This window comes from Pedobacter sp. PLR, assembly GCF_026239675.1.
GTDB lineage: Bacteria > Bacteroidota > Bacteroidia > Sphingobacteriales > Sphingobacteriaceae > Pedobacter.
Genome location: NZ_JAPIVQ010000002.1, coordinates 173,015 through 288,357, shown reverse-complemented (window position 1 = coordinate 288,357; position 115,343 = coordinate 173,015). Strand labels below are relative to the sequence as shown.

Annotated in this window: 93 protein-coding genes (2 of these 93 running past the window's edge); 32 read left to right on the top strand and 61 right to left on the bottom strand. The window is 41.3% G+C overall.

From position 1 onward, the window contains the following. Window positions 1-2,207, top strand: partial view of a transglycosylase domain-containing protein gene (locus OQX61_RS04810; protein ID WP_265840542.1) — the 3' portion only. It extends 16 nt beyond the left edge of the window; 2,207 of the gene's 2,223 nt are visible here — the last part of the coding sequence; its start codon lies beyond the left edge, outside the window; it ends in the stop codon at window positions 2,205-2,207. Between the two features lie 24 nt (window positions 2,208-2,231). Further along, window positions 2,232-4,040: an excinuclease ABC subunit UvrC gene (uvrC, locus tag OQX61_RS04805; protein ID WP_265840541.1), complete on the top strand. Its 1,809-nt coding sequence runs from the start codon at window positions 2,232-2,234 to the stop codon at window positions 4,038-4,040. 40 nt (window positions 4,041-4,080) lie between these two features. Here the strand turns inward: uvrC and gldN are convergent, their stop codons facing one another. The 6 genes from gldN to OQX61_RS04775 form a co-directional block, all read right to left on the bottom strand. Beyond that, complete coding sequence (gene gldN, locus OQX61_RS04800; RefSeq protein ID WP_265840540.1) at window positions 4,081-4,962, bottom strand: gliding motility protein GldN; 882 nt, start codon at window positions 4,960-4,962, stop codon at window positions 4,081-4,083. An 8-nt stretch (window positions 4,963-4,970) separates the two neighbouring features. Then, window positions 4,971-6,509, bottom strand: coding sequence for a gliding motility protein GldM (gldM, locus tag OQX61_RS04795; RefSeq protein WP_265840539.1), 1,539 nt, complete (start codon window positions 6,507-6,509; stop codon window positions 4,971-4,973). A 45-nt stretch (window positions 6,510-6,554) separates the two neighbouring features. Then, window positions 6,555-7,364, bottom strand: a complete 810-nt coding sequence (gene gldL, locus OQX61_RS04790; RefSeq protein WP_265840538.1) for a gliding motility protein GldL — start codon at window positions 7,362-7,364, stop codon at window positions 6,555-6,557. A gap of 30 nt (window positions 7,365-7,394) precedes the next feature. Continuing rightward, entirely contained in the window at window positions 7,395-8,756 is a 1,362-nt protein-coding gene (locus OQX61_RS04785) for an SUMF1/EgtB/PvdO family nonheme iron enzyme (protein WP_265840537.1), read from the bottom strand. Window positions 8,757-8,978: 222 nt separating this feature from the next. After that, on the bottom strand, window positions 8,979-9,749 hold the full coding sequence (locus tag OQX61_RS04780) for a uroporphyrinogen-III synthase (protein WP_265840536.1): 771 nt from the start codon (window positions 9,747-9,749) through the stop codon (window positions 8,979-8,981). Between the two features lie 17 nt (window positions 9,750-9,766). Further along, window positions 9,767-10,750, bottom strand: coding sequence for a DUF4271 domain-containing protein (locus tag OQX61_RS04775; protein ID WP_265840535.1), 984 nt, complete (start codon window positions 10,748-10,750; stop codon window positions 9,767-9,769). A gap of 432 nt (window positions 10,751-11,182) precedes the next feature. Here OQX61_RS04775 and hemW point away from each other — a divergent pair, with 432 nt between their 5' ends. From hemW to OQX61_RS04760, 3 genes are all read left to right on the top strand, one after another. Continuing rightward, window positions 11,183-12,325, top strand: coding sequence for a radical SAM family heme chaperone HemW (gene hemW / locus OQX61_RS04770; RefSeq protein WP_265840534.1), 1,143 nt, complete (start codon window positions 11,183-11,185; stop codon window positions 12,323-12,325). 13 nt (window positions 12,326-12,338) lie between these two features. Continuing rightward, window positions 12,339-13,124 (top strand): SDR family oxidoreductase, encoded by a 786-nt coding sequence (locus OQX61_RS04765; protein WP_265840533.1) that lies wholly within the window; start codon window positions 12,339-12,341, stop codon window positions 13,122-13,124. 70 nt (window positions 13,125-13,194) lie between these two features. Next, window positions 13,195-13,518: a phage holin family protein gene (locus OQX61_RS04760; protein ID WP_265840532.1), complete on the top strand. Its 324-nt coding sequence runs from the start codon at window positions 13,195-13,197 to the stop codon at window positions 13,516-13,518. Window positions 13,519-13,675: 157 nt separating this feature from the next. Here OQX61_RS04760 and OQX61_RS04755 read toward each other — a convergent pair whose 3' ends face one another. Then, on the bottom strand, window positions 13,676-16,834 hold the full coding sequence (locus tag OQX61_RS04755) for a glycoside hydrolase family 2 TIM barrel-domain containing protein (protein ID WP_265840531.1): 3,159 nt from the start codon (window positions 16,832-16,834) through the stop codon (window positions 13,676-13,678). Window positions 16,835-17,001: 167 nt separating this feature from the next. Here OQX61_RS04755 and OQX61_RS04750 point away from each other — a divergent pair, with 167 nt between their 5' ends. Continuing rightward, entirely contained in the window at window positions 17,002-18,312 is a 1,311-nt protein-coding gene (locus OQX61_RS04750; RefSeq protein ID WP_265840530.1) for a DUF3472 domain-containing protein, read from the top strand. A gap of 35 nt (window positions 18,313-18,347) precedes the next feature. Here the strand turns inward: OQX61_RS04750 and OQX61_RS04745 are convergent, their stop codons facing one another. The 3 genes from OQX61_RS04745 to OQX61_RS04735 form a co-directional block, all read right to left on the bottom strand. Then, window positions 18,348-19,523, bottom strand: a complete 1,176-nt coding sequence (locus OQX61_RS04745; protein ID WP_265840529.1) for a formylglycine-generating enzyme family protein — start codon at window positions 19,521-19,523, stop codon at window positions 18,348-18,350. An 80-nt stretch (window positions 19,524-19,603) separates the two neighbouring features. Continuing rightward, the gene (locus OQX61_RS04740; RefSeq protein WP_265840528.1) at window positions 19,604-20,869 is read right to left on the bottom strand and encodes a DUF1501 domain-containing protein; all 1,266 of its coding nucleotides are present in this window, start codon (window positions 20,867-20,869) and stop codon (window positions 19,604-19,606) included. Between the two features lie 12 nt (window positions 20,870-20,881). Next, window positions 20,882-22,819, bottom strand: a complete 1,938-nt coding sequence (locus tag OQX61_RS04735; RefSeq protein WP_265840527.1) for a DUF1800 domain-containing protein — start codon at window positions 22,817-22,819, stop codon at window positions 20,882-20,884. 127 nt (window positions 22,820-22,946) lie between these two features. Here OQX61_RS04735 and OQX61_RS04730 point away from each other — a divergent pair, with 127 nt between their 5' ends. The 6 genes from OQX61_RS04730 to OQX61_RS04705 all read left to right on the top strand — a co-directional run bounded on the left by OQX61_RS04730 (window position 22,947) and on the right by OQX61_RS04705 (window position 29,756). After that, on the top strand, window positions 22,947-23,492 hold the full coding sequence (locus OQX61_RS04730; RefSeq protein WP_265840526.1) for a fasciclin domain-containing protein: 546 nt from the start codon (window positions 22,947-22,949) through the stop codon (window positions 23,490-23,492). 317 nt (window positions 23,493-23,809) lie between these two features. Continuing rightward, window positions 23,810-24,691, top strand: coding sequence for a cupin-like domain-containing protein (locus OQX61_RS04725; protein WP_265840525.1), 882 nt, complete (start codon window positions 23,810-23,812; stop codon window positions 24,689-24,691). A gap of 227 nt (window positions 24,692-24,918) precedes the next feature. Further along, on the top strand, window positions 24,919-26,016 hold the full coding sequence (locus OQX61_RS04720; RefSeq protein ID WP_265840524.1) for a VWA domain-containing protein: 1,098 nt from the start codon (window positions 24,919-24,921) through the stop codon (window positions 26,014-26,016). A gap of 25 nt (window positions 26,017-26,041) precedes the next feature. Continuing rightward, window positions 26,042-27,541 carry a sigma 54-interacting transcriptional regulator gene (locus OQX61_RS04715; protein ID WP_265840523.1) on the top strand — a complete coding sequence of 500 codons (1,500 nt, stop codon included), beginning with the start codon at window positions 26,042-26,044 and terminating at the stop codon, window positions 27,539-27,541. Window positions 27,542-27,582: 41 nt separating this feature from the next. Next, on the top strand, window positions 27,583-28,860 hold the full coding sequence (locus OQX61_RS04710; RefSeq protein ID WP_265840522.1) for a metallophosphoesterase: 1,278 nt from the start codon (window positions 27,583-27,585) through the stop codon (window positions 28,858-28,860). Window positions 28,861-28,877: 17 nt separating this feature from the next. Further along, window positions 28,878-29,756: a hypothetical protein gene (locus OQX61_RS04705; RefSeq protein WP_265840521.1), complete on the top strand. Its 879-nt coding sequence runs from the start codon at window positions 28,878-28,880 to the stop codon at window positions 29,754-29,756. On the opposite strand, the gene OQX61_RS04700 is transcribed toward OQX61_RS04705, so the two are convergent. From OQX61_RS04700 to OQX61_RS04690, 3 genes are read right to left on the bottom strand one after another with little or no spacing between them, the layout of a single operon-like run. Beyond that, on the bottom strand, window positions 29,753-30,442 hold the full coding sequence (locus OQX61_RS04700; RefSeq protein ID WP_265840520.1) for a response regulator transcription factor: 690 nt from the start codon (window positions 30,440-30,442) through the stop codon (window positions 29,753-29,755). The two genes, OQX61_RS04705 and OQX61_RS04700, sit on opposite strands and share 4 nt — an antisense overlap. 5 nt (window positions 30,443-30,447) lie before the next feature. Beyond that, window positions 30,448-32,115 carry a HAMP domain-containing sensor histidine kinase gene (locus tag OQX61_RS04695; RefSeq protein ID WP_265840519.1) on the bottom strand — a complete coding sequence of 556 codons (1,668 nt, stop codon included), beginning with the start codon at window positions 32,113-32,115 and terminating at the stop codon, window positions 30,448-30,450. 10 nt (window positions 32,116-32,125) lie between these two features. Continuing rightward, window positions 32,126-34,021: a prolyl oligopeptidase family serine peptidase gene (locus tag OQX61_RS04690; protein ID WP_265840518.1), complete on the bottom strand. Its 1,896-nt coding sequence runs from the start codon at window positions 34,019-34,021 to the stop codon at window positions 32,126-32,128. A gap of 228 nt (window positions 34,022-34,249) precedes the next feature. On the opposite strand from OQX61_RS04690, the gene OQX61_RS04685 reads away from it, so the two are divergent. From OQX61_RS04685 to rfbC, 3 genes are read left to right on the top strand one after another with little or no spacing between them, the layout of a single operon-like run. Beyond that, a complete protein-coding gene (locus tag OQX61_RS04685; protein ID WP_265840517.1) occupies window positions 34,250-36,058 on the top strand; it encodes a tetratricopeptide repeat protein in 1,809 nt (602 codons plus the stop codon). A 16-nt stretch (window positions 36,059-36,074) separates the two neighbouring features. Then, window positions 36,075-36,377, top strand: a complete 303-nt coding sequence (locus tag OQX61_RS04680; RefSeq protein ID WP_265840516.1) for a DUF4286 family protein — start codon at window positions 36,075-36,077, stop codon at window positions 36,375-36,377. 7 nt (window positions 36,378-36,384) lie between these two features. Beyond that, window positions 36,385-36,939: a dTDP-4-dehydrorhamnose 3,5-epimerase gene (gene rfbC, locus OQX61_RS04675; RefSeq protein WP_265840515.1), complete on the top strand. Its 555-nt coding sequence runs from the start codon at window positions 36,385-36,387 to the stop codon at window positions 36,937-36,939. 90 nt (window positions 36,940-37,029) lie between these two features. Here the strand turns inward: rfbC and OQX61_RS04670 are convergent, their stop codons facing one another. From OQX61_RS04670 to OQX61_RS04575, 20 genes are all read right to left on the bottom strand, one after another. After that, window positions 37,030-37,872, bottom strand: coding sequence for an OmpA family protein (locus OQX61_RS04670; protein WP_265840955.1), 843 nt, complete (start codon window positions 37,870-37,872; stop codon window positions 37,030-37,032). 5 nt (window positions 37,873-37,877) lie between these two features. Further along, a complete protein-coding gene (locus OQX61_RS04665; RefSeq protein WP_265840514.1) occupies window positions 37,878-38,540 on the bottom strand; it encodes a DUF2461 domain-containing protein in 663 nt (220 codons plus the stop codon). Continuing rightward, on the bottom strand, window positions 38,537-38,935 hold the full coding sequence (locus OQX61_RS04660) for a DUF983 domain-containing protein (RefSeq protein WP_265840513.1): 399 nt from the start codon (window positions 38,933-38,935) through the stop codon (window positions 38,537-38,539). The genes OQX61_RS04665 and OQX61_RS04660 overlap by 4 nt, the downstream gene beginning before the upstream one ends. 51 nt (window positions 38,936-38,986) lie before the next feature. Next, complete coding sequence (locus tag OQX61_RS04655; protein WP_265840512.1) at window positions 38,987-39,235, bottom strand: hypothetical protein; 249 nt, start codon at window positions 39,233-39,235, stop codon at window positions 38,987-38,989. Between the two features lie 136 nt (window positions 39,236-39,371). Further along, the gene (locus OQX61_RS04650; protein ID WP_265840511.1) at window positions 39,372-39,941 is read right to left on the bottom strand and encodes a DUF420 domain-containing protein; all 570 of its coding nucleotides are present in this window, start codon (window positions 39,939-39,941) and stop codon (window positions 39,372-39,374) included. Between the two features lie 23 nt (window positions 39,942-39,964). After that, a complete protein-coding gene (locus OQX61_RS04645; RefSeq protein WP_265840510.1) occupies window positions 39,965-40,672 on the bottom strand; it encodes an SCO family protein in 708 nt (235 codons plus the stop codon). Then, a complete protein-coding gene (locus tag OQX61_RS04640) occupies window positions 40,672-41,022 on the bottom strand; it encodes a cytochrome C oxidase subunit IV family protein (RefSeq protein WP_265840509.1) in 351 nt (116 codons plus the stop codon). Before OQX61_RS04640 ends, OQX61_RS04645 begins: the two co-directional genes overlap by 1 nt. 20 nt (window positions 41,023-41,042) lie before the next feature. Beyond that, window positions 41,043-41,750: a cytochrome c oxidase subunit 3 gene (locus tag OQX61_RS04635; protein ID WP_265840508.1), complete on the bottom strand. Its 708-nt coding sequence runs from the start codon at window positions 41,748-41,750 to the stop codon at window positions 41,043-41,045. A 30-nt stretch (window positions 41,751-41,780) separates the two neighbouring features. Further along, on the bottom strand, window positions 41,781-42,371 hold the full coding sequence (locus OQX61_RS04630) for a cytochrome c oxidase subunit 3 (protein ID WP_265840507.1): 591 nt from the start codon (window positions 42,369-42,371) through the stop codon (window positions 41,781-41,783). A gap of 10 nt (window positions 42,372-42,381) precedes the next feature. Further along, window positions 42,382-43,260 carry a heme o synthase gene (gene cyoE, locus OQX61_RS04625; RefSeq protein ID WP_265840506.1) on the bottom strand — a complete coding sequence of 293 codons (879 nt, stop codon included), beginning with the start codon at window positions 43,258-43,260 and terminating at the stop codon, window positions 42,382-42,384. Window positions 43,261-43,274: 14 nt separating this feature from the next. Next, on the bottom strand, window positions 43,275-44,333 hold the full coding sequence (locus OQX61_RS04620; RefSeq protein WP_265840505.1) for a COX15/CtaA family protein: 1,059 nt from the start codon (window positions 44,331-44,333) through the stop codon (window positions 43,275-43,277). A gap of 92 nt (window positions 44,334-44,425) precedes the next feature. Then, on the bottom strand, window positions 44,426-46,306 hold the full coding sequence (locus tag OQX61_RS04615; protein WP_265840504.1) for a cbb3-type cytochrome c oxidase subunit I: 1,881 nt from the start codon (window positions 46,304-46,306) through the stop codon (window positions 44,426-44,428). Between the two features lie 20 nt (window positions 46,307-46,326). Beyond that, the gene (locus OQX61_RS04610) at window positions 46,327-47,565 is read right to left on the bottom strand and encodes a cytochrome c oxidase subunit II (protein ID WP_265840503.1); all 1,239 of its coding nucleotides are present in this window, start codon (window positions 47,563-47,565) and stop codon (window positions 46,327-46,329) included. Between the two features lie 68 nt (window positions 47,566-47,633). Further along, the gene (locus tag OQX61_RS04605; RefSeq protein WP_265840502.1) at window positions 47,634-48,848 is read right to left on the bottom strand and encodes a quinol:cytochrome C oxidoreductase; all 1,215 of its coding nucleotides are present in this window, start codon (window positions 48,846-48,848) and stop codon (window positions 47,634-47,636) included. 14 nt (window positions 48,849-48,862) lie between these two features. Then, window positions 48,863-49,450, bottom strand: coding sequence for a cytochrome c (locus tag OQX61_RS04600; protein WP_265840501.1), 588 nt, complete (start codon window positions 49,448-49,450; stop codon window positions 48,863-48,865). Then, window positions 49,443-49,979: a DUF3341 domain-containing protein gene (locus OQX61_RS04595; protein WP_062550601.1), complete on the bottom strand. Its 537-nt coding sequence runs from the start codon at window positions 49,977-49,979 to the stop codon at window positions 49,443-49,445. Before OQX61_RS04595 ends, OQX61_RS04600 begins: the two co-directional genes overlap by 8 nt. Before the next feature lie 2 nt (window positions 49,980-49,981). Next, window positions 49,982-51,454, bottom strand: coding sequence for an NrfD/PsrC family molybdoenzyme membrane anchor subunit (nrfD, locus tag OQX61_RS04590; protein ID WP_182960666.1), 1,473 nt, complete (start codon window positions 51,452-51,454; stop codon window positions 49,982-49,984). 23 nt (window positions 51,455-51,477) lie between these two features. Continuing rightward, window positions 51,478-54,552 (bottom strand): TAT-variant-translocated molybdopterin oxidoreductase, encoded by a 3,075-nt coding sequence (locus OQX61_RS04585; protein WP_265840500.1) that lies wholly within the window; start codon window positions 54,550-54,552, stop codon window positions 51,478-51,480. Between the two features lie 44 nt (window positions 54,553-54,596). Beyond that, on the bottom strand, window positions 54,597-55,889 hold the full coding sequence (locus tag OQX61_RS04580) for a cytochrome c3 family protein (protein ID WP_265840499.1): 1,293 nt from the start codon (window positions 55,887-55,889) through the stop codon (window positions 54,597-54,599). 252 nt (window positions 55,890-56,141) lie between these two features. Next, window positions 56,142-57,122, bottom strand: coding sequence for a deoxyhypusine synthase family protein (locus OQX61_RS04575; RefSeq protein WP_182960662.1), 981 nt, complete (start codon window positions 57,120-57,122; stop codon window positions 56,142-56,144). 161 nt (window positions 57,123-57,283) lie between these two features. Here OQX61_RS04575 and OQX61_RS04570 point away from each other — a divergent pair, with 161 nt between their 5' ends. Further along, window positions 57,284-58,417 carry a BamA/TamA family outer membrane protein gene (locus OQX61_RS04570; RefSeq protein WP_265840498.1) on the top strand — a complete coding sequence of 378 codons (1,134 nt, stop codon included), beginning with the start codon at window positions 57,284-57,286 and terminating at the stop codon, window positions 58,415-58,417. A gap of 9 nt (window positions 58,418-58,426) precedes the next feature. Here the strand turns inward: OQX61_RS04570 and OQX61_RS04565 are convergent, their stop codons facing one another. Then, the gene (locus OQX61_RS04565) at window positions 58,427-59,209 is read right to left on the bottom strand and encodes a class I SAM-dependent methyltransferase (protein ID WP_265840497.1); all 783 of its coding nucleotides are present in this window, start codon (window positions 59,207-59,209) and stop codon (window positions 58,427-58,429) included. Between the two features lie 44 nt (window positions 59,210-59,253). Here OQX61_RS04565 and OQX61_RS04560 point away from each other — a divergent pair, with 44 nt between their 5' ends. Then, entirely contained in the window at window positions 59,254-60,123 is an 870-nt protein-coding gene (locus OQX61_RS04560; protein ID WP_265840496.1) for a transglutaminase-like domain-containing protein, read from the top strand. Between the two features lies 1 nt (window position 60,124). On the opposite strand, the gene OQX61_RS04555 is transcribed toward OQX61_RS04560, so the two are convergent. From OQX61_RS04555 to OQX61_RS04540, 4 genes are all read right to left on the bottom strand, one after another. Further along, window positions 60,125-61,042, bottom strand: coding sequence for an alpha/beta hydrolase (locus OQX61_RS04555; protein ID WP_265840495.1), 918 nt, complete (start codon window positions 61,040-61,042; stop codon window positions 60,125-60,127). Between the two features lie 2 nt (window positions 61,043-61,044). After that, a protein-coding gene (gene prfB / locus OQX61_RS04550) for a peptide chain release factor 2 (protein WP_265840494.1) occupies window positions 61,045-62,122 on the bottom strand; the annotation gives its coding sequence in 2 pieces (ribosomal slippage) (window positions 61,045-62,061 and window positions 62,063-62,122; 1,077 coding nt in all). A gap of 82 nt (window positions 62,123-62,204) precedes the next feature. Further along, a complete protein-coding gene (locus tag OQX61_RS04545; protein ID WP_265840493.1) occupies window positions 62,205-62,705 on the bottom strand; it encodes a hypothetical protein in 501 nt (166 codons plus the stop codon). 82 nt (window positions 62,706-62,787) lie between these two features. After that, window positions 62,788-64,092, bottom strand: coding sequence for an amidohydrolase (locus tag OQX61_RS04540; RefSeq protein ID WP_265840492.1), 1,305 nt, complete (start codon window positions 64,090-64,092; stop codon window positions 62,788-62,790). A gap of 121 nt (window positions 64,093-64,213) precedes the next feature. On the opposite strand from OQX61_RS04540, the gene pgi reads away from it, so the two are divergent. Next, window positions 64,214-65,860 (top strand): glucose-6-phosphate isomerase, encoded by a 1,647-nt coding sequence (gene pgi, locus OQX61_RS04535; RefSeq protein WP_265840954.1) that lies wholly within the window; start codon window positions 64,214-64,216, stop codon window positions 65,858-65,860. Window positions 65,861-65,934: 74 nt separating this feature from the next. Next, on the top strand, window positions 65,935-66,462 hold the full coding sequence (locus OQX61_RS04530) for a DUF4251 domain-containing protein (protein WP_265840491.1): 528 nt from the start codon (window positions 65,935-65,937) through the stop codon (window positions 66,460-66,462). Between the two features lie 72 nt (window positions 66,463-66,534). Here the strand turns inward: OQX61_RS04530 and OQX61_RS04525 are convergent, their stop codons facing one another. The 15 genes from OQX61_RS04525 to OQX61_RS04455 all read right to left on the bottom strand — a co-directional run bounded on the left by OQX61_RS04525 (window position 66,535) and on the right by OQX61_RS04455 (window position 87,744). Then, complete coding sequence (locus OQX61_RS04525) at window positions 66,535-67,611, bottom strand: glutaminyl-peptide cyclotransferase (protein ID WP_265840490.1); 1,077 nt, start codon at window positions 67,609-67,611, stop codon at window positions 66,535-66,537. A 7-nt stretch (window positions 67,612-67,618) separates the two neighbouring features. After that, entirely contained in the window at window positions 67,619-67,981 is a 363-nt protein-coding gene (locus OQX61_RS04520) for a YraN family protein (RefSeq protein ID WP_265840489.1), read from the bottom strand. After that, the gene (gene dnaG / locus OQX61_RS04515) at window positions 67,982-69,982 is read right to left on the bottom strand and encodes a DNA primase (RefSeq protein ID WP_265840488.1); all 2,001 of its coding nucleotides are present in this window, start codon (window positions 69,980-69,982) and stop codon (window positions 67,982-67,984) included. A 57-nt stretch (window positions 69,983-70,039) separates the two neighbouring features. Then, window positions 70,040-70,705 carry an SGNH/GDSL hydrolase family protein gene (locus tag OQX61_RS04510; protein ID WP_265840487.1) on the bottom strand — a complete coding sequence of 222 codons (666 nt, stop codon included), beginning with the start codon at window positions 70,703-70,705 and terminating at the stop codon, window positions 70,040-70,042. Between the two features lie 57 nt (window positions 70,706-70,762). Beyond that, the gene (locus OQX61_RS04505) at window positions 70,763-71,704 is read right to left on the bottom strand and encodes a hypothetical protein (RefSeq protein ID WP_265840486.1); all 942 of its coding nucleotides are present in this window, start codon (window positions 71,702-71,704) and stop codon (window positions 70,763-70,765) included. 12 nt (window positions 71,705-71,716) lie between these two features. After that, window positions 71,717-72,904, bottom strand: a complete 1,188-nt coding sequence (locus OQX61_RS04500) for a M20 family metallopeptidase (protein ID WP_265840485.1) — start codon at window positions 72,902-72,904, stop codon at window positions 71,717-71,719. After that, window positions 72,888-73,346 (bottom strand): SPOR domain-containing protein, encoded by a 459-nt coding sequence (locus tag OQX61_RS04495; RefSeq protein WP_265840484.1) that lies wholly within the window; start codon window positions 73,344-73,346, stop codon window positions 72,888-72,890. The genes OQX61_RS04500 and OQX61_RS04495 overlap by 17 nt, the downstream gene beginning before the upstream one ends. A gap of 70 nt (window positions 73,347-73,416) precedes the next feature. Then, entirely contained in the window at window positions 73,417-76,728 is a 3,312-nt protein-coding gene (gene secA / locus OQX61_RS04490) for a preprotein translocase subunit SecA (protein ID WP_265840483.1), read from the bottom strand. Between the two features lie 219 nt (window positions 76,729-76,947). Further along, window positions 76,948-77,553 carry a hypothetical protein gene (locus OQX61_RS04485; RefSeq protein WP_265840482.1) on the bottom strand — a complete coding sequence of 202 codons (606 nt, stop codon included), beginning with the start codon at window positions 77,551-77,553 and terminating at the stop codon, window positions 76,948-76,950. Between the two features lie 73 nt (window positions 77,554-77,626). Next, window positions 77,627-78,952 (bottom strand): DUF4302 domain-containing protein, encoded by a 1,326-nt coding sequence (locus tag OQX61_RS04480; RefSeq protein WP_265840481.1) that lies wholly within the window; start codon window positions 78,950-78,952, stop codon window positions 77,627-77,629. A gap of 10 nt (window positions 78,953-78,962) precedes the next feature. Beyond that, on the bottom strand, window positions 78,963-80,354 hold the full coding sequence (locus OQX61_RS04475; RefSeq protein WP_265840480.1) for a substrate import-associated zinc metallohydrolase lipoprotein: 1,392 nt from the start codon (window positions 80,352-80,354) through the stop codon (window positions 78,963-78,965). 8 nt (window positions 80,355-80,362) lie between these two features. After that, a complete protein-coding gene (locus OQX61_RS04470) occupies window positions 80,363-81,823 on the bottom strand; it encodes a RagB/SusD family nutrient uptake outer membrane protein (protein ID WP_265840479.1) in 1,461 nt (486 codons plus the stop codon). A 10-nt stretch (window positions 81,824-81,833) separates the two neighbouring features. Further along, window positions 81,834-85,529: a SusC/RagA family TonB-linked outer membrane protein gene (locus OQX61_RS04465; RefSeq protein WP_265840478.1), complete on the bottom strand. Its 3,696-nt coding sequence runs from the start codon at window positions 85,527-85,529 to the stop codon at window positions 81,834-81,836. 339 nt (window positions 85,530-85,868) lie between these two features. Continuing rightward, window positions 85,869-87,059, bottom strand: a complete 1,191-nt coding sequence (locus tag OQX61_RS04460; protein WP_265840477.1) for a FecR family protein — start codon at window positions 87,057-87,059, stop codon at window positions 85,869-85,871. A gap of 64 nt (window positions 87,060-87,123) precedes the next feature. Further along, window positions 87,124-87,744: an RNA polymerase sigma-70 factor gene (locus OQX61_RS04455; RefSeq protein ID WP_265840476.1), complete on the bottom strand. Its 621-nt coding sequence runs from the start codon at window positions 87,742-87,744 to the stop codon at window positions 87,124-87,126. Window positions 87,745-87,947: 203 nt separating this feature from the next. Here OQX61_RS04455 and purD point away from each other — a divergent pair, with 203 nt between their 5' ends. After that, window positions 87,948-89,219, top strand: a complete 1,272-nt coding sequence (purD, locus tag OQX61_RS04450; RefSeq protein WP_265840475.1) for a phosphoribosylamine--glycine ligase — start codon at window positions 87,948-87,950, stop codon at window positions 89,217-89,219. 119 nt (window positions 89,220-89,338) lie between these two features. Here the strand turns inward: purD and OQX61_RS04445 are convergent, their stop codons facing one another. Both OQX61_RS04445 and OQX61_RS04440 read right to left on the bottom strand, forming a co-directional pair. Beyond that, window positions 89,339-90,349 carry a hypothetical protein gene (locus OQX61_RS04445; protein WP_265840474.1) on the bottom strand — a complete coding sequence of 337 codons (1,011 nt, stop codon included), beginning with the start codon at window positions 90,347-90,349 and terminating at the stop codon, window positions 89,339-89,341. A 90-nt stretch (window positions 90,350-90,439) separates the two neighbouring features. Beyond that, entirely contained in the window at window positions 90,440-91,300 is an 861-nt protein-coding gene (locus OQX61_RS04440) for a DUF6266 family protein (RefSeq protein WP_265840473.1), read from the bottom strand. A gap of 546 nt (window positions 91,301-91,846) precedes the next feature. On the opposite strand from OQX61_RS04440, the gene OQX61_RS04435 reads away from it, so the two are divergent. The 3 genes from OQX61_RS04435 (at window position 91,847) to OQX61_RS04425 (ending at window position 93,319) form a co-directional block, all read left to right on the top strand. Then, a complete protein-coding gene (locus OQX61_RS04435) occupies window positions 91,847-92,065 on the top strand; it encodes a helix-turn-helix transcriptional regulator (RefSeq protein WP_265840472.1) in 219 nt (72 codons plus the stop codon). Further along, window positions 92,062-92,397, top strand: coding sequence for a HipA N-terminal domain-containing protein (locus OQX61_RS04430; RefSeq protein ID WP_265840471.1), 336 nt, complete (start codon window positions 92,062-92,064; stop codon window positions 92,395-92,397). Before OQX61_RS04435 ends, OQX61_RS04430 begins: the two co-directional genes overlap by 4 nt. Window positions 92,398-92,458: 61 nt before the next feature. Further along, a complete protein-coding gene (locus OQX61_RS04425) occupies window positions 92,459-93,319 on the top strand; it encodes a HipA domain-containing protein (RefSeq protein ID WP_265840470.1) in 861 nt (286 codons plus the stop codon). Window positions 93,320-93,407: 88 nt separating this feature from the next. On the opposite strand, the gene OQX61_RS04420 is transcribed toward OQX61_RS04425, so the two are convergent. After that, window positions 93,408-94,556 carry a TlpA disulfide reductase family protein gene (locus OQX61_RS04420; protein ID WP_265840469.1) on the bottom strand — a complete coding sequence of 383 codons (1,149 nt, stop codon included), beginning with the start codon at window positions 94,554-94,556 and terminating at the stop codon, window positions 93,408-93,410. A gap of 167 nt (window positions 94,557-94,723) precedes the next feature. Further along, window positions 94,724-95,905 (bottom strand): formimidoylglutamase, encoded by a 1,182-nt coding sequence (locus OQX61_RS04415; protein ID WP_265840468.1) that lies wholly within the window; start codon window positions 95,903-95,905, stop codon window positions 94,724-94,726. 74 nt (window positions 95,906-95,979) lie between these two features. Between OQX61_RS04415 and OQX61_RS04410 the strand changes: the two genes are divergently transcribed. The 9 genes from OQX61_RS04410 to OQX61_RS04370 all read left to right on the top strand — a co-directional run bounded on the left by OQX61_RS04410 (window position 95,980) and on the right by OQX61_RS04370 (window position 110,103). Next, entirely contained in the window at window positions 95,980-96,957 is a 978-nt protein-coding gene (locus OQX61_RS04410) for an NAD-dependent epimerase/dehydratase family protein (RefSeq protein WP_265840467.1), read from the top strand. Window positions 96,958-96,961: 4 nt separating this feature from the next. Further along, the gene (locus tag OQX61_RS04405) at window positions 96,962-98,260 is read left to right on the top strand and encodes an HAD-IB family phosphatase (protein ID WP_265840466.1); all 1,299 of its coding nucleotides are present in this window, start codon (window positions 96,962-96,964) and stop codon (window positions 98,258-98,260) included. Between the two features lie 157 nt (window positions 98,261-98,417). Beyond that, complete coding sequence (locus OQX61_RS04400) at window positions 98,418-99,380, top strand: tryptophan 2,3-dioxygenase family protein (RefSeq protein WP_265840465.1); 963 nt, start codon at window positions 98,418-98,420, stop codon at window positions 99,378-99,380. A 120-nt stretch (window positions 99,381-99,500) separates the two neighbouring features. Then, window positions 99,501-100,565 (top strand): branched-chain amino acid aminotransferase, encoded by a 1,065-nt coding sequence (locus OQX61_RS04395; RefSeq protein ID WP_265840464.1) that lies wholly within the window; start codon window positions 99,501-99,503, stop codon window positions 100,563-100,565. A gap of 105 nt (window positions 100,566-100,670) precedes the next feature. Then, window positions 100,671-102,791, top strand: coding sequence for a S9 family peptidase (locus OQX61_RS04390; RefSeq protein WP_265840463.1), 2,121 nt, complete (start codon window positions 100,671-100,673; stop codon window positions 102,789-102,791). Window positions 102,792-103,119: 328 nt separating this feature from the next. Beyond that, the gene (locus OQX61_RS04385) at window positions 103,120-104,574 is read left to right on the top strand and encodes a tetratricopeptide repeat protein (protein ID WP_265840462.1); all 1,455 of its coding nucleotides are present in this window, start codon (window positions 103,120-103,122) and stop codon (window positions 104,572-104,574) included. A 280-nt stretch (window positions 104,575-104,854) separates the two neighbouring features. Next, window positions 104,855-107,629 carry a TonB-dependent receptor gene (locus tag OQX61_RS04380; RefSeq protein ID WP_265840461.1) on the top strand — a complete coding sequence of 925 codons (2,775 nt, stop codon included), beginning with the start codon at window positions 104,855-104,857 and terminating at the stop codon, window positions 107,627-107,629. Between the two features lie 99 nt (window positions 107,630-107,728). After that, complete coding sequence (locus tag OQX61_RS04375) at window positions 107,729-108,982, top strand: right-handed parallel beta-helix repeat-containing protein (protein WP_265840460.1); 1,254 nt, start codon at window positions 107,729-107,731, stop codon at window positions 108,980-108,982. A 56-nt stretch (window positions 108,983-109,038) separates the two neighbouring features. Then, entirely contained in the window at window positions 109,039-110,103 is a 1,065-nt protein-coding gene (locus OQX61_RS04370; RefSeq protein ID WP_265840459.1) for a phytase, read from the top strand. An 83-nt stretch (window positions 110,104-110,186) separates the two neighbouring features. Here OQX61_RS04370 and OQX61_RS04365 read toward each other — a convergent pair whose 3' ends face one another. The 4 genes in view from OQX61_RS04365 to OQX61_RS04350 are tightly spaced (at most 50 nt apart) and all read right to left on the bottom strand, a layout consistent with a single transcriptional unit that may run on beyond the window. Beyond that, window positions 110,187-112,031: a hypothetical protein gene (locus OQX61_RS04365; RefSeq protein ID WP_265840458.1), complete on the bottom strand. Its 1,845-nt coding sequence runs from the start codon at window positions 112,029-112,031 to the stop codon at window positions 110,187-110,189. Between the two features lie 33 nt (window positions 112,032-112,064). After that, complete coding sequence (locus tag OQX61_RS04360) at window positions 112,065-113,855, bottom strand: hypothetical protein (protein ID WP_265840457.1); 1,791 nt, start codon at window positions 113,853-113,855, stop codon at window positions 112,065-112,067. Between the two features lie 50 nt (window positions 113,856-113,905). After that, on the bottom strand, window positions 113,906-114,736 hold the full coding sequence (locus tag OQX61_RS04355; protein WP_265840456.1) for a hypothetical protein: 831 nt from the start codon (window positions 114,734-114,736) through the stop codon (window positions 113,906-113,908). 1 nt (window position 114,737) lies between these two features. Beyond that, window positions 114,738-115,343, bottom strand: partial view of a TonB-dependent receptor gene (locus tag OQX61_RS04350; RefSeq protein WP_265840455.1) — the end only. 1,944 nt of this gene lie beyond the right edge of the window; 606 of the gene's 2,550 nt are visible here — the last part of the coding sequence; its start codon lies beyond the right edge, outside the window — the gene reads right to left on this strand; it ends in the stop codon at window positions 114,738-114,740.

Here is a 115,343-nt window from a genome sequence, read left to right as displayed (position 1 = left end):
CGCAAGAAGACATCAGAAGGTATAATTTCAACATCTGGAAGCTCTTAATTGCAGGAATCGTTTTATTCGCTCTTTTTATCGTCTCCGTTGGTTTTGGCTTGTTCGGTGAACTTCCTTCTTTCAGAGACATTGAACATCCTAAAAGCAATCAAGCCTCAGAAGTCATCACCGAAGATGGCAAAATACTGGGCACTTACTTTGTACAAAACAGATCTAATGTCACTTACGACAAGATCTCTCCGAATGTCATCAATGCTTTAATCGCTACTGAAGATATTCGATTTAAAGAACACTCAGGTATTGACTTTAAACGTACGTTTACCATCTTTTTCTATGCCATCATCGGTAAGAAGCAAGGGGGAAGTACCATTACGCAACAGCTGGCACTCAACCTTTTTTCTGAAGAAGGAAGGCAAAGGAACTTCGCCAAGCGTATCCTGCAAAAATTCCAGGAATGGGTAATTGCCGTGAAACTGGAGCGTAACTATACCAAAGAAGAAATTATCGTGATGTATTTAAACACGGTAGATTTCGGAAATCAGGCTTATGGAATTAAATCTGCTGCCAGAGTATATTTCAATACGACACCGGATAAGTTAACGGTTGATCAGGCGGCTACCTTGGTGGGCATCCTGAAAGGGATCACCAGATATTCTCCTACCCGTAATCCGGAACGCGCATTGGCCCGTAGAAATACGATTATGGGATTAATGGTGAAAGCGGATTTCTTAACCGAACAGGATTATGAAAAACAAATCGAAAAACCATTAGGTCTTCGTTTCAGCGCGGCTACCGTAAATGATGGTATTGCCCCTTATTTCAGAGCAGTAGTGAAAAATGATATTAAAAAACTCTTTTTGGAGCGTTCGATCCTAAAATCAGACGGTACACCTTATGATCTGGACAGGGATGGTCTTAAAGTGACGACAACCATTAACTACGAGATGCAGGTTTATGCAGAAGAGGCACAAAGGGAATACATGAAAATCCTGCAGGCATCCTTCTTCCAGAGCTGGAAAGGCAAAAATCCTTTCAAAGGGAAAGAAATGCAGATCGAGCAGGGTGTCAGAAGATCCGACAGGTACAAAGCATTGCAGCTGGAAGGAAAATCAGCAGAAGAAATTAAAGCAGACTTCAACACTCCTACCAGATTGAGTATATTCACCTGGAAAGGAAATATCGATACGCTGATGAAGCCAATCGACTCTGTAAAATACTATAAATTGCTATTGAGAAACGCGATGATGGCGATGGATCCGCAATCCGGATATGTGAAAGCATGGGTTGGCGGGATCAATTACGAGCATTTTAAATACGATCAGGTAAAGATGGGAACCAGACAGGTAGGTTCCACAGCTAAACCTTTCACCTATGCTGTAGCCATTGAAAACGGATACTCTCCATGTTTCAGCGTATTAAATGAGCCGGTAACAATTGAGACTCCGGGGAGTCCACCATGGACACCAAGATCTTCAGGAACCGTTCCCGGCTACCTGACCTTACAAAAAGCGCTGGCACTATCGCAGAATTATATTGCGGCTTACCTGATGAAACAGGTAGGACCAGTTGCCGTAGCTACTCTGGCTAAGAAAATGGGGATTACCTCTGAAGTACCAGCCTCCCCTTCTATTGCTTTAGGCTCTTTTGATGCTTCCGTATATGATATGGTAGGTGCTTATAGTGTATTCGCCAATAAAGGAGTCTGGAAAAAACCGACTTACATCTTAAAAATACAAGATAAAAATGGCGTCGTGCTATTCAATGACACGCCTATTCCAGTGCCTGCAATGAATGAAGAAGTTGCCTATGTGATGACCCGAATGTTGCGCGGTGTAATTACCAATGGAACAGGATGGAGCTTATCCGGGAAATATGGCGTAACCGGACCTATCGGTGGAAAAACCGGTACTACGAATGCCAACTCTGATGGTTGGTTTATGGCCATTACGCCACAACTTACTGCAGGCGTATGGACCGGTTGTGAAGACCGTGCATTCCACTTTACCAGTACCAGACAGGGCTCTGGTGCGGCTACAGCCTTACCAATCTATGCCGGTTTTATGAAACGTGTATACGCCAGTAAGACCTTAAATATGAGCAAAGCTGATTTTGAACCGCCGAAAAATGGAACGACCATTACCTTCGACTGTGACCAATACCAGCAGCAGGAGCAACCTACAGAACTTGACGAGAAGCTAGGATTCTAGCTTTTCTTAAATTAAGCGATTTCCATGAGTACTTTTGAGTATAAAAAAGTATTGGCCGACATCCCCCATAAGCCTGGTGTATACCAGTACTGGGATGTGGAGGATACGTTAATATATATCGGCAAGGCCAAAGACCTGAGAAACCGGGTGGGTTCCTATTTTAATCAGGACAAGCAGCTCAATGGGAAAACCAGGGTGCTCGTGTCTAAAATCAGGAAAATCACCTTCACCATCGTGGATACCGAGATTGATGCCTGGCTATTGGAAAACAGCCTGATCAAAAAGCATCAGCCGAGGTATAACATCATGCTGAAGGATGATAAGACCTACCCCTGGATCATCATCAAGAAAGAACCTTTCCCAAGGGTATTCTGGACGCGGAATATGGTAAAGGATGGCTCTACCTATTTCGGTCCTTATGCCTCGGTAGGTATGATGCATACCATTCTTGACGTCATCAAAGAAACCTATAGCCTGCGTACCTGTAATTTACCACTGACGGATAAAAACATCAGTGACGGGAAATTCAAAGTATGCCTGGAATACCAGATCGGAAACTGTAAAGGACCTTGTCAGGCTTACCAGGACGCCATAGATTACAATAAAAATATTGAAGAGATCAAAGACATTCTGAACGGAAAGATCGGGAGTGTGATCAGGGAGGTTAAGCAAATTGTGAAAGATGCGGCAGCGGATCTGAACTTTGAGCTTGCCCATCAATATCAGAAGAAACTCGTGATGCTCGAAAAATACCAGAGCAAATCTACCGTAGTGAGCAGTTCCATCACCAATATTGATGTGGTGAGTATTGCTTCCGATGAGCGTTATGCTTTTGTGAATTACCTGAAGGTGATGAACGGTAGTATCATTCAGACCCAGACGATAGAGATTAAAAAGAAACTGGATGAAACGGATGAAGAGCTGTTAACGCTGGCCATTACGGAATTCCGAACCAAGTTCAACAGTACTTCGAAAGAGATCGTGATTCCTTTTGAAATCGCGCTGGAGGATAAAAACATCAAATTTACCGTTCCTAAACTAGGGGAAAAGAAAAGCTTACTGGAGCTTTCTCAGAAAAACGTTTTGTTTTTCAAAAAAGAGAAGCTGAACCAGTATGAGAAACTGAATCCTGATTTAAGAACAGACCGCATTCTGACGCAACTGCAAAAGGACCTTGGCCTGAGCGAACTGCCAAAGCACATCGAGTGTTTTGACAACTCCAACTTCCAGGGTGCCTATCCGGTATCGGCCATTGTGGTATTCAAGGATGCAAAGCCATCGAAAAAAGACTACCGACATTTTAACGTGAAAACTGTGGAAGGGCCCAATGATTTCGCCACCATGGAAGAAGCCGTATACAGGCGATATAAGCGCATGTTAGAAGAAGAGGGTACATTGCCCCAATTGATCATCATTGACGGCGGTAAGGGCCAGTTATCCTCTGCTGTGACCAGTTTGAAAAAGCTGGGGATTGAACACAAGGTGGCCATCGTTGGTATTGCCAAAAGACTGGAAGAATTGTTCTTCCCCGGTGATCCTTATCCTTTGTATCTGGATAAGAAATCGGAGAGTCTGAAGCTGATCCAGCAACTGCGTGATGAAGCCCACAGGTTTGGGATTACCTTCCACCGCAAGAAACGCGATCAGGGCACTTTAAAAACCGAACTGGAAGAAATAGAAGGCATTGGTAAGACCACTGCTGATAAACTCCTGCGTCATTTTAAATCCGTTAAAAAGGTTCGTGAAGCAGAGGTTTCTGAATTGCAGAAAGTGCTGAATAAAGCACAATTGGCAGCGCTAACGAATTTCTTCAGCAAAGATTCAAATCCATAAAAAAATCCGGTCTCTTTTGAAGACCGGATTTTTTTATGAATTAATATTCCCAAAGACTTTGTTCAAAGTCTGCAATAGACTTCTTAATCTTTTCTGATTCGTATAGTTTTCTTGGATCTTTAATGTCGGTTAATCCTAACATATCCACAATAGTTTTATTGCCGGGATTCGTTTCTTTCACTACATAACTAGAGAATAAACGTCTCACGAAGAAATCATCAAAAGTCAATACTGAAGCATCATTACCCGGATTCATCAGTTTCTTCTTAGTCAGCAGTTCTCTTGCATCATCATAGTAGATCCAGAAAACCGGCTGCCAGTTGCCTTCCACCAATTTCATCGGTGCAATACCAACAATTCTAGGTTCAAAAACCGAACGTTTAGTATCCAGAATCCAGTCCTCTTTAATTCTATATTTCAGGAATTCATCAGGTCTGAATCTTTTTAACGTTGGTTCAGCAATCTTACCTGTAGTGGCATCAGGAGTTCCTTCTGATACGCCACGCATACTTTGAAGTGCTTCCGTTGCGGTCATGGCAATCTTGAAAGAATCATTGTCTTCCAGCAATTTCCCTGAGGTGGTATCTTTCGGTGAATAAGCCGTCAGTTCCTCATTGGTTACTGCTTCCAGTAAAACATCAATCAGTCTTGCACCTTCTGCTTTCAATACAGAGTTGATGGTATCTCTTAAATCGATCTCACGCCAAATTCTTTTGGAGTAAAACACATCCTCTTCCCTCACATCGGCAAAAGGAACCATTACGGCACTATCTACATCTTTTCTAGCTGTAAAGCCGTCTTTTGGTGGCGTCTTTATCTTTGCCTTCTTTACTGTACTTTTCGTAACAGGAGGAATTGCTTCCTGCGCTGATGCGGTCAATCCAAATAACAGTAATGCCGAAATACTTAAAATGTTTTTCATATTCAATCCTATTTTGCACTAAATGTGATGCCATCCAACACGCGTTGACGACCGTCAGGGCCTTCACATACAATATCTTTAAAGATCACCGTAGCCCCTGGTTTAATCGAATTTAGTGCCCCTTTTACCTGGCCATTAAATCCTGCACCACTATTTTGTATCGTTACAGCATCAGATCTCGGGTTGATAAAAGTAGCACCGAATCTGATCACCTTATATTTTACATCGAAAACGAAATCATCCAGTTGAGTATCCAACAGACCGGCATTTTCCAGCCACTCCAGGTCTACACTACCACCAGATTTACCTTTCACCAAAGCTTTAGGTGTTGGCAAAGCTTTTACGCGGAACTTCTGAGAGCCCAGGTTTAAAGATTTACCCCCTGAGTTTGCAGAAACGTTAATGTTCACTTCTTTTCCTACCTGTGCACCACTAACGTTAACCGTAAATTTACCACTACCGCCAGAGATGGTTCCACCGTCTATACTTGCTTTTACACTTTCCATTGGAAAGCCTGCTGCAGAAACAGAGAATGGATTTGGAATACCGGCATAAATAACGTTCATTTTGTCAGGAGACACCGTTGCAGAAGGCTTTGCCACCTGATAAGATTGCTCAGGCGTTCTGTATTCTACGACTTTACCATCTGTTTGTTTTACGCGGATGGTACCAGACCATTTGAACACCCCCACACTACCTGTGTTACCGGTATAAGTAGCTTTACCATCTTTTACAGACAGCGGGTTTGAATTTACATAGATATCCGGGTTAGACTTCGAATCGCTGGCTGTTAAAAATACCTGCGCGGTATAAGGTTGTCCCTGGATCACATAAGAACTTGGTGCAACAGCAACCGCGTCAAACTGATCTAAATTAACCAATGCCTTATCCATGTCTCCGAATAATCTTTTCACCACTTCGGCTTCTGCATTTTTCACATCCGACTGCAATTTAGTCAGGATGGTATTTGCTGCTGTTAAAGGCGTACCCTCACCAAAGTTAATGTCTGCCCAGTTTTTCTTCCCGTTGATCGCTTTCTCTGCATTTTTAGCTTCCAGAGAAAAAGTCACGCTTTTGCGGGCTTCTACCGGAAGTAATGCAATTAACTTTTCGCGGGTTTCATTGATTTTCTTTTGAAGTTCATCACCCTTTTTCTGGTTGATCATGATGCCCTGAGCGATGTCCAGGTTAGAACGTTCCGTTAAATCACCGGTTTCCGGGTCAATTCCTTTTCCTTCTACTACAAACTGATCTTTCAGTTTCTGGATATAATCATTTAGTTCAGCAGCATAAGTTTTTGCTTTATTCGCTTTCTCCCAGATGGGTTGTGCCCTTGCAGGCTCTTCTTTAAGTTTTGTATTTTGAAATGCTGCGAACAATTGATCGATGCTGCTGCTGACATTATTTTTTGAAGTCAGCAAGCTATCATTGATGTTCTTAAAAGCATTAAGTATCGTATCTGATACGTTCAAGGCAAGCATAGCTAACAATACCAAATACATGATATTGATCATCTTCTGCCTTGTTGTTTGTTTTCCGCCTGCCATTTTTAATTAAGTCTGATGATTAAATGAACACTAATTAAATACGGATTAAACACGTGGCTGATTCATTGCCGACAACATGTTACCATAGATTGCATTTAAAGAACCTAAGTTTTTAGCCAGTTTCCCAACTTCTTCCTTAAATTGTTTAGAATCTTCCATAGAATCATTAAAGTTATCCATGGTTGTTGCGATGTTCTGATAGAACTTATTCATTGATTTCAGGTGGGCACTAGAGTCCTGCAATTCCAATTCATAAACCGCGTTCAGGGCGCCTAAATTTTTAGCTAAGGCATTCACCTGCTCATGGTATGACCTGGAAGCACCGGCACTTTCGCCGATTTCCACCAATTGGCTGGTCGCTTTAGAGAAAGCACCATTCAAGGCATCAAAGCTTGTTGAAGCAGTTTTAACTTTTCCTGCAAACTCTGCTGTTGCGGTTGAAGCATCAGCTACATTAGAAATGGTTGCTACTTTTTCACCAAAAGTACGCAGGCCATTACCCAGACTTTCGATTAACTCAGGACCAATTTTTGCATCAGTTAACATTTTATCCAATGCCGCTGTGGAAGAAAATCCTGACGCTTGTCCGCCACCTCTTACTGTAGCTGTTGGCAATTCGCCTGTATAATCATCCCTCAATTCAGGGTATACTTTTTCCCAGGCTGGTTCTGGCTCTGGCTGGATGAATCCGGTTAAAGCAAAAAGGATTGCTTCTACTCCTAATCCAACTCCAATCATGTAATTACCCCATACACCACCAAGGTGAAGGATTTTGAAAAGCGCGCCAAGAATAACCACGCTGGCTCCCAGCGATATTGCCAGGTGCATTTTATCGAATTTGCGGTTTGCTACCATTTTTAAGGATGAGTTTGGTATATATTGTTTTTAGTTTCTATTCCTGATATCAGATCCCGGGTAAGCGGAAATACATCTGAAGCCGATATAAGATCTGGCCTGATCCTGGTACTCATAAGTACCAACAGAGTTTTGAAGGAAAAATCCGATATCTTTCCATGAACCACCTCTTACCACTTTTCGCTTCAGGTATTTACTATCTGCAGTTTTAGCAACGTAAGTAAAGTTTGGATTGAAATCGAGCAATAAAGGTGCAGCGGATTGGTTGTAAGCAGTAACGGTCCATTCGGCAACGTTTCCAGCCATATTGTACAAGCCATAATCATTCGGGAAATAAGACTTCACGTTCACAGTATATAAACCGCCATCATCAGAGTAGTTTCCGCGTCCGACTTTAAAATTCGCCTGCATACATCCTTTGGTATTGCGGATATAGGGTCCACCCCAGGGATATTTTGTTTTCACATTACCACCTCTTGCTGCATATTCAAATTGTGCATCACTTGGCAACTGGTATTCTGGTCTGGAGTTTAACGGTTGTTTTCTGGCTACGGCTACCGATTCATAGAAACGGGTACGCCATACACAAAATGCTGTTGCTTGTTCCCAGTTTACACCTACTACCGGATAATCATCATAAGAAGGGTGGTTAAAATAAGTTTTCACCATAGGATCATTCTGAGAATAAGAATAATCTACTTTCCAAACCAGGGTATCCGGGTAAACACTTACAGAAGGAAACTGGTTTGATTTATCAGGATCAGGAAGATCGGAATAGGTCACGATAAAATCCTGTCTTTTTTTAGTTGGATCTTTACGGCCTTCAGCTTCCAGATCGGTACTTTTATAGCTATAAGCATATCTCAGCTTTCTAACGTCAATTTCTGTTCTACCTGGCAGGGCATCAGCACCGCTATAGTACATATCGGTTAGTTTGGCGCCAAAACCACCATTTTTTCTACTCCATAGCAAAGAGCCGTTGCCAACTTTTTTCCAGTCGATATAACGTTCCGATGCAGAAGTAGGACCTGCATTTGCAGGAACTTGTTTATAAAAATTAGCGGCTACAGTTGGACCGAGCGTAGTGACGGCAACAGAATCTCTTACCCAGTTCACGAACTGTCGGTATTCTGCATTAGAGATCTCCGTTTGATCCATGAAGAAAGCGCTAAAAGAGGTCATGCGACTTGGGGAGGTCTGCGAATTGTTAATGTCCTCATCAGACATTCCAATTAAGGTTCTTCCTGGTGGTACATACACCATTCCTAAAGGCACACGGTTATTCTTAAACTTCTTATTGTATACCCCAACCAACTCGCCCTGGCCGCCTTTTCCGCAGCTAGCTAGAAGTATTGTTGCTATAAATCCCAAAAAGTAGATGTTTCTCCTCATATATTCCCATCAATTTTATAGCAATTTTATATATTAAGATTCACATTTACAACTATTAAGCCATAAAAATACGGGGAAAGATAATAATGAACAGGAAAAACCGTTCAGTGGAACTCAGCAATCCCCTGTCGGAAAGTGCTTTCTACTTCAGATTAAAAAACCATAGCCCTCAAAAAAAAGATAGAATAAATTGCGCTAAAACGCGCAATTTACAGTCTAACGTTATTTATTGGACTTTTTGATATAATTTTCGATGGCCATAATCATGGATGGAGCTTCCGGTGAAGGTGCTGCAATATCTACGATTAAACCAGCATCACTTATGGCTTTATGGGTGTTTACACCGAATGCTGCAAAGCGGGTATTGTTCTGTTTGTACTCCGGAAAATTAGTGAAGAGCGACTGAATACTGGACGGACTAAAGAAACCGATCACATCATAAAAAACTTCGGCCAGATCAGAAAGATCAGAAACCACTGTTCTAAACAATACGGCCGGGGTAAAGTCATAGCCATTCTTCTGTAAGAAGTTCATGGTATCTTCCGTTGCCATATCAGAGCATGGGTAAAGGAATTTATCGTTGGAATGCTTCTTCAACACTTCTGCCAAATCAGCAGCAGTTTGTTTACCGAAGAAAATCTTACGTTTCCTGTACTGGATATATTTCTGGAGATACAAAGCGGTAGATTCTGAAATACAGAAATACTTCAGGTCAGCAGGGACGTCGTACCTCATTTCTTCACAAATTCTGAAAAAATGGTCTACGGCATTTCTGCTGGTAAACACTACTGCAGTAAAATCACTCAAAGTGATTTTGTCTTTTCTGAAATCTCTGGCTGGAATTCCTTCAACATGAATGAATGATCTAAAATCAATTTTCAGGTTGTACTTCTTTGCCAAATCAAAATAAGGAGACTTCTCTGTTTCCGGTTTTGGTAAGGTGATCAGTATACTTTTCACTTTACGTAACCTATCTTCTGTCTTTTCTTGCATTTTACCTAATTACCGCTTTAAAATCCTATTGCCTTGATTAATATTAATATAGGGCAAATTTCGAGGGCACAAAAGTACAAAAACAAATACACTTTAGAAAATCTATAATGAGATAAAATATTTATCCCGGCCCTAATAAACTGAAAAATAAAGATAATTGCGAGAAGTACAAAAGAAGCTACTACATAGTAAGCTCCATACCTTAAAGGAGATAAGGCAAAAGCAATTACCAGGGGGATGAAAACTAAGGAGAGGTTAAAGTAACTTAAATATAATATGGAAACGTATTCATTAACGGCTTTTTGCACTTCAAAAAGATAACCTAAAAGACGTAAAATGAGAATTTTCACGACGTATAACACGACAATAAGGATAGAAATACTGACATAAAACTGAAAACCACTACTCACAAAAGCAAGGTGATAATACTGTGAAACGAGGTAAAAAAACATCCCTAAAGTGAATCCGAACTGTACAAACAGGAGTAGAAAAGGCCACGATGTAAACAAATTATCTTCCCTGTTCAGGTTATTCAGTACCCGATTACTAAAGAATGACTGAACAATACTTTGCAATTGTTTGGAGAAAGAAATTTTTAAAGCGGCGAATATGGCGAGTAAAACCACCAGTACGACGAGCACCCAACGCTCTCCTCTGGGCAATGGTTTGCCGGTACGAAAGGCAGAAACTTTCTTTAAATCTCCAATTTCCTGGAATCGGTGTAACAGAGAGGTACGGCCGGTTGTATTTGCTTTAACGATACTGTCGATAATGATGTTTTTATTGATCAGCGAATCGGGCAATATCCAGGTATGTGTGATGATCGAATCGGTCACAAATCTTTGTCTGGCAAAGTATGCCGCATCCTTCAATACTTTCTTTGGTAAGGCGGTGCTGACCTGCAGTGTATCCGCAGCAACATCAGGAGTCTGAGCGTAACCTTTAGAAAAGCAAGCCATACAAAAAAAGGACAGCAGCAGGATGATGCGATTTGTATTCATTGCTGCAAATTTAAGTTAAAAATGCATTAGTTTCCCAACGGTTTTCAGATCCCGCTTTAGCGGCAAAAAAAACGGTTGAAATCTATCACTTTGGTAGTGGTCGGGTTGTAGTCGGGAAGAACGGCATGTTGGAAAGGGGTACCCTACAGGTTCAGTAACGGTTGCTGGCACTTTGGTGTAGGTTTACCTATCCAGACCCTTTCTGAACCGTAAGTCAACCGTACGGCAAATAAACGCTCTTCCCGACCAGTATCAGCGCACTTTTCAGGCTTTTAAACCCGAATCTAAACCCTGTTTTTCAACCAGACTTCTGGCGATATTCCGGTTTCAATCAGAAAGAAAAGATTGTGTTTTCAATATTGAACAGTCTTAAAACGATACGCTTTAGAAAGGATTTTCCGTTAGCCCTTTAAATTTATTTACTTTTGTTAAATGTCCGGTATCTATATCCATATTCCATTTTGCAAAAAGGCCTGTACTTATTGCGATTTCCATTTCAGCACCTCCTTAAAATACGTTGATGAGATGACTGATGCGATTTGCACAGAGATCATTAAGAAAAAGGACAGGGTTGCCGACCATCAGATAGGCAGCATTTACTTTGGCGGAGGCACTCCTTCCGTACTCCCTACCGCAGCATTTGAAAAGATTTTCAGTACCCTGACTAAGCATTTTTCCATTGCTTCGGATGCGGAGATTACTATTGAAGCCAATCCTGATGATCTGGACGCTAAAAAAATCAAGGAATTGAGACAATTGCCAGTCAACCGTTTCAGTATTGGCATCCAGTCTTTCTTTGAGGAAGACCTGATCTGGATGAACCGTGCACACAACGCACAGGAAGCGGAGGATTGTATCAAAAGAAGTCAGGATGCCGGATTTGAGAATTTAAGCATTGACCTGATTTATGGATACCCCCTGCTCACCGACCAGAAATGGCTGAGCAATATCAATAAAGCCATTGAATTCCAAACCCCACATATTTCCGCTTATTCCTTAACGGTAGAACCCAGGACAGCGTTGGCCAGTGCCATCAAAAGAGGTAAACAAACGCCGGTAAATGAGGAACAAAGTGCAGCGCAATTCATTACGATGATTGATAAGCTAAAAGAAGGCGGTTTTGAACATTATGAGATTTCTAATTTTAGCAAGCCCGGTAAGTATGCAGTTCACAATACCAATTACTGGCGTGGCATCCCTTATATGGGCATCGGCCCTTCTGCACATGGCTTTGATGGCCACACCCGTTACCTGAATATAGCCAATAATGCGGCTTATTTAAGTGACATCAGAGAAGGTCGTTTACCTGAAACCATAGAAACGTTAGACCTGTACGACAGGTTTAATGAGTACATCATGACTTCCTTACGCACTATGTGGGGAACCAGTCTGGATAAAATTACTGCCGATTTTGGCAAGATATTCCTCGCAGATACGCTGAAAAGCATCAAACCATTTATCGAAAGGAAATGGCTGGTAAATGAGGCAGCTCATTTAACTTTAACCTTAGACGGGAAGTTATTTGCAGATCATATTGCCTCAGAATTGTTTATCATTCCGGAAGACCACCGTTAAAATAGCCCTACAAATGAAAGATAAAGTGATATGGATCACCGGAGCCTCATCCGGCATAGGAGAAGCATTAGTTTATGCCTATAGTGAGCTGGGCGCTAAACTGATCATTTCTTCCCGAAACAGGGATGAATTGTTCCGCGTAAAAGGCAACTGTAAAAGCAAAATGAATGTCCATGTATTGTCGCTGGACCTGGAGAATACCGCAGCGCTTGCAGAAAAAGCAACAGAGGCCATCCGGATTTTCGGAAAGATAGACCTGTTGATCAATAGTGGCGGGATTAGTCAGCGGGGACTGGCATTAGAAACAGACCTTGCCGTAGAACAGCGCCTGATGAACGTCAACTTCTGGGGTACTGTCGCTTTGAGCAAAGCAGTATTGCCAGCAATGATTGCCAATGGCGGCGGTCATATTGTTTGCATCAGTAGCCTGACAGGTAAGTTTGGCACTAAGCTTCGCTCTGCTTATTCGGCATCTAAACACGCTTTACATGGTTATTTTGACTCTTTAAGATCAGAGGTATATGATCAGGGGATTCACATTACCATCGTATGCCCGGGTTTCATTAAAACTAATGTTACGCTTAATGCTTTAACACCTTCCGGCGCTCCACAAGGAACAATGGACGAAGCACAAGAGGCTGGAATGTTGCCGGAAACCTGCGCCAAAATGATTGTAAACGCGGTTAAACTGCGCAAAGAAGAGGTTTATATCGGAGGAAAAGAAGTTAAAGGGGTTTGGTTGAAGCGATTCTTCCCTCTAAAATTCTCTAAATACATAAGAACTGCAAAAGTAACTTAATCAATTGATACAGCTGATCTTAATATTTTTGGATTGATTTTTGACCCCATGAAAGTTCAAAAATAAAGCTATGAATTTTATCATCACTCTCCTTGTCAATGCCGGTGTTTTACTGGGCATGACCTATGTACTCCCTAGCGTAAGAGTTAAAAATTACGGTACAGCAATCGTTGTTGCCTTAGTGATTGGCTTACTAAATGCCACTTTAGGCTGGGTACTAAGAGTACCACTGAATGTCGTTACTTTAGGATTTCTATCCTTCTTTGTTCATTTAGTGGTGACTGCTGTGATGATCAAATTAGCAGACAAGCTGTTTGACGATTTCGAAGTTACCGGATTTGTACCTGCACTAATCATCGCTCTGGTGATGGCCATAGTTGGTGTGATCCTTTAAACTACCTTGTTCAAAAGAGAGCCTGGTTGTATCAGACGCAAACGTTTGCGCAAATATTTTTAATAGACTAGAAAACATCCGGTTATAAAACATAACTGCATAAAAAAGCGGCCTTTCGAATGGTTATTCGAAAGGCCGCTTTTGCTTTTACAGCTTACTATTTAATTGGTTTAATCCAATAAGAGTATTCATGTGCAGCAAAAGGAACTCTATATTCTTTTAATGGCATAGAACCCCAGCTGTCAATTCCCTGTAAACCACTCTGAATCAAGTCGAGGTGCATATAAATGCGGTCTCTCTTCACCAATTCACCTGAATGGTATTGTTTTTTATTCACTTCCGGATCAAGGTCATCTACGCTATAAGGTAGTGCAGAGAAGCTCAACAGGCTATCCGCCATACCGAAACTTAACCCTTTTCCTTTTTTATCTGTGAAATTAACCCAACGTACTTCCGTTTTATTTCCGCTTTCCTGAGGACGTGCGTAAGGGAAGTATTGCTCGTCTAAAGTCTGGCTGTATACGCCAACAAAAGAAGCAGTTTTACGATCTGAATAGTTTTCACCTGGTCCACGACCATAGTAATTGATTTTATTCAATCCTGCGTTTAACTGTAAATCATTACCCATACGTAGCATTAAAGGGTATTTACCTTTATTTGCCGTAAAACGGTTGTTCACTTTTAATACGCCGTCAGGTCTGATCGTAATGGTTTGTGCTACCGTAGCATCACCATTCACCACATCCTTCTTAAACACAACGGTCACTTCTCCTGAAGGAGCAGTAGTCACTTCCGCAGCGCTTACTTTAGCATCTGCATACGCAGTTCTCCATTTTCTAAGGCTGCTGTTGAAACCAGCACCGATGTCATTGTCTGTTGGTGCGCGCCAGAAACCTGGCTGAGGGCCTTCAGTTAACAGTTCTCTACCTTTTACTGCATAACCAGTCATCATTCCTTTTTCAAGATCCAACGTTACTACGAAGTCTTTTCCTTTAACAAGGGTTTTTCCAACTGATCTTTCTACCGTTAAATTACCTGTTGCTGCAGTTTGATTTACCGCTTGTGGCGTACCATTCCAGGCAAATTGTTCTGTTGCAATCGTGTATCCTAAAGGAAGGAAAGGTTCTGCAGTTTTTAAGTCGTAATATACATTCAGGAAGTATTCTGATCCTGCTTTAGCTTTCGTTTTGATTGGCAAGCTCAGCTCTTTTTCAGTCCTTGACGCGATACTAAGTACGTTCTGAGTACCTTTTTCAACGATTTTACCATTCTCTAACAACTCCCAGTTTAACTTCACATTGTCCAGTCCTTTGAAGAAGTATGAGTTGTTTACACTGATGGTGTTGCTGCCATTGTATTTGGTTTTGATGTATTGGTACACCTTTTTCACCTCTACTGCCATTGGAGTCATGCCACGGTGATTGGTAACCACACCTTTAACACTGAAGTTGTTGTCGCTAAAGTTTTCATTTACCGGACCACTTAAAGGGAAATCACCCCCATAAGCATCAATACGTTTTCCGTTTTTCACCGTATCAATTGCCTGATCGATCCATTCCCAGATGTATCCACCTTGTAAGTTCGGCTGGCTCTCGATCACATCCCAGTACTCTTTAAAGTTACCAAGGCTGTTTCCCATAATGTGTGCAAATTCGCTCATGATCAAAGCACGGTCAGGCTTGCTGTTCGCATAGCTCTTCAGCCAGTTCGGATCAGGATATTGAGGCACAATCATGTCTGTATTGAAATCTTCTTCTGCACGTTCGTATTGAACCGGGCGACCATCATTAGCTTTCAACCAATCGTAACCTTCATAGAAGTTTCTACCGTTACCAGCTTCGTTTCCTAATGACCAGGTAATTACTGAAGAGTGGTTTTTATCGCGTTCATACATTCTTTTGATACGCTCCAAATGTGGCATTCTCCATTCTTTATCATTTCCAAGCGTATAAGCAAGGTCATAATAACGACCATGAGATTCGATATTTGCTTCATCAATTACGTATAATCCGTATTCATCGCAAAGTTCCATCCAATAAGGGTCTGGTGGATAATGAGAGTGTCTTACTGAATTCACGTTCAGTTTCTTCATCATTTCCATATCCTTCAGCATGTCTGCTTTAGTTAAAGTATGCCCTTGCGTAGCATTGTGCTCATGACGGTTTACCCCTTTAAAGAACACTCTTTTACCATTCACAAGGAAGTTATTATTCACCAGTTCCACAGTACGGAAACCGATTCTTTGTGGAATCACTTCCAGAACATCTCCTTTTTTGTTTTTCAATGTGATGAATAAGGTGTAAAGGTTTGGCGTTTCAGCTGTCCATGCCGCAACATTCGGAATCTCCGTTTGCAACTTTACATTGGCTTTATAGTTTCCAATTACCTTGTTTACTCCTTTTGTTTCTTCTGTATAAACCGTTTTCCCTTTCGGATCTACCAGTTCTAAAGCTACAGAAAAAGTGTCTGGTGTGCTGTGAAGCGTTCCTCTTTCAATTTTGTAGTTGTTGATCTCTGCATCAAAAGATAGTAACCCGTTTTTGAAGGTTTTATCTAAAGTAGCGATGGTTTTGAAATCTCTCACATCTACTTTTGGAGTAGAATAAAGGTAAACATCACGTTCTATACCAGAGATTCTCCACATATCCTGACATTCCAGGTAGCTACCATCACTCCAGCGGTAAACTTGTAATGCGACAAGATTTTCTCCTTTTTTCAGGTATTTGGTGATGTCGAATTCCGCAGCAAGCTTACTGTCTTCGCTATAACCAACTTTCTTACCATTCACCCAGATGTAAAAAGCAGATTTTACGGCTCCAAGGTGGATGAAAGTCTGACGGCCATCCCAGTTTTCCGGAAGTGTAAACTTCTTTCTGTAAGATCCTACCGGATTGTTATCCTCAGGAATATCAAAAGGAGGGTTCATTTTCTCTCCCATCAATTTGCGACCTGCAAATTCATAAGGGTGATTGACATAGATCGGCAAGCCATAACCATTGGTTTCCCAATTGGCAGGGACTTTAAAATTATCCCATTTGGTATCGTCGAAAGTGGTCTTAAAGAATTCCTGCGGGCGTTGACGAGGGTCTTGTACCCAGTTGAATTTCCATTGTCCGTTTAAGGTTAAGAAATAGTTCGATTTCTCCTTTTCACGCTTTGCAGCCAATGCCTTGCTTTCATAAGCAAATGCCGAAGCACGCATGGGCATCCTGTTTACAGAAACCACCTCTGGAGTTTGCAACTCCGTAGGTAATTGCTGGCTCATTACTGCCGAAGAGGCCAATAATAAGGATAGTGTGGTAAAAATTGTTCTCATTTATGTGTTTAGATTGTATTGCTAAATCTAACGTAACTATATTTTAGCTAATAATGCCTTAAATGGGCAGCGCAAACGTTTGACTGGTTTTAGATACTTCTTTTACTTTCTCTTTTCCTAATTTCATCTTACAAACCACACAGAAACCAATAAACACACAAATGAACATGAAGAAATTAAGCTTTTTCCTTCTTGCTTTTCAGCTGCTGATCCTTCCGGCGTCCTTTGCCGGAAGCAGGGCTGAAATCGAGCCTGAAAGTATTACCATTCCTCTTGGAGGCAATGCTTATGTAGAGAAAGGCGGGACTGCAAAGATAAAAGATCAGGGCTTAACCAATTGGAATAAAGCCTCAGATGTAATTGCCATTTATTTTAGAACAGAAACTTCCGGAAGCGCAAATTTGTCGCTTAAACTGCGTGTTCCAGAAGGAAACAGCAAAATCAGCGTTACCGTAGCCGGAAAAACGTTTACTAAAGAACTAAACAATGCAGCAACTGAAATTATACCCTTAGGTAAGGTAGAAATTAAAGCGCCTGGCTATGTTAAAGTAGAGTTGAAAGGCATCAGTAAAACCGGACAGGTGTTTGCCGAAGCCTCGGACTTATTAGTAAGCGGTTCAGCACTTTCCAAAGGTGCTGTTTACGTGAAAAACAGCGATGGTGGCTATTTCCACTGGGGCAGAAGAGGCCCATCCGTACATTTAAACTATGTGATTCCTGCGGAAGCAGCGCAAAAAGTAGAATGGTTCTATAATGAAATTATGGTTCCTGCCGGCGAAGATAAAGTAGGTACTTATTATATGGCCAACGGGTTTAGCGGTGGTTATTTTGGAATGCAGGTGAATTCTCCTACGGAACGTCGGGTGCTTTTCTCTGTATGGAGCCCATTTACTACGGATGACCCGAAATCTATCCCTGATAGTATGAAGATTGTGCTGTTGAAAAAAGGGAATACCACTAAAACCGGTGAGTTCGGTAATGAAGGTTCCGGCGGACAAAGCTATATGCTTTACCCATGGAAAGCTGGTAAGAGTTATGCATTCTTAACACATGCAAAGCCTAATCCTGAAAAGAACACGACTACTTATACGGCTTACTTCAAGGATCTTGAAAAAGGCGACTGGCAATTGGTGGCTAGTTTTGACCGTCCACAATCGGCAGTATACTTAAACGGCATCTATTCTTTCCTGGAAAACTTCTCTCCACCAACTGGTGATCAGTCGCGCAGAGGCGATTATAAAAACCAATGGGCGGTTGATGCTTCCGGAAAATGGCATGAGGTGACTGATGTGGTATTCACTGCAGATGCAACAGCCAGAATCAATTACAGAAAAGACTATACCGGTGGTACAGACGGGACTTCTTTCTACTTAAAAAATTGCGGTTTCTTTAATGATTTCACACCCATTAAGACTCCATTTCATAGGAAATCTACAGGAAAAACACATCCTGAAATAGATTTCAATAAGCTGCCATAGGTAGGTAGCCCGAGATCAGGACTGGTTCAAGAATATCACATGGACACACACCGGAAGCCGGTATTCTCCAGTCCTGTATCCATCGAAGACTTCATTTTGGAAGTCACGCGATACCCCTTACAATACGAAGAGTGACACATAAATGAACCTCCCCTGATCACTTTCTTAGGGATTTCTGGTTCTGCCGGATCATAACTGTCTTTTGGCCCCTTTGGATTTGTTAACTGCCCTTTCTGCGATTTCTGTTGCTGATAGTAATCTTCACGGTACCAATCCGCCGTCCATTCCCATACATTTCCCGCCATATCATACAAGCCATAGCCATTTGCCGCAAATGATTTTACGGGTGCAACACTACCATAACCGTCTGTTTTTTTATCTGAATACGGAAATTCTCCCTGCCAGGTATTTGCTTTCAGCTTTCCTGTAGCCAGGTCTTCATCTCCCCATGGGTATTTCTTATCTCTCAAACCACCTCTTGCAGCATATTCCCATTCCGCTTCTGTAGGTAATCGTTTCCCTGCCCATTTCGCATAAGCATTGGCATCAAACCATGAGATCTGGGTAACAGGATGATTCTCTTTTCCTTTTATACTGCTCTTTGGTCCTTGTGGATGTTTCCAGCTGGCACCGGGAGTCCAGCTCCACCATTGTGAAACATCGTTGATGTCTACACGTCCTTTTGGTGGAGAAAAAGTTAAAGATGCTGGTTGTAACTGGTCTTCTGAAGGTTTTGGAGTACCAGGAGGCAGTTGTTTTTTGATTTCTTCCCAATCAGGTTTCTGCTCTGCCTGGGTCAGGTATCCTGTAGCCTTTACGAAGGCGGCAAACTGTGCATTGGTAACTTCGGTTTCATCGATCCAGAAGCCATCCATTTTCACTTCATGCGCAGGGTATTCGTCTCTGCGTCCTTCTTTATCCGAAGCACCCATTTTGAAAGAACCCGCAGGAATAAATTTCATGCCGGCATGGGAATGTAAATCGTTCTTTTTATCAGCGGAAAGTGTTTCGATTTTATTAACCGCACCATATCGTTTAGGCAGATTTGAACTGCAACTTGCAGCATCTGTTGGCTTTGAACCGGACATCCCAGCAGTGGCAGTAGGACCTGCAGTGGTTTCGGAAGCAGAAGCTCCCCCTTTATTATCACCTTTTGGATTGCAGGCCAGCACGGCCGATGCTAAAAACAAATACAAAAATTCTTTCTTCATAAAAAAATACGGGGGAACGATCCTGAACTCAGCTTAATCAAGGCCAAATTAATGATAAAATATTAAAAACGAGCTGATTCTTACTTCATCACACCAATTTTAGCACCATCCCATTCGGGGAAAAGTACTTTATCGTTATGAAGGTTCAAATGTCGGTCTGCCACCTCAGAAAATACGCTTCTGAAATCAGTGGTTACGGCCAGGTCCCTGCCATCTTCGAGGTTTTCTATGGCCATAGGCTGAACATTCCCATGTACCAATCCTCCATTTACCCCATTTCCAAGAATGAAATTGCAGGACGCACGTCCATGGTCTGTTCCACCGGTTCCATTTTGCTTAACCGTACGACCAAATTCTGTCATAGTCATCACCGTCACATCATCTTGTAAGGTCCCCATATCTGTCCAGAAGGCCATGATACTATTACTGAGGTCGTTCACATTTCTCGCGAAAATTCCGGTATCTGTACCCTGGTTAAAATGGGTATCCCAACCGCCGGACTCTGCAAAGGCCACTTCCATCCCTACATTCATCTTGATCAGCTGCGCGATTTGTTTCAGGGAATTGCCCAGTGCAGTGTTCGGATAAACGGCATTATTGGCAGGTTTATAATTCTTTGTATCGGTTTTCTGCAACATCTTTATCGCTTCAAAGCTTTCCTTTCCGGTATCCTTGAGTAGCGCTGAGGAAGTCTGGTCGTATAAATCTTCAAAGCTTTTGGCCGCCAGATTAGCCCCGTTCATATTCCCTCTCATTTGAATATTAAAATCCTGAAGGTTGCTGATAGCCAATGCCGGATTTGCGCCATAAAACGATCTCGGTAAGGAAGAGGTTAAGCTGACCCCCTGAAAAGGCGTTGCCCCATCATGCCCAAGTAAGCCTACGGCCCGGTTTAGCCAGCCACTATCCGTCCCCTTTTTGAAGGGAGTACCTGACTCCATATAATCCTGTGCATCAAAATGTGACCTGGTATTGTTGGGTGATCCAATGCCATGCACGATTCCCATGCGCTTTTCCCGAAATACCGATTCAAAGGCGGCCATGGAAGGATGAAGGCCAAAACGGCCATCCAGATCTATCAGCGGGGTATTTTTCGCTGTTTTAGCAGCACTCATAAATAAATTTGGCCGCGATTGTTGCAGGTATTGATCAGTAAATGGAGTAACGGCCATCAGCCCATCCATCGCCCCACGCTGAAAGATACAAACCATTATTTTCTTCCTGTTGAACAAGCCAGGAGCTTTGGTACTGGCCACTGCTTCTGCCAGAAAACCTGGAATTCCGCCAAGACCGATACCGAATAATGCCAGTCCGCCGCCTTTTATAAATCCTCTTCTTGAAGTCATGATTTTCCTAATTTATTTACGCTGAAATTCCGGCGATCCAATGATCACTCCTACAACTTGTGCCAACATGGCGTTGTTATTCTTTTCCTTATTATTTTCTTTGTTATTTTCTTTTGACCCCATTGGAAGGACATCCTCTTGCTCTTTTAGCTGCTGCGCTGCGCTTACTGTTTTATCCGCCGCATTCGCCACTTTCTTCGTTAATGCCGGATCATTTAGCATCGGTTTCAGCCTTTTAAACGTTTCCGTTAAATTGCGTTCTGGCATCATGATTTTTCCATAGGTTAACAATGCAGCCTCGGCACTTTCCGGTTCATGAAAATCGTTCAATGCAGTGAGGTTTATCCTGACACCAGGAATACGCTGAGCAGCAATTGCCAGTCCGAAGTTCATTCTATTGAGCAGCGAACCTGTGTTAATCCAGTACTGTCCCTGGTCCGGAAAACCGGTAGGTGCCTGATAATAATACATTTTTTGTCCCATTTTATTGACCCAGTTGAAGAGCTGATAAGGTTGCGTAATATTAGCATCTAATGCTCTGATGGAACTAATGGTCAATTCAAAAGGAGATTTTGTTTTTTCCCGGAGGGCATTTTTACTCCAGAATTCGGGAGCGGAAACCATCGTGACCATCACTTGCCTGATGTCTCCTTTAGTTTTGGTAAAAGTCTTTGCCATCTTGTCGACCAGGCTTTGTGGCGGATGATCATTTACGAACCTGGTGGCTAATTTTTTACTGATGAATTTAGCCGTTGCGGGATGATTTGATAGTAAATCAAATAAGGCAATGCCCTCTTCATAGCCCCCGCCCTCAGGAAAGTCCTGACCTAATACTGTTTTCTTTTCATTGTCATGTCGGTTTGGAACAAATAAAAAATCGCCATCCCTTACAAAACCGCTCTGTTTTAAGTTTGCTTCTCCCACCTGATCGATGATCTTTTTCATCCCCGCACCATATCCTTCCTCACCCATTGGTGCCATTGTCCATCCGGTTAATATCCTTGCCGCCTGGGTTACATCCGACTGAGTATATCCGCCATCCACCCCCATGGTATGGAGTTCCATCACTTCTCTTGCATAATTTTCATTCAGCCCTCCCGATTTTCTTTTTGGCGGGATCGGCTTGCCTTTATTATTCATTAAAGGTCGCCCTTTGTTCATGCGCTCCATTTGGATCTTACGCTTTCCCCCTTGTTGCCCCTGGTTGTTTTTCAGCGGAGTTCCGGTACTGCTAAAATTATCCAGATAGATGAGCATGGCCGGAGATTTCGCCGTAGCGAGGAGTAAATTTTCAAATTTTCCGGTTACATTAGGACGGATCACATCGCGTTCATAAGCAGGAACAAAGGCTGCACATTGATTTTTTGTCAGCGATACATTGAAATGATTGAACCAGAAATCGGTCAGTAATTCCTTTAACTGATTATTGGTATAGGCAGCCCTTAATATCTTTTGATTTATAAATTGTCGTAATAATTCCTGTTCGGGCTTTAGTCCCTTTTGCTCCATATAAGCACGGATTTGTGCCCGATACGCAGCCCGATCCCCTTTATTAACGGAATCTTTATTTATAAATCCATCCTGTATGGCCAACTTCAGAACTCTGTTTGCTCTGGGATATTTATTCTCAACTTCGGTATTACTCAAGTTTATATCTTCATACTTACTCAATAACAAATTCAGGCTGTCATCGGGAAGTGTTCCATCCAGCTGTTGTTGAAACCATTTTTCCAGGCCGATTTTTAATACCGCATCCACCTCGCCTTTCTTCGCTCCATAGCTAAACCTGCTCAGTAAATGTGCCGCTGCCTGACGCTCCGTTAATCCAGCCTGACGGTAAGGAAAAGCCGGTTTCAGCGTTCCTGACATCCCATCTTTAAAAGAACAGAAAAATATCGTGAAGAGGAGTACAGCTATAAATGAATAAATAACCTTTACCGGTGTTTTCATATAGGTGATTGTTTAAGGCATGGTACTTATGACCAGCAGAATAGAAAAAAGATTAATCGTTTTTTTTAAATATAACAAAAACCGACCCGAACATTTCCTCGTATCTGCCCATACAAAAACTACTATCATGAAAAGAACATTCTTTACCGTAATTGCCCTGGTAGCCATGGCATTCACAACACAGGCACAGAAGAATCCAATGGTTGGCGGCGCAGCGATGTATGCCAATAAAGACATTGTTGATAATGCCGTAAACTCCAAAGACCATACCACCCTTGTTGCAGCGGTAAAAGCTGCCGGTCTGGTAGAAACTTTAAAATCAGCAGGACCATTCACTGTTTTCGCGCCTACCAATGAAGCATTCGCAAAACTTCCGGCAGGAACCGTAGAAATGCTGGTAAAACCAGAAAATAAAGCATTGTTAACCAAAATCCTTACTTACCATGTAGTTCCCGGAAAAATGACCGCTGCTGATATTGCAAAAGCCATCAAAGCCGGAAAGGGCAAAGCAGAATTCAGTACTGCAAGCGGCGGAAAATTATGGGCCTGGATGGAAGGAAAAAAATTAGTCCTGAAAGATGAAAAAGGTGGCATGTCTACCGTTACCATCGCTAATGTGATGCAAAAAAATGGTGTGATCCACGTTGTTGACACCGTTTTGATGCCTAACTAAATTTAATCCCTTCCGTAGCATCAAACCCCTGCTGAAAATGTAAAATTCGGAACCTTCATTATTCAACAGAAAAATTGATCCTGTTTGAAGACCTGCAAATGTTTTCCCCTTCGGAAAAGATTTGAGTCAGAGGACAGGATTAATTTTTCAATGAGATGGAAGGAAAAACCCGTGATTAGAAGAGCCAATAAGGCCCTTGCGAATCAGAAACCCAGATAAATTAACTGCAGAAACCTCCCTGGCAGGCAAAAATAATTATTCCCGGATGGATAAGTTTAAATTTTAATTTACACTTTTGTCCTTTAACCTTGATAATTATGAGCTTTATATTGAAGCCGGTAGATACCGTTGAAAACATTAGTCCTGAGGATTTCAAAAAGAATTATTTAGATCCGAGACGTCCTTTAATTATAAAAGGTCTAACCAAATCATGGCCAGCCAGAGAGAAATGGACGACTGAATATTTAAAAGAAATTGCCGGCGACATCAATGTCAGCCTGATGGACAACTCTAAAGCGGACCCCTCAAAGCCTATCAATGCCTCTGTAGCAGAAATGCGTTTTGGCGATTATCTTGATCTGATCAAAAGAGAACCTACTGAACTTCGTATCTTCTTCTTTAACTTGTTTAAGCATGTGCCCAGCCTGGTTAAAGACATCGTATTGCCAAAAGATCTGATGGGCGGCTTCATTGAAAGTATGCCTGCCATGTTCTTTGGTGGCTCTAACTCGGTTACTTTTTTACATTATGATATTGATTTACCACACCTTTTCCATACCCATTTTGGTGGAAGAAAACACATCATTTTGTTCGATAACAAATGGAAGAAAAGGTTATACTGTATCCCTAATGCAACTTATGCTTTAGAGGATTATGATGTTGCAAACCCGGATTTCGAGAAATTCCCGGCTTTAAAAGGCGTGGAAGGCTATGAAGTATTCCTGGAACATGGTGATACCTTATTTATGCCTACAGGAATGTGGCATTGGATGAAATATCTGGACGGTTCTTTCTCCCTAAGCCTGAGAGCATGGGATGCTTCTATCGTCAGAAAAGCACAAAGTGTATTCAATCTGGCCATAAAGGGCGGACTGGATAGCGTGTTGAAGATGGCTTTTAAAGCCCCTTACGCGAAATACAGAGAAAAACTAGCGGTGAAAAGAGCAGAACGTGCACTTGCAAACGGCTCTCCGAAATAGCTGATAAATTTTAATTTCAGGGTATCATCTATTCTATATGGTACCCTGAAATTAAATATAATCCGATGCTCAGGCAGCAAAAACCTGATTCTGCCCCTACTTTCAAAACACAGCTCATCCCTCAAAAGGCCCTTTAGGCCATTCCTCCTGCCAGGGTATTTTTACAACTGGATAACATTACTCCCTTTTCAAACTTTTACCTTCGATATTCCGTTTATAACGAATATATGAGAGGTTTCCATTTTTCTAATTTTCAGCCAGATGACTTACCGAAAGGTGGTTTCGATGAATTGCTAAAGCTCTTCACTCAGCTGCTCAATTATACTGCCGGCGATGCGGGAGAAACTTTGGCATGGATGAATGAACTGGATAAGAAATACAAGTTCACCAACAACGATTATGGGATGGGTAACTTTATTGATGACCTGAAGGATAAAGGTTATCTAAAGGAGAACCCGGTCAATGGCGATATGAGTATTACTGCTAAAACAGAGCAAACCATTCGGAAGTCGGCCCTGGAAGAGATCTTTGGTAAGCTCAAAAAAGCAGGCCGGGGAAATCATAACACCAATATTTCTGGTATTGGCGAAGAGAAAAATGCCGACAGAAGGGAATATTCTTTTGGTGATCCACTGGATCAGATCGACATGACCGCCTCTATTCATAATGCCCAGATCAACCATGGCATCGGTAATTTCACCCTAACCGAGCGCGATCTGGAAGTAGAAGAAAAGGATTATAAAACCCTGACTTCCACAGTGCTCATGATCGATATTTCTCATTCCATGATCCTTTATGGCGAAGACCGGATCACACCCGCAAAAAAGGTGGCCATGGCACTCGCAGAACTCATCAGAACCCGATATCCTAAGGATACCCTGGACATTGTGGTTTTTGGTAATGATGCCTGGCCGATCACCGTCAAGGACCTGCCCTATTTACAGGTAGGCCCGTACCATACTAATACTTATGCCGGACTGGAGCTCGCCGCAGATCTTTTAAGACGCCGCAAAACACATAACAAACAGATTTTTATGATCACCGATGGGAAACCTACCTGTCTGAAAGAAAATGGCGGCTATTATAAAAACAGCATGGGTCTCGACAGAAAAGTGGTCAATAAAACGTTAAATATGGCCGCCCAATGTAAACGCCTGAATATTCCAATTACCACCTTCATGATCGCACAAGACCCCTACTTACAACAGTTTGTCAGGGAATTTACCCAAATTAACGGAGGAAGGGCATTCTATAGCTCCCTGAACGGATTAGGGGAATACATCTTTGAAGATTACATAAAAAACCGAAGAAAAACAGTTCGATAGCAACTCCACAATATCAAGACATCACATGGATCACATCACTATAAAAACCCTTGGCCAGTTAAAGGCTTCCAATTATAAGTCGCTTGCCGTAAAAGACGAACTTCGTAAAAACCTGATCACCCAGCTTCAAAGTAATGAGGCCGGTTTTGAAGGGATTTTAGGCTATGACGAAACCGTTATGCCAGAACTTCAAACTGCCATCTTATCCAGACATAACATTCTGTTACTGGGCTTAAGAGGTCAGGCAAAAACAAGAATTGCGCGCCTGATGGTCAACTTACTGGACGAATATATTCCTTATGTTTCCGGAAGTGAGATTTTTGATGACCCATTGAATCCAATTTCATGGTATGCAAAACATGAGATTAACATTCATGGAGACAATACCCCGATCAGCTGGCAACACCGTAGCGAGCGCTACACGGAAAAACTGGCCACTCCAGATGTTACCGTTGCCGATTTAATCGGAGACGTAGATCCCATCAAAGCTGCTACGCTTAAACTAACGTACAACGATGAAAGAGTGATTCACTTCGGATTGATTCCGAGGGCTCACCGTAGTATTTTTGTAATCAATGAGCTACCCGATCTGCAAGCCAGAATTCAGGTGGCCTTGTTCAATATGCTACAGGAAAAGGACATCCAGATCAGGGGCTTTAAATTGAGATTGCCACTGGATGTACAGTTTGTATTTACCGCTAATCCGGAAGATTACACCAATAGAGGCTCTATTGTGACGCCTTTAAAAGACCGTATTGAAAGTCAGATTCTGACACACTACCCGAAAACAATTGCCATCTCCAGAGAGATTACTGCGCAGGAAGCGAAAATAACTGCCGGACAGAAAGAAACTATTGAAGCAGACGGACTGGTCAAAGACCTGGTAGAACAAGTCGCTTTTGAAGCCAGACAGAGCGAATTTATTGATCAAAAATCTGGTGTTTCCGCAAGGTTAACCATCTCGGCTTATGAAAATCTGATCAGCACCGCCGAACGAAGAATGCTCATCAATAAGGAGAAAAACACTTTTGTAAGACTCTCGGATTTAACAGGAATTACTCCTGCAATTACCGGAAAAATCGAACTGGTTTATGAGGGCGAATTGGAAGGCCCGGCAAAAGTAGCCCATACCCTAATCGGAAAGGCTATTAAATCTTTATTCAACCGCTATTTCCCGGATCCCGGGAAAGCGAAAAAGAGCAAAGTTGCTAACCCATACTTCCGTATTACTGAGTGGTTTACTGAGGGGAATACCCTGGATATTTCCGACCAGCTTACCCTGGCCAAATACAAAAAAGAATTGATGCAAGTAGACGGATTAAGCGAATTGGTGAAACAGTTTCATCCAAAATTGAGCGCAAATCAAAGCTTACTGATGATGGAATTTGTATTACATGGCCTCGCAGAATATTCACAGTTGAATAAGAAATACCTGCAGAGTGGATTTGGATTTTCCGATATGTTCGACAGCCTGTTTAATACCAGTCCCGGAGATGAGGATGAAGATGATATGGATTTCAGATAAGCAATTTTAAATTACACTATAAACATTTATAACTACACTAAATGGGCCGATTACCCGTCTTTATATTTTTATCAGTCTTACTATTAGCATTCGACTATTACTGCTACCGCGCCATTCTTAGTGTTTTCAAAAAATGGAAACCCGGCACGCGGAAGTTCTTTACCATCCTATGGTGGGGATATACCTTTGTATTGCTGGCTGGGGTTTTCAGCACCTTCTATGCAAACCTGTTTCTTAGCCTTAAATCGGTGATCCTGGTCGCCTATTTCCTGACAGTTGCCTGTAAAATGGTGCTGCTTCCTTTTTTGATTGTAGACGACCTCAGAAGGTTTATCATCAGGCTTTCCAGATCTACAAAACCAAAAACAAGGCTGGTCGTAGATCCGGTACTCCCGGAAACGATTACCCAGCCAGCACCGGGAGAGCCCATCAGTCGTTCCTCTTTTCTGGTAAAAGCCGGACTAATTACAGCAGCGATTCCTCTGACGTCCTTAAGCTGGGGCATTGTTAAAGGTGCTTATGATTATAAAATCATCCGCCGGACTTTGATCCTTCCAAACCTTCCAGCCTCCTTTGAGGGCATGAAATTAGGTCAGATCTCTGATATTCACTCCGGAAGTTTCTACAACCCCAGAGCAGTTTTAGGTGGTGTGGAAATGCTGATGGCAGAAAAACCAGATGTAGTGTTCTTTACCGGAGACCTGGTAAATGACCTGGCGACAGAGATGAGAAATTACCAGGATATCTTTAAAAAGGTTAAAGCTCCTTTAGGGGTATATTCCGTTTTAGGTAACCATGATTATGGAGAATATCGCCTTGGAAAAGGTCCTTCTGTTGCCAAAACTAAAAACCTTCAGGAGGTGATCAAAACCCATGAAAGAATGGGTTGGGATTTATTAATGAATGAACACCGACGCCTGAAAGTAAACGGTGAAGAGATCGGAATTCTGGGTATCGAAAACTGGGGTACCGGAAGATTTCCGAAATTCGGAAGAATGGACCTGGCCACAAAAGACACGGATGATCTACCTGTTAAATTACTGTTATCGCATGACCCTTCACATTGGAGAGCACAGGTATTACCTGAATACCCACAGATTGACGCCATGTTTAGCGGCCATACCCATGGGATGCAATTCGGTGTAAGAACGGAAGATTTTCAATGGAGCCCGGTGCAATATATCTATAACGAATGGGCCGGCCTGTACCAGGCACAACAACAGCAACTCTATGTAAATGTGGGATATGGCTTCCTTGGCTATCCTGGAAGGGTTGGAATTTTACCGGAAATCACGATATTTGAGTTGAAGCGCGCCTAAATAAATCCCCAACGGATATGGTAAAAAAAATACTATTTTCCAGCCTTGATTTTTTGCTGTTCAGCAATCTGTTTATTGCCATTTGTGCAGTTGCTCAAGGTCTGGTTACTTATTATTTACTCCGGATTTCTCCTGATAAATATATCCTCGCGATTATATTCTTTGGCACATTAGGGCTGTATAATTTCAGCATGCTGCTATCCACACCAAAAGATCCTGCAAATTCTCCATTGATGAGGGTTCGCTGGATCTTTTCACACCACCGCTTAATCATTTCCATCACCTTAATTTCTGCACTTTGCCTCATCCCACTGGGACTGCTTTATTTAAGTATTGAAGGGAAATTATTGATGCTTTTTACCACCGTGCTGGCCATTAGCTACAACATCCCATTTCTAACATTGGGTGGACAAAAGATAGGCCTGAAGAATATCCCTTTGATCAAGCTCTTTCTGGTTGCTTTGATCTGGTCAATCAGTTGTGTGCTGCTGCCGGTTGTGGAGACTGAACATAACCATCCAATTAATATCTCCACCGGGGAAACCTTGTTATTGGTAGCCATGCGCTTTTTATTTATTGCAGCCATCACAATTCCGTTTGATATCAGAGATCTGTTTCAAAATAAGATCATTGCGCTGAAAACCATCCCAGCCTTATCAGGAGATAAAAAGGCGCTTCTATTTTGTCAGTTCCTGCTTGGGGGATTTCTGGTATTATTGATCTTATTGCGGCAAACCGTCAACCTTGAGGTAATTACGCTAGCGCTTACCATCGGGTTAACAGGTTGGCTGATCTATAAATCAAATACAGAAAAAAATGAATACTATTATTTTCTGTATTTGGATGGAATGATGTTATTGCAGTACCTTTTGCTGGCACTATTATGTTTCTTCTAAGCAGGATTAAAACGATATCCCACTCCCCTTACCGTCTGTAACAACTGAGGATTATCAGGATTAAGTTCTATCTTCTTACGCAGACGTACAATGTGCATATCCAGCGTTCGGGTGTTTACATCGGAGTTGTAACCCCAAACCACCAACATCAGCTCATCACGATTGATCACTTTATTCGGGTTTCTTAAGAAATAAAGCAGAATTCTATTCTCTAAAATAGTCAGCTCGATTTTCTTTTCGTTCCTGAATAAGGTATGGATATTTGGATGATGTTCCATATCTCCAAAACGATGGATCTCTGAGCGGTCATTGTTCAATAAGAATTTCACTTTATTGTCCAGCATAGCAACCAGTACGTCCATATTGAAAGGCTTCGTTACGTAGTCGGAAACGCCGAAATTATAAGCATCAATCTTATCTACATCCTGTGCCTTGGCGGTCATCATGATGATCAGGTTTTCGAAGCCCTGCTTACGAACTTCTTCACAAACCTCAGAGCCTTGTTTACCAGGTAACATCCAGTCCAGTAAAACAATGTCCGGTTTTTCTGCCATGATCATTTTTTCTGCAACCTCCCCGTCACCAGCCTCCAGAACATCATATCCTTCTGCTTTTAAACGGTGGACCACTAAAAACCTTAGGTTCTCATCATCTTCAACTATTAATATTTTAATTCCCTTAGACATACTTTCTAATCGTTATATGGTAGTACAATTTTAAATTCTGTTCCTTTGTTCACCCTGCTTTTTACGGTAATCTCGCCCTTCATAAAGTTAACAAGTTCCTTACAGAAAGCCAATCCGAGTCCAACACTTCCATTCTGGTTGTACTGATTTTGAATGCGGAAAAACTTCTTAAAGATATTATTAATATCGGAGGAAGGAATGCCAATCCCATGGTCCGTGAACCTAAACACCACCTTACCTTTAATCAGGCGGGCACTAATGTGCAGCTTTTTCCGCTCTGGCGGTGAGTATTTATAGGCATTCTCTGCAAGGTTATCAAAAAGGCTGCCTAAAAGCACAGGATCAGTCACAAAAGTGGTAAATCCACTCACCTCGTAGGTAAAATCGAAGTCAGGATGTTTCAATTTATGTGACTCTACTGTACTTTCTATAAAATCTTCAATATAAATTTCATCGCGGTTGAGCTGAATTGCCTTGTTTTCAATTTGCGTGAAGGCCAATAATTTATTCATTAAACCATTCAGCTTATCTGCTTCTTCATCCAGTATTTTTCCATAGAGTTTCAGCTCCCTATCGCTGAGTGTTGTCGCACTTTTAATGTTATTCCCCGCTATTTTAATCACACTGACGGGTGTTTTAAACTCATGGGTGAGGTTATTCACAAAATCATATTGCAATTTGAACATGCGCTGATTAATATTCAGATTTCTGTAAATTAAAAATGCAACCAGCACCACAATTCCGTAAAAGACCAGAATCGCGGCAGCAATAGGTAAAAAATAACTGAGGATTTCCCGGTCTACAAATGATTTTGAAGAAAGGAAGTAAAGCTTATAATCCGAAAAAGCACCCGGCAAGGTAATCTCCGTACTTAAGTAAGTTTCGGAGGTGTCTAAAGGATCATACGTTGAGGGCTGGATCTTAATATGCTGGTATAAAAGAGGTCTGGAGTTGATGATTTTAAGCTTATAAGGATCCAGGTGGAAAGACAGCATATCCTGCTGGTAAACGGGTTGCCGATCTAATGTGCTTCTTAACATCCGTTTATACACCTTCAGGTCTTCTATTCTTGGAATATTGAGATACGTAATCTTATTGGAACGGACATTACTGAAGCTACTAAACAACTCATCCTGACTAGGCACTTTATTGGTATCCAGGATTTCAATATAAGAGGCTAACTTCAATGCAAGGGAATTAAAATCATCCCCAACAATAAAGCTACGCGTATTAGACCGCGAAAAAAGGCGCACAGAATCGGAAGGGATTAAACTCCCGAACTGGTAAATGTCCTTAGGGCCGAAAGAAAATTTACCGGTATTTAATCCATCGTTAACAGGTGTATTCCTTACCTCAGAATCATAAAAAACAACCCTCGATACGAAAGGATATTCCAGTAATACGGTGTCTACAAAACTGGCCGCCGTAGCCGAATCCAGGTAGCCATTATAGTAAGAGACTTCCGGTAGTTTCTTCTGAAAGAAATCATTGTATGGCTTAATCGTTTGCTCCAGAACATTGACTTTCTCAGACACAAACTCACTCTCAATATATTTCTTACTAAAATTGTAAGCGAGATACAAGGAAAGGGAAAACAATACAGACATCAGTATGATGAAAGTAAGGATTAAAGAAAAGTTTCTACGATAGCCTGTTTTTTTCTCTGCGATCATTGATCCGAATTTACCTGTTTTTAAGGTTTATTTCTAAAAATTGTTCGAGAGCAGTATAAAACTGATGTCTGCTTTCCAGATTTTTAGTCGGAAATACAATCCCTTCGTTCTCCAGGTAGGTCACATTCACATTTCTCTTTTTGAGGTTTTTCACAAATTGTAAGGTCTCTGCAGCATTGGCATTCGGATCTTTTACGTTCTGAGAGATGAATACAGGAGTATTGATCTTATCGGTCTGAAATAAAGGGGAAGCCTTACGCATCAGATCTGCATCCGTTAATGGATCTCCTACAATCTCATAATACATCTGCAAACTATTCTTTAAGAATGGCGGAATAGATTTTAAATACGTAAACAGGTTAATTACCCCTGAATTAGAGGCCGCACAAGCGTACATTCCAGGATTCTGATAAGCACTGTTCAGCGCAATATTACCACCAAAGCCAGCGCCATAAATGCCAATCCGCTTAGGATCCGCAATTTTTTTATCAATCAGCCACCTTACACCATCATTAATATCATTCTGAATTTTACCACCCCATTGTTTAAATCCGGCGGTCATAAATGCTTTCCCATAACCGGAAGAGCCACGATAATTGATCTGAAACACAGCATAACCCCTATTTACCAAAAACTGTACTTCTGCATTGTATCCCCATAAATTCCGGTCTACAGGACCATCATGAGGAAGAACCACCACTGGCAGATGCTCTGGTTTCAGATGAAGCGGTAAAGTCAGGTAGCCATTAATGGTAAGACTATCCCTCGACTGAAAACTAACCGGTTTCATCTCACTCATCTCCTCCTGTTTAATCGAAGGATTAAAATCACTTAGTTTTTTCAGCTTACGCTTATCAGCGAAATAGAGATAATAAGACCCGGGATTCCTATCGGTAAAGGTGCGCAGTACGAATACATTTTCTGCCTGATCACGGTCTAAAATCCTGGTCTCTGTTTGAGGTAATAACTCATCCAGATCTTTATAAAGTGCTTTGATGGAATCATCCATGTAATGTTTTTCCTTTTTCCAGGTCTCATAAATAACAAAAGACAGTTCCTTTTTTGTTCTGGAATATTGCGCATCCGTGATGTTCAGAGAATCATTTCCGAAGAGAACTTTGAGTTCTTTTCCGGTATTACAATCAACTTCAACCAGGGCACTTTTATCTCTGTTAACACTGGAAATTGCATAGATGATATTCGGCCGGTCGTGTTTAAAAGCAATTGGCCTGAATGTAGTCGTGAAGTTATTGGTCATGATGGGTTTAAACGGCTGACCTTCCTGCGCGCGGTACAGCATTGTTGTATTGGCCCCGTCAGTACTTACGGCAAGTCTTAATTTACCCTCAGAATCTGTACGCCAGTCGGCAATGTTTCCCGGGTTTTTAGCCACCATCTCCATACTCCCGTTCCGCACATTTAACCGGTAAACATCAAAAACGGTAGAATCCCTCTTATTGGAAGAAATCAACAGGTATTTATCATCAATCAGCTGATCTTCGATCACCCGCATCCTACTTTTTTCATTACTACTCAACTGCCGCTCATTTGCCCCTTCTTTATCAATAATAAAGATATCTGAACGCCTTTTCGCAGCATCCACTTCTTTATAATAAATCAGTTCATGGTTACTCAGCCAAAAATAGAAAACAATGTTTTTATCCTCCAGGTGGGTGATTTTTTTAGCCTTCCCCGAAGCAATATCTTCTATATAAAGGTTTAAACTTTGTCCCTCCAGCTTCAAATAAGAAAGCTTTAGTCCATCCGGGGAAACCCGATAAGTCATCCTGTCCTGTGATTTAAAAAAATCATCCAGGGGAATAATGCGCTCCCCTCCCTCCTTTGGCTGACAAGCAAAAGCAAGAGATATTAAAAACAGGAAAAAGTATCTTTTATATCTCATCATATTATTTTATCGCTAACAAAGCTACGGAACCCAACCTGTCTATAGCAGATATACACCAATATTGTTACTATTACATTTCAGCGACTGATGAATATAAATACTTTTTTGGGCTATGAAAATATAAATCCGTAACATTTAAAATACCCCCCGGTATTAATCTTGTCACAAGACATGCTACATTCGTCTTTAAATCGTTATTTTTAGATTCCTGTTTGTTTAAGCCCCTCAATGAAGAAACTCGTTTTAGTCTTTTCCCTTTGCCTGCTCCAGCTCTTTTGCGCTGCACAAGACCATACGGATGATGCCCTCGCTTATCAGTATTACCAGCAAGGGCAATTTCAGGAGGCTTCCGTTCTATTCGAAAAGCTATACAAAAAAAACAATAATGAAACTTATTTTGAACTGTATTTCAGCAGCCTCTTAAAAATCAGGAAATTTGAGGAGGCAGAAAAACTGGTCAGAAAGGCCTTGAAGCAAAATCCCAAAAACCTTAACTATGGTGTTGCACTTGGCCGGTTATTTCAGGAGAAAGGACAAAGCCAGGAAGCCAATAAGCAATATATGGAGGCCCTCAGCAATCTGCCTGCAGATGAATTCAAAATCCGCGAAATTGCCACTCAATTTTACAATTTTCAAGCCTACGACCTTGCCATTACCGCCTTCCTGCAAGGAAGGAAACTATTAAAAAGTAATAAACCTTTCACTTTTGAGCTGCTAAGTATCTATCGCTATAAAAAAGACAAACAAATGCTCATTCAGGAATACCTGGATGCCCTGCCGGAAATGCCACAACTCCTGCCACAAGCAGAAAGCGTTTTTGCTACGGTATTTGAGGAGAATAGTGATTATCAACTCCTGCAAGCAGCGTTATTAAAGAAAATCCAGAAAGAACCACAGACAGAAATTTATACTAAACTATTAATCTGGCAATACCTGCAACAACAGGAGTATGAAATGGCGCTAAGGCAGTTAATTGCCAGAGATAAGCGCATCAAGGATGATGGTGGCATCCTATACCAGGCGGCAAATACCTTTCTCAGTAATCAGGCCTATCCGGTAGCAATTAAAGCTTACGAGTACCTGTTATTAAAAGGAAAAGAAAATGAATATTACCTGCCTGCTAAAGTAGAACTGATTAATACCCGTTATGAGTTATTAATTGCAGGTAAATATGAAAAGAATGCAATCACAGAACTTGTAGCAGCTTATCAGTCCATCCTTGATGAATATGGTAAAACACCACAAACTATTTTCGCCTTAAAAAAGTGGGTAAACCTCCAGGCCTATTACCTGAATAACCTCGATACCGCAGAAAAAGCATTAGAAGAAGCCATTAAAATCCCCGGCCTCTCCTTAACAGACCTTGGACAGCTAAAACTTGACCTCGGAGACCTCTACATCCTGACACAACAACCCTGGGAAGCCATTCTGATCTATGAACAAGTGGCGAAACAATTCGAAAACCTCGCCATAGGCAATGAAGCAAGATACCGCTCGGCCAGATTATCCTACTATCAGGGTAATTTCGCTTATGCAAAATCCCAGGCAGATGTCCTTAAAGCTTCGACCTCCCAGCTGATCGCAAACGATGCGCTCAACCTGAGCCTGCTCATTTCTGATAACCTGCAGTCCCCAACAGACTCCAGTGCCTTAAAAATGTATGCAGACGCAGAAATGCTGGAGTTTAGAAATCTTTCTCCTCAGGCAATGGCCAAATTAGACAGCATCGACATTGCCTTCCCCAACAACAGTTTACAGGACGACATTCTGATGGCCAAATCGAAGATATGGCTTAAAGACAATGACTTCAGTAAGGCAATCAGCATACTAAAGGTCCTGACTGAAAAACATGGTACCAGTATCTGGGCAGATGATGCCTTGTTTATTCTTGGCGGTCTTTATGAAAACAATCTGAAGGATACCGAACAAGCTAAAGCCGTATACCAGAAGCTGATCAACGATTATCCCGGCAGTATGTACAGCACCGAAGCACGCAAACGTTTTAGAAAACTTCGCGGTGATATTATTGGTACATAGTTCCTATCTTTGCAAAATGTTAGTATACAATGTTACCTCAATAATTGAAGATGCAGCAGCGGATCGCTGGCTGCAATGGATGCAGGAATCACATGTTCCAGCTGTAATGGCCACAGGGAAATTTGTTTCCCACCGTTTACTAAAAGTGGTAGACTCCCCAAATGAAGGCGTTACTTATTGCGCACAATATGAAGCACTGGATATGGACGCTTACCAGGATTATCAGGATAACTTCGCGCCGGCCTTACAGGCAGAAGTTACCGCAAAATTCGAAAATCAACTTGTTGCTTTTCGGACATTAATGGAAATCATCGATTAATCATAATATGAATATTTTAGAAACCCCTATTGCTGATCTGCTGATCATAGAGCCTAAAGTCTGGAAAGACAACCGTGGCTATTTCTATGAAAGTTTCAATGCAAAAACCCTTTCAGAAGCAGGCGTTAATGTCAACTTCGTTCAGGACAATCAATCTTTCTCTCAGAAAGGCACTTTACGTGGATTACATGCCCAGAAAGCTCCTTTCGCACAGGGAAAACTGGTAAGAGTGATCCAGGGTAAGGTATTGGACGTTGCAGTAGACATCAGAAAAGACTCTGCTACTTACGGACAACACTTCACCATAGAACTCAGTGGAGAAAACCATAGACAACTTTGGGTACCACCAGGCTTTCTACACGGCTTCTTAACGCTGGAAGATCAGACAATTTTCACTTATAAAGTAAGTAACTACTACGATAAGGAATCAGAAATAGGTGTCATCTGGAATGATGCCGACTTAAATATCAACTGGAGCAAGGATATCCCGCTGGAAGATCTTTTACTTTCTGATAAAGACCTGGTACTGCCTGCTTTCAAAGATTTCAGCAGCCCTTTTTAAGAAAAGAACCCATTCCATAACAGAAATTCAACCAAATACAAAGGCCGTTAGGAGATCATCCTAACGGCCTTTGTATTTGATATATTTATATTATTGTTTAATCAGGTTGTACAACTCGTCCAGTTTTGGAGAAAGTACAATTTCTATTCTACGGTTTTTACTTCTTCCATCCGCACTGGTATTCAATGCCAATGGCTGAAATTCGCCCTTTCCAGTGGCAGTCATCCTTACACCCTCAACTTTAGCCACCTCAGTCAGGTACCTTACCACAGAGGTAGACCTCAGCACACTCAGGTCCCAGTTGTCTTTAATCTGGCCCAGGTTACTGATTTTTTGCGAATCAGTATGCCCTTCCACCGCAATATTAATCTCCGGTTGTTCTTTTAATACAGTCGCCAGTTGTGTTAAAGCCTGTTTTCCTTTTTCATCAATTACAATACTGCCGGAAGGAAACAATAACTTATCCATTAAAGACACATATACTTTTCCGTTCTTAATTTCTACTGTTAAGCCGCTTTTTGTAAAGCCCAGTAAAGCCTGTTGCAGCTTTTCTTTCAATTGATTGGTTGCCTCATCACGTTTACGCAAAATCTCTTCCACTTCTTTTAAACGTTGTTCGCGTTTTTTAAGGTCCTGAGATAGCTTATTAATCTCCGTAGAGCTGTTATCCTTTAATTTAGCATAACTATCATCAATTTCAGAATACTTCCCTCTCAGGTCATTTAATGAAGCACTAAGCCCTGTAGTATCTTTTTTCAATCTGCTGATCAAATCTTCCAGATATTCATTTTTCAATTGAGACTGATCTAAACCTGAACCCAGCGAATCTTGTTTTGCCAATAAGGCCTTATATTTCTGCGGTGATAAAACAACACAGGCACTGAATGCACAGGCAAACAGTCCAACAAATAAAAATAAAGCAATTCTTCTCATCATAATTATTGCGCTACGGCATTTCTCAAAAATAATATAAACGGATACACACTTTCAAAGGCTGTTTTCAATTGATCAACGATCCCTGCTTGTAAAAACGCTTTATCCGGTAAAGGACAAATCGCAACAAAGCTTTTCAACTTCAGAAATTCTATCTGAGGGTGATCCATTTCATATCCCTTAGGTGCATTTTTCAAGGTATCCTCTCTGCTCAACTTAAACGTACTTTCAAAACTTTTAGCATGAATCAGCTCCAAAAATTCTGAACCATTGTAATCAATCTCTTCCCTGATTTTTTTAAGCACCGGAGCTTCGGGCATCCAGAAACCTGCAGCTATAAAGCATTCGCCAGGTTGAAGGTGGAGGTAATATCCAGGACCATGGATACCAGTACCTTTGATATTAAAGGAAATTCCGAAGTTGTTTTTATAGGGATCTTTATTTTTACTGAACCTGACGTCCCTGTAAATACGCAGCAAACATTTCTTTGCAGGGGTATCTATAGAAAAATCGGGGTCTATTCCTGCGAGCACAGGGATCAACTGATCTACAAAGGCCAATACATCCTCCTTTGCAGTTTCATATCTTGCTTTGTTCTCAGCAAACCATTCCCGGTTGTTATTTCGGGCTACATCGGTGATAAAGGCGAATGTCTCAGGTTTAATCATAGTTTATCGTATGCTGGTTTGTATTTAATTTTAGGAGATAGAAAATGTAATAACATCACGCGGGAATAGCGATAGTTAAAAGGTGCCAAAACTAAACATCCCGTAAAGATCACAGTAATGTACATCCAGAAAGATTCATATTCCAGCCAACCGCCTGACAATATATAGGCGGCAACCCCCAGACTGATCATTTCAGCACAATTCATCGCATAACTCACATACATCGCTGCATAAAAATATCCGGGCTCAATCTCAAACCGGAAACCGCAATGGCTGCAATTGGTATTGGTACGTTGAATGTTTAAACCATACATACTGCCAGTGAAAATATCGCCTCTGCGACATTGTGGACATTTACCATGTACAACTGCATACAATTTTGACGTTTTCTTCATAGAGATCAGTAAATCGCAACAGGCGATGAGCGGGAATGGAGTTCAAAAATATTAAGCGACTTCTTCAGTGTTTTTCTTACGGAATTTAACATACCAAAGGATACCCATTCCGGTAATTAACAAATAAGGAATAGATAAAAGGTAAAGGATTCCAGAATTCAGGCCATTTCCCTGTGTATTCCCATTTTTCACACTCTGCTCCGCACTAACAGTACACATGGCACATTGTGCATTTGCAGCAGGGACATTGGAGATCAACATCGTGAGCATAAAAAGGAAGATAAAAACTATCTTTTTCATCCTGCAAATATAGAGAAAGAACGCTAAGAATAAGGCTATTGCTATTGTAAAAAATAAAACATAAAAAAGGTTGGTGAATTTGAATCCACCAACCTAAGTACGTTATTTGCTTAATTACGAAGTCTAAACAGTCTGCCTAGAAATTGTAATAAGGAGAGATCATCAGATAGACAATTACCCCGGTTACTGCTACATATAACCACACTGGATAAGACCAGCGAACAATCTTCTTATGAAGTTCCACCTGCATCGTTAATCCCCTGTAAAAACTCACCAGGATTAATGGTAATACCACCACTGCAAGGATAATATGCGTGGCTAAAATGAAAAAATAGATGTACCTGGTACTTCCAACTGCTGCAAGTTCTGCCGCAGATAAAATACCATTATGGTCGATATCCCCAAACTTTGTATCCTTCTCATACAAATGAAAGAGGATATAAAAAACCAGGAATATGGCCGACAAAAGAAAGGTCGTGATATTCGTAATTTTATGCGCTTTAATGTTTCCCTTTTTAATGAAGATCAAAGACACGATCAGTAAAACTGAACAGGTAGCATTGATCCCACCAATGATATGAGGCAACAGATAAATGAAAGCAGGTTTATTACCTGGAGGTGGAACCAATTTCAGGGCAATCACCACAGTTAATACAACTGCAGTCACGATCCAAACTAATCTTAGGAAAAACTTATCATTATTCATCTTACTCTGGTATTTTGAAAGGCTTACCTTCCGTCTTTATTGTTTCTTAATTCTTCTGTGATCAATACTTTGATCTCATCATTCAGCTGAGAGAGTGCTTCCTGACTACTCGCTGGATAATAACCACGGATACGTCGCTGAGGATCCAGCAAGACAAACATATTGCTATACACAAATTTTGCTGCTCCCTTTTCTACTTCCTGATGCGCATCGATAAACAGCCCTTTATTCACCAAACTGTAAATCGTCGTACTATCACCAGTCAACAAATCCCATTTTCCAGGCTTTGCACCAAGTGTCTGCGCATATTTGGCCAGTACCTCCGGGGTATCCCGTGTAGGATCAATGCTTAAACCAACAAAGTTAACGGTCTTATTGTGATCGTAGGTGGTTTCGAAAGCCTTCATTGCCTTATTGGCAAAACTCACAGCTCCCGCATTTCCGGTGGTATAGAATAAATTCAGAACCAGGATTTTCCCTTCGTAGTTTTTCCAGCTGATACTATCCGCATTTTGATTAACCAGCTTAAAGTCCGGAACAAGATGATAGATCGTGTCAGGAATTTTTTTACCCTTCACAGAATGAAAGGTAGCTGCTACCGCTTTGGGGCCAAATACAGGAAGTGGTTTATACCTGTTCTTCCCTTTTTCCTGTAGTAAATAATACAAAAATCCTGGTACCGCTAAAATGGTGACCAGGATTAATATTTTTTTTATTTGTGAACTACTCATTAAACAAGGGGCATATGAAGATGCAGATATCCGCCTTCAATTAGCATTAATGTTATAAAATAGAATATAAAAATAAACGATACGGTTAATGCTAATTGTAGCCCCAGTTTCTCATACTTTAAGTGCATGAAATAAGCAACAATATAAAATGCTTTCAATAATGTAAGCGCGATGTAAAGGAAGTTACCTACACCATGGCTCATGTAACCATGTGGCAATACCCAAAGGGCGATAAAGAATTCGATTACTGTGATCAGTAAAAGAATACCGAATACCTGCCATATTTTTTTCTTGGTTAAACCTTCGTGTTCTCCGTGTCCGTGCTCTGTGCTAGGTGCGTGATCTGACATAATATATTTTTATTGAATGATTAAACTAAATAGAAGAATGTAAATACAAATACCCATACCAAATCAACGAAGTGCCAGTATAAACCAACTTTCTCCACCATCAGGTAATGTCCGCGTTTTTCGAACGTACCATTAATGGTCATAACCAGGATAATGATATTGATAAGTACTCCCGTAAATACGTGGAAACCGTGGAATCCTGTAATTGTGAAGAATAGATTTGAAAACTGTAAAGCAGATACGGTTGAAACCTCTCCGTTAAACAAGTGGTGAAGTGTTTCCATCGGAGGAATTTTACCCCAACCAAATCCTTCATGGAATAAGTGTGTCCACTCTAAAGCCTGACAGCCTAAGAACATGAAACCACCAATGATCGTAGCGACCATCCACCAGATTACTTCTTTCTTAGCACGTCTGTGACCAGCTTCCACAGCCAATACCATGGTTACCGAACTCATGATCAGAATAAAAGTCATAATACCCACGAACACCAATGGTGCACCGGTATCAACAATACCAGGAATGGATTGGAAAACCAAATCCGGATCTGGCCAGGTTAACTTAGTGAAACGTTGTGCTCCATAATAAACCAATAATGACGAGAATGTGAATGCATCAGATAGCAAGAAAAACCACATCATTAATTTACCGTACTCTACCGACCACGGCGAGCGACCTCCGCTCCAAGGAGTAGTTTTTACCTGATCTAATTGTGATAATGAATTCATTTTATAAATTGTAATAGTTTGTTAACAAATCTAACTGTTCAAAAGTAAAAAAACATACAGATATATCCATAATATATCTATAAAATGCCAAAATATAGAGGCAATTTCCATTCTATATTTTGCTCTTGGTAGTGATATCCCACCGTAAGCACCGAATATACAATTCAATATGAAACAAAGTCCACCAAAAATGTGCAATAAGTGAAATCCAGAAACGATATAAATTAAAGATATCGCAGCGTTATTGTTCACTAATGTTGCGCCTGTTTGATACAAAGTGCTCCATGCATCTACCTGAAGATAGGCAAAAACCAGTGCCAATGCCATCGTTCCCCAAAGAAGAATTTTCTCAGAGCCAATATTCCCGGCTTTCAGTGCCTTGGCGGCAAGAAACAGACAGATGCTGCTACCGACTAGAATCAATGTGCTGTACATAAAGGCGTCTGGAAGTACCAATCCGTGACCTTTACCTTTTGATGCTGCAAATACGATGTAGAAACTCGTAAAGCCCCCAAACATGATCGTTGAAGACACTACAAACAACCAAAGAATAAACTTCTTAGGCTTTGAGTTAACAACCTCGTCATATTTTACATCCTGCTCTTTTAACGTATGTACCATATTTAAATTATTAAGCTATAAAATCAAACAATAAAACCAACTGAACGATGGGCAGATAAAAGAAAGAACAGAACATCACCTTTCTCGCACTTACCAGATCCATATTTATCCACATTTTAAACGCCAGCGCTGCAAAAACCAGCCCGCCGAGGATAGATACTCCTGCAATATAATAACCACCAAAACCATAAAACGTAGGCATTAAACTTACCGGAATCAGAATCAGTGTACTTAAAAACGTAATAAAAGCACTGGTTTTGTCCCTCTTCGTAGTAGGTAGCAATCTAAAACCTGCTTTTTTATAGTCATCATCCAATACCCAGGCAATAGCCCAGAAATGTGGAAACTGCCATACAAACTGGATTAAAAATAAGATCACTGCAATCTGATCAATTTTACCATGTGCAGCTACATATCCTATTAGCGGAGGCAAAGCACCAGGAATAGCACCTACAAAAACCGCAATTGGACTCTTCCTTTTCAAAGGAGTATAGGCAAAAGCATATAAGAAAATAGAAAAAACGGATAGAAAACCGGTTACAATGTTCAGGTAGTTACCCAATAACCAGGTACCTACTAATCCCATCACTAAACCAGAAACCAATCCTTGTCCTGTAGTCATATGACCAGCAGGCATCGGACGATCTTTGGTACGGGTCATTAGTTTATCCAGGTCCACTTCAATCACTTCATTAAAGCAATTGGCAGCAGAGGTAACCAGAAAACCACCCACGATCAGGATCAACCAATTTGTCCAGTTAATATCCGGAGTAATGCCGTCGACCGGCACTTTAGAGCCTATTAAAAAAGTAACTGATGCGGAAAATACAACCAGAAAAGTTAGTCTGAATTTAATGAGCTTAGAAAAATCTGCTAAAAACTGTTTCAATTTATATAAAATTATTATTGATGGTAAGTATCTGTTCTATACACCAGCAAATACAGATAATACTGTAAGGTGAACAATGCAGTAGAAAACAGAATGTGTAATGCCTGCGCGTATGGCGGCAGCGCAAAGTTAGACAATAATAAGCCGGTAACAATCTGGATAATTAAAACTATGGCAATTCCATTACCAACTAATAGTGCCCTGGCTTTACCATTAAACTTATCTTTTACAATTTTATAAATCACGACATTAAGAATCAAAACGAGAATGGCCACATCCCTGTGATAAGAGAACACATCCCCTACTTTACTAACCCAACTGCCACGATCATTGTACATCATGTTCTTTGAAATCGCATCTATCGCTTCCCTTACCTCTGTTCCCAATACCACCTGAATGGTACTTAAGGCTACAGAAACTAAAGTCAAAACCTTCAACCAAAAAATATTGGACATGATCACTACCGTTTGCTCCTGTAACTGTCTGGCATAATTGTAAGTGTAAACTAAAATTGCAAGGATGACCAATGCCAGCAGCATATGTACGGTAACGATCCAGGGCATTAAATTAGTAGAAACTACAATTGAACCTAACCAGGCCTGAAATCCAACGATAATCACGTTAAGAATGCTCAATACCAGAATTCTTGTCGCCGTTTTACGATAAGCAAAAGAATAAACCAGCAAGCCTACGAGGAAGAAACCCGTGAATGCCCCCATTAAACGGTTCAGATACTCCGTCCATGTTTTAGCCACATTAAAAGTTTCAGGTTGTAAAATAGACGTATCATGACGGATACTATCCGCAAGATGTGCCTTTCCCATCTTTTCTAATGTTTTAGCAAAACGTTCGTTTTTGGCGACACGCTCAGCAACATATTTGTCTTTATAATTGGCAGGTAACTGTGATAAATGGGTTGGAGGGATATACTGGTCAAAACATTTTGGCCAATCCGGACAACCCATGCCAGAACCTGTACTTCGTACGATTCCTCCTGCAAGAATCAACAGTAGGGTTACGACAATGGTGAGAAGGTTAAGCCTGATAAATCTCTTTTCAGCTCTGGAAACCATGGTTGGTGTTGGATTAAAAAAAATGGGGCATCTGTTGTAAGTATTTACCTACTGCAGATACCCCATTGTGTATTTTGAATACGATGTATGATCTATTGTTCTGGTGCTACAGGATTTTTAGCTTCCCATTCTCTCTGGATACGTTCAGCTTCTGTATTACCTTCAAAATCGTGAGGCATGTTAGAAGTCATAGTCTGAGAGAAAGGAACCGTCTGAGGAATGAAATCCACATCAGAACCTGGCTTGCTATAATCATATGGCCAACGGTATACTGTTGGAATTTCTCCAGGCCAGTTACCATGGATATGCTCTACTGGTGTAGTCCACTCTAAAGTATTAGCTTCCCATGGATTTTGAGGTGCTTTCTTTCCTTTAAAGATTGAGTAGAAGAAGTTCCATAAGAAAGCTACTTGTGCCAATGCACCGATAATGGCTGCCCAGGTAACGAATACGTTCACTGTTAACCATTTTTGCATGAACTCAAATTCAGTAAATGCATAGTAACGACGAGGTACACCATCTAAACCTAAGAAGTGAAGCGGGAAGAATACTAAGTAAGCAGAGATGAATGTTAACCAGAAGTGAAGGTAACCTAATTTGCTGCTCATCATTCTACCGAACATTTTAGGATACCAGTGGTACACACCTGCAAGCATACCAAAGATCGCAGCAGAACCCATTACTAAGTGGAAGTGGGCAACAACGAAATAAGTATCATGTAAGTTAATGTCCAAAGAAGCATTACCTAAGAAAATACCGGTTAAACCACCAGAGATAAAGAAAGATACCAAACCAATAGCAAATAACATTGCCGGAGTGAATCTGATATTACCTCTCCATAAAGTAGCCAGGTAGTTGAAAGTTTTTACTGCTGAAGGAACCGCAATAATCAAGGTCGTGATCATAAATACCCCACCTAATAACGGGTTCATACCCGTCACAAACATGTGGTGACCCCAAACGATGAATGATAATACCGTGATACCGATCAATGAATAAATCATCGCATGGTAACCGAAAATTGGTTTTCTTGAGTTTACTGAAATAACCTCTGATGAGATACCTAAAGCTGGCATGATTACAATGTAAACCTCAGGGTGACCTAAGAACCAGAATAAGTGTTGCCAAAGGATCGGGGAACCACCTTCATTAGGTAATACCTGAGTACCCATAACAATATCAGAAAGGTAGAAACTTGTACCAAAACTACGGTCAAAGATTAAAAGTACCACACCTGCCACTAATACAGGGAAGGAAAGTACACCTAAGATCGCTGTTAAAAAGAATGCCCAGATGGTCAATGGCATTTTCCAAAGATCCATACCTTTAGTACGCATGTTTAATACGGTACTCACATAGTTGATACCACCCATAAGAGAAGAAGCAACAAACATGATCATACTGATCAACCATAAAGTCATACCTAAAGCAGAACCTTTAATCGCTGTTGGTAAAGCTGATAGCGGAGGATAAATTGTCCATCCCGCACTTGCCGGACCAGTTTGGATAAAGAATGAACTCATCATGATTACACAAGCTCCAAAGAAGAACCAGTAAGACAACATGTTCAGGAATGGCGAGGCCATATCCCTTGCCCCTATCTGAAGAGGAATCAATAAATTACTAAATGTACCACTCAGGCCGGCCGTCAATACAAAGAATACCATGATGGTACCATGTATCGTTACCAATGCCAGATAGAAATCCGGTTTAATACGTCCGCCTTCAGCCCATGAACCAAGGAATGTTTCCAGGATCGGGAAGCTTTTCTCTGGCCATGCCAGTTGCAAACGAAACAGGATAGATAAACCCATCGCAATAACAGCCATAATAATACCTGTTATCAGGAACTGCTTAGCGATCATTTTGTGATCCTGACTAAAGACATACTTCGTTAAGAAGGTCTCTTTGTGATGCCCATGATCATCATGGCTATCGTGGTTATGTGTATCGTGTAATGATATAGTTGACATAATGTGCTATTCCAGTATTATTATTTTTTTAAAGCTAATTGATTTGTTTTAACTGCAGAAGTGTCTTTTGCTACGCTGTCTGCGGGTGCAACTGCAGCTGGTGCTGCTGCTACTGGCAGGTTAAACTCTTTTCTCAAATCGTCTGTCAAATAAGTTCCCTGTTTTTTAACCCATGCCTCATATTCAGCTTGCGAAACCACTCTAACTTCTTTCTGCATTTTGTAGTGACCTTCACCACAAATTTTAGCACATAAGAATAAGTAAGCAAATTTAGGATCGTTAGTTTTCGCCTTCATCTCTTCAGTAGTGATGGTTGGTGTAAACTCGAAGTAAGAAGTCATACCTGGTACTGTATTCAATTGAATTCTGAAGTGAGGCATGTAGAAACTGTGCAATACATCCTTACTGGTCAAAATTAAACGAACCGGTTTGTTTACAGGAATCACCATCTCATCAGCAGTCTGATCATCTAAAGTGTTTTTGTCTTTAAAATCAATACCTAATGCGTTAATAGAGTTGATCAACTTGTAGTTTTTAAGTCCGACAATACCATCAGCTCCCGGATAACGGATCGCCCATGCAAACTGAGATGAAGTAATCTCAATGTTGATAGGCTTGTTGTTAGGATCTTCAATTTTGTAGAAAATCGATCTCCAGGTTAAGAAACCCATCAAAACCAACACGGTTAATACCAATGCAGGAACGATTGTCCAGATACGCTCTAAAGCGTTGTTATGTGGATAGTAGTATGCTTTCCTTTTTCCTGTGCTTCTGTAGATATAAGCAAAAACGAATAGGATGATGTGCGTAGCAATAAATACGATAGTCGTAATGATCAGGGTGATGTTAAACATCTGATCAATTTTCTTACCGTGCTCTGAAGCTGCTTCAGGAAGGATCATCTTTCCATGAACCGTATATTCCCAATAAACACCGTATAGACCTACTATAAGGAACAAGGCAAACAGAACTCCGTTTACCGTATTCCAGTTGATACCTTTCGGTTGATCCTGAGCCTCACGGGTCAATTCATATACCTTTAAAGCTTTTCCAATGATTGCTACAAATAAGCAAACCAGCAGAAATGCCATGGTATAAAATATAACCGTTTTATAAACCGGACCCATATCAATAGGTTTGGCTACGGTCTCAGCGGCAGCGCCGGCAGCTTGTGCAAATGCGCTTGTGCTTGCAAAAACAGTAAGAATCACTGCTAGTGCCGCTATTGTTTTGTTACTTATAAATTTTCTTAAACTCATTTCCTTAAAAGTAGTAACGCTGTACTTCTATTATACTATTATTTTATATACTCTATTAAGATCACCTATTACAAGTGATGATTCAAACTTTCCTGTAAGAACGGGTGGTTCTTAGGGATTAAAGGCTGCTTACTCAGTGCTCTTAAAACGGTAAAGGTAAACAATCCTACAAAACCTATAGCAGTTCCAATCTCAATAATACCAAAAGCATGGTGTTCTTCAACAGTTCCAGGCATAATCATTTGGTAATAATCAACCCAGTGTCCACACAATACGATGATACAAACCACAAGCATGATGTTTTCTTGTCTCTTATTGTCTCTGTCCATTAATAATAAAACAGGGGCTAAGAAGTTTAATACCAGGTTAAGGTAGAACCAGAATTGGTAGTGATCAAATCTTTTGTAGAAGTAAACAGTCTCTTCCGGAATGTTTGCATAGTAGATCAACATAAATTGAGCGAACCATACATAAGTCCAGAAAATAGAGAATCCGAAGATAAACTGACCTAAGTTGTGTAAGTGACTATTGTTAACCCAGCTCATGTAACCTGATTTTTTCAACAGGATGATGATGATCGCCATAGTCGCTAAACTACTTACCCACATTGCTGCGAAGTTATACCAACCGAACATCGTAGAGAACCAGTGTGCCTCAAGAGACATGATGGTATCAAAAGCAAAGATTGGCGTAGTAAAACCGTAGATTACTAAAAATATACAAGAGTATTTAAAGCTTTTTCTGTAAGAATTTAAACCACCTTCTAAATCTTCATTCGTAGATAACTTAGCAAGAAGTACTGCAAAAATACAGTAAACGCCTAAGAAGATCACCTGACGTGCCATAAAGAAAGGCACATTAAGGAATGCTGATTTACCAGCAATTAGTTTATCATAATGAGGACTGCCCGGATCAGTTAAGCCCGGAGCATTCCAGTGATGATATAAGTTGTGTGTGTACAAACCGGCTGCCATTACTGCGATCAAAATAACAACCGCAATCGGCAAGGTTTTAGCCATCGCCTGTGGTACACGTAATATAGAAGCAGACCAACCAGCCTGTGCTACAAATTGAACAGCAAGAAAGAATGCACCTGACATGCAAACACATGCGAAGTAGTAAGCCATCAGTAACAGGTTTGCATAAGTACGCTCATGAAGCGCCTCTGCTGAAAAGCCATATCCTATCGCTAATACCCCTATGGCGATAGCGATAAAACTTAAGGTCTTAGCTTTACCTGTAAACTCAAACTGCTCAGTTAAATTATAATTGTGAGTTCCCATTTATTTGTGCTTTTCTATTGTATTTTTTGTAATTGTTGAACATACATCACTACTTTCCATCTTTCATCAGGAGATAGTTGAGAGGCATGTGAACCCATGTTATTTAAACCATACTCAATAGTATGATAAATTTTTCCTGCGGAAAGGTCTTTCATCAAACCACCACGTGATGAAGCTGCATCACCATGGTAAGAAGGAATACCACTAATCTTTTCGATTTTAACCAGGTGACCTTGTCCGTCTCCTTTTTCACCATGACATGGCGAGCAGAATACAGTGAACAAATGCTTTCCTGCAATTAGATTTTGCTCTGTTTCAGGAAGCGGATTTACCAGGTTAGCACCAGCAGCTTCATATCCATCTTTAGTATTAGGAAAATCGTCGTACTTGTTAAACCCTACTGGTGTAGTATTGGCAGGCGGCGTTTGTGCCGTTGATCCGTTCTTAAAGTTTTTGTTTGGCTGATCTGGATTATAGGCAATCGGATCATACATGTTCCTTGCATATTCTAAACCAGTACTCTGTGGATCTTTACAGGCTGAAAAGACAACAGCACTGGCAAGAATACAAAATGAGGCTAAAACTACTTTATTCTTATTCATAGCTGATATACTTCCTTTCATTGTGCTTAATTTCTAAAGCACCTGCATCTTTTAATAAACCATCAATTTTATTATGATCGGTATTTTCTTTAGCATCTACAGCGATAATGAATCTATCATCTGTAGCTCTTAAGTCCATTACTCTAGGTGCTCTTCCAGGGAACAAATGCGTTGAAGCATAGTAAGCGCCCACTAAACTGAATGCACAGAATAAAACCGTTACTTCAAACATAATCGGAATAAAATCCGGAAGTGCTAAAGCAGGTTTACCACCAATATTATGTTTCCAATCTACCACCGAGGTTAAGTAGATTAATGCGAATGCAGAAATGGTTCCGGCTACCCCGCAAAAGAATGCAAGGATATCCAACCTGGATCTTTTGATCCCTAATTTAGCTTCGATGCCGTGAATAGGCATTGGTGTATAAACATCATGTATTTTAATGTTATTTGCCTGTAACTGGTCGATGCCGTGCATCATTTCGTCAGGATCACCAAAACTGCCTAAAATATATTTGATATTACTCATTGTTATATTTTTGCGTATTCTTCTTGTTTAACACTATCAAATTTCTCTAAAGACTCTACGTATTCTTTCACGTGTTCTTTGTCCAGATGACCTTCTTTAATTTGTTCCATTTTAGATTGCTCACTTGCACTCTTCAGTAACAGTTTCACCTCTGCAATTGCAATAGAAGGTAACACTCTTAAGAATAAAAGGAACAAGGTAAAGAACACTCCGATTGAGCCTACAAAGACACCCACATCTACCCATGTAGGATAGAACATCGCCCAACTTGAAGGGATATAATCGCGATGTAATGAAGTCACAATAATTACGAAACGTTCGAACCACATACCAATGTTTACAACGATAGATAAAATCCAGGTTGCTGCAATGCTGGTACGGATTTTTTTGAACCAAAGCAACTGAGGAGAGATTACGTTACACGTCATCATCATCCAGTATGCCCACCAGTATGGACCGGTTGAACGGTTAATGAAAGCGTATTGCTCGTATTCTGAACCTGAGTACCAGGCAATGAAAAACTCAGTGATATAAGCCACACCTACGATAGATCCTGTTAGAATGATAATCTTATTCATCGATTCAATGTGGAACATCGTGATATAGTTCTCAAGACCCAATACTTTACGTGCAACAAGTAATAATGTTAACACCATTGCAAATCCTGAGAAGATCGCCCCTGCTACGAAGTATGGAGGGAAGATCGTGGTATGCCATCCCGGAATTACCGAGGTCGCAAAGTCCATAGATACAATCGTGTGAACCGAAAGTACCAGTGGCGTAGAGATACCTGCTAAGATGATACATACCGCCTCAAAACGTTGCCATGTTTTTACGTTACCAGACCATCCGAAAGAAAGGATAGAATAGATTCTACGTCTCGTTCCTATTGCACGGTCACGGATAGTCGCGATATCAGGTAGTAAACCTGTATACCAGAACAATAGTGATACCGAGAAGTAAGTAGAGATGGCAAACATATCCCAAACCAGCGGAGAGTTAAAGTTTACCCATAATGACCCGAATTGATTCGGTAGTGGAAGTACCCAGTAAGCCAGCCATGGTCTACCCATGTGGGATACTACATACGTCGCGGCGCAGATAACGGCGAAGATGGTCATCGCCTCTGCAGAACGGTTAATGGAATTCCTCCAGTTCTGTCGGAAGAGTAGTAGTACCGCAGAGATCAGTGTTCCTGCGTGACCGATACCTACCCACCAAACGAATCCGGTGATGTCCCATGCCCATCCAACTGTTTTGTTTAATCCCCATGCACCGATCCCAAACCAGAAGGTATATCCAACGGATACCAACCATAGTGTGGCACCACATAGTGCGAGTATAAATCCTATCCACCATGCCCTGTTAGGCTTATTCTCAACTGGCATTAAGATATCATTCGTAATCTTTGCATACGTGATATCATTGCCGGTGATTAATGGCTCTCTTAATATTGATTCCTTATGTCCTGACATAATTTATTTTCTTTAATATCAGCTTACGCTTGTACTGTTGTATCTGTGTTTCTAATTTTTGTCATATAACCTATACCCGGTTGTACGTTGATCTCTTCCAATACATAGTAAATACGCTCACTACGTAATGCTTTAGATACTTCCGACTCAGGATCATTGGCATCGCCAAAGATGATCGCATTTGCCGAACACGCTTGCTGACATGCCATTTTGATATCACCGTCTTTTAATGGACGTTTTTCCATCTTAGCAGTTAATTTACCAGCCTGGATACGTTGGATACACATAGAACATTTCTCCATAACACCTCTTGAACGGGCAGTTACATCAGGGTTAAGTACCAACTGAGTAAATTCATTGTTCAGATAGTTGTCGAAACGAGAATCATTCCAGTAGTTAAACCAGTTGAAACGACGCACTTTATACGGACAGTTGTTCGCACAGTAACGTGTACCTACGCAACGGTTATAAGCCATGTGGTTTAAGCCGTCTGAAGAGTGAACCGTTGCCAATACCGGACAAACCGTCTCACATGGAGCGTGGTCACAGTGCTGACAAAGCATTGGCTGGTGAACTACAGATACGTTATCAAGGTTATCTAAATGAGCAATTTCTTTCTCTTTAGTTACTGCATTGATACCAGTACCATGATCGCCATGTGCTGCATCTGCATGTGCATCTGCCTCAACATTAAAGCTGTAATAACGGTCGATACGGATCCAGTGCATTTCTCTGCGCTTACGAACCTCATCTTTACCTACAACAGGAATGTTATTTTCTACGTTACAAGCAACAATACAAGAACCACAACCTGTACAAGCATTCAAATCGATTGCCATAACCCAGTTGTTACCTGGTTTCTCATATTCAGGCCATAAATCGTAAGTTTTATGTTTTGCATGGTCATTACCTGAACCTGCAGCCGGATTCTTTTTGTATTCTGTGAAAGTAGCTTCACGAATGATGTTTCTTCCTTCGAAAGAGTGGTGCGTTTGTGTTTGCGCCAATTCTTCTCTACGACCAGTTCCTGTCAATTGAACAGTAGTAGCGTATTTAGAAGTACCATTGCTGAAACTTACAAAAGGATAAGCATTTTTACCTACGTTATTTCCAGCTTTACCAGTCATCGTTCTACCAAATCCTAAAGCGATAGAAGCAGTTCCCTGTGCTTGTCCCGGTTGAATCAACACAGGTAAGTCAACAGTATAACCGTTTGCTGCTTTTACAGATACGATATCGAATTCTTTGTAACCTAATTTCTCAGCGAATTTAGGCGCAATAGCAATATAATTGTCCCAGGTTACTTTCGAAACCGGATCAGGCAATTCTAATAAGAAAGCGTTGTTACCATGTCTACCATCACGCATTGCTGCACTTTCGTAAACCTGTAACTCGATGTCTTTTGCTAATGATTTGCTGTTATTTAAAATGGTAGGAATTACTGCTGCTAATGACAAGTTGAAGTTATAAGCTCCTGCTGGCTTAGCTGCTGCAATAAATACACCGGTTTGTAATACTTCTTTCCAGGTTTTACCGAATAAAGGAAGGATATTTTTCTCCCAGTTATTACGTACATACTGGAAGTAATCTTTAACCGCGTTATCAGACCAGATCAATAAACTCTCTTCTGCCTGACGGGTATTGAATACCGGATTAATTGTTGGTTGGATGATAGAGTAGTTACCTTCGTAAGCACTTGCATCACCCCATGACTCTAAATAGTTATGGTTAACTGCAATTACATCACATAAGCTCGAAGTCTCATCTTTACGATCAGAGAACGAAACTTTTAAAGCAACTTTAGCCAATGCATCAGCAAAAGCTTTAGTATTTGCTACATCATAACCAGGATTAGCATTTAAGATGAATACCGCAGCAACTTCTCCCCTGTTCATTTCATTGATAAACTCAGCAAATTCTGCATCATTACCTGCGTAACGTTTACATGGATTGTCTAAGTCGATCGTTGTACCATAACTACCAATTGCAGAGTTGATCGCATTTACCAGAATCTGAGTAGATACGTCATTTGAACCTGAAACTACTAATGCTTTTCCTTTGTTTTGCAACAACTCTTTAGCCACCAGCTTAATTGCTTTATCAGCAGTTACGTTGTTTGGTAAAGCAGCACCAGCTAAGTTATTACCGGTAATTGTATTATATAAGGTAATTAATGCAGGTCCCTCTTCTGAAAGTTTAACCGGAACACGCGTATCAGCGTTAGTACCAGTTACACTCATACCAGCTTCGAACTGGAAGTGACGTGACATTTTACCAGCCTTTAAAGACTTGTGATTTCTGTTCGCAACATACTGGGAAGTGAATTCTTCACCGCTGATCCAGGTAGATAAAAAGTCTGCACCGAAACTTACGATCAGGTCAGCCTTATCAAATCTATATTGTGGAACTACTGCTTTACCGAAGCTATTTTCATTTGCTTTGATAATACCAGTATAAGATACTGCATCGTATTGAACGTGCTTAGTATTAGGGTAAGCAGTAGTAAAGTCAGCGATAACTGCTTTAGTAGAAGGACTGTTTACTGAAGAAGAAACCAAACGGATTTTCTTTCCTGATGCCTGTGCCTTGTTTAACTCGCCTTTAACAAACTCATCAATCTTAGCCCATGCTACTTTTTCATCGTCCTTTAAAACAGGACCATGTAATTTAGAAACATCATACAGGTCTAAAACAGAAGCTTGCGCCTGTGCATCCGTACCTGTACTGAATACTCCTGAATTAGGATTTGCGTCAATCTTAATTGGACGTCCCTCTCTGGTTTTCACCAACACACTCTGTCCATTGAAACTTGATACATAGTAGTTCGGGATACCCGGAACTACTTCTTCAGGTCTGATGACATAAGGAATTGATTTATGAACCGGAGCAGTCTGACAAGCTGCAAGCGTTACCGCTCCAAGGCCGAAACCTAATGCTTTCAAAAAGTCCCGGCGCGGGGTTACCGTACTTAACCCTGCTTCATTTAAAACATCTTCTATTGGAAGGGGCTCAGCAAATTCGTTTTTGTTGTTTTCAACAAAATCGGGAGTGTTTTTATACTCCTCTAAGCCTTTCCAGTATTTTTTATTGCTTTCCATTTAAGCTATATTACTGTTTATCGAACGTTCTTATTAAACTCTTATTAATAGTGGCACTTACCACACTCTAAACCACCCAATAATGCAGGAGTGATTTTTTCGCCTTTTTTGATTTTCTCATGGGCTTCAATAACTTTCGCATAGAAAGCATTGTCTTTACCTGAAATCTCAGCGTCTTTATGGCAATTGATACACCATTTCATCGTTAGCGGAGAGAACTGATATACTTCTTCCATGGTATTCACCGGACCGTGACATGCAAAACATACCGGCTCATTTGGCTGAAGACCTTTTTGTTTTCTGATCGCTTCCTCACCTACGACTACGTGTTGAGAGTGATTGAAATAAGCAAAATCAGGAAGGTTGTGTACACGAATCCATTCTACTGGTTTCTCTTTTGTCTTGTCGTAAGTCAAAGTTGCAGGATCGTAACCGATCGCAGTGTAGATCTTTTGAATCTCCGGAGAAATCTCACCGTTATACTTCTCAGTAGCCTGTACCGATTTGTGACAGTTCATACAAACATTCACAGATGGAATAGAAGCGTTTTTAGATTTAAACGCACCTGAGTGACAGTACTGACAGTCAATCTGATTCGTCCCGGCGTGTAATTCGTGAGAGAATTTAATTGGTTGTACCGGCTGATATCCAGTGTGTACACCTGTATTCCACATCGCCATCCATCCGAATGAACCTAAGCTCATTACTAAACATAGAATGAAGAAGAATACAAATTTTTTGTTTTTGAATAATCTGCGAACACCTACAGTTAAAGGAACGTTGTCCTCTTCTGAGATTTCAACACCTTGCTTCTTTAAGATTAAACGCTCTAACATTTTAATCGCACGTCCTAAAATCACTAATACCGCAATTGATATTAAGATAATAGCAACGATACCTGCGATAGAAAAATCAGATACACCTTCATCTACAGTTGCAGTTGTTGCTGCATCGCCTTCTTTCTTAGGCTCGCCCGCTTTAGCGTAAGCGATAACGTTTTTAATCTGGTCGTCAGTTAATGTAGGAAACGTAGTCATCTCCGACGGAGAGAACTTCGCAGCCTCAATTGCCTGCTTATCGCCAGCGTCAACTAAAGCTTTCCAGTTCTTTACCCATTTGATGGTAAATGCTTCGTCTAGCTCGTTTACTTTGGCAGTTAAAGCCGGACCTGTACTGTTACGGTCTAATTGGTGACAAGAAGAACATTTATCTTTAAATATTTTCCTTCCCTCCACTACATCTTGCGCTTGTGTTGCAGAAACGATTAAAACAGATAAAGCCGTAAACATGAATGCCGACTTCCAAACTCTTCTAATGATCAATGAGATATCCCTCATAATGAGTATTTTATGCTATTTTTTAAAAAACTTGTAAACCGCCTTTGGTAACCGAACTTAGGTTCTACACCAAAACGTCCACAAAAGTAAAATTTATTAACTTACCAATGACAAATAAATGACAGTAAATACAATTTATAATCAATCTAAATAGTTTGTTTTTGGGGCTTTAAACGAAGAAAATCAGCAATTTTCGAAAAACTGCTGATTCTTCTCAGCCAACCTCACATTGACAATATTTGTAAATTCAATTTACATTTTTAATATCCATGCAAAGATCAGTGGCGCAACGATTGTTGCATCTGATTCTACAATAAACTTTGGCGTGTTGATATCTAATTTACCCCAGGTGATTTTTTCATTCGGTACTGCACCTGAATAAGATCCGTAAGAAGTAGTCGAATCAGAAATCTGACAGAAATAGCTCCAGAATGGAATATTCTCCATTTCCATATCCTGATATAACATCGGAACAACACAAATCGGGAAGTCACCAGCAATACCTCCACCAATCTGGAAGAATCCGATTCCTTTACCAGAACTGTTTTTAATGTACCAGTCTGCTAAATAACCCATATATTCAATACCACCTTTTACAGTAGTCGCTTTAACTTCACCTTTCATCACATAAGAAGCAAAGATATTTCCCATCGTAGAATCTTCCCATCCTGGTACTACAATCGGCAAGTTCTTCTCTGCTGCTGCAAGCATCCATGAGTTCTTAGGATCAATCTCATAGTATTGCTCAAGATCACCACTCAATAACATCTTGTACATGAACTCATGCGGGAAGAAACGCTCTCCTGCATCTTCTGCATCTTTCCAGATCTTATTGATGTGTTTCTGCAATCTACGGAAAGCCTCTTCTTCAGGAATACAAGTATCTGTAACCCTGTTGTAATGGTTTTCTAAAAGATCCCACTCATCCTGTGGACTTAAATCACGGTAGTTAGGCACTCTTTTGTAATGAGAATGCGCAACAAGGTTCATGATGTCTTCTTCCAGATTCGCACCAGTACAAGAAATAATCGAAACTTTATCCTGACGGATCATTTCAGCTAAAGAGATTCCAAGCTCAGCAGTACTCATTGCGCCTGCAAGCGTAATCATCATCTTACCACCTTCATCCAAATGTGTTTCGTATCCTTTAGCCGCATCCATCATAGCTGCCGCATTAAAATGGAGATAATTTGTCTCCATGAATTGCGAGATAGGTCCTCTTTTCGTACTCATTTTTGATTAAATTTTGTTGTTAGCGCAAAAATAGGCAAATAATCGTAAAGGACTAATCCTAACCCCGCTTTAAAAATGAAACAAGCGCAATTACTGGCGCTAATCTTGCTAGGGGATCGCCAGTAACCCAATTAATACAAATCTTTCCCTATTTTAGGCCAATGAAGAGAATTTCGCTTTGCATCACTATACTGATCATTACCGTCGCAAACGCATCCGCACAAAAGAAATTTATTAAACGATACTTGTCAGAAAAAACAGATAGCTCACGCAGAGCGAGCTTTATGCCTGTACCCATCTTCCGATATTCACAGGAAATCGGGGCAGAATTCGGACTTGGCGCACTATATTCTACTTACCTCGACAGAAAAGACAGCACCAACCGCAGCTCCAACTTTTCAGGAGTCGCTTCCGTATCAACCAAAGGACAATACAACTTCTCTTTAAAAAGTGATATCTGGACCAAAGGCAACGATTACCATTTCATTTCAGAATTCAGATTTAAAAGAATGCCTTTCGACTTTTTCGGAATTGGTAATGAAACCTTGTTTGCAAATTCAGACCGCCTTGTACAGCGACAGTCCAGAATCATGCTCGAAGCAGAAAAGAAAATATTACCACACGCCTACACCGGCATATCCCTTGGATTTGAAAATTACAACTTCAAAGATGAGATCACAGGTGGATTATTCGATACCGATCCAAACCTCATTCAGCGCTTAGGCGGCAATGTTGCCTATATAGGAATCTCGCAAAGCTATGATACCCGAAATTCGAACAACTACCCTACTAAAGGATTCCTCGGCCGCATCGCCTATCAATACGCACCAGACCTCTGGTCAGGCGAAAGCTTCAGCGGAAGTGTCATTAAAGCAAACGTTAGAAACTTCTGGTCGCTCAGCCCTAAATTCGTATTGGGTGTAAATGCCTTATTCCATACCGTGCAGGGAAAAAAGATACCTTTCTATTTATTGCCGCAAATGGGGAATGATGAAATGATGAGGGGATATTATACCGGCCGCTACCGCGATCAGAATTTATTAGCTGGTCAGGCGGAATTGCGCTACCGCTACAATAACCGTTTCGGTGCAGTAGTCTTTGCGGGAACGGGACAGGTTTTTGCCAATGGCGATTTTGCAGCCAAAAACTTCAAACCTTCTTACGGACTCGGCGGAAGATATTTCTTCGATCCTGAAAAAGGACTCAGCGTCCGTATGGATTATGCAGTCGGAGAAAAGCGTATCAATGAGAAACGCCAGAGTGGTTTTTATTTCACCCTGGCCGAAGCATTTTAAATGCTGAGCCTAAAACTTAATTTTAAAATGCTCTTTTGCCTGTCCTTTTTTAAAGTAAACCAATCCGATCCAAAACAAATCAATAGTAATGGTAACGTCCGGATGGTTCTTGATCTCTTCCCAGGCCTCTTTCATCCCTTCACTCCAATAGATATCATCAAAGATCAACAATGACCCTTCATGCACTTTCGGTAAGCACCAGTTAAAATAATTGAGGGTGGCGTCCTTTCTATGGTTTCCATCCACATAAACGAAATCCAGTTTCTCGGCCTGTTCGATGAAGTCAGGAAGTAAGGAATCAAAATTCCCTACCCTCAGCTCTACATTGTCAAGTTCCAGATCCTGAAAGTTCTTATAAGCTGCTTTTGCCGTTTCCGGACAACCTTCAATAGTTACAATATCCGCATCCGGACAAGCCCTGGAAAGGTATGATGTGGTCAGGCCCAGACAAGTACCTAATTCTAAAATATGATCCGGCTGGTTTTCTTTCGCAAGGCGATAAATTAACTGTGCCAATCTTGGACTCTTCAAAGCGTTTTTCGCAATCTGTCGTACCTTTTTTGTACGGTTCTTATTCAAATGAGAACCTGCACCCAGATCCGTCACCGTAATTAAAGAATCGTCATTTAAAAGTTTTTTTCTTTGCGCTTCAATGCTTTTGTAATCACTTTTAGCGTTAAAATCGTAAATTACCTCATCTGTGAGCTTATAAACGAAAGGAGAATGCGTACCATGTCTGCTTTTTGAAGTCAATCGGTGCTTTAGATAGTCGCTGATAAAATTGAAAACCATAGCTACAAAAATAAGCAATCACATGATTCTAAGTTGCATGTTTAATGGAAAATAGTAAAGAAATAAGTGCTTTAGTCAAATTGTTGGACGATCCCGATCCGGAGATCTTCGAACATATTGAAAAACGCCTGTTGGAGTATGGAGAAGAGGTGGTTCATTTTCTGGAAAATGCATGGGAACAATCTCTGGACACACTGTTACAGGAAAGAATCGAGAACGTAGTTCATAAAATCCAATTCAACAGCGTTAAAGAAGATCTGAATCTTTGGTATCAAAGTGGTGCTTTCGACCTGCTCCAGGGCGCATTGGTGATCAACAGATATCAATATCCCGACCTCAATGAAGAAAAAATCAAGCTCCAGATGGAAGAAATCAAGCGGGAAATCTGGATCGGATTACAATATGAAATGAGTTCCATTGAAAAAATCAAACTCATCAATCACGTATTCTATAATGTATATGGTTTCAGTGGAAACACCAAAAACCACCACGACCCACAAAACTCTTACATCAATCAGGTGCTGGACAGTAAAAAAGGAAATCAGATATCCTTAGCAATCATCTATTCCACTATTGCCCAAAAACTGGACATTCCGGTGTATGGCGTTAATCTGCCACAACATTTTATTCTCGGCTATATTGATGAAAGTAAAAGGGAAGACCATGAATTTGGCGTCCTGTTTTATATTAATGCCTTTAATAAAGGAGCCATCTTTGGCAAGCATGATGTAGACCAGTTCCTTCGCCAGCTAAATCTTGACCCTATGCCTGGTTTTTATGCGCCATGCAGCAATATAGAAATCATCAGAAGAATCATCAGAAACCTGATCTCCTCTTATGAAAACCTGGGCTCCACAGAAAAGGTAGCAGAATTAAAAGAATTGCAAGACATCCTCAACAACACGAATATCTAACTTAAATAATCTTATTCGATTTCATCCAGTTCACTAAACGATCAAACCACTGATCCTGGCTGGTTTTGTTATTTAACCCAAAACCATGACCACCGCCCTGGTAAACATGCAACTCCGCCTTGTTCCCTGCTTTCACCATTGCCCGGTTAAAAGACAAACTATTTTCAACAGGAACAGACTTGTCATCATTGGCATGGACTAAGAATGTAACCGGAGTTTCTGCATCCACATGGCGCTCATTGGAAAAATAATCCTTTTGCGCATCCGTTGCATTTGGTCCTGCCAGATTTTTCGCAGAACCCGTATGTGGCGACTCCAGAAAGGAGACCACCGGATAAATCAACATCGAAAAATCAGGACGAAGACTCAGTCCCTCTTTATTCTCTATTTTAACATCCTTATAATGTACAGTCAGTGTAGCTGCGAGATGGCCACCGGCAGAAAAACCCATGATCCCGATTTTTGCAGGATCCAGATGATATTTTGCCGCATCCTTCCTCAACAGGTAAATCGCCTGTTCGGCATCCTGTAAAGGCCCGAAAGACTTATCCACCATTATCGCATCATCCGGTAAACGATATTTCAAGACAAAGGCAGCAACGCCGATCTCATTGAACCGCTTTGCCACATTATCCCCCTCATGGTTAATGGCCAGTATTCCATAACCACCCCCCGGACAAATGATCACAGCAGCACCTGTTGCTTTTTCTTTTGAAGGTAAGAACACCTTTAATGTTGGTACAGATACCTTACTGACCCTGATTATCCCATCATTCCCTGTTACAGAAAGCTCTTTAAAATCTGCAGGTGTAGGCTTAGCTCCTGGAATCGCTCCGGGATAAATCAATATACTTTCCTGCGCCATTGCGCCATTTGTAGCAAAAAAACCGGTCATCAATAATACAGTAAGGTATCTCATATTTAAAATTCCATTAAGTAAGCTTTCAAAAATTCGTTCAAATCACCATCCAATACCCCCTGGGCATTTGAAGTCTCATAGTTGGTCCGTAAATCTTTCACCAGCTTATAAGGATGCAACACATAATTCCTGATTTGCGATCCCCATTCGATTTTCTTTTTGGAACCTTCAATTAAAGCTGTTGCTTCCATGCGCTTGCGCATCTCCGCTTCATACAATTGTGATTTTAACAAGCGCATTGCATTCTCTTTATTCTGCAACTGGGAACGTGACTCCTGGTTTTTAATCACAATACCCGAAGGCTTATGATACAACCTTACGGCCGTTTCCACTTTATTCACATTTTGTCCACCAGCACCACCGGAGCGGAAAGTCTCAAATTCAATCTCTGAATCCTTCACCTCAATCTCAATCGTGTCATCCACTAAAGGATACACATAGACGGAAGCAAATGAAGTATGTCTGCGGGCATTGGAATCAAAAGGCGAAATTCGCACCAAACGGTGAACCCCGTTTTCCCCTTTCAGATAACCATAAGAAAAGTCTCCGGCAAACTGAAGCGTAACCGATTTTATACCCGTTACCTCCCCTTCCTGCGAATCCTGCTCCGTCACCTTATAGCCATTCTTCTCACCCCACATGATGTACATACGCATCAGCATGGCTGCCCAATCGCAACTCTCGGTACCACCTGCACCTGCGGTAATCTGCATCACCGCATGAAGCTGATCTTCCTTACTACTCAGCATGTTTTTCAGTTCCAGCTCTTCCACCATTTTCAAACAACGGTCGTACTGCTCCTGCATTTCTTCCGCACTGGCATCACCAGATTGCAAAAACTCAAACATCACTTCTGTATCTTCCAGCTCTTTACTTACTGCCTGCCAGGCATCAGTCCATACTTTCTTGGAATTGATACCAGCCAAATGTTTTTCCGCCTTTTTAGGATCATCCCAAAAGTCGGTTTGCAGGGTAAGCTCCTGCTCTATATAAATTTCCTCAAGACGTGTTTCTACGTCAAAGATGCCTCCTCAGCGACGCTACTCTGTCCCTTAAATCCTGAATTTGTTCTTTTGTCATAATCACAAATATATAAAATACAAAGAGGTTCTGTCCCTGTTTTCAAAAACAAGCACAGAACCTCTTTAAACATTTCTTTTTCTTAATTAAAAAGCCCTTTTAGCTTATCAACGATACCGCCTTCTCCTTCTTTTCCTTCTTCTTTATTACCGCCAAACAAGTTCGTCAGGTCCGACAACTGAAACTTACCATCAGGTCCTGAAATCTTCGTTAACATATCCTGAAGATTAAAAGAGCTGTCGTTCGGATCATTTGTCTTACTCACCAACTTACCCATCACTCCGGGAATGATAGAAGCTGCAATGGCTTTCGCCGAATCCAGATTGATGCCCATTCCTGATAATTTATCAATAAAGCCAGAGGAAGCGTCCTTCACTACGGAAGAGTTCGCCACATCTCCACCTTTAAAGGCATCCACCAGATTACCAATATTTCCGGACGACAATTGTTGTTTCAAGGAGTCAAAAATAGAACCGGAAGCCGCTTGAATCGCTGCTTCATTTTGCTCATTTGGAATCTCACTATTGTTCACAATTGCATCCTGAGCACTTTCTTTAACCAGTTCATTCAAATTTTCTAACATAAAATTGTTTTCTAGGTGATGTACTAATATTAGTATCTTAAATATAATGAATTAAAATGATCAGCAAATCAAATCGCTGCCGTTATTTTTTCAAATTCATGTAATCAAGTGCCAGGTTACTAAGTGCTTCCACCCCTAAACCAAAACCACTTTCATCGATAAAGAAATCCGGTGTATGGTGCGATGGCGCCTTTAACGGATCCTGTCCTTTAGGCATCCCGCCGAGGAAAATAAACAAGCCGGGCACCTTTTCCTGGTAGAAAGAAAAATCCTCTGCTCCTGTTACCGGAGGTTTCAGGCGCACATGATCCGCGCCGGCAGTAGCCTGTAAACTTGGCAACATCTTTTCCGTTAAAGCTACGTCATTAAACGTTACCGGATAATGGTTACTAAAAGGAATCTTCACCTCCGCTGTAGCTCCGCCCGCTTCTGCGGTTTTTGTAGCGATGGTTTTCACCCTTTCTATAAACATCGCCTCATCTTCTTTACTAAAATTCCTGATGGTGCCCAACATTTCCACTTTCTCCGGAATAATGTTAGAGCGAATCCCCCCGTTGATGGCACCAATCGTAACCACCCCTGGATTTTCCGTCACATTCAGGTTCCTACTCACAATTGTTTGAAGGTTATTCACAATTTGTGCAGAAATCACAATCGGATCAATACTGCTCCATGGATAAGCACCATGCGCCTGTTTTCCCTTCACCGTAATTTTCAAATCATTGACCGCCGCCATGATCCCGCCCGGACGATAAGTCAGGTCACCCACCGGCGTCTGTGAATTGATGTGCAGGCCAAAAATCACTTCGACTTTCGGATTTTCCAACACCCCTTCTTTCACCATCAATGCAGCACCGCCTTCTTCACCTTCAGGTACCCCCTCTTCAGCGGGTTGAAAAATAAATTTCACCGTACCGGGGATGTCTTTTTTCATAGAAGCCAGTACCTCTGCCACCCCCATTAAAATAGCCACATGACTATCATGGCCACAAGCATGCATCACGCCCACTTCCTGTCCGTTATATATGGTCTTCACTTTAGAGGCAAAAGGTAAATCCACCCGTTCCGTTACCGGTAAACCGTCCATATCCGCCCTTAGCGCCACAACAGGCCCCGGCTTTCCTCCTTTAAGAATACCTACCACACCCGTCTTTGCCACGCCTGTCTGTACCTCAATTCCCAGTGACTTTAAATGTTTAGCCACGATTGCCGCAGTCCTCGTTTCCAGGTTTCCCAATTCCGGATGCTCATGCAAATCCCGGCGCCAGTCTATCACCTGCTGTGTGATGCTCAAAGCCTTTTTTGAAACCTGAGGCCTCAGGTTTTGCTTTTGCGCAACCGCAGCACCACCACATAGAACCAACAGCACAAAGTAAAATCTTTTCATAAACCTATCTTTTATACTTTAAATATAAGATAATCAGCGGATATTCAATTCCGATAGAAATATTATAAAGGTCATTTCAGCAAATAAAATAAACCCCTACATTTACAAAAACACTAATATGATGCTACCAACGATAAACTTTACAGAAACTGCAGCTTATAAATACCTGACCGATCACTTTATTGGTATCAATGAAAAAAGCTTAAAGGATCTTTTTACGGAAGATGCTTCCCGTTTTGAAAAATTTTCTATCCTGTTTGAAGACATCCTTGTTGATTATTCAAAGAACAGAATTGACGATACCACCATGGCTTTGTTAATGCAACTGGCCAGAGAATGTAAATTAGATGAGGCGATCAAAGCCATGTTTAAAGGGGATAAAATCAATCAGACAGAAGGCCGTCAGGTGCTTCACATCGCTTTACGTAACCAGGGCAATGACCCGATTCTTGTAGATGGCAAAAATGTCATGGAAGAGGTAAACAAAGTATTGGAAAAGATGGATAAATTTAGTCAGGCCATCATCTCCGGATCATGGAAAGGCTATACCGGAAAAGCCATTACAGATGTAGTTAACATTGGTATCGGTGGCTCTGATTTAGGACCTGTAATGGTGACAGAAGCTTTAAAAGCTTATAAAAACCATTTAAACATGCACTTCGTTTCTAATATCGACGGAACGCATATTGCAGAAACCTTAAAAAATGTTGATCCGGAAACTACCTTATTCCTGATTGCTTCCAAAACTTTTACTACACAGGAAACCATGACCAATGCCAACAGTGCAAAGGACTGGTTCTTAAATAGCGGTGCTGCGCAAGGCGATGTAGCCAAGCATTTTGCCGCACTTTCTACCAATGCAAAAGACGTATCTGCTTTTGGTATTGACACCAACAACATGTTCGAATTCTGGGACTGGGTAGGCGGAAGATATTCTTTATGGAGTGCCATTGGCCTTCCTATCGCTTTAAGCATTGGTTTCGACAATTTCAAGCAATTACTTGCAGGTGCACACGCTGCTGACAGCCATTTTGAAAATGCTGAATTTGAAAGCAACGTACCAGTGATCCTTGCCTTGATTGGCATTTGGTATATCAACTTCTTTGATGCAGAAACGCAAGCTATTTTACCATACGACCAATACATGCACCGCTTTGCGGCCTACTTCCAACAGGGAGATATGGAAAGTAACGGTAAACATGTAGACCGTAACGGCAATGACGTAACTTATGAAACAGGACCGATCATCTGGGGAGAGCCGGGAACCAATGGACAACACGCTTTTTACCAGCTGATCCACCAGGGAACCCGTTTAATCCCTTGTGATTTTATCGCTCCTGCGCAAAGCTTAAACCCATTAGGAACGCACCACCCGATCTTATTGTCAAACTTCTTCGCACAAACAGAAGCGCTGATGAATGGCAAAACTAAAGAAGAGGTAGTTGCAGAACTGGAAAAAGAAGGCAAAACCAGCGAAGAAATCGAGAAACTGGCACCCTTCAAAGTTTTCGAAGGAAACAGACCAACCAACTCTATTCTGTTGAAAAAGGTAACGCCTTTCAGCTTAGGTAGCCTGATTGCTATTTATGAACATAAAATCTTCGTTCAGGGCATCATCTGGAACATCTTCAGCTTCGACCAATGGGGAGTAGAACTCGGCAAGCAACTGGCCAAGAGCATTCTTCCGGAACTAGAAGGAGATCAGGAAGTTCAATCTCATGACGCTTCTACAAACGGCTTGATTAATCAGTACAAAAACTGGAGATAACAGCAAAAAAAATAGCACTTAAGATTAAACCTTTTAAGTGCTATCTTGTTCTAATCAAATAAAAAGATATGATCATGAGAACATTTAAAAAATTGTTAGCACTTCTTATTGTTTTCTCTACCGTGCAGGTGATGGCACAAACAGATAAAGAAACTACCGCAAGACTGGTAGCTGATCAGCATCTTGTTTTTGATGCAACATCTGCGATTCCCATGGCCAATGCTGATTTAAACAAAGTATTGAGTAAAATGCCGGGTGGAACAGGCGGAGTGATTCAACTTAGTGGGTCTCGGTATCAGCTGATCATCAGCAAGGACAGTGTGGAAGCCTTCCTGCCTTATTATGGAAGAGCTTATTCAACCACCACAAATCCCGATGATGCAGGAATAAAATTTAAATCTAAAAAATTCGATTATAAGACTACCGCTAAGAAAAAAGGCGGCTGGATAATCGACATCAAACCAAAAGACACCAAAGATGTGCGTCAACTGTCTTTAAGTGTATCTACAAGCGGCTATGCCACTTTAAATGTGAATAGTAACAACAGACAACCCATCACCTTTAACGGTGTGATTTCTGAACCTAAAAAAGCAGAAAAATAATAAGAAGTAAAAACGAAAAAACCGTCATATCCAGGATATGACGGTTTTTTTTTATGAAAATCTTTTTAAGAATTAAGGCTTCGGAGCTACAGTTACCTGGAACATATGTGGCCATTTCTTACCAGTCACAAATAAACGTTTACCAGCCTTATCCCAGGCAATGCCATTCAGCACATTATTCGCCTGATCTACTTCATCTTTATAGTATCCTGCCGGCAGTAATCCAGAGAAATCAATCTCTTTCTCTACTACGCCCGTTGCCGGATCAATCACCACCACTACATTTTTCGTATAGACATTGGCATAAATTTTACCGTCAATATATTCCAGCTCATTCAGCTGAGGAACCGGACCATAATTGTTGTAAACTTCAATATAACCCTCTTCTTTATAATTGTCTTTGTTCAGGAACCAGATCTTGTTGCTACCATCAGATTTATATAACCTCTGGCCGTCAAAACATAAGCCCCAGCCTTCCATGCTCGATTGATATGGAAAAGTAGACTGCTGTGTCAAAGATTTGGCGTCAAATACCAAACCCATTCGGTTTTGCCAGGTCAGCATCACCACCTTGTCACCTACCAGACTGGAACCTTCTCCAAAGTACTGATCATCCAGCTTCGTTTGCTGTAAAATCTTACCTGTCGGCACATCTACCCATCTCAGCGAAGAATGTTGTTCCTGACCTGTACTTTCCAAAAAGCGACCATTATGGTATTCCAGCCCCTGCGTATAGGCAGCTGTATCATGAGGAAAAGTCTTAATCACCTGATAACCGTATTGCGAAGGCACTACAGCCGATTTCAATTCAAAATTGATCGTTAACGTATCTTTCTTTCCATCTTCCTCTATAACGGCTGTAATCAGCTTATAGCCCAGTGTCAAACCTGTTGTCGGTATCGAAACCGGATCTGCATTGTTTTTAGTCGCCACCGGCTTTCCATCCAGTGTATAAACAGCAGAAGTAACGTTACTTCCTGAAGGAACTTCTAAAGCCACATTAACGGCTGTTCCCAAAGGGAAACTTTGTCCTTGTTCCGGAGCTTTAAAACTTACACCAGAACCAACAGAGGGACTATTTTTACAGGAAATCACCAGCGAAACGCTCAATAACAAGCAGGCCGAAAGGACTAATTTAGATAAACTCATGATTTTTTTAACTTGGCCAGAATGCATCTTCAATATGATTAATTTTATAACTATTTATGTGCTCAAAAGTAATGGCAATAATATCAAAACGGATTTCCCCCTGATGTTGCTTCAATTCAATGTAGGCTGTGGAAGCAAATTCCAATTGCTTTTCCTTTTTGTGATCTACAAAATCCTCCGGTTCCCCAAAATCAGTGGCACTCCGGGTTTTTACTTCCACAAAAATCAAGGTACCACCCTGATCTGCTATAACGTCAACTTCTGCCCTGGCGTATCTCCAATTCACATTTAAAATGCGATAACCTGCATTTTCCAGATACGCTCTGGCGATTTCCTCCCCACGTTTGCCAAGCTCATTGTGTGCCGCCATCTATTTTAAAATCACCGTTCCGAGGAACTTTGAAATCTCTCTTTCTACGCCTTTCATAAACATAAAACGTTGCATCAGAATTTCCAGATTTACGGAATCCTGTTCTGTTTTAATTTCTTTGGAAATGTCGGCCAACATCCTTGCAACCTTTCCTTTTTTCAGGTGGAAAATCCCACCAAGGATGGTCGCCTTTAAATTGACACTTTCATCTCTAACATAGATATTGTGCTTATTATACCAGTTTTCACTCAGCGAATAAGGGGAAGTAGAAAGCGTAATTGCCAGTTCTACAATTTTCCGGTCTGTATTGTTGATAAACTGGCTGGCTACCGGCAGGTGGCCATTTTCTATCTCTTCACTATAGGTGTCTATAATGCTTTTACAAGTCGGATCAGTAAAGCTCACATCCGCCAGATTCTGCATGATAAAAGAACCGATATACATGTTATCGATCTTATCCCAGCTCACCAGTTCATGGCCGTAAGCCAGCAAAAGACGCACCACCTCCTGCTCCTGCAAGCGGTCGCTTTCTTCGGCGGCTGCCACTTCATCGGCTTCTGCGGCAGCACCGGGAATCTCAAACAGATTGTCCGGCGGACCGTCAGGATAAGGCTGATATTGATTTTGCTGCTGAAAACCCGAAGAACCTACCCCCTGATTTCCGGAGTTCTGATTACCAGAACCAGATTTCCGGAATTTCGCCATCCTGATCTTATTCAGCTCAGAAAGCAAGATTCGCTCTTCTACCTGCAGCAGACTGCTACATTCCTTAATGAAAATCGAAGCCTTGATATCATCCGGAATCTTTGCAATACTTTCTACAATGTCCCTGATGATTCCAGCCCTTTTAATCGGGTCTGAGCCCGCTTCTTTCAGCAGGATATTCGCTTTGTAAAGGATAAAGTCTTTACGGTTGTTCTCAATGTATTTCTTAAACTCGCCGGAGCCTACATGATGCATGTAAGAATCTGGGTCATGACCATCAGGAAAGGAAACGACTTTCACGTTCAATCCTTCTTCCAGGATCATGTCTAATCCACGTAATGAAGCCTTAATCCCCGCAGCATCGCCATCATAAAGAATGGTGACATTTTCCGTGAAACGACCGATCAGACGAATCTGTTCCGTGGTTAATGAAGTACCTGATGAGGCCACCACATTCTCTATTCCTGCCTGATGTGCAGCAAGCACATCCGCATAACCTTCTACCAGATAACAGTTATCGGTATCACGAATCGCTTTTTTAGCATGGAATAAACCATAAAGTACATTCGACTTATGGTAGATATCACTTTCCGGTGAATTGACGTATTTAGGGACATTCTTATCCGTTTTCAGCGTTCTACCGCCAAAACCGATAATCCTACCCGTAAAATTATGGATCGGGAACATTACCCTGCCCCTGAACCTGTCGTACAGCTTGCCCTTATCATTTCTGATCGCCAGGCCTGTTTTCTCCAGGTATTCCTCTTTATGTCCTGCCGAAACGGCATTCAGAATCAAGGCATCCCAAACATCCGGAGAATACCCCAGCTGGAACTTCCTGACAATATCCTCCCTGAATCCGCGCTCTTTAAAATAGCTAAGACCAATGGCTCTGCCCTGATCCCCTGTCCACAGTTCATTGGCAAAGAAACCTGCCGCAAATTCCGAAACAATGTATAAGCTTTCCCGCGCATTCTGGGCCTCAATATTTTGTGGAGACTGTACCGTCTCCTCCACCTCAATATGGTATTTCTGAGCCAGAAATTTTAAGGCTTCCGGATAAGAATACTTCTCATGGTCCATAATAAAATGGACCGAATCACCACCTTTACCACAACCGAAACACTTGTAAATCCCCTTGGCCACAGAAACGTGGAAGGAAGGTGTTTTCTCATTGTGAAAAGGGCAATTCCCGATCAAACTGGTACCACGTTTTTTTAAAGACACAAAATCACCAACCACTTCCTCAATGCGGACGGTTTCCATGATTTTGCTAATGGTATCCTGATTAATCATTCTTTAATATTTTATTTATCTCCTGCACTGATCACCTTTATAATTTCTCCCTGTTGTTTATTTCAGCAAGGGGATTAATACTTCTGCAAGGGCCTGATTCCCTTTATTGTTCAAATGTACACCATCAGTGGTTAAAATGCCTTTGGCTACATCTGCTGTATTATTTTTCTCCGCATAGGTTTTAAACAAATTCCTCAGGTCACACAGCGGCAGTTTATTTTTCGTTGCAAGTTCTCTGATGGCTCCGGCATATTTATCCAGGTCGGCATCCATTTCATTCGCGCCATTTTTCTGCTCTCCGATCACCGCAGGCGTACATAAAACCACCTTTGCACCAGCAGACTGAATCTTATGGATCAATGCCTGATAAAAGGCAATAAACTTATCATAATCTGTACCCGTACGCATTGATTGTTTATGCCATACATCATTCACTCCGACATAGATCACAACCAGGTCTGGCTTTTTATCCAGCACATCCTGCTCCATCCGTAAGTAAAGGTCATAAATCTTATTTCCACCAATCCCTGACCCGATCACCTCATATTTCAAGGGATCCAGCGATTTGCGGATCAAGTCTACATAACCACCGGGTTCTACCCCCATCTGGGTGATAGAATCACCAAAAAAAATAATCTTTTTAGGCTTAACATTCATTGCAGTAAATAAAACAAGTAACACCAGAGGTGCAAGCAGCAGGCTTAACTTTTGAATATATTTCATGGGAATTATTTTTAGCAGAACAATCTGATGATCAAATATATTTTAAAATCCGGAAATCTATTTCCCGATAGTATAGTCCTTATGAACAATTAAAAAACTTGCCCGTTCTTCCTTTTTAAGCATATGATCCCAATTCCCCTGATACGTGATCTTCGTGGGCAATTTCTCTCCACCAAAATAACTCATTTCTATGTTCATCTGCACATTAAAATCAAACAACATATTGCTGTATTTCATGTCCACATAACGGCCGAGAATTTCCAAAGTACGCTGATCAAAAATAGTCGTCAGTTCCTTAATCATCAAGCCATCTTTGGTACCATTGCTCAGGTCTGGTTTCACCGTAACCTTGAAGCGGTATACCGGAATAGAATCCAGATAAGTCCCACTGGCATAGTTATAATCGTAATACTGACGCATATTGGCCGTAAAGATTTCTGTTTTACTCCCGATAAACGGCAAGCCTTTGATCGGCCTCCCCGGTGCAAAAATAAGGGTTTTCAGTTTATCCTTATAACTCTCATTACTTTCGGCGCCTTTACCGGTTGTCATTGGCCCTTCAGACACAAATTCTGACTTGTACGAATTCATAAAAATGTAATCGAACATCTCTATCGTATACAACTGGTACTTACCGTTTTTCTTATATACCTTTCCTGTATCCTGTTTCACCAGGTATTCCATCTTGACAGCCCCTTTAGGGTTATGCCTGATTTTACGGTAAATCTTACCGTTTACTTTATTCTTTTTATCGTAGGTATAAATTCTGTTTTCAGCAATAAAGCCATACTTCTTCATGTTCCGGAAGGCCTGATAAAAGCTGTTGTCGGTAATGATGGCATTGATAAACGTTTCTATACCGAACTTTTGCGTCGTGATATTGACCGTCGAATCCAGCTGGATCGTTTTGATCGTATCCGGGTTAAATCGTGGAATCTCCTGGCTAAAACCGTTCATAAACCAAAGTCCACAAACCGCTGATAAAAGTATTTTCTTCATTCGTCCGGCCCCTTAATTACCCAATTGCTTTAACGCAATATAAGCCATTAAGCCCGTAGACAATTTCAAAGCATCCTCATCAATATCGAAGTTTGGCGTATGCACAGAGTAACACGTATCCTTTGCTTTATTCCCGGTACCTAACCTGTAAAAACAAGCATCAGTAACCTGCGAATAATAAGCAAAATCTTCCGCAGCCATCCAGATATCCAGATCAAGTACATTCTCTTTTCCTAAATAATCCTCCGCAAAAGCACGTGCATTATCACTTAGTACCGGCTCATTGATCAGGTAAGGATAACCATTCATGATGTTAAAATCACAGCTGCCACCCATACTTTCAGCAATGCCTTCTGCCATTTTCTTCATTAGTTTTTTTGCTTCCTTACGCCAGTCCTCATTTAGTGTTCTGAAAGTACCTTCCATTTTCACTTCATTGGGAATGATATTCGTTGCACCATTTGCCTGTACCTTTCCAAAAGAAAGAACTGAAGGCAAACGAGGATCTGCATTTCTACTTACAATCTGTTGCAGTGCGACCACAATATGTGCAGCAATCAGTACCGGATCAATATTCTGATGTGGTTGTGCGCCATGACCACCTTTACCATGTACAGTAACGTAAAGCTCATCCGTAGAAGCCATATATATACCCGAGCGGAAACCAACCTTGCCGGCATCAATCAATGGCATCACATGCTGTCCAAGGATCGCCTGTGGCTTAGGATTCTCCAATACCCCTTCTTTAATCATGATACTTGCACCACCCGGCAATACTTCCTCACCCGGCTGAAAGATCAATTTGATCGTTCCTGCAAATTCGGCTTTCATGCTGTTCAGGATGTAAGCCGTTCCCAATAAAGAGGAACTGTGTACATCATGACCGCAGGCATGCATCACACCCGGATTTTTTGAAACATAAGGTTTGTCATTTGCCTCTATAATTGGCAAAGCATCCATATCCGCACGCAAAGCGATGATCTTATCAGAAGGGATCCCACCGGTAATCAATCCAACTACGCCCGTATTGGCCATCCCGGTATAAGGGATTCCCCATTCTTCCAGGTGACTTTTAATATAAGCTGAGGTTTCAAATTCCTTAAAGGAAAGTTCAGGATTGGCATGAATATGCTGACGGTAACCGCTCACCTGATCAAAAATATCAAGCGCAAGGGTTTGGATCTTATCTTTCATTGTCATTGCTATAATCTAGGTTAGGTGCATTTATTTTCTCCCTGAAAATAAACAGGGTTGGAAACATCGGTCTCAGCTCATTTAGCAAACGCTGGGCTTCCAGACGCGTTCTAAAATCGCCGACACGTAAATAATAGTTAGGTTCTTTATAGGTAATATAGGTATTCAGATTAGAGTAAGCCGATTTAAACCTGGCTTGTTCCGCAAATACCTGGCGCCTGTCGGAGCCATAGAATACCTGTACACGGTAACCCATCTGACCTACAATGGCCGTCCCTGGTTTAACCGGAGTACCGGTAGCAGCACCCGGAGATTTTGTATAAATAGCGATTCGTTTCGCAATCAGGCTATCAATCATGGGATCTTTAACCACTATTACCTCCCCTTTATGCTGTGCAAAAAGGACCATCGAGAAACAACAAAATATACTGGTGAATAATATCTTCATGAAAGGGCTTAAAAAAAAGAATGCCGAATTCTTTGTTACAAAAATCGGCATTCTAAATGTGTATTACAAATTACAATCCTGCGCCGTGGCAGTTTTTGAATTTCTTACCACTTCCACAAGGACACATATCGTTCCTGCCTACCGTAACTTCTTTACGGATCGGCTGCTGTGGAGCAGCTTCACGTGTATCTTCCATAGTCATCGGCTCATTGCCAACTGAAATCTCAAAATCCGCTTTCGTCGTTTTTAATTTGCTCGAAGCAGGTTTTGGTGCCTGAGCTTCTCTAACGTCATTAGGATCTGTTTCAATTGGAATACCACCTTTATATAAGAAACTAACCACTTCTTTATTTACGGCATTCAACATGTTTTTAAACAGGTTAAAGGCTTCCATTTTGTAAATGATCAGTGGATCTTTTTGTTCGTAAACCGCATTCTGAACCGATTGCTTCAATTCATCCATTTCACGCAAATGCTCTTTCCATGACTCATCGATCAAGGCAAGTACAATTGTTTTCTCGAATGATTTAGTTACCTCGCGGCCATTGTTGTCGATTGCTTTTCTCAAGCTAACCGGCACCTGGATGCTGCGGATACCATCAGTAAATGGAACGATGATTTGCTCAATGTGTTCTCCACGCTCGTCAAATACCTGTTTCAATACCGGCATTGCCTGTTGGATAATACCTTCAGATTTTCTGGCATAGAAAGCTGTCACCTCATCAAACAACTTATCTGTTAAGTGATGTACGTTTCTTGCACTGAATTCTGCCTCATCAATAGTGGTATCAGCAGAGAAGTTTTTGATCACTTCCAGTTTGAAACCTTCGTAATTTCCTTCTTCTTTATATTCAGTAACGATATCTTCTGCTACGTCAAAAGTCATGTTGTTCATGTCCACGTCTAAACGCTCACCGAACAATGCATTTTTACGTTTCGCATAAATTACAGTACGTTGTGAGTTCATCACATCATCGTACTCTAACAAACGCTTACGGATACCAAAGTTATTTTCTTCTACTTTCTTCTGTGCACGCTCAATAGATTTGGTGATCATCGAATGTTGAATTACTTCACCATCTTCGATACCCATTTTCACCATGATGTTAGAGATTCTTTCCGAACCAAATAACCTCATTAAGTTATCTTCAAGAGATACGAAGAACTGAGAAGAACCCGGATCACCCTGACGACCTGCACGACCACGCAACTGTCTGTCTACACGACGAGACTCATGACGCTCTGTACCCACGATAGCCAAACCACCTGCTTCTTTAACACCAGCACCTAATTTAATATCCGTACCACGACCAGCCATGTTGGTTGCAATCGTTACCTGTCCAGCCTGACCTGCTTCAGCTACGATATCTGCCTCTCTCTGGTGCATCTTCGCGTTCAACACATTGTGTTTAATACCACGAAGTTTTAACATTCTGCTCAATAACTCAGAAATCTCAACCGAAGTTGTACCAACCAATACCGGACGGCCTGCTTCAGTTAATTTAACGATCTCTTCTGCTACTGCATTGTATTTTTCACGAACCGTACGGTAAACGTAATCCTGGTGGTCAATTCTTGAGATCACTCTGTTTGTAGGGATTTCCACTACATCCAGTTTATAGATCGACCAGAACTCACCAGCTTCCGTAGTCGCTGTACCCGTCATACCACAAAGTTTATGGTACATACGGAAGAAGTTTTGAAGTGTAACCGTAGCATAAGTTTGTGAAGCATCTTCAACTTTCACATTTTCTTTTGCTTCAATCGCCTGGTGTAAACCGTCAGAATAACGACGGCCATCCATGATACGACCTGTTTGCTCATCTACAATTTTGATCTTACCTTCATCGATGATGTATTCAACATCCATCTCGAATAAAGTATAAGCTTTCAACAATTGGTTTACCGAGTGAATTCTTTCTGCTTTGATGGAGTAATCGCGCATCAGGGCATCCTTCTGTGCAATCTTCTCTTCATTACTCAGACTAGATTTTTCGATCTCAGCGATTTCTGTACCTACATCTGGTAATACAAAGAAATGAGCATCTTCACCGGATTTAGTGATTAACTCAATACCTTTTTCAGTAAGCTCTACCTGGTTGTTTTTCTCATCAATATAGAAGTACAATTCCGAATCTACTTTCGGCATGTTCTTCGACTGATCAGCCATGTAATGATTTTCAGTTTTCAATAAGGTTTGTTTCACACTACCCTCACTTAAAAACTTGATCAATGCTTTATTTTTAGGCAAACCACGGTGCGCACGTAAAAGTGCTAAACCACCTTCACCTTCTTCGGTTCCGGCTTTACCATCATTAATTAACTTCTTAGCTTCATTTAAAGCTTTAGTTACATATTCTCTTTGTGCAGCGACCAATCTTTCGATCCTTGGTTTCAGCTCATGGAATTCATGTTGATCTCCAAAAGGAACCGGACCAGAAATGATCAGGGGCGTACGGGCATCATCAATTAAAACTGAATCGACCTCATCCACCATCGCGAAATGCAATTTACGTTGCACCAGCTGATCTGGAGTCTGCGACATATTGTCACGCAGGTAATCAAAACCAAACTCATTGTTGGTACCGTAAGTAATATCAGCAAGGTAAGCATCACGACGCTCCTGAGAGTTTGGCTCATGCTTATCAATACAATCTACTTTAATACCATGGAATTCGAATAAAGGACCATTCCACTCCGAGTCACGTCGTGCCAGGTAATCATTCACGGTTACAATGTGTACCCCTTTACCAGCAAGCGCATTCAGATAAGCAGGTAATGTACTTACCAAAGTCTTACCCTCACCCGTAGCCATCTCAGAGATTTTACCACTGTGCAATACCATACCACCGATCAACTGAACATCGTAATGTACCATGTTCCATTTCACTTCAGTACCCGCAGCATCCCATGTATTTGCCCAGAAAGCTTTGTCGCCTTCAATGACAACGTTGCTTCTGCGAACCGCATAATCTCTGTCGTGCTGACTTGCAGTCACTTCTAAGCGTGCATTTTCAGAAAAACGTCTCGAAGTTTCTTTCACCACTGCGAATGCCTGTGGAAGAAGATCTAACAATACTACCTCTAATTCTTTATCACGTTCTTTAATCAGTTCATCGATCTGATCATATAAGGCCGTTTTTGCAACCAATGACAAATCCTGACCTTCACCATCAGCTTTTAAGCCAGTGATTTTTCCGTCAATATCTGCTAAAGCCTGTGCAATAACATCTTTAAAATAAACCGTTTTGTTACGCAACTCATCATTGCTCAGTACAGAAAGCTTCGAATACTCTTCGTTAATCCTGATAACTATAGGCTGTAAAGCCTTAATATCTCTTTCCGATTTGCTTCCAAATACTTTGGTTAAAAATCCTAACATCTTTTATGTTTGTGTTTATTGTTTATTACTAATTGAAAAACGTACATTTTACAACAACCAGGCCATATCAAACTATAAGTCAGAATGGCAGTCATCGGGCGCTAAAATTACAAAATATCCTGTAATTTGCTTTAGCATCGCCATTTTATTTATAAATCTTTAACAATCAATATAAGAGGCAGGAAATACGCCATAAACAACTAGCTAACAATAGTGTAACTATACCGACTTAACTTTAAACCCGGCTTCCTGTGAACGAAGTTCCGCTAATTGCTGTCTCGCCTCTTTCACACTATACCAATTTTTAAACTTAAATAAACCAAACTTTTCCGCCAGAAACCAAAAGCCCAACAGGAACATCAACATCCCATACGATTGAAACACCCCCCATATGTTGCCAAATCTGGACATGTTATCCAGCAAATGAACAGCAGGCAAAACGACAGCAATACCAGTCAGACCAATAAGAACACACCATTTTATGAAGCCACTTACCAAAGCATAATAGCCAATTGTTTGCTCCAGATCATTCAATGTACCTGATTTGTAATTAACCTTCAGCATCATCCTTCTTGCCAGCAGTAAGACCGCTAACGTCAGCAGTAATAAAGCCATCAGCATCACATTTGGCACCATAAGGTTTTCAAAAAAGGCAGCCTTTTTCTCTGCCCACCTCAGGCTCAGGAAAATCAACAAATAAACACTACAAAAGTAAATTCCATACGTATAACTTTTCTTAATTCTCCTGGCAACGGCATTTGATTTTATGCCGATCATCTCCCTGGATTCAGGAGACACAGCAGTACTTAATTTCTCTAAATTCATCTGGTTATGATTTATAGAAGAACCCGCATCAAATGACTTAATGCGGGTTCTTTACCATTTAAAAATCTTTCTTTTAGTACAATTCGAAAGTCATTACAATCGAAGGATTGGTTACACTAGACATTTTCGCAAACAAGCTATTCCCACTTAAAGAATAATCAAACGTAATCTTGTTCGATAAAATGAAATTATGTAACCTGGACTGTAGATTGATTGCATAACCACCGGTAGGTGCTGCACTAAGGGTAAAGGTATACACCCCGCTGGCATCTCTTGTATAGTTGTAAATTGTGCTTGTACTCCATCCGGACGATCCACCATTCTGGCTGACGAAGGCATTCAATGTTAACTTCTTGTTGTTAACATCCCATGCAAAAGTAAGATCTCCATAGTTAAATGTGGCACCAATACCAATTACTGCTGGTACGGTTAAATTCGTATAGAAGTAATTCAGGATATCAGCACCAGGGGCAGTAGTTCCTGGATTAATGGTTTTATAGTCGGAATACATTCCGCTAAATTTCGATCCCCATAACTGATCCAGGGTAAGCAATGGCAGCGCCGAATTTTTCACCAGATACTCCTTACCTGCCTGATCGTATAATGCCAGGGTATTAGCATCTTTCCAGCCCAGCCTGACAAAGGTTACGCCCTCGTAAGAAAAACCGCCGGCCAAAATATCTGCACCATACAAAGTATAGGCAAACACACCCGTTTGCGAATTTATAGTTCCATCGGTCTTCTCTCCCGTAAGGTTGATCATCTTTGATGTATTGCCTAAAGAAAGACCTGCTTTTAAAGCCCCGATCTCTATGTAAGGATTTTGATTGTCCACAAGAAATGCTTTCAACTTATCAATTGCGGCTTTATAACCACCCGTTTGATAGCTTGTTTTCTCCACTGCAGTAGCCTTCACTAAAATCAGCGTCTGGCGGTATCTTTTACCTGTAAATAAGATACTATCTCCGCTAATGCGTTTAAAGATAAAGTCTACATCACTTTTAAAACCCGTTTTTGCAGCACCGCCGTAGGTGGAAGGATCAGGGTCATTTAACCAGGTTAAATAAGTGTAGGTATCAAAAACCAGGTCTATCCCGGCATCTTGTTTAATCCGGTACGTAGAAACAATTTCCTTGCGGGAACTGACGTCGGTTAAATCTGCATAACTGGTTAACACCTCTTTGTCATCAAAGCTCATGTGAAAACCGTAGCCACCGCCTGCACCTGTTGGCAAGGTTGCGATCCATCCATTTGGAGCAGCCGTCAGCGCCTCCCGTACTAAAGCGATTTGCTTCCCTACCCTAATTTCCGGTGGTTCATCAAACTTAGGAACGTAGTTTGATTTCTTGCAGGAGGAAAACATTAAAATGGCAACAAATAAATATATTAATTTTTTCATTTTCTTCTAATTATAAGGTTTGACCTAATGACCCATAAAAATAATTCCCTGGATTATCTTTCACATAAAGACGTCCGAAATCTGCATAAGAACCTCCATTAATATTCTTCGGCATCCACGCTCCGATAAAGGTTTTACCCGTTAAATAAGCCTGAATACTACTGCCAAATGCGGTTGCAAAAACTGCCGCATTAGCATAATAATCTGCCGTACCTGCCTGAGCAATTTTAGTAAATACTACTGCACCGGTTGTTGGATTCACCGTATACGAAAACGTATAATCTGCAAAAAGTTGTCCTCCTCCCGCAGCCGGGCTAATCGCCAGACGAACAGTTAAAGCAGTGGCTGATGAAAATCTAAGGGTGATGTTATCCAGGTGATACTTAACTGTACCATTGAATTTCAAAATCGCGTCTTTCAGTTGCTCATAAGGCACTCTAAAATCTTCGGAAACCCCATTAGCCGTATACAAGGGATCTTCCAGATTGATGGTCATGGTTTTATACAGATTCTTACTCATCCAATAAGGAAAAGAAAGCGTAGGATCTTTAATTTCATTTTGCATATAATCCTGAATCTCCCTTTGTAAACTTCTGAAATCAACATTCAGTGCCGTATTAAAGTAATTCACTGCATTCAGTGCTTTTTGTTTCAACCTTAACTTCGCTTTATCATTTGGCGCTGTATTGGTATAATCATCATAGTAAGACTGACCGCTCACCAACAAAGTAGCGACCGTTTCTGCATAGTCTTCTGTTGGGCTACCACTCGCATAACTCCCTAAGAAACCATTTGATTTGGCCACAGCAGCACTGGTAGAGTTCCATGGCTGTTTATAGGTACCTTCAGAAATGCCTTCAAAATCAACAGGAATAGCAACAAGCTGATTCAGAATGTGCGTAAATTCATGGTGAATGATAAACATTCTGGTCTTTGTAAAACCATAATCGGTACTGTAATTATTTAAGCCATAAAGGGTAATTCTTCTACCACCGGAGGCAGTCCCGGCAATCGCTGATCCATCCGTCTGGTATAAAGGCGAGCCATACAAAACCCATTCTTTAGGATTTGTTTTTTGAACAAATGGCAAACCGGCAATTTTAGTATATGGCTTAATAAATCCATCCAATACCGTTTGCATCATTGGCCTCACATTCTCAGCCTTCAAAGGAGCAACATCAGCCGCAGGTTCCCCATAATAATACCTGTTGTACCTGTAAACCACATTCATGTTGTAAGGATCAAGGAATGTTTTGGTTAACCATTGACCCAACTCACTATCATCCTTTGGCTGATCTAAATTATATTTGTTGAAATCAACATCTAAAGTTTCTGTTTTACGACACGATGATACGGCAACAAACAAACCCATTACCACCAGCGTCTTATAAATATTTTTCATAATCTTATCTATCTTGGGTTTAATTCAATACCTGCTAATTTTACTTCATTCGGCAATTGGAACAACCTACGTGGATCTTCTGGCTTCAATTCAATCCAGGCTTCTGTTGGACCATTGAATACATTATGTTTCACGGTTAAACGGTGACGCACAATATCCATCCATCGGATACCTTCTTCCAAAAACTCTGCTTTTTTAGAATCCAGGATCACTTTAATCAATCCTTCTTTAGGATCAGCAATTCCATAAAATTCCTTAAGCTTATCTAAAGTCACCCCGTTACTAGCAGGGTTAAAAGCCAGAACCCGAACACTTAAGAAATCATTGATATCCTTTAAAGCCAGGTCAAATTGACCCAATTGCACATATGCCTCCGCTCTGTTCATCAGAGATTCATCCGCAGTAAGCAAAGGCATCACCAGGTATGGGAATCCAATCCCCGGCCCGGTATAAAAGAAGTAACCCGAATATTTAAGGGTACCATAATTACCTGCACTCCATTGGTACACTTTATTGGTCAGGAGTTTTCCGGTGATGTTTGCACCAGTAAACATTAAGGCCATTTTAACCCCAAAACCATGACGTGGACTGGTTTGATAATGGTGCGTACTGTAGCAATTGCCCAGCAACAGTGCTGTTCTCTGGTTAGACTTGGTATAGTTTTGTTGGTGATCGGGGTTGCTCATCACATTAAGCGTGGTAGAAACCGGACGCATACTATTGATGAAATCACCACCCGGTGCCGTTAAAGTGGAGTACTTAATCACTTTCTCCCAATCCGCTTTAAAGGTGTAAAAACGAGAAGCAAAAGCATTTGCAGCCGCAGGTGTAAAGTGATATTTAGGTACGGAATAAGCAGAAGGTGAAAGCAATGGAAGGCCCTCAAGAAGATCCTTTTCGATCTTATCATAAGTTTCCTGTACCGTACCACGCGCATATTGCTTCAGGGCAACTATTTCCGAAGTCGTTACATAGGGGATACCCGGTGAATTATTTGAGCCTCCTTTTTCATAAGGTTTCGCAAAAAATACAGCCAGCATAAAATGGGCGTAAGCACGGGCAACTAAAGCTTCTCCTTTATAAGGAAGCACTGCATTTCCAAAGTTTCCTTGCTCAATGCTTTCCAGTGCCTGATTGGCAGCCGCGATAGCCTCATAACAACCATTCCAGTAATTGCCGGAAGAATTGGTTCCGGTACCCGGAAGATCCTGCCAGTAATAAGGAACATCAAATTCCTGATTTAAACTACCCACTCCCGGAGATTTTTCCTCGGTATTGTCTGAAGCGGCCTCCGCAAAGGTCAGGTAATCTGCTGTTGGATAAGCGGTAGCCACCAACTGCGCTACTTTTTCAACGGTATTTATTTCGGTTCTATTGTCAGGATTGGTATCTAAATACTTCTTACAAGATTGAGAAGTAACTAAAAGAGCAGCTCCGGATAGAATAAATGCTATTTTATTAAATTTCATAATTTTTCTTTTAAAAGCCCATTTTTAATGACAAGGTATATTGTGTAGGCACAGGTAGAGCTACCCCTCCGGTATTGAAGAATTCAGGATCTTCCCCATTCAATCGTTTATCTGAATACAATACCAATAAATTATTGGAAGCAAAGGTTAGCGAAGCTCCGGACATCCCCAGTTTAGAATACAGGCTTCTTGGAAGTGAATAACCAAGAGAGATCTGTTTCAGCTTGATATAATCCCCTTTAACTACCCTTTCTGTAGAATAATTGTAGACATTATAAGGGTATCTGGCATCAACCGTTCCACCTGATGAACTCACGATTGATTTTGCAGTAAGTGGATCCAGCAAAGCAGGAATAGAAGTAAAGCGTTCATCGCCAGGCATCACCCATCTGTTCAATATATCCCTTGTTAAAGTGGTCATATCCGAATATTCAGAAGCAATAGTTGGTGTCAATCGCAATACATTACCTGCTGAGAAAGTCATTAAGGCACCCAGGGTAAAGTTTTTATACTTGAATTGATTGAAGAATCCACCGGTAGTAGTCGGATCTGTAGGACCTTCATATTTCAACATACTAATATCATCCCCTTGTAAATTCACATAGGTCGTTGGCTCACCATCTTCCCCATAAAATGTTGGGTAACCATATTCAGGATTCAATCCTGCAAAGCGTACAGAGAATAAACCTCTTTGCGGATAACCCAGCACAGCACCACCGGTAGCAGAAACTGCTCTCCAGATGTTTGGTGCCACATCCAATTCGTCAATTTTATTCTTATTAAAGGCAATATTGAAGTTTGTAGTCCATTGAAAGTCTTTACCAACAACCGGTTTTCCAACAATCGAAAACTCTAGTCCTTTACTGGACATCTTACCATAATTGGCCTTTTTCTGTGATTGTCCACCAATACCTGATGTTTTTAAATCACCAATCAAATCATAGATGTTACGGTTATACACATCTACTGTTAAGCCTACACGGCTGTTTAAAAATCTCAAATCCAAACCAATGTTTGCATCATAAGATTTTTCCCAGGTCAACTCTGTATTCTGTAAATCTGAAATGTAAGTCTGCACTTCCTGATCATTCAATGCCGCTCTTCTGGAAATCTGATCATAGAACACAGCCAATGAATTGGTTGCACTTCCGATACTTGCGGTCAGACCATAAGACCCACGCAATACAGCAGAGGAAAGCCATTCATTCTTTGGCCAGAAAGACTCCTGATCGATGTTCCAGGCACCTGAAACGTTCCAGGTAGGCAACCAGCGTGCAGTAGTACTTTTTCCCATTTTATTAGAACCGTCATAACGGGTGGTTGCGTTGAAGCTGTATTTCCCTTTATACGAGTAAGCAGCCCTCAACATATAGGCAACAAAACGGTCATAACCTTTGGCCATCCCGAAATAAGGCTGACCAGATTCACCCGCTTCTTTGAAATACATGTAATTCGGACTTACCAAACCACCGTTTTGATATTGGTAACCTACCCCATCAAAAAATTGAGTTTGTCTGTCCACATAACGTACTTCCATTGATCCGAACACGTTTACCAAATGATCTTCCGTGAATTTGGTATCATAAACCAGGTCATGTCTGAAATAATAATTGGTCAGGTTGTTTCCTGAAATATTGTAGAAACCACCACTAGGCAAAAGACTTGTCCTTAATCCTGTTGGATTATCCGGATTCTTGTATAAATTCTCATTCTCCCCTACACTTGTTGCATCCCCACCAGATCTAAAAGCCTGCACCTGATTGGATTTCTCCAGGATATTATTCTGTGTTTCCGTTCTTGCAAAACGATAAGAAGTATTGATCGCATACGTTAAGCTTGGAAGAATCTTGTACTTCAATCCTGCCTGAACTTTTAAATCGATCATTCCTAACTTCAGGTAGTTATTCTCAATCTCATTCAGGATATTGAAAGGTGCATAGTTTCTGGTAAAGAATTCCAGGTTTCCGTTTTCATCATAAGGCGTCAACATTCTGCTGGTATTCCTGGCATAGCTGAAAGGATTGATGTCAAAGTTCCTGTAGTAACTTCCATAAACAGGATCTGATTCCTGAACAGTTGAACCACCCGGAGCTTTCTGATTACGGACAGAACCGGTAGTCAGGAATTCGAAGCTTAACTTATCACTGGTATTGAAATTTACCCTGTAGTTACCGGTAAAACGGTCTACGCCATTTCCAAGCGTCTGCCCTGCGTCATGAAGGAAAGAGGTAGAGGCGTAAGTCTGTAATTTCTCTGTTCCTGAATTCACACTCAGGGAATGTTCCTGTTGTAAAGAATTTTTAAACAAAACATCAAACCAATCGGTATTGGCATTGGCATATCTGGTCAGGAAGGCACTCTGACTTGGTGCATCAAAACGCAAAGCAAAGGTATTGGTAGCCGCATTATAATTATACAATTCATTGTACATTTTGAAAAACACCCCACCATCTTTACCTCTTGAAGAGCCTGGTACCTGGTAAGCACCTTTATTCAGGTACTCTACCAAAACGCCCATCTGTTCCTCAGAGTTTAAAATATCCGTCTGATTATAACTTGGTTTAGAATAAGTGGTAAAATTACCGGTATAACTAATTCTTGGTGCACCATCTGTTTTTCTACCTTTTTTAGTAGTCACAACGATTACCCCGTTCATGGCACGAGCACCATACATGGCTGTTGCAGCGGCATCTTTCAGGATATTGAAACTTTCAATATCATCCGGATTGAGGCCTGCTACAGAAGAACCCAGCAAAGTACTTGCATCTCCGGTAGACAATGCTTCATTGGAAATATTGACTACATCTTCCAGAATAATCCCATCGACTACCCAAAGTGGCTTATTGTCTCCGGAAAGAGAGGTTGCTCCACGCACCCTGATTTTTGGCGCAGCTCCAAATGTTCCGGAAACGTTCTGCACCGTCACACCAGCAGCCTGGCCTTCCAGCATACGACTGATATCGGCAACCCCCGGACGTTCAATTTCCGAGGCTTTCAAAGTCACCGCAGCACCGGTAAATAACCTACGATCCAGTACCTGGTAACCTGTAGACACCACATTTACCTCATTCAGCTGATTGGCATCTTCCTCTATGGTAATGTTCATGGTTTTGGAGTCATTAACTGCACGTTCTACCATTTTATAACCGATAGAATTAAAGGTTAAGCTTGCTTTTCCATCCACTTTGATAGAAAATTCCCCATCTCCGTTGGTAGAGACTGCATTTTTCGGGTTTCCCTTTTCACGCACACTAACACCTGGCATCGCTCTGCCCTGCTTGTCTTTCACCTTTCCGGTAACTGTAATCACGGCCATATAATCCGAAATCCGATCGAACAAAGTCTTTGGTTTAGGGGTAATCAAGATTGTTTTGTCTTCAATAGAGAAGGTAAGGTCCTTTCCCGAAAGAATGGTCTTCATCACTTCATCTACCTCAGTTTGATAAAAGTTGGCATTTACCCTGGTGGTACTTTTTATTTTATTGGTAGACAATAAAACATCGTATCCGGTCTGCTTTCTAATCTCTTTAAACAACTTTTCGAAGGTCACATTGGACTCCTTCAAAGTAATCGTCTGCCCGAAAGAAGCAGCGTTCACCTGAAAAAGGGTAACCAGTAAAAAAACTACTGTTAATTTCATGACTAATAAGAACTTCGTGTTATAGCCGGGAGGCATACACACAAATCTGGTATAATTTTTATACATTTAATGGTCTGTTTTTTTTACGAAATAGCAGAGGTTTACACGCTAAAGTTATTTCGTCGTTAAATCCAAGAAATAATTGATTTTTTCAATTGATGGCCGTAAAACGGCGGGTTAAAACAGATAAATCGAAAGGGGTGTTCGTAGCACTCCTTTCATTTTTCTTAACCCCTGAGGCTAAAAGCGATTGTAGTATTTTCTCATGTTTCGTTTGGTTTAGGTTTAAAATCTATTAGTTAAAAAGTATGGCACTACGAAAAGAGCTGGTTGGGCTCCTCTTTTTAGAGGTGGTTAATCTCTTTAATATTGTTTCTCTTTAATGCGGTTTTCTCTTCCAGGGACTTAGTCTCTTTTATCCTGTTTATACACGACAATCTTATTGGACAGCACTTCATAACGCACTTCTCCTGTTTGCCCAAGCTTGTCTAGAATTTTCGATACCTTATCAAATCTGTTTAATGTCCCATAGTACATGACATCTTTTGCGGCAGGATCAGCAAACACGACTTCTACATTATACCATCTGGAAATTTTCCGCATGATACTCTCCTGCTTTTCATTGTTGAACATGAAATAACCGTCTTTCCAGGCGGTCACCGTCTCCAGATCCGGCCTGGTGACCGAGATCCCTGCATTCGTCAACACCGATTGCTCTCCGGGTTTTAACAACTGCTCTTCATTACCTTCGTTTTTCAACACCCGTACACTGCCTTCTAAAAGCGTTGTTCTAACAACACCTTCTTCAGGGTAAGCATTGATGTTAAAATGAGTTCCCAGTACCTGTACATCTTGTTTCGGGTTATGGACTATAAATGGACGATCAGCATCTTTGGCGACTTCAAAATAGGCCTCCCCTTTTAAGGTCACTTCACGTGTTTTCAATTTTGAAAAAGTAACAGGATAGGTTAAGGAAGATTCTGCGTTTATCCACACCATGGTGCCATCAGGCAAATGAATCTGCCATTGCCCACCTTTTGGAGTGGCAATCGTATTATGGATAGAATTGTCTGCTTTTAGCGGTATCCCCGCAACCTCATAGACCAATTTCCCATCGGCAGTTTTCGTGATGGAAATGCCCGCGTCTTTGATCACAGCTCCGCCAGTAGCTGCGGTCAGGGAAATTGTTTTCCCATCGGCAAGCGTCAGCACCGCCTGGTTTCCTGCTGGTGCGATGTCTTTTGCAAAGAGCTGAACATTTGGTTTAAGCGGAGGTGTAAGATAAAAATACAGTGCGATGGAGCCAATCAGAAATACAGCCGCTGCAGATGCCCATTGCATTTTAGAAAACAACAAACGACGCTTAACAGGAACTTTCGATTTATCCACAGATAAGATGGAGGCCAACATTCTTTCGCTATTTACAGGTTCGGTCAGCAGATGAGGATCAACCATTTCTTCCGCCATCATTTCAGCAATTACCGCTGCCAATACCTCCGGTGAAGATTGAATCAGTGTTGAAAGTAGCTTACGCTCCTCTGCTGTAATGCTCCCCGATTGGAACTGTTGTAATAAATAATGTGGTGTTTTTTCCATGCGATTCTTATACTAAGAAGCCGCAAAATCAAATAAGGACTATCAAGAAAATGGATTATTTGAATTATTTTTTCCAGAACAATAAAAAAAGCAGACTTAATTCAATTCCATTAGCAATAAGATTCGCTCTAATGCACTTTAATGCAGTAATTAATGTGTTTTTAACGGTATTTTGAGATAAATTCAATTTTTCTGAAATCTCAGGAATACTCAATCCTTCCAGCCGGCTTAATTGGTAAACCGTTTTACGCTGAGGGCTAAGGGTTTCCACCGCACGGGCAATAATCCCTTTCAATTCATTAAAATGAACGGATTCCATGGTCTCATTATTCAGGGGTTGTAATGGGACATTTTTTGCCTCATCCATCGCTTTTTCTTGTCGCAAGGCTTTACGCAAATAGCTCAGACATTCATTAGAAACAAACTTGTACAGGTAAGCCTGAATGTTTTCTACCTCGTCCAAACGGTCTCTGTTTAACCAGATGCGGACAAATGCCTCCTGGATCACTTCTTCCGCAGCCTCAGTAGACCTGGTGAATTTTAGTGCAAAAGATTGCAGAACCGGCAGGTAATGATAAAACAATACACCAAAGGATTGTTCGCACCCTTCAGAGATTTGCTGTAATACTGCGCTTTCATTCTCAATCCTCTTCAGGGCCATACTTCCTATACTTGCAACAATCATAAATCAATTGACCGTAACTTTTCAGTTATCCAATAATAAATAATTAATTCCATTTAGCATTCACATTCCCCAAATGTATTTTTTAGTCATTTTTTTAATATTCAACTTAAACTGTGATAATTTAGCTAAAGCGGTATATTTGCCGCTACGAACCGGGCAGATACCCGATCCACCTAACAATTCAAACAACAAATCATACATAGATGAATATCTTACTATTAGGTTCTGGCGGCAGAGAAAGTGCATTAGCCTGGAAAATGAGCCAATCTTCTCAATGTTCTCAACTGTTTATTGCACCAGGCAACGGTGGTACCGGTGCTTATGGAAAAAATATCAGCCTGAACCCTAATGATTTTGAAGCCGTTAAAGCTTTCGCCTTAAAAGAAGCTATTGAACTTTTAGTAGTTGGCCCGGAAGAACCCCTGGTTAATGGCATCCATGATTTCTTTGTGAATGATGCGGCATTAGCGCACATCCCTGTTATCGGTCCTAAAAAAGAAGGTGCAATCCTGGAAGGAAGTAAAGATTTCTCTAAGCAATTCATGGCTCGCCATGGTATCCCAACACCAGGATCAAGGTCTTTCAGCAATGAAAACCTGGAAGAAGGATTGGCTTACCTTGCAGCTCATGCCCTTCCGATTGTTTTAAAAGCAGACGGATTAGCAGCAGGAAAAGGTGTATTGATTCTGGAAAGTATCGAAGAAGCACAGGCAGAATTAAAGCTGATGCTGGGTGGTAAATTCGGTAATGCCGGAAGTACCGTGGTCGTAGAAGAGTTCCTTACCGGAATAGAGCTTTCTGTTTTCGTATTGTCGGATGGTAAAAACTATGTGATCCTTCCTGAGGCTAAAGACTATAAAAAAATCGGACAGGCAGATACCGGCCTGAACACTGGTGGAATGGGATCCGTATCTCCGGTACCTTTCGCAGATGCAGCTTTCCTGACTAAAGTAGAGCAGAAAATCATCATTCCTACCATTGAAGGTTTGAAGAAAGACAAAATTGATTATACCGGCTTTATCTTCTTTGGTTTATTCAAAGTTGGTGATGAGCCTTTAATTATAGAGTACAATTGCAGAATGGGCGATCCGGAAACGGAAAGCGTAATTCCACGTATCGAAAACGATCTGGTAGAACTGTTCATGGCAACTGCTCAAAAGAAATTAAAAGACTATAAATTAACCATCAGTCCTAAAAATGCAGCAACCGTAATGATCGTTGCAGGTGGCTATCCTGGTGATTACGAAAAAGGGAAAGTCATTACCGGCATTGAAAATGTGCGTAATTCTCATGTATTCCAGGCAGGAACCGCTTTAGAAGGTGGTATCGTGAAAACAAATGGCGGAAGAGTACTTGCCGTTACAAGTTTACAAGACAGTCAGTTTGAAGCTTTACAATGTGCGACAGGTGATGCTGCACGCATTTACTTTGATGGTAAATATTTCAGGGAAGATATTGGTTTCGACTTAATGTAAGTAGTCGTATTAAAATAAAAAACGGCTTTGTTCTAAGAACAAGGCCGTTTTTTTATGCTTTTTTTTCCCGCTGACAAAAGAGAAAATCCTGATTAAGGAATATATCTCCCGATGGCGAATTATTTCCTTTTTAAAGACCTGCTTCCGGAAAGGTTGTATCTTAATCCAAACGCTTGCTGACTATCAATTACCCCATCCACAAAGTGGAAGGATAAAGCCAGTTTAGCTTCCAGGTTTTTATAAACAATCGGACGCCAGGTCAGGTCTGTTCTGTTGTAAGTTTTTGCCGTATAAAATTTATCCCCCATAATCAGGTGATGGCCTTGTCCTTTGTAAAAGGAATTAACGATTCCGAACTTATGGTATTCCATATTCAGTTCCAGCAACATGCCTTTAGGCGTTTTCCAGCCACCAGCTGTACGTATCCGTTCAAAAGAGATCATCCCACCAGCACTAAGTGTCAGCGAATCCAGAAAGGTCTTCTTAGACAAGTCCAGTCCTACTTTTACACTTGCTGCACCATTGTCTTCTACGTGGTCATTGGGAATAGGAATCCCTGGACCTGCATTGTGGAGCATCATGGCATGATGTGAAACAAAAAACAAGTCTTTTTTATAGGTACCCGAAAAACCAAAGACAAAATTCTCTCTTGCAGTCCCGGTTTGTCTGCTGGTCCAGTCAATAAAGATGACTTCTTTCCAGTTTTCATTCTCATATTTCACCAACATCCCTTCAATATTAGGGCGATAATAATTCAGCGTATCATTTAATATGGCACGAGGAAAATCAGAGATCAGTCCCTGCCTGGGGAAAGCTCCCATAAAGAAGTTCCAGTTCTTCTTCATATACTGATAATAGGCTACCGGCGCGATACTCGCGGTAAATTTCGGAGAACCAAATTCATGGAGCGCATTAAAACCAACCCTGATTCTGTGGGTACTATCAATCAGCAGACCGACTTCCGGAGAAACCCGCATTCCAAAAATAGTTTCAGAAAAACGTTTAGACTTCGCATATTCCCTATTGTCAACAAAACCGTGAAAATTTAAATTTCCCTCTAATTCCTGGGCATAGGTATTCATAATAGCCGTACATAGTACCGCAAAGGTCAATAATAAGCGAATCCGCATAGGTTGTTTTTATGGTTCAAATCGTAAAAATAAGACGACGACCAAAAATAATATAATTCCGCTATCCGGCAATTAAAAATAAGCCGAAGGTTAGCCGGATTTCGTTGGCATTGATCCAAATCTATTCGCCAAAACCAAATATTCTCTTTCTAAGTTTCTGAAAGCTTTAGCCGATATCCTGTCTTCGGGCTTGAGCTTCATTTGCGCCTTGTATTGTACGCTTACCTGCTCATATCTAGCCTTTGTCCGCAATTCTTCCGCCTGTACTTCTTCATTTGCCGCTCCTTTTTTTATGATTTCCGGGTTTACAAAGGCCCCATTCAGGTTGCCCAGATATACCGTATCCGAAACAGAATCATGGTTTGCTGCACTCAAAAACAGGTATACCTCCATAGAACCTTCCAATTTTTCCGGCTCTAAAGGCAGAAAAGCAGTTCCTAACTCTCTTTTAGAAAAATTCAACTCTACCTTCTGTGTCCTGCTTTTTGGAAAGTAAATGGCCAGTTGCAGACAATCGTCGTATTGTGAGCCCTCTCCGGATTGATAGGAAGGATCCCAGGTGATTTGCAGACCACCTTCCACTTTCTCCATGCGGAGGTTTTCAGGGTTCTTTAAGGTACCCTTACTGAGTTGTACTTTAGCATAATCGATACTGATGTTCGGATAATTCCCCTGCAATGCATTTTTCTTATTGCAGGAAACGGCCAGGTTGTGCTGATTTCTGATGGTTCCACGGGCTTCCAGCTCAAATCCATTGCTGAGATAGCCATTAAAATGACCTAGAAAACGCGTGATTACCGCCATAGACTGGTGGTTGGCCTTCTGCTTCAGACTAGGTTTCCCTTGTTTTCCAACAGTCCGGTGAACGAGCTGACCATTTAACATATAAGACACCACATTGCCGAGCTTGCCGCTTGGCCAGCCATGCATTCCATTTCTTGAAACTGACATAATTTTAAAATTTAATTGTTTATTCAGAGCAAGTTGGGCATTATTAAATAAATAAACACCAATTTAAAATCGGTTTTTTTGTTCCGCTAAAAACAAGCTCCAAACCAGTTCAAAGGTTGATTTCGCACACTAAACAGCATAAAAATACAGACAGATTATCCTAAGAACACAGACAGGAAAGGGAAATAAGCATAATATCGAAGCGTAGCTAAATTTATAGGGAACTGTGGCTGGATTAAAAAGGATAAGGAGCCTTAGAAGAGGGCTTTCTCCGGCATCAGGCCGGATAAGGCCCCGGCAAACCACTTGCAAAACGGGCTTAAAACCCCGATAAACTAAACCAGATCCAGATTAGCATTACCAAACTTCTATGCTGTTTTAAACAGCCGGTGATTCAGGCCCCGGCTTGTAATAAGGAATGGTCAGCAACTAATGCATCTTAAAACTATACCCAATAGGGTATAAAAACTGACATTTCAGCAAATATATACCCCATCGGGTATTATTTCTTTGTTTTTCGTATATTAGTACCCTAAAGGGTATATCATGAATCCAATTGTAACGTTTATTAAAGCAAAAAGAAAGCAATTAAAGCTCACTCAAGTGGATGTTGCTTTTAAGTCTGGCGTTGGACTTCGCTTCATAAGGGAATTAGAACAGGGCAAAACAACTGTACGATTAGACAAAGTAAATCAGGTATTGTACTTATTTGGCAAGCAAGTGGGAATCACAGATATGGACCGCCCAGAGGAGGAGGAAGTATGATCAGAAGAGCTAAAATATTTTATGATCAAACTCTGGCCGGTTATCTGGAAAAAACAGATACTGGCTACCGTTTCAGCTATGATTCGCAATATCTATCAAACCCCGGGGCCAGACCAATCAGCCTCACTTTACCAATCTCTGCTTATCCCTATAACAGCAGTATCCTATTTCCTTTCTTTGATGGATTAATTCCTGAAGGATGGTTATTAGCAGTCGCAAAAGACTATTGGAAATTTAAAAACTCAGATCGGTTTGAACTCCTTGTTACCCTCTGTCAGGATACAATTGGAGCTGTTACCGTGTTTGGAGAGGAGGAAATGAACGATGAATAAATGTCCTTTTTGTTATCAGGAGTTAAGCAAAGGAACCTACCATCCCAGCTGTTGTAAAAAAATGTTCAATACAACTGAGCTTCCTATACTCACACTGAATAAAGAATTGCTGGATGAGCTTGCGAAAGCAACAGTTAACCTAAGAATTGCCCTAACCGGAGTTCAGCCGAAACTTTCTGTTGAGCTGGAAAACGCTCCGGAAATTGGTAAGCGCCTAACTATCGTCGGGTTATGGGGGAACTATATTTTAAAACCTCAGAACACACACTATAGTCAGATGCCCGAAGTAGAGGATCTGACCATGCATCTGGCTGAAATTTTCAAGATCAATACCTGTCAACACTGCCTGTTAGAGGCTTCCGACGGCCAGATGGTATACCTTGCCAAAAGATTTGACCGCCTGGATGGAAAAAAAATCCACATGGAAGACTTCTGTCAGCTGGGTGAATTTCAGACCGAGCAAAAATATGACAGTTCTTATGAACGTTGCGGAAAGCTAATCCAGAAGTATTGCACAAACTACGGACTGGAGGTCATGAGCTATTTTGAGTTACTGGTTTTCTCTTTTCTATCCGGCAACAATGACATGCACCTGAAAAACTTCTCCATCCTCCATGAGGAAAATGAAATTCAGCTTTCACCCGCATACGACCTGATCAACGCTCAGCTGATCAATCCAAAGGATAAAGAAGAGGTTGCGCTAAAACTAAACGGCAAAAAGAAAAATATAGGAAGAAAAGATTTCGAGATGCTGGCTAATGTGCTGAAAATCGCTGCACCCCTTACTAAAAGAATCATCAACAAATACAGCAACAGCACTGATCAGGTTTTTCAAATGATCGACCAGTCTTTTGTAAGCGAAGCCTACAAAGCCCAATATAAAAGCTTATGGACAGAAAAGCTTAAAAAGCTGACCGAATAAAGCAAAATCTACTATAAACAAAGAATGGCTGCCTTAAGGGCAGCCATTCTTTGTTATTCAAACTATTAAGTTCTGCTCAACAGCAATACTATTTAGATTTTGCTGCGCTTAAAATTTCCGCAAGTTTAGTCTGCAATTCCTCGCCTCTGATATTTTTAGCGATGATTTTTCCTGTTGGATCGATCAGGTAATTTGCAGGAATAGACTGGATGCCATAAGTTTTTGCTACTGCATTGTTCCAGAAGTTTAAGTCTGAAACATTTGTCCAGGCTAAACCGTCTTTTTCAATAGCATCTAACCAGGCTTTCTTTTGACCCGGACGGTCTAAAGAAACACCAAGAACCGTAAAGTTTTTGTCTTTATATTTATTAAAGGCAGCAACTACGTTAGGGTTTTCCTGACGACAAGGTCCACACCATGAAGCCCAGAAATCAAGCAACACATATTTACCTTTGAAATCAGATAATTTCACCGGCTTGTCATTCGCATCATTCTGAGTGAAATCCATCGCCATTTGTCCTACCTGAGTCCTTTTTGACGAAGCAAACATACCGGCAATATTCTTACCTAAATCTGTGTTTTTAACTTCCGCAGAGAACTTGTTAAAGATAGGCTCATCTACTGCAGGGTCAATTTCTCCTAAACCACCACGGAAAGCTACTAAAGCAACGTAAGAATTTGGATTAGCGGCAATAAATGCAACATTGATCGCTTCCAATTCTTTTTGAATCGCTTCATCACGAGCATATACTGTTTTCATGTAAGCTTCATCTTTACGCTCTTCCGCAGATTTACCACGGTATTCTGCCAATAAAGCGCCACTTTTTTCACTAACAGATTTAGTCAGTGCTTTATATTTTGCATTCTCATCATTTACTTTAGAACCTTTAACAGTTGCATGGATGATAGAATCTTTAACAGAAATGATCTGAATTTCTTTTGGCTCTAAGTAAAAAGACAGGGCATCAGGAGCCACACGTTTTTCAGGATCAACCACATCATTATTGTGTTTAACAAAGATTTGTGCCTGAGAAATACCAGTAATAGGACCTTGAAAAGTAAATTTACCACCTACAATCGCAGCGGAATCAGTTTTTTGATCTGCTCCAACTCTATAAGCGATAAAAGCCTTTGCAGGTGCATTTAAGTTTCCAACTTTACCCTGAACGGTAAATTTTCCTTGCGACATACCTGCAATTGGCAATAAGCAGATCGCAGCGATTAGTGTTCTTTTCATTTAATATTGATTTTCGTTAGTTTAAAATTTTCTGCCTTATTACAAGCAAATCATGCCGTTTTCGGACCTATACCTATCCATAATAAGACATTTATACTTCAATTATAAGAATGTATATCTCAAATATAAGGAAGCCTAAAGACAATAACGCGAGAACTTATGTAAAATTACAATAGCTTTTGATAGGTTCTCCACCATAAATCCGGCATTTCTCCGTTTACGGCCATTGTATAATCATCGTAACGACAAGGCACTAAATGGTAGCGCTCGTTTTTGGTAATCCCGGATGGATAAGGTACCTGCATCCACCACCTGTCGGACTTTTTACTTTTCACAAAAAGCATGTCTCCGGAACCATCATTTAAGCTGGCACGGTAGATCAGGTATTGCGATTTCGGTGTCAATGGAAAATCTTTTTTGCGGTTATAAAAGCCCTCTATGAAGTACCAGACCATTTGTGCAAGCAATAAAGCCGTTTGTCCGTTCTGATCAAAGGCCGGATTGAATTCATAAAAACCGATGGAAGTCAGCTTATCGCTCATCCCTGCATATCGGGTAATCCGACATGCCTGTTCGCCATAAAAACCGTTCGGCCCGGCATTGGCATTGGCCACCGCATCAGAAGACCTGATGGCCCCAATATCAAAGCTGATCATGTTCGCATTGCGGATAATCGGCTCCGTTAAAGTGATGTCGTCGGTAAATTCTCCCAGTCGGTGGGCATCAAAATATAACTTGCTCATGACCTTCAGGCTATCCTGATTCACGAAATAAGTCTGATAGCCCACATTACTGAAATTAAACAGGTAGTTGGGTTGGTGTAATAATATTTTGTTGAGGTAGGTGTCTGATTTTGCGGCAAGCCCTTCCTGATCTTCTTCGTCCAGGTCGAATTTGCTGTCCACCACAACGAGGTCTACCTTTTGCTCCAGACTCTCATAAGCCAGATATTGCGCATAGGTCAGGTCTTGTCCGCCGCCAATAATTACCGGAATAATGTTCAGTTTGATCAGTTCCCCAACCGCCATTTTTACCGCTACATAAGTATCAGAAATAGAAGCGCCGGGTTTGATGTTCCCTAAATCGATGATCCTGCTTTCGAAAGCACCCTCATGCAAGGCATAAAACTGCGCCCTGAAATAGTCCGGACCGAGGCCACAACCCTCATTATTTACCGCAGCACGGTCATCTTGTACCCCAAAAATGGCAATATCGTATTGATTTTCCCCAAGTTCCGGAAATTTATCGGTGTAGAATCCGGCCCTTAAACCTAACTGACTGGCATAGAATCCTTGTTTCGGCGCAAATTTATCGGGGTTGACTGCTGAAAAAAAATCTGATAATGACATAATGTATTATAAAGGTATCTGTCAAATATCTATTTTTGAGATCATATTTTAATGAACATCCTAAAAATAATAAAATGATATTGGTTACCGGTGCTACTGGATTTTTAGGGGCAGAATTAATACATCAACTTACGGGACAAGGAATTAAGCTCAGGGCTTTAAAGCGGGTGAATTCTGTGATTCCGGCATTACTGAAAGACAATACCCTGATCAGCTGGGTTGTTGCAGACCTGAACGACTTTTCTACCCTGGAGGATGCTTTTGAAGGCATTACACAGGTGTATCACTGTGCCGCAATGGTTTCTTTTGATCCTAAAGACAAGGCAAAATTACTGAAAGTAAACATCGAGGGCACCAGTAATGTGGTCAACCTTTGTGTGGAAAATCAAATCAGGCTTTTACATGTGAGCTCTGTTGCCGCCTTAGGGAATGCGAAAAAAGGCGCGCTCATTACAGAAAAAGATTTCTGGGAGTACGACTCCAAAGCGCATACTTATGCCATCTCCAAATATGAAGGAGAGATGGAGGTGTGGCGTGGCATTGCCGAAGGACTGGAAGCCGTAATTGTTAATCCATCTGTGATTATTGGTGGCGGGGCCGGTTTTGAAGGCAGCGGCGCAATATTTAAGCTCGTAAAAGATGGCCTTTCTTATTATACCAAAGGGGCAACCGGATTGGTCGATGTAGCAGATGTAGCCAAAAGCATGATCGCTTTAATGAACAGTAACATCAGCGAAGAGCGCTTTACCCTCTCTTCGGAAAATTATAATTACCAGCGCCTCTTTGCCGAAATCGCGAAAGGTTTTGGCGTTAAAGCACCCTCAAAAGAGGCCAGACCATGGATGCTGGGTATCGCCTGGAGAGCTGCAAAACTCGCTTCCTTTTTTACCGGAAAGCCGGCTGCCTTAACCAGTGATGCCGCCAGAAGCAGCCTTAATGAAAGTTTATACAGCAATAAAAAGATAATTGATACGATTGGAATAACCTTTAAACCCTTAGATCAGAGCGTGGCGGAAACTTGCCAGGCCTTGAAACAGGTTTCACTTCATTAAAATTATGAACCAGAAGAACATTTACATCATTGATTTCGACAGCACCTTTACACAGGTAGAGGCATTGGATGAGCTGGCCCGTATCTCCCTGAAAAAGCATCCTGATAAGGAAGCCATCTTCAAAAAGATTGAGGACTACACCAACCTTGCCATGGAAGGAAAACTTTCTTTCGGCGAGAGCTTAGCGCAAAGGGTAAAATTATTAGAAGCTACAGAAGACCATCTGAAGCAGCTGATTACCCGTTTAAAGAAAAAGGTATCTGCCTCTTTCTCCCGCAATGCGGATTTCTTTAAGAAACATGCTGATGAGGTTTTGATTGTTTCTGGTGGTTTTAAAGAGTTTATCACTCCTGTGGTGAGCCAATATCACATTAAAAAAGAAAATATTTACGCCAATACGTTTGTCACCACCGGCGATGGTAAAATTATAGATTACGACCATTCCAATCCTTTAAGTGAAGAAGGTGGTAAAGTGAAATTAATGCAACAGCTGAACCTGGAAGGTAATCTTTATGGTATCGGCGACGGCTATTCTGATTTCCAGCTTAGAGAAAGCGGACTGATTAAAAAATTCTATGCCTTTACGGAAAACATTTCCAGAGAGAGCATTGTTAAAAAAGCAGACCACGTAACACCAAGTTTCGACGAGTTTTTATATGTTAACAACCTGCCAAGGGCAATTTCTTACCCTAAAAACAGGATCTTATGTCTGGTAATCGGGGAAGTAAATCCGGAAAGTATCGCCTTGCTGAAAAAAGACGGCTTTTCTATCCGTCATAAAACTTCATTTGAAGAGAAGTATATAGCCGATGTGCACATGTTGTTATTGGCTGATGGCGAGAAACTGACCCTGGATCAACTGACCAGAGCGGTGAAATTGAAGACCATTGGTTACCTGGGTCAATCGAAAAACAAAGTCGACTTACCTACCTGTACCAAACAAGGTGTAGTGGTGTTCGACGATTTGAAATCAAACCCGAGAAACCTGACTTTCATTCCTAAAAGAATGATCGACTTTATGAATACGGGAACTACTCATTTGAGTAATAACTTCCCGAACCTACAATTGCCAAGGATTGAGAAATCACACCGTCTGATCCATATTCACCAGAATGTTCCGGGGATTATGGCGAAGATCAATACCGTTTTTGCGAAACATGACATTAATATCGTCGGACAGTTTTTGATGACCAATCCGGAGATCGGATATGTGATCACCGACATCAATTCGGAATACGATAAACAAGTTTTTAAATCTCTGAAGAAAATTGAACATACCATTAAATTCAGGGTATTGTATTAGTAATTCAGGGCATTACGGGGATCATTCCGTGTAATGCCCTGAAAATTCAAGGTATGCGCTGGTAATTCCGCAATTGTAAGGCATTTCAGGGTATTTATTACCCTGCTGATTCAAGACGTTGTACTGGTAATTCAGGGCATTTTATTTGCGATTAATCATGGAACTGACCCCACAAATTAAAGACAAGCTGGACAAGCTGCAGGAAAAATATGCAGCGATGGGCCAGGATATGTCAGCCTACCTGGACGGTTTGCTATATGCCGATTTCTTAACGTATTGGGATTACATTCATTTGGATACCCTGCTCAGTTTGCAGCATCCGAAGACTTCCTTCCCGGACGAAGAAATCTTCATCATGTATCACCAGATTACAGAGTTGTATTTTAAACTTTGTTTACATGAGTTCAAGCAGATTGCAGTTGCTAAAGAAACACTGACCGTTACTTTTTTTACGGATCGTGTGAAAAGGATTAACGCCTATTTTACGGCTTTGGTCTCTTCTTTTGAGGTGATGGTAAATGGCATGGAAAAAGAACAATTTCTTAAATTCCGTATGTCTCTGCTGCCGGCAAGTGGTTTTCAATCCGGCCAGTACCGGATGATCGAAATCTGTGCGACGGATTTTATCCGCCTGGTAGAGAAAGATAAAAGAGAAGAATTGAAAGATGCTTCCATTGAAGAGCAGTTCGAAAATATCTACTGGAAAGCTGGTGCTACAGAATTGGCGACAGGCAAGCAAACGCTGACTTTAAAGCAGTTCATCCATAAATATGCTGCTCAATTTTTACAACTGGTGAAAGACCGGAAAGAAAGCAATTTCTCAGCGCTTTACCATCAATTGAAAGATCAGGGGCAGGACGTCAGCGCTTTAGAAGAAGAGCTGAAAAAGCTGGACCTTTTTGTGAATGTAGAATGGCCGCTTTCTCATTATAAATCAGCAGTTCGTTACCTGGAAAGAGATCCGGTAGACATTGCCGCAACCGGTGGCACAAACTGGCAGAAATACCTGCCTCCGCGTTTTCAAAAGAGAATCTTCTACCCTTTCCTATGGACGGAAGAACAGATCGCAGAATGGGGTAAAGGCTGGGTGATCAATGTGCTGAAAGACCTGCGGGGATAAGCAGCATAAATAAGGGAGCTTAGTGTATTTTAAACACCAATAAAGCCCCTTTTAAAATACAAATAAAACTAATAAGCGTGGCATTTTTTAGTAGATTTGCCATTAGAAATACGAATTGAAATGAACGAGACACTGGATATAACCATCACGAAAACTGAACAAAGCAGACTAACTGTAACAGACTTTTCACAACTTCCCTTCGGAAAGGTGTTTTCCGATCACATGTTTATTGCCGAATATGAAGATGGCGCATGGAAAAACTTACAGGTTCTTCCTTATGGTCCGATTCCAATGAGCCCGGCAATCTCTGCCCTTCACTATGGACAGGCGATTTTTGAAGGCATGAAAGCTTACCGTCAACCAAATGATACGGTTAGCGTTTTCAGAGCGGACAAGAATTTTGAGCGTTTTAATAAATCAGCAGCTCGTATGGCAATGCCATCGATTCCTGAAGATATTTTCATGCAGGGTATTGCAGCCCTGATTGACATTGACAAAAACTGGGTACCTAATCAGGATGGTTATTCTTTATACATCCGTCCGGTAATGTTCGCTACAGATCCTTACCTGGGTGTTAAAGCCTCAGATAAATATACTTTCTGTTTATTAACGACTCCAACAGGTCCTTACTACAGCAAAGCTTTAAAAGTTAAAATTGAAACTGAATATACCCGTGCAGATGAAGGTGGTGTAGGCTATGCCAAAACTGCTGGTAACTATGCGCGTTCATTGTTCCCGTTTGCGGAAGCTACGAAAGCTGGTTTCGATCAGTTGATCTGGACTGATGCCGTAACGCATGAGTTTATCGAAGAAGCAGGAACAGCGAATCTGATTTTTGTGATCGATGGAAAACTGGTAACACCTTCGGTAAGAAGTACAGTATTGGATGGCGTAACACGTGATACTATTATCAAACTTGCTAAACACGCAGGTATTGAAGTTGAAGAAAGACGTGTGAGCGTGAAAGAAGTGATTGAAGGCATTGAAAACGGTCGTTTAACAGATGCTTTTGCAGCTGGTACTGCCGCTACAGTTACACCAATCGGTGAAATTGGTTACGAAGGTAAATTATATACTTTAACCGATCCTGCTACACGTACCATTTCTGCAGGTATTGCAAAAACATTAAATGACATCCGTTACGGACTTGCTCCGGACGAATTCGGATGGAATTTTATCTTGTAAATTTATAGCACATTGCTGTAAATAATTTTTGTGAGGCGCCTTTGAACCAGGGCGCCTTTTTTTTATTAGGTTTCGTATCAACATTAACACACAATTATACACTAAATGAAAAAAACAGTACTTATCAGTTTAGCGGCATCGTTTTGCTTCAGCTATACGGTACAGGCACAACTGAAAAGGTTGAGCCAACAACAAACAATGGGCAAAGAGTTATCACTAACCAAGCCGATGAATATGGTAAATGGCTGGTCAGACGACAACCATTATATTGAAATGGATGCTACAGATCGTAAATTATACGCCGTAGCTATAAAAACAGGTGACAGAACACCTTATACACCTGCTCCAAAGAGCAATGTGAATGTGAACATCAGAAACAATGATATTTTTATTCAATACGGAAAAGAAGCCGCAAAACAACTGACCAATACTAAAGCAGAAGAAAAGAATCCTACCCTATCTCCTGATGGTAAATACATCGCTTTTACCCGCGATAACGATTTATATTCGGTAGATGTGGAGACTGGAAAAGAAACGAGATACACTACTGATGGTACTGACGTAATCTATAACGGTTGGTCATCATGGGTATATTTTGAAGAGATTTTAGGACGCGCTACAGAATACAAAGCCTTCTGGTGGTCGCCGGACAGCAAGAATATTGCTTTCATGCATTTCGATGATACTAAGGTTCCGATGTTCCCGATTAATGGTTCTACAGGTCAGCATGGTTATACTGAGAAAACAAGATACCCTAAGGCTGGTGATCCAAATCCGGAAGTAAAAGTCGGTTTCGTTCCTGTTGCTGGTGGTACAGTTACCTGGGCAGATTTCAATGAAAAAGACGACCAGTATTTCGGCACACCGTACTGGAGCTATGATGGCAGCAGCCTGATGGTACAGTGGATGAACCGCGGTCAGGATAACCTGAAATTCTATGCGGTGAACCCTGCTACAGGAAGTAAGAAAGAGATTTATGACGAGAAACAATCTTCCTGGGTAGACCTGGATTATGATGGTCGTATTGAATATTTAAAGGATAAAAAACACTATATCCTGAAAAGTGATAAAACAGGTTGGGCACATTTTTACCTGTATACTTTAGCAGGAAAGCTGATCAACCCGATCACTTCCGGCAAATGGCAGGTAACGAGTTTAGTTCATGTAGATGAGAAAAACAAAGTTGTTTATTTCAATGCCCGCAAAGAGGCTTCTACACGTTCTGATTTTTACCGCGTAGATTACAATGGTAAAAACCTGAAAAGGCTGACTTTCGGTGATTACACGCACCAGGTACAACTTTCTCCGAATGGCCGTTACTTCATTACTACTTATTCCAATGTAACGACTCCGCCAAAGAGAACATTACTAGACAATAATGGTAAGGTGGTAAAGGAATTGGGCAACAGTAAATCAGCAGATTTCGCGCAGTATAACTTCGGTAAAACGGAAATGATCACTATTCCTACGGAAGACGGTTACCAATTGCCGGCTGTGATTACTTACCCGACAGATTTTGATGCCAACAAAAGATACCCGGTTGTCATGAGTATTTATGGCGGTCCGAATGCAGGTACGGTAACGAATACCTGGAAAGGTACAGCTCCTCAGTACTGGTCTAATGAAGGAATCATCCAGATTGCAGTAGATCACCGTGCTTCCGGACAATTCGGTAAAGAGGGTGTGGCTTTAATGCACCGTAACCTGGGCAAATGGGAGATGAAAGATTATACAACTGCAGCAAGATGGTTGAAAGCCAAGTCTTATGTAGACAACAAAAAACTATTGATCACAGGTCATAGTTACGGTGGTTATATGACTTGTATGGCTTTAACCATGGGTGCCAATGATTTCGATTTCGGAGTTGCAGGTGCGCCGGTTACCAGCTGGGAGTTGTACGACAGTCACTATACAGAACGTTTCATGGATACGCCACAGGAAAACCCTGAAGGTTATAAAAACGGCTCTGTGTTGACTTATGTAGATAAATATAAAGGATTATTGCGCATCATGCATGGCGATATGGACGATAACGTGCATATGCAAAACACGATTCAGCTGGTAGATAAATTGCAGAATGCGAATAAGCATTTTGAATTGATGATTTATCCTGGTGGTCGCCATGGTTGGGGTGGTGTAAAAACGCCTCATGATAAAGCGGAAAGAATTCGTTTTTACTATGACCATTTGTTGAACAAACCGGTTCCTGCTGATTTGTTGAACTAAGTTACATACACACGTTTTATAAGCGTAATTGAACTAAAAAAGACCCTGAGCAATAAAATGTTCAGGGTCTTTTTTATGCCTCATTTTTCCGCTGGCCAGCACTGTAAAATCAAGGCTCCCCATCAGGCCTCATTTAACAATAGCTTAACATCAGGCCCGGTAATTTTAGGATGTGAAACAACATACTACCTTAGCATTCCGCAACCTGACAGGCATAGCACTATGTTTTGTCTTATTTTACGTCTTTCCTACATTTGCAGGGGAACCCCAAAAACCGATATCCCCCCGGGTAGATACCCTGATTCATAAATCACCAAACACCGCTTTTTTGCAGCTCAAGCAGACCTTAAAAGAGGCCTTAAAAAAAGAAGATTTCCTGACCGCCGGTTTATGTTATCAGCAGATCGGATCCCTGTTTTACTTCCAGGCCGCCTATACACAGGCCATCAATTATTATTATAAAGCAGATAAGATTTTCCGCCAGGAAAATGAGCTTCACCAGCTTGCCGGAAACCTGAATAAGATCGGGGAAACTTATTACTATGTGCGACAATACCGCATTGCACTGGAGAAGTTTCAGGAGGCCTTAAAACTGTATCAGCAATCCGGAGATACTAAAGGCGTAGCGGAATCTTATGGCCTGATCGGGCAGACTTATGAGAAAACACTGGATTATCCCGCAGCCACAAAATACCAGCAACTGGCCTTAACGGCTTATCATAAAGAAAAAGATCAGACAGGGATCGCAAAGATCTATGAAAACATCGGTAGTATTTATGAAGACAAGCTTCATTTAGATTCCGCATTGAAATATTATACGCTGGCACTGGAAAGGAATGCCGCTGCAAAGAACCTACACGGTCAGATTGAGATCATCAACAACATGGGTGATGTTTACCGCAAGACAGGGCGCTATCCGGAGGCTTTAAACTACACCAGGAAGGCTGAAAGTATGGCTAAGGCCATGAACGACCAATATCAGCTGAGCAGCGCTTACCGTGACCTTTCCAAGACTTTCGACCTGATGAAGCGTTACGACAGCGCTTACCGCTATAGCGAACTGGGCCGCGATATCTTTCTTAAAATATTTACCGAGGACAATAACAAGCAGTTGGCATTACTGCAAACGCTATTCGAAATCCAGCAGAAGGACGATGCCATTGCGCAGTTTGAACAGGAGAAATCCGCAGACAGGATTTTACTTCTCGCCACCATCCTCATCATCATCCTACTTCTTTGCCTGGCCGCTAGTGTGATCAGCAGACAGCGCCTGAAACTGCGAAATGAGCAACAACTCAACGAGCAAAACCAGCGGTTATTTGAAACACAAAACGAGGCTATCAAAGATGCCTTAGAACTGAAAAGTAAAGAACTCACCAGCACCACCCTTCATACCATTCAAAGCAATCAGTTTTTAGAAGAGCTTCGCAGCACCATCGAGGCATTGGTAAAAGATGATAAAAGAGACCAGAAAAAGGCCTTACAGCAATTGATTCAGCGCATCAACCAGAACATCAATCAGGATCAGCACTGGAAAGATTTCAGCCGGATGTTTGAACAGATTCACCAGACATTTTTCGACCATCTGAAAGCACATTGTGATGACCTTACTGCGAATGATATTCGTTTGGTAGCGCTGATTAAAATGAACCTGAGCTCAAAAGATATGGCCGTTCTTTTTGGCATTTCTCAAGACAGTTTACGCGTGGCAAGGTACCGTTTGAGGAAGAAACTGAACCTTCCGCAAGGAGAAAACCTGAGCACTTTTATTCAGACTTTATAATGGTTTTCAGCGTAAAACTACTGGTTAACAATTTGTTAACATTACGCTAATCAAATGGTAATGGCGTTTCTTGTTACACAAAAACAGCTTACTATCAATCAATTAAAGAATCTGTGTTCACGCTGTATGCGTTTTGTTTCTCCCGGCTGTAACGCTGTATACATTTTGTTTACGGTCATAATTTCCATGCCAGCTGTCCAGTATTCACATTTGAGGAACGTTAGCAAATACAAACAAATCACCACCGTAAAAAACAACCCACAACAAAATTAATCAGAAAATGAAGACACTATTACCCGTTCTTTTTTGCCTATTATTTAGCATTACTGTCGCTCATGCCACGAGCCTGAAAGGTTATGTTTATGACCAGAAAACCGGAGAAGCAATGATAGGCGCCTCTGTGCAACTGGAAAACACAAAACTTGTGGTTTTAACCGGCCTGGATGGATCATTTGAGATCAAACACCCTGCCGCAGGTACCTATAACTTAAAGGTATCGTACTTAATGTACAAAACCTTACTTAAGCAGGTGATCATTCTGAAAGAAGACAATCCGGTACTAAAGATTTACCTGGCAGAAACGAATGCCAATGCATTGAGTGAAGTTTCTATTTCTGCAAAGGGAGACGGTTCTTCTGAAAAAACAGCCAGAAGGATTGAACAAAAAGCCTTGCAGCTGGTGAATGTAGTTTCCGGCAGAGCCATGGAAATCTCGCCGGATCTAACCGTTGCCAATGTAATTCAACGTGTATCCGGCGTATCCGTAGAAAGAAGCAATAGTGGCGATGGTCAGTATGCGATCCTTCGCGGTATGGATAAACGTTACAATTACACCCTGGTGAATGGTATAAAAATCCCTAGTCCGGATAACAAATACCGCTATGTACCCTTAGACATTTTCCCTGCGGAATTGCTGGAAAGATTAGAAGTTTCTAAAACACTGACCCCAAATATGGAGGGTGATGCCATTGGTGGTGTCATCAATATGGTGATGAAAGATGCACCAGATAAATTAAAAATCAATGCCAATCTGGCAACTGGTTATAGCCAGATGTTTATGGATCGCGGCTTTACTTCTTTTGACCATAGCGGCATCAACAGCAAATCTCCATATGAACAACATGGGAAAGATTACAAAGCTACGCCTCTGGATTTCCCTACAGGAATGGTGGATTATAAAACCAAACATCCGGCACCAAATGTAGTGGGTGGTTTATCCATAGGACAACGTTTTCTGGACAATAAACTAGGTGTTTTACTAGCCGGAAGTTACCAGAATACTTACAGAGGCAGCAATAGTACCTTTTACAATTCCAGTGTAGTAGCGGCTGCCAATAAGGTTGGTACCATTATGAGTAAGGATGAAAGACAATATTCTGAGCAGCAAAAGCGTTATGGTGCCCATGCTAAGTTGGATTACACCTTCAATAAGAACCATAAGCTGAGTTTGTACAATGCATATGTTGATTTGAACAGCTTACAACTGCGTGATTCTAAAGTAACGGATTTCAGTACGGAGTACGACCCTGAAAAGGGAAATGCCAAGCTGAACTATGCTACCCGCTCCCGCTTTACGGAACAACAGATCTATAACACGACTTTACAAGGTGATCATCAGCTGATCCCTGAAAGATTAAAAGTTCGCTGGTCGGCAGTATATTCTGCAGCAAAAAATGAGGTCCCGGATCAAAGTACCATCAATATCTTAGGAGTCCGCGAAAACTTTGCAGACCGCCGCACCTTTGTTCCCGCTATTGGCGATGCACATACACGCCGTTGGGAACGCAGTACCGAAGAAGATAAAGCAGGCTACCTGGACATTGATTATACCCGGCCTATTGGCGGGATAAACGTCTTATTCAGCGCCGGAGGAATGTACCGTGATAAACAACGCAGCAGCTTCTTCAATCAATATACGCTGACTGCCGCCAATCCGAACACCTTATTTGGCAGGGATTTTAACAACTATACGGAAATTGCCTGGACAGTTAAAAACCCAACAGGAGCTGTAGACAATTCCCTTACTTATGATGCAGCTGAAAAGCTGGCCGCAGCTTACGGGATGTTCAACTTTACGGTAAAAGACCTACAGGTAATTGGTGGTCTGCGTATGGAGCATACTGATCAGCGCTACCTGATGTTGTTTCCAGGTGCACAGCCTCGCCCGGATGGCAAACAAGTCTATACTGATCTGTTGCCAGCCATGAATTTAAAATATAAGCTAAGTACCCATCAGGCCCTTCGTGCTTCTTATTTCCGCTCTTTAAACCGTCCTGGTTTCTATGAACTGGTTCCTGGAATCGGAGTAGTTCAGGATGACTATAAAGAAAGAGGAAATCCTGATTTGAAACGTGCTATTGCTGACAATTTCGACATTCGTTATGAGTTGTTTCCAAACAGTACGGATCAGTTGATGGTAGGGGCATTTTATAAAAACATTGAAAACCCGATAGAATATAGCTTTCAGCCAGACCCTATCCGTCCGCAGGACACCTATTATATGCCGGGGAATTTCGGTAATGCGAAGAACTACGGACTGGAGGTAGATTACATCAGGTTTATTCACAAATTTGGGTTTAAAGCCAATTACACCTACACCCATTCTAAAATCACCACGCCTAAAACATCGAGATTACGTGATGAAAATGGCGACTTAAAGCCAATTTTAGTGGATCAAAGCAGGCCTTTATTTGGTCAGTCGGCACATATTGCCAACCTTTCTCTGCTTTTCAAAGACAGCAAAAGTGGCTGGGATGCGCAGTTAGCTGGTTCTTATACCGGTCCGAGGATCAATACCGTTTCTCAGTTCTTAGACAACGACCTGTGGCAACAAGGTTTTATCCAGATGGATGCTTCCGCAGAGAAAAAGTTTAAAAACAACCTGAGTGTATTTGTGAAAGCGGGTAACCTGTTGAATACGCCGTTAAAGTTGTTCATCAAAGGCACCAATACGGAAGCCAATGGCAACACCGGAACAGAATATGACGGCAAAACTTTAATCCGTAACGACCATTATAAGCAGACTTATTTATTGGGTGTACGCTATAAATTATAAGCAGGTTTCACAAACACAATTGACCATTTTACAAACACAAAGGTCATTTAAATAACATTTGAATATATCATTTGACCATTTCATAAAATACAGATCAAGATGAAAGCAACAAAAATATTGATGGGCCTGACGGTATTGTTAGTCGGATTCAGCAGCTGCAAAAAAGCCAATAGCGATGTAGATCCGGATACAGGAAACGGCTCTGCCATTGGCGAAGTTTCCGGCATATGGAAAAGAGGAAGCACGCAAATCATTAAAGGAGATATCATTATTCCTGAGGGGCAATCCCTGACTATTGAAGAAGGTGTAACCGTGATTATGGATACCCTTGCTAAACCTGAAATCATTGTTAAAGGAAACCTGTATGCCGAAGGTAGCGCAGAATTCCCGATCAGGTTTACCATTCCTGAGGGCTCCAGAACTGAAAAGAACAAATTCGGCAGGTTATGGGGTGGTATTCTGGCTGCACCCAGCTGTGCAGAATTGCTCTTGAACCACACGATTATAGAATATGCGGGCTCGACTACCACTGACGCTTCTACTTCCGTAAAACTGAGCCTTTATAAAGCGAAAAGCGGTGAGAACTTACCGGCAATCTGGTTCTCTAATGTGAATGGAAAGCTAGTCGTAACCAATAGTATTTTCAGAAACTTACAGGAGGACTGCACCTACATTGAAGGTGGAAAGATCATTTTCTCGAACAATCAGTTTTATACCACGGGCCTGACTGGTGGTGAGGCGATCAACCTGAAATCGGGATGTCTTGCTGATGTGGCCTATAATCTGGTTTACAGCACCAATACCAACGCTTTAAAGCTTTCTAACAGCGGCGACAGAAATCCGCAGACTTTCGTCGTGGCTTACAACAATACTTTCATCAACACGGGATGGCGCAGACCTACTGCTAAAGGAGGCTCTATATGGATAGAAGCTACCGTAAGGGTAAACCTGATGAACAACCTTTTCGCCAATACGCGATTTGGGATCAAACGAGATACTAAAAATCCGGAAGATGCCCGTTCTTTAATTGGGAACAACCTGTATTATGGCGAGAGTCAGTTGACAACGGATCAGTTTCAACCGTCAAAAGATATTGTTGCCGGCACTAATGATATCATTGGAAAAACCGCCGGATCAAATGATCCGAAGTTCCTGAACTATCCGGTAACTAATCCGGTCGACAACCCTGTTTTCAATACTTCCTGGGATTTCCACCTGAACCCGGGATCTCCTGCAACCGGCAAAGGAAAAACTGACTTTTTCCGCAACCATACCGCAGGATTAACCTTGAATGGAAACGTATATACCTCACCAGCTCCTGCAAACTATATCGGTGCTTACGGTACCAACTAATCTTAGAAAAACCTGATTTATTAAAAACCTGATTTTTAAATACTAATTAAATTATAATGAATAAACCGAATTTCATCCTTTCTGTTTCCGCTTTACTCCTTACCCTCCATGTTTCCTGCTCCTCTGTACAGAAAGACCCGGCAGCAATAAAGCCACTTTACACTTCTGATCCGGTACAATTTGATTCAGACGATCCTGCCATTTGGGTAAACCCTGCAGATTCCTCGAAATCCTTAGTGATTGGCACCGATAAAGACGAAAACGGTGGCCTTTATGTCTACGATTTACAAGGAAAAGTGATCAAAGACAAAGTGGTAAAAGGCTTAAAAAGACCTAATAATGTGGATGTTGCTTATGGATTAAACCTGGGTGGAAAAAAAACAGACATCGCCGTAACGACGGAAAGAATGACACATAAGCTTCGTATATTCTCTTTACCGGATATGAAACCTATCGACAATGGTGGTTTGGCTATGTTTGAAGGAGAAGATAAAGAGATGTACCGCGACCTGATGGGAATTGCCATGTACACCGATCCTCAGGGACAGATATATGCAATTGTTGGCCGTAAGAATGGCCCGGCGGATAATTATTTATGGCAGTATTTGCTGGAAGATGATGGCACAGGAAAACTAAAAGCCAGCTTAAAGAGAAAGTTCGGTAAGTATAGTGGAAAAAAAGAAATTGAAGCCATTGCGGTGGACAATGAGCTGGGTTATATCTACTATTCTGATGAACAGTTTGGCGTAAGAAAGTACCATGCAGATCCTGCGAAAGGAAATGAGGAACTGGCTTTATTTGCTACAACCGGCTTTAAAGAAGACAATGAAGGTATCAGCATTTACAAAACCTCCGATTCTACAGGATATATTCTGGTATCAGATCAGGCGGCAAACCATTTCCAGGTGTTCAACAGGGAAGGTAAATCGGGCCCGCATAACCATGTATTGATCACCAGCATTCCGGTATCGACAAACAACAGCGATGGTTCTGAAACTTATTCCCGTCCTTTAAATAAAGATTTTCAACATGGTTTATTTGTCGCGATGAGCGATGATAAGACCTTCCAGTATTACCGTTGGGAAGACCTTGCCCAAAAGATATTAAACGTTAACAAATAAGGTTTATGCTCATGAGCTGGCGGCAGGCAATTCCCGGTCTGTCGTCAGCTTTTGTGTTTAAGGGAGGTGTTGTTCCAGGCCTGCTATCTGTTAGCTTGCTGATGGCCTTTCCTGGCTTTCAGCCTTTCGCGCTGCCGCTTTTCACGCATTAACCTTCGCTTTTCTCTTCTGGCCTGTCTGGCCTCCCTATCGAGTTTCATCTGCTCAAATTTGGCGATCTGAGTTTTAATCTTTTGCTCCTTCTCTTCGGTTACTCCTACACTATATTTGATACCCTGAAATAAAGACTTCCAGATGAAATGGAAGAATGAGCCATTCTTAGCCCGTTCTTCATGGATTTTTGTGGTTACCAGTTTCCCGTCTATACCGGGATTATTGGGATTTAAAATCATGGCATTGGCCAGAAAGGACATCCATCCCTGCCTAACCAGGCGGCTTTCTCCAGCTTCTTTTTTCAGTAGATTGACAGATAGCTCATTGTATTCAAATTTCATGTTGCCATTTGCTTCGCGGTCGTTCGCATCTACCTGGAACTCCAGGCGCTTCACTTCCCCGCTTTTAATGGCAATCATTCCCAACGGTCTGGTGATCCGGTTTAGCGCGCGTCCATCCATTCTGCCGAGTACTCCGGAATAAGAAAAGGCACCATCTTTGGCATCCAGGTTAAACTTAAAATTGACATCGAGTTTCCCCCTCCCCATCAGATAGGTGGTCAGGCTGGCCGTCATCCATGGATTTTTAGCTTTATCCTTTGGCATATTGGTTACATTGCTAAAGCTACCGGAAGTGTTTTCAAAAGTTATCGTTCCTTTCTGCTGACTGTCCGTATCGAATTCCGAATAGCTGATCCCTACGTTACTCAGGTTAAGCTTTTGGATACTCAGCTTACCACTTACCCTTTGCAGCAGCTGATGTGGAAAGCGCCCGATCTTTTCCCGGATTAGCGGGGGTAGCGCTTTGTTGTTAAACACCTTTACAGAACCGTTGGCGATGGTCATTTCTTTGGCCAGTAATTCCTGTTTAAGGATATATAAAGGCAAGTTGATTCCTTCGAGGCTCAGGTCGCTCATCCGGATTTCGTAGCGGTCTTTTGAATAACCCAGTGATTTTCCGAAGTCCATTTCACTGTACCTCGGAATGACCCCAAGGCTTTTAATATTGAGCTTGCCGGTGGAAGTCGCAAAATCCAATTGGTTCAAACTGATATGGTACAGACTATCTGGCGTAGCGAAGGTGTAATTATTCAGTTTGATAACCACATTTTTCAGCAGGTACATTCTACTTTTATCCCGGGAAGAATAGGGGTCTATCAGGTAATCTTTCAGCGTAATGTTCAGATTTTTTACGGAGTCCGCCTGTGGTTTAACGCCGTTATTGTTGATGTATTTAAAGCTGATGTTGTTCAAATTGACAGTATGGATGGCAAATTCTTTCAGGTATTCAGAAATATAATCATAGGGAGAGGTGTTGGGCATTGGTGCTTTATCCTCATTGAAATCGAATTGCTGGTTCACCATAACCACATCCGGGTGGTCCAGCCGCAGCTCTGCGATGTTTAATTTGCGGTGGCGCAGAAAGGTGTAGAGGTGGAAATTCCGGATTTCCATTTTCTCCAGCTCCAGGTGATAGATGTTATTGGGTGCTTTTTTCAGGGCGATTAATTTCTTGAAAATCCGCAGGTCGGGAATCACTTTTACCCCGGTCAGGGAGGCATTGGCTGTGAGCAGGTTCATCCGGATACCCGTAAATTCGATATGGTACAGGCTATCTGTAGACCGCAATACCAGCTCTTTGATTTGCGCTTTAACTAATGGCTTAAATTTATGGGCAAGATATCTGGAGGTCAGACCCATGATCAATAGCAATAACAGCAGGCCAGCGCCTATTCGGATCAGTATTCTCTTGTTTTTGCGTATTTTTTCAATCATAGGCCGGGTACCTGATATTCTAAGATAGTTTTTTTATGTCTTGTTTTTCTTTCGTTCGGCTCTTTTCTGCTGACGTTCGGCTCTTTTTTCCCTGCGCTCCTCTTTCTTATCCTTAATCACTTCCATTGCCTTTTCAGGAGTTTTCACCGGAACGGCTCCTAATCCGGCACTTTCCCTCATGCCAATAAACACGCCTTTCCATAATAAATTAAAGAATGAAGCTGCAGGGGAGCGCTCAAAGATGACATTTGCGGTTCTTGGCGCTTCACCTTTTGAAGGATTGGCATCTTCAATCAACAGGTTATTGGCTAGAAATGACAGCAATCCTTTTTTCTTCTGCGGAGCTCCATCCTCTCCTTCTTTGAGTAGTTTTACTTTCAGATCTGTATAATAAAAATGAACTTTTCCTTTGGAGCCTCTCGTATTTCCATGAATGTCGAAATCTACTTTTTGCATTTTTCCGGATTCAATTTCTATTAGCCCCAGGGGTATGGAAATGGCGTTTAAGTCGGTCAGGTTCATCGGGGCTACTGCTCCGGAATAGTGGAACGCACCTTTAGGGTCAGTCAGACTGAAATCAATCCTGATATTTATCCTGGATTTTTTCATCACCAGGGCAGTCAGATTGGCGACCGCATGGTTGTTTTTTACCACGCTGAGAGAATCATTAGTCACATGGAGAATTTTCCCCTGTAAATTCTGGAAGTATATTGTCCCTTTTTGCTGACTGATTGGATTGTATTCGGTATAGGCCAGGTCAATATTATCAATTTTCAGGGTATCCACAATTGTCGGGAGTCCCAGCCGTCTTAAAGCCATATGAGGGAAATTCCTTCCTTTATCCAGATTTGGTGGAGGGGGCATTTCCCTGTTTAAGAAGATAGCAGCCTTTGCGGGGCCGATAGTTATTTTTTTCGCATGAAAGGTTCTTTCGTCATAAAAGCCGGGGAAGTCCAGCCCGGTCAGACTGATCTGATCGAAGTCCAGGTTATAGCGGTCTTTTCCATATTTGAACATCCGGCTAAAGGCCAGATCAGGATATCGTGGCGTCATCTTAAAGCCCTTGATCAGTAAGGTTCCTTTGGCCGCAGATCCGGATATCGTATCCACTTTTGTGAGGTACATTTTATCTTTGGCCTGGTAGCCGTTAACTTCAAAAGAAATATCTTTTGCATAGTAAAACCTGGTGGTATCAAACTGGGAAATGGAATCTATCAGGAGGTCTCTTACATTCAGGTTTAATTTTTTAATGCGGTGTAATGGCTGACCACTGGCACCATCGATATAATCAAAATCGGCATTTACAATACGGATGGCATCAATATCGAGGGATTTCAGGCTTTTAGCCAGCAGCTGATAAACGGTCTTATTGCTGGTATCTTTTTTCTTCTTTTTCAATTGATAATTCATCATATTGATGGAAGGCTGATCGAGGACAATGCTGTTGATGTGGATGGTTTTATTGAAATATGCTTTGACCATGCCGAGGTGGTTTACCTGAAGCTTTTTTACTTTCAATTGAAACAGGTGGATCGGTGCTTGTTCTATTGCTTTGAGCTGATTGAAAACTGCGGTGTCAGGACTCAGGCTCACTTCATCCAGCGAGGCTGTTCCGGTAAGTAGATTGAGGTGGATATCTTTAAAATTCAGGACATAAAGACCCGCAGAGCCTTGTTGGATTCCTGATTTCAATTTTTCCGAAATCAGCGGTTTCCATCTGGCACTCAGGTAAAGTGCGGCTGCTCCGAGGAGGACAAAGATCAGCACTAAAACACCCGACAACCACTTCCACCATGTCTTTTTTCCTGATTCCTCTTGTTTCATACGCTCCTTGTTTACAGATGTACTGCAATATCGAGGCCATAATTGATTGGTTAAAGTTCGCTGGCTTTATACCTCCCGGCAACCACATCGACTGCATAGAAGTAGCCTTGTGCATTTCCAGTCAAATTTCCGGTGGCATTGACCGGCACCGCAGAGAATAATCCACTCCAATCTGTTTCCATAAACACATCATATAGATATTTGGCATAACGTTCAGAAAGGGAGAGTTTATAAATGGTGATATAATCGTCTTTACCCAGAACAAAGTTTCTTTTCAGATTATTTAATGGGTATAAAGAATTAGGGGAACCCAGGAAATGGGTATAGCTATAATACTTCGACTGGTCGAACTTTCCCGGATTCCATAAAGGAATATCCAGGTAAGAAATCATCCATTTATTAGGGTTAAGATAGCCAAAAGTATGTTTTGGGATAGTGCCACTATAGACACCATCCCCAATGGACTTCGTGGATAGCGGCAAAAAATCATCTACAATATTGACCACTAGTCTTAAGGTATCCACAGCAGTATAAGTTTGACCGTTGTACACTACTTTTAGGGTATAAGCACCATTATAATTGGGGTCGTTTTTATTGGTCGCCGTGTACACACCTGCAGTAGTGGATTCTTTAAAGATCATTTCTGATTTACCATCATCAACGGTAACTACCGCTTTGGAAATGGGCGTAGGCTCTGCATCTGCACTGAGCGCGGGTTTTGACAGGCGGATATACTGCGTAGAGAAACGGGTATTGATCCCGCCTTCCACAGAAAGGTCGTATTGGCGTTTAGGGCTCAAAAACCGGTCGTCCAGTGTTTTTTTACAACCGGAAAGTCCAATTAAAAGCAACATGCCTATAATAAAATGAGCTCCTTTCATCCTAAATTTTAAAACTATAAGCGATCCATGGATAGAATCCCAAACTATATTCAATACTACTCTTTTTTGCCTCAAAAGAAGAAGAATTCAAATGATAATATAAAGGATTTTTACGGTTATAAAGATTGTAAACACCAACAGACAGGATGCTGGACAGGAATCGCCGTCCTGGCATTCGGGTTCGAAACTGATACTGTGCAGAAACATCCATTCTGCTAAATACAGGAAATCTGGCTGTATTTCTTTCTTCAAAAACCGGCACGTTTAGACCATCATGTTGGTAAAAACCGACAGGAAGCGTTAATGGCCTGCCTGTTGAATAAATAAAGAATCCCTGAAAGGACAAGCGTTTATTCAGCTCATATTTGGTGGTAATTTTCAGCTCATGAGGAATGTCATAATTGGCTACAAACTCTTGCCCAAAATTGAGGTCTGCGATTTTCCGGAACACCCTGGAATAGCTATAAGCCAGGGTACCTGAAAACCGGCCTTCTGTCTTCGTCACTTCCAGTTCCAGGCCGTAAGCCCTGCCACTTCCTGCTTTGAGCTGCTTTCTCACTTCTGGATTCTTGATGATCTGGGCATGGTCAATCAATTCCAGCTGGTG

Excerpts from the sequence above, each read along its gene's own strand:
- uvrC (WP_265840541.1), top strand. The coding sequence starts at position 2,232 with ATGAGTACTTTTGAGTATAAAAAAGTATTGGCCGACATCCCCCATAAG.
- gldN (WP_265840540.1), bottom strand. The coding sequence starts at position 4,962 with ATGAAAAACATTTTAAGTATTTCGGCATTACTGTTATTTGGATTGACC.
- gldM (WP_265840539.1), bottom strand. The coding sequence starts at position 6,509 with ATGGCAGGCGGAAAACAAACAACAAGGCAGAAGATGATCAATATCATG.
- gldL (WP_265840538.1), bottom strand. The coding sequence starts at position 7,364 with ATGGTAGCAAACCGCAAATTCGATAAAATGCACCTGGCAATATCGCTG.
- OQX61_RS04785 (WP_265840537.1), bottom strand. The coding sequence starts at position 8,756 with ATGAGGAGAAACATCTACTTTTTGGGATTTATAGCAACAATACTTCTA.
- OQX61_RS04780 (WP_265840536.1), bottom strand. The coding sequence starts at position 9,749 with ATGCAAGAAAAGACAGAAGATAGGTTACGTAAAGTGAAAAGTATACTG.
- OQX61_RS04775 (WP_265840535.1), bottom strand. The coding sequence starts at position 10,750 with ATGAATACAAATCGCATCATCCTGCTGCTGTCCTTTTTTTGTATGGCT.
- hemW (WP_265840534.1), top strand. The coding sequence starts at position 11,183 with ATGTCCGGTATCTATATCCATATTCCATTTTGCAAAAAGGCCTGTACT.
- OQX61_RS04765 (WP_265840533.1), top strand. The coding sequence starts at position 12,339 with ATGAAAGATAAAGTGATATGGATCACCGGAGCCTCATCCGGCATAGGA.
- OQX61_RS04760 (WP_265840532.1), top strand. The coding sequence starts at position 13,195 with ATGAATTTTATCATCACTCTCCTTGTCAATGCCGGTGTTTTACTGGGC.
- OQX61_RS04755 (WP_265840531.1), bottom strand. The coding sequence starts at position 16,834 with ATGAGAACAATTTTTACCACACTATCCTTATTATTGGCCTCTTCGGCA.
- OQX61_RS04750 (WP_265840530.1), top strand. The coding sequence starts at position 17,002 with ATGAAGAAATTAAGCTTTTTCCTTCTTGCTTTTCAGCTGCTGATCCTT.
- OQX61_RS04745 (WP_265840529.1), bottom strand. The coding sequence starts at position 19,523 with ATGAAGAAAGAATTTTTGTATTTGTTTTTAGCATCGGCCGTGCTGGCC.
- OQX61_RS04740 (WP_265840528.1), bottom strand. The coding sequence starts at position 20,869 with ATGACTTCAAGAAGAGGATTTATAAAAGGCGGCGGACTGGCATTATTC.
- OQX61_RS04735 (WP_265840527.1), bottom strand. The coding sequence starts at position 22,819 with ATGAAAACACCGGTAAAGGTTATTTATTCATTTATAGCTGTACTCCTC.
- OQX61_RS04730 (WP_265840526.1), top strand. The coding sequence starts at position 22,947 with ATGAAAAGAACATTCTTTACCGTAATTGCCCTGGTAGCCATGGCATTC.
- OQX61_RS04725 (WP_265840525.1), top strand. The coding sequence starts at position 23,810 with ATGAGCTTTATATTGAAGCCGGTAGATACCGTTGAAAACATTAGTCCT.
- OQX61_RS04720 (WP_265840524.1), top strand. The coding sequence starts at position 24,919 with ATGAGAGGTTTCCATTTTTCTAATTTTCAGCCAGATGACTTACCGAAA.
- OQX61_RS04715 (WP_265840523.1), top strand. The coding sequence starts at position 26,042 with ATGGATCACATCACTATAAAAACCCTTGGCCAGTTAAAGGCTTCCAAT.
- OQX61_RS04710 (WP_265840522.1), top strand. The coding sequence starts at position 27,583 with ATGGGCCGATTACCCGTCTTTATATTTTTATCAGTCTTACTATTAGCA.
- OQX61_RS04705 (WP_265840521.1), top strand. The coding sequence starts at position 28,878 with ATGGTAAAAAAAATACTATTTTCCAGCCTTGATTTTTTGCTGTTCAGC.
- OQX61_RS04700 (WP_265840520.1), bottom strand. The coding sequence starts at position 30,442 with ATGTCTAAGGGAATTAAAATATTAATAGTTGAAGATGATGAGAACCTA.
- OQX61_RS04695 (WP_265840519.1), bottom strand. The coding sequence starts at position 32,115 with ATGATCGCAGAGAAAAAAACAGGCTATCGTAGAAACTTTTCTTTAATC.
- OQX61_RS04690 (WP_265840518.1), bottom strand. The coding sequence starts at position 34,021 with ATGATGAGATATAAAAGATACTTTTTCCTGTTTTTAATATCTCTTGCT.
- OQX61_RS04685 (WP_265840517.1), top strand. The coding sequence starts at position 34,250 with ATGAAGAAACTCGTTTTAGTCTTTTCCCTTTGCCTGCTCCAGCTCTTT.
- OQX61_RS04680 (WP_265840516.1), top strand. The coding sequence starts at position 36,075 with ATGTTAGTATACAATGTTACCTCAATAATTGAAGATGCAGCAGCGGAT.
- rfbC (WP_265840515.1), top strand. The coding sequence starts at position 36,385 with ATGAATATTTTAGAAACCCCTATTGCTGATCTGCTGATCATAGAGCCT.
- OQX61_RS04670 (WP_265840955.1), bottom strand. The coding sequence starts at position 37,872 with ATGAGAAGAATTGCTTTATTTTTATTTGTTGGACTGTTTGCCTGTGCA.
- OQX61_RS04665 (WP_265840514.1), bottom strand. The coding sequence starts at position 38,540 with ATGATTAAACCTGAGACATTCGCCTTTATCACCGATGTAGCCCGAAAT.
- OQX61_RS04660 (WP_265840513.1), bottom strand. The coding sequence starts at position 38,935 with ATGAAGAAAACGTCAAAATTGTATGCAGTTGTACATGGTAAATGTCCA.
- OQX61_RS04655 (WP_265840512.1), bottom strand. The coding sequence starts at position 39,235 with ATGAAAAAGATAGTTTTTATCTTCCTTTTTATGCTCACGATGTTGATC.
- OQX61_RS04650 (WP_265840511.1), bottom strand. The coding sequence starts at position 39,941 with ATGAATAATGATAAGTTTTTCCTAAGATTAGTTTGGATCGTGACTGCA.
- OQX61_RS04645 (WP_265840510.1), bottom strand. The coding sequence starts at position 40,672 with ATGAGTAGTTCACAAATAAAAAAAATATTAATCCTGGTCACCATTTTA.
- OQX61_RS04640 (WP_265840509.1), bottom strand. The coding sequence starts at position 41,022 with ATGTCAGATCACGCACCTAGCACAGAGCACGGACACGGAGAACACGAA.
- OQX61_RS04635 (WP_265840508.1), bottom strand. The coding sequence starts at position 41,750 with ATGAATTCATTATCACAATTAGATCAGGTAAAAACTACTCCTTGGAGC.
- OQX61_RS04630 (WP_265840507.1), bottom strand. The coding sequence starts at position 42,371 with ATGGTACATACGTTAAAAGAGCAGGATGTAAAATATGACGAGGTTGTT.
- OQX61_RS04620 (WP_265840505.1), bottom strand. The coding sequence starts at position 44,333 with ATGGTTTCCAGAGCTGAAAAGAGATTTATCAGGCTTAACCTTCTCACC.
- OQX61_RS04615 (WP_265840504.1), bottom strand. The coding sequence starts at position 46,306 with ATGTCAACTATATCATTACACGATACACATAACCACGATAGCCATGAT.
- OQX61_RS04610 (WP_265840503.1), bottom strand. The coding sequence starts at position 47,565 with ATGAGTTTAAGAAAATTTATAAGTAACAAAACAATAGCGGCACTAGCA.
- OQX61_RS04605 (WP_265840502.1), bottom strand. The coding sequence starts at position 48,848 with ATGGGAACTCACAATTATAATTTAACTGAGCAGTTTGAGTTTACAGGT.
- OQX61_RS04600 (WP_265840501.1), bottom strand. The coding sequence starts at position 49,450 with ATGAATAAGAATAAAGTAGTTTTAGCCTCATTTTGTATTCTTGCCAGT.
- OQX61_RS04595 (WP_062550601.1), bottom strand. The coding sequence starts at position 49,979 with ATGAGTAATATCAAATATATTTTAGGCAGTTTTGGTGATCCTGACGAA.
- nrfD (WP_182960666.1), bottom strand. The coding sequence starts at position 51,454 with ATGTCAGGACATAAGGAATCAATATTAAGAGAGCCATTAATCACCGGC.
- OQX61_RS04585 (WP_265840500.1), bottom strand. The coding sequence starts at position 54,552 with ATGGAAAGCAATAAAAAATACTGGAAAGGCTTAGAGGAGTATAAAAAC.
- OQX61_RS04580 (WP_265840499.1), bottom strand. The coding sequence starts at position 55,889 with ATGAGGGATATCTCATTGATCATTAGAAGAGTTTGGAAGTCGGCATTC.
- OQX61_RS04575 (WP_182960662.1), bottom strand. The coding sequence starts at position 57,122 with ATGAGTACGAAAAGAGGACCTATCTCGCAATTCATGGAGACAAATTAT.
- OQX61_RS04570 (WP_265840498.1), top strand. The coding sequence starts at position 57,284 with ATGAAGAGAATTTCGCTTTGCATCACTATACTGATCATTACCGTCGCA.
- OQX61_RS04565 (WP_265840497.1), bottom strand. The coding sequence starts at position 59,209 with ATGGTTTTCAATTTTATCAGCGACTATCTAAAGCACCGATTGACTTCA.
- OQX61_RS04560 (WP_265840496.1), top strand. The coding sequence starts at position 59,254 with ATGGAAAATAGTAAAGAAATAAGTGCTTTAGTCAAATTGTTGGACGAT.
- OQX61_RS04555 (WP_265840495.1), bottom strand. The coding sequence starts at position 61,042 with ATGAGATACCTTACTGTATTATTGATGACCGGTTTTTTTGCTACAAAT.
- OQX61_RS04545 (WP_265840493.1), bottom strand. The coding sequence starts at position 62,705 with ATGTTAGAAAATTTGAATGAACTGGTTAAAGAAAGTGCTCAGGATGCA.
- OQX61_RS04540 (WP_265840492.1), bottom strand. The coding sequence starts at position 64,092 with ATGAAAAGATTTTACTTTGTGCTGTTGGTTCTATGTGGTGGTGCTGCG.
- pgi (WP_265840954.1), top strand. The coding sequence starts at position 64,214 with ATGCTACCAACGATAAACTTTACAGAAACTGCAGCTTATAAATACCTG.
- OQX61_RS04530 (WP_265840491.1), top strand. The coding sequence starts at position 65,935 with ATGAGAACATTTAAAAAATTGTTAGCACTTCTTATTGTTTTCTCTACC.
- OQX61_RS04525 (WP_265840490.1), bottom strand. The coding sequence starts at position 67,611 with ATGAGTTTATCTAAATTAGTCCTTTCGGCCTGCTTGTTATTGAGCGTT.
- OQX61_RS04520 (WP_265840489.1), bottom strand. The coding sequence starts at position 67,981 with ATGGCGGCACACAATGAGCTTGGCAAACGTGGGGAGGAAATCGCCAGA.
- dnaG (WP_265840488.1), bottom strand. The coding sequence starts at position 69,982 with ATGATTAATCAGGATACCATTAGCAAAATCATGGAAACCGTCCGCATT.
- OQX61_RS04510 (WP_265840487.1), bottom strand. The coding sequence starts at position 70,705 with ATGAAATATATTCAAAAGTTAAGCCTGCTGCTTGCACCTCTGGTGTTA.
- OQX61_RS04505 (WP_265840486.1), bottom strand. The coding sequence starts at position 71,704 with ATGAAGAAAATACTTTTATCAGCGGTTTGTGGACTTTGGTTTATGAAC.
- OQX61_RS04500 (WP_265840485.1), bottom strand. The coding sequence starts at position 72,904 with ATGACAATGAAAGATAAGATCCAAACCCTTGCGCTTGATATTTTTGAT.
- OQX61_RS04495 (WP_265840484.1), bottom strand. The coding sequence starts at position 73,346 with ATGAAGATATTATTCACCAGTATATTTTGTTGTTTCTCGATGGTCCTT.
- secA (WP_265840483.1), bottom strand. The coding sequence starts at position 76,728 with ATGTTAGGATTTTTAACCAAAGTATTTGGAAGCAAATCGGAAAGAGAT.
- OQX61_RS04485 (WP_265840482.1), bottom strand. The coding sequence starts at position 77,553 with ATGAATTTAGAGAAATTAAGTACTGCTGTGTCTCCTGAATCCAGGGAG.
- OQX61_RS04480 (WP_265840481.1), bottom strand. The coding sequence starts at position 78,952 with ATGAAAAAATTAATATATTTATTTGTTGCCATTTTAATGTTTTCCTCC.
- OQX61_RS04475 (WP_265840480.1), bottom strand. The coding sequence starts at position 80,354 with ATGAAAAATATTTATAAGACGCTGGTGGTAATGGGTTTGTTTGTTGCC.
- OQX61_RS04470 (WP_265840479.1), bottom strand. The coding sequence starts at position 81,823 with ATGAAATTTAATAAAATAGCATTTATTCTATCCGGAGCTGCTCTTTTA.
- OQX61_RS04465 (WP_265840478.1), bottom strand. The coding sequence starts at position 85,529 with ATGTATAAAAATTATACCAGATTTGTGTGTATGCCTCCCGGCTATAAC.
- OQX61_RS04460 (WP_265840477.1), bottom strand. The coding sequence starts at position 87,059 with ATGGAAAAAACACCACATTATTTATTACAACAGTTCCAATCGGGGAGC.
- OQX61_RS04455 (WP_265840476.1), bottom strand. The coding sequence starts at position 87,744 with ATGATTGTTGCAAGTATAGGAAGTATGGCCCTGAAGAGGATTGAGAAT.
- purD (WP_265840475.1), top strand. The coding sequence starts at position 87,948 with ATGAATATCTTACTATTAGGTTCTGGCGGCAGAGAAAGTGCATTAGCC.
- OQX61_RS04445 (WP_265840474.1), bottom strand. The coding sequence starts at position 90,349 with ATGCGGATTCGCTTATTATTGACCTTTGCGGTACTATGTACGGCTATT.
- OQX61_RS04440 (WP_265840473.1), bottom strand. The coding sequence starts at position 91,300 with ATGTCAGTTTCAAGAAATGGAATGCATGGCTGGCCAAGCGGCAAGCTC.
- OQX61_RS04435 (WP_265840472.1), top strand. The coding sequence starts at position 91,847 with ATGAATCCAATTGTAACGTTTATTAAAGCAAAAAGAAAGCAATTAAAG.
- OQX61_RS04430 (WP_265840471.1), top strand. The coding sequence starts at position 92,062 with ATGATCAGAAGAGCTAAAATATTTTATGATCAAACTCTGGCCGGTTAT.
- OQX61_RS04425 (WP_265840470.1), top strand. The coding sequence starts at position 92,459 with ATGTTCAATACAACTGAGCTTCCTATACTCACACTGAATAAAGAATTG.
- OQX61_RS04420 (WP_265840469.1), bottom strand. The coding sequence starts at position 94,556 with ATGAAAAGAACACTAATCGCTGCGATCTGCTTATTGCCAATTGCAGGT.
- OQX61_RS04415 (WP_265840468.1), bottom strand. The coding sequence starts at position 95,905 with ATGTCATTATCAGATTTTTTTTCAGCAGTCAACCCCGATAAATTTGCG.
- OQX61_RS04410 (WP_265840467.1), top strand. The coding sequence starts at position 95,980 with ATGATATTGGTTACCGGTGCTACTGGATTTTTAGGGGCAGAATTAATA.
- OQX61_RS04405 (WP_265840466.1), top strand. The coding sequence starts at position 96,962 with ATGAACCAGAAGAACATTTACATCATTGATTTCGACAGCACCTTTACA.
- OQX61_RS04400 (WP_265840465.1), top strand. The coding sequence starts at position 98,418 with ATGGAACTGACCCCACAAATTAAAGACAAGCTGGACAAGCTGCAGGAA.
- OQX61_RS04395 (WP_265840464.1), top strand. The coding sequence starts at position 99,501 with ATGAACGAGACACTGGATATAACCATCACGAAAACTGAACAAAGCAGA.
- OQX61_RS04390 (WP_265840463.1), top strand. The coding sequence starts at position 100,671 with ATGAAAAAAACAGTACTTATCAGTTTAGCGGCATCGTTTTGCTTCAGC.
- OQX61_RS04380 (WP_265840461.1), top strand. The coding sequence starts at position 104,855 with ATGAAGACACTATTACCCGTTCTTTTTTGCCTATTATTTAGCATTACT.
- OQX61_RS04375 (WP_265840460.1), top strand. The coding sequence starts at position 107,729 with ATGAAAGCAACAAAAATATTGATGGGCCTGACGGTATTGTTAGTCGGA.
- OQX61_RS04370 (WP_265840459.1), top strand. The coding sequence starts at position 109,039 with ATGAATAAACCGAATTTCATCCTTTCTGTTTCCGCTTTACTCCTTACC.
- OQX61_RS04365 (WP_265840458.1), bottom strand. The coding sequence starts at position 112,031 with ATGATTGAAAAAATACGCAAAAACAAGAGAATACTGATCCGAATAGGC.
- OQX61_RS04360 (WP_265840457.1), bottom strand. The coding sequence starts at position 113,855 with ATGAAACAAGAGGAATCAGGAAAAAAGACATGGTGGAAGTGGTTGTCG.
- OQX61_RS04355 (WP_265840456.1), bottom strand. The coding sequence starts at position 114,736 with ATGAAAGGAGCTCATTTTATTATAGGCATGTTGCTTTTAATTGGACTT.